This window comes from Micromonospora sp. WMMD964 (assembly GCF_029581455.1).
Lineage (GTDB): Bacteria > Actinomycetota > Actinomycetes > Mycobacteriales > Micromonosporaceae > Micromonospora.
In genome coordinates this window covers 4,111,733-4,224,629 of the sequence record NZ_CP120860.1, presented here as the reverse complement: position 1 = coordinate 4,224,629, position 112,897 = coordinate 4,111,733, and the positions used below count along the sequence as shown (strand labels likewise).

The window sequence follows — 112,897 nt, the reverse complement described above, 5'->3', positions numbered from 1 at the left end:
CGGTTCGCCGAGCGGGCACCGGGGTTGTTGCACGAGGCCCGCGTCGGCCGGGGCCCGCTGGGGCAACTGCTGGAGCGCACCGGAGCGCGCCGCTACGTCAGCGAGCACTCCGACCAACTGCGCGACCTCGGAACCCGGCTGCGCCAACCCGCGGTGGGTGTGCTGCGCGGCGTCGTCGAGACGGTCGCCGGGCTGGTCACCGTCATCGTGCTGGCGTACCTCATGGTGTTGGAGGCCCCGCGGATCACCCGGGGCGTCCTCGCGGTGGCCGGGGACGGTCAGGGCGAGCGACTGCGCCGCGTCGGCCGGGAGGTGTCGCGGACCGTCACCGGTTACCTCACCGGCAACCTGCTGATCAGCGCGATCTGCGGGCTGCTGACCTACCTGGTGCTCGCCCTCACCGGGGTGCCGTTCGCGGCCGTGATCGCCCTGCTGGTGGCGGTGGCCGACCTGATACCGCTGGTCGGCGCGACGCTCGGCGCGGTGATCGCGGCCGGGGCCGGGTTCCTGCACTCCCCCACCGCGGGGATCGTGGTGCTGGTCTTCTTCGTCGTCTACCAGCAGGTGGAGAACCACCTGCTGCAACCGCTCATCCTGTCCCGGGCGGTCCGGCTCAACCCGCTGACCGTGCTGGCCAGTGTGCTGCTCGCGGCGGAGCTGGCCGGCCTGCTCGGCGCGCTGCTGGCCATCCCCGCCGCCGGCATCGTCCAGACCCTGCTACGGGAGTACGGGCCGCGCCGGCTCCGCCCCGCATCCGCACGCCGGCCGGCCGGTCCCGCCCCGCAGGGCTGACCGGGGCGGCGGCCGCTCAGCGGGCCCGGGTCGCGACCTCCGGTGAGGTGCTCTCCAACGGCACCGCGTTGGCCGGCACCAACCCCAGTTGCACGGCCGACCGGGTCAGCGCGGCGTCCAGGGCCCAGTCGGCGCTCACCCGCGTCCGGTTTCCGGGCATCGCCATCAGGTGGTACGCCCGGGTGACCACCTTCGCCGGCAGCCCGCCCAGGTTGACGTGCAGCGGGTTCGCCGCCGCGTCCTTGCCCCCCAGGTCGACCACCCAGCCCAGATCGTGGTGCTTGTACGGCTTGCGTCGGCCGAAGCCGTACGACGCGGCGATGTTGTGCGCCGCGCGCTTGCCCTGCCGCTGCGCGTGCTGCGCCGTCATCCCGCAGACCTTCCCCGGGTTGAGCACGTCGGGCACGGCGGCGGCGTCGCCGATGGCGTACACCTCCGGGTAGCCGGGGACGTTGAGGAACTCGTCGGTCACCAGCCGACCCCGGTCGGTGCGCAACCCCAGCTCGTTGACGAACGGGTCCGGTCGCACCCCCACACACCACACCAGGGTGCAGGTCGGCACGTACTCGCCGTCGGTGAGCTTCACCCCGTCGCAGGTGGCCTCGGCGACCGACGTGCCCATCCGGACGTCCACACCCCGCCGTTCGAGCACCCGGTGCGACGTGTCCGACATCCGCTTGTCCAGCTCCGGCAACACCCGGGACGCGACGTCGAGCAGCATCCACCGTGGGCGGACGGTGAGCCGGGGCCGCTGGGCGTGCAGCGCGTCGGTGAACAACTGCCCGTGCGCGGCGACCTCGGTGCCGGTGTAACCCGCCCCGACCACCACGAACGTGGACCGTGCCTGCTGCTCGGCCGGATCCTCGGCCTGCTCGGCCAACTCGATCTGGCGGACGATGTGGTCGTGCAGGTAGACGGCCTCGGGCAGACCACGGAAGCCGTGCGCGTACTCGGTCACCCCCGGGATGGGCAGCAACTTGTTGACACTGCCCACGGCGAGCACCAACCGGTCGTACGCCAGCCGGTTCTTCTCCCCCTCCGCCTGGGTGAAGCCGACCCAGCGGTTCTGCAGGTCGACGTGGTCCGCCTCGCCGATCACCACCCGGACGTTCTTGAGCGTCCCGGTCAGCGGCACCGCGATCCGCTTGGGCTCGACCACCCCGGCGGCCACCTCGGGCAGCAACGGGAGGTAGAGGAAGTAGTCGGTGGAGTTCAGCACCACGATCTCGGCCCGGTCCCGGGCGATCCGGCTCAACGTCTTCGCCGCGTGGTAACCGGCGAACCCGGCCCCCACGATCACCACACGAGGTTTCGTCATTGCGGGCCGTTTCCCGTCGCAGCCCCGGACAAACGTCCCCGACGCCCCGACCGACCGTGTCAGCCGGCCGCGTCGACCGCCAAGATCCGCGCGAGCCCCCGAGATCCGCACACACCGCCCGAGATCCGCCCAGGCCGGCGGGCCGCCGTCAGGCGGGCGGGCGCGGGCAGGCCCGGCCGCGGGCGGGCGCGGGCGTGCGGGCGGGTCAGGCGGGCGGGGCGGTGATCGCCCAGCGTTCGTGGTCGCGCCAGGCGCCCTCGATGAACAGGTAGTCCGGGGAGAAGCCCTCCAACCGGAACCCGAGCTTGCGGGCGACCCGGCGGGACGGCTCGTTGCCCGGCTGGATGTTCGCCTCCAGCCGGTGCAGCCCGACGGTGGTGAACGCGTGGTCGATCGCCAGGGCGATGCCCGCCGACGCGTGACCGGTCCCGCTGTACGGCAGGAACGCCGCATACCCGAGGTAACCCCCGCGTAGCGCGCCCAGCACGATCCCGCTGATGTTCACGTAACCGGCTATCGCACCACTGGCCCGGTCACAGATGAGGTAGCCGGCGCTGTCGCGGCGACGGATCCGGCGAAGGTAGAGGTCGTACTCCTCGGGGGTGCCCGGTGCGGCCAACCACGGGTGGTGCAGGTCCCGGCTGCGCCGCACGGCGGCGACGAACTCGTCGACGTCGGTGGGCCGGGGCCGGCGGATCGCGGCGGGACCGCCGGTACGCAGGTATCTCACGGCCGATCACTCTGGCCGACCGGCGCAGCCGTTGTCCAACCGGTCCCCGAAGTCCGGTGGTGCGGGAACCTCGACGGACGGGGCCACGACGGCCGGTGCGTCAGACCGGGCCGGAGAACGGCTGCTGCATCGGCATGGGGACCTGGAGGAAGGTCGTGCCGCGCATGTCCAGCCAGGCCCGGTCGGGCCCACGGACCAGTCGCATCATCACCGCCTCGCAGGACGGGCAGCGCGCCACCAGGCCCGGGGCGTGCGAGTAGACGTGCAGGCTGGCCATCGAGCCGGTCATCCCGCAGTTCTCACAGCGGCCCGTGGCGCTGCTCAGGTCCACGGTCAACAGCTCGTGCATGGGGCCGTCGAGCATGTTGCCGTCCACGTACGACATCTCGGTCATCGGTTCTCCTCGACAGGGCGTGCGTCAGCCGGTGGGGCCGAAGCGTTCGGTCTTGACCCGCCGCGACGGGTGCCCGAGCCCCACCAGCAGGTCGGCGACGGTCTCCACGAACGCGGTCGGGCCGCACACGTAGGTCAGCGGTTGCAGGTCCGGTGGCCACCCGTGCGTGTTGACGTCGGCCAGCCCGATGCGGTGCGGCTCGCCGCGCCAACCCTCGGGGGCCTCGCGGGTGTAGACGTACGCGACGTCCAGGCCGAAGTCGTCGCGGACCCGGCGGCGCAGCTCGTCGGCGTAGATCACGTCGCTGGGGGTGCGCACCGAGTAGATCAGCCGGAAGGCCGCCTTGTTGCCGGCGGCGCGGCGGGCCCGGATCATCGCCATCAGCGGCACGATCCCGGAGCCACCGGCGACGAGCTGCACCGGCGCGGTCTCCTCCGGCCGCCAGATGAACCACCCACCGAGCGGTCCGCGGACCTCCACCGGGTCGCCGTCACCGAAGACGTCGATGAGGTACGGGGACACTTCGCCGTCGTGCACGCGCTGGACGGTCACCTCGATGCGCGGGCCGCCGGGGCCGTCCACGACCGGCCCGGCGATGGAGTACGACCGGGCCGCCTGGTAGCCGTCCGGGGCGGTCAGGCGCAGGTCGACGTGCTGCCCGGGCAGGTGACCCGGCCAGTCCGGCACCTCCAGGACCAGGGTCTGCGCGGTGTGTGTCTCCACCCGGCGCTCCACCAGCCGACCGACCTGCCAGCGGTTGGCGGTGCGGGGCGGGCTGCTCGTCGCCACGGCGCGCTCAGTCACCCTGGTACCGCTGTTCGCGCCACGGGTCGCCGTAGTCGTGGTAGCCGGCGGTCTCCCAGAACCCCGGCTCGTCCATCGTCTTGAGCCGGATGCCGCGCACCCACTTGGCGGACTTCCAGAAGTACAGGTGCGGCACCAGCAGCCGGGCCGGGCCGCCGTGCTCGGCGGCGAGCGGGGCGCCCTCGAAGGTGTGCGCCACCCAGGCCCGCCCGCCGCGCAGGTCGTCCAGCGGCAGGTTGGTGGTGTAGCCGCCGTAGGAGTGCGCCAACGCGTAGTGCGCTCCGGTGTCGACGTCGGCGAGCAGGGTGTCCAGTGAGACGCCCTGCCAGGTGGTGCCGAGCTTCGACCAGCGGGTGACGCAGTGGATGTCCACGTGCGGCGTCTCCTGCGGCAGAGCCATCAGCTCCTGCCACGACCAGCGGTGTTCGCTGCCGTTCTCGGCGGAGATGACGAACTCCCAGGTGTCCAGGGACACCCGGGGCGTCGGGCCCGCCGAGAGCACCGGAAAGTCCTCGGTGAGGTACTGACCGGGTGGCAGGGCCGGCTCCTGCGTTCGGGGCCGACCCTGAAAACCCGGTGACACGATTCCCATTGCACAGTCGTACCACCCGCACCGGTGGGGGCGGGAGCTTTCCCGCGTACCCCCTCGTCGCCCGGCGCGGCGCGGTCAGTGCCGTTCGGCGACGACCTTGCGGTCCTCGGGCAGGTCGCCGCCCCGGGTGGCGCGCAGGCTGGTCACGGTGACCACCACCAGCACCCCGATGATCACGCCGAGCGAGGCCAGGGTGGGGATCTCCGGTACGCCGTCCCAGATGCCGTGCGCCCAGTGCAGACCCAGCTTCAGGCCGATGAACGCCAGGATGACGGCCAGGCCGTAGCTGAGGTGCACCAGCCGGCTCAGCGCCGCGTGCAGGACGAAGTAGAGCGCCCGCAGACCGAGCAGGGCGAACGCGTTGGTGGCGAAGACCAGGTACGGGTCCTCGGTGATGCCGTAGACCGCGGGCACCGAGTCGACGGCGAAGACGACGTCGGTGGCCAGCACCGCGACCACCACCAGGGCGAACGGGGTGAGAGCCCGCTTCGCGCCCTGCCGGACGGTCATCCTGGTGCCGTGGTAGTCGTCGACCACCGGCATGATCTTGCGCAGCAGCTTCACCGAGCGCATCTTGTTGATGTCGACTTCCTGCTCGTGCCCGGACATGGCGTCCCGCAGCAGCTTCACCGCCGTGGCGATGAGGATGATCGCGAACAGCAGGAAGGCGAAGTCGAGGGTCTGCAACGCGGCCGCACCGAGGGCGATGAAGACGGCCCGTAGCACCAGTGCGCCGGCGATGCCGTAGAGCAGCACCCGTTGGGCGAGCACCGCCGGCACCGCGAACGCGGCCAGCAGCAGCATGAAGACGAAGAGGTTGTCGACGGAGAGCGACTTCTCCACCAGGTAACCGGTGAGGTACTCCACGCCCTGCTGGGACCCGTAGCGGGACCAGATCCAGGCGCCGAACGCCAGCGGCAGGGCGATGTAGAACGCCGACCAGCCGATGGCCTCCCGCATGGACACCTCGTGCGGGCGACGGGTGACCAGGAAGTCCAGCACCAGCAGCAGGACCACGCCGATGATCGTGACCGCCCACAGCGTGGGCGTGCCGACCGACGACAGGTCACTGGCGGCGGACAGGTACGACACTTCGCTCATTGGGGTCTCCTCGAACACCGTCATGTTCGAGGTCTCCTTCACCCATCACCGTGATGGGCAACCACCCGAGGCGCGCCGGGCACGCCGTACTGACCGGAATGGTTCGTGGGAAGTACTCCCCTCGCACGACAAGGTTAGGCCAGGCCGAAACGCGGCGCCAAGCGGGACATCGATGGTTGCCCTGGTAAACCGCTGTGCGGGCCCGGTGAGGCCGCTGTCAGGCGCGGCGCAGCGTCGCGCCCGGTGCCATCGCCTGCTCGACCAGGCCCCGGTAGTCCCGCGGGAGCTGGGTCACCACGTCGTCGAACTCACCACCGGTGATCGCCTCCCGCAGGGTGGTGAAGACCGCCCGGGTGGCGTCGTCGGCGGCGGGCTCCTCCACACCGGCGCGCAACGCGACCCGCGCGACGAACTCGGCCGCACCGAACCGGTCGGCCTGCTCGGTGCTCGGGCTCGGCTTGAGCACCAACTGCAACGGCTGCGGCAACTGAACGGCCAGGTCCAGGACCTCACCACCGGTCAGCCGCTCGGCGAACGTCTCCAACACCGCCCGGGTCAGCTCGACCGCCCGCTCGGACGACGTCGCGGTGCGCTGGGAAACCTGGTCGATGAAGGTGTCGTAGTTCATCGCGTACTCCCTCTGGGCTCGCGTCGGCGCCTGCGGGTACCCGCCGCGGCCCCTCGGAAACGGCGCGGCGATTCCTCCGCCGGACGGGCGTGACCGGCCGGCGGGCGGGTAACCGCCGCCGGTCGTCACCACATCGATGCCCGAGGGAGCCCCTGCCATGGCGAGCTACGCCGAGGTCCTGCAGTACCTGTCGAGCCTGGACTACCCGGCCGAGAAGGACGACGTGGTCCGCGAGGCCGAACGCGAGGGTGCCCCGCCGGACGTGTTGAAGGCGCTGCGCGCGCTGCCACCGGTGGACTACGCCAACGGCACCGAGGTCGCCCGCTCGGCCGGCATCGAGGCGGCACCCGAGGTGGGCGCCTCTCAGCGGGCCGAGCAGGCCCGGGACAAGAAGCACAACCGGGTCTCGCAGCACCTGCGCGGCATCTGACCCGGCGGTGACGCCCATCGCCCGGAGACGGGATCGTCACCGATGACCCACACCAGCCCGTCCCGGCCCGTCGAGGTACGTTTCCCCGCCGCGCGACAGCTCGCCGTGGTGGCGGTGGTCGGCGTCGTCGCCGGCGGCCTCTTCGCACTGCTGCTGCCGCTGCCCCTCGCCGCGCTGGCCGGCTGGGACGTGGGCGCGCTGAGCTGGCTGGTGCTGGTGTGGCTCAAACTCTGGCCGATGGACGCCGAGCGGACCGCCCAGTTGGCCGTGCACGAGGACCCGAACCGGGCGGTACGGGACGCGCTCCTGCTCGTCGCCTGCCTGGCCAGTCTCCTGGCCGTCGGCCTGGTCGTGGCCAGCGCCCAGAGCGCACCTCCCGGCCTGAGCCGCGAGATGCACAGCGGGCTGGGGGTGCTGAGCGTGGTGCTCTCCTGGTTCGTGGTGCACACCGTGTTCGCCGCCCGGTACGCCCGGATCTACTACACCGGCCCGGACGGCGGGGTGAACTTCAACCAGCCCGAGCCGCCCTGCTACTCCGACTTCGCGTACGTCGCGTTCACCATCGGGGCGACGTTCCAGGTGTCCGACACCAACCTGACCAGCAACGAGATGCGTCGTACGGTGCTGCGGCACTCGATGGTGTCGTACCTGTTCGGGGCGTTCATCATCGCCGTGACGGTGAACCTGTTGGCCGGCCTGGCGCGCTGAGCCGCTCTCGCTTCGCGGCGGGCCCGTTCGCCGCTTCACGGCGGGTTCGGCCTGCGGGTTCGGGCTGCGCGGCGGCCCCGGGGACGACACGGGGCGACTGTCGGAATCGCCGGGACAGGCGGGCGCCCCTGGTCACGAACCGCGACCTAGGGCGCCACGCAAACCTGCCCAGGCGGTGAACCGCACCCGAACCGGGTGCCGCCACCAGGCGGTGGATGCCCGCTCGAACCGAGCGGTCAGCACTGCCGGGTCCAACCATACGACAGAACATCCTCCGTTCGGTCAGTATTCGGCGAAGTGTGGGCCACGGCACGTCATGATCGGCCGGTCACCTCCGCGTACCGGTGCTCAAGGTCGACCCGCGCCAGCGCCCCCACCAGCCAGGCCAGCTGCTCCGACTCACCGCTGGCCAGGCCGGCCAGGTCGTCCGCCGACCTGCCCAGCCCGAGCCGACGGGCGGCCGCCAACGCGCGCCGGTCGGCCACCGGGGCAACCTCCCGCCACAACGCCTGCGCCTCGCGGAGGAACAGGTCGACGACCTGGTCGTCCACCCCGGGAAGCTCGGCGAGAAGCTTCCGCTCCCGGGCCGGATCGTGGTGCGCCACCGTCCGCAACCGGCGCAGATCGCCCCGGTACCGCTCGACCACGGTGCGACCCAGGTCGCCCAGCACGGCGGCGAGGGCGTCCACGTCGCCTCGCTGGCCGCCGGCGCGCAGTACCCGCACCCGGTCCTCGTGCAACGAACGGGCCAACCCCGCGGCGCTGTCCCACCCCGCGTCGCGCAACGCCCGCGCACCGTCCACCGCCCGACGGAAGTCACCCCGACGGGCCAGCAGCACCGCGAGGTAGAGGACCTGGAACAGGCTCGCCGGGTTGTTGGTCACCCGGAAGCCGTACTGCTCGGCGAAGCCCCGCCCGGTGCCCGCCAGCCGGCGCGCCAGGCGCTTCCGGTCCGCCATCGGGGTGATCAGAGTGGTCGACATGCCGGCGACTACCCGCGCGACCGACTGTCACACGCGAGCCGCACGCCGGTCGGCGCTGCGGTCGCGGGCCGGTCAGCCGTGCAGGCCGCCGGTGCGGTCGCGGGCCTTGAGGCGGGTGGTGGGCAGGGCGGGCGCCGGCAGCGGCGGCGCCGGGTCGTCGGCGACCACGCCGAAGCGTGCGTCCCCCGCCATCCAGTCCTCCCGGGCGGCGAGGATCTCCTCGTGCGAGCGGCCGACGAAGTTCCACCACATCACCAGTGGCTCCTCGAACGGCGTACCCCCCAGCAACAGCAACCGGGCCCCCGACCCCCCGCGCACGGTCAGCTCGCGGCGACCCGTGCCCAGGTAGAGCAACGCCCCCGGCTCGAACCCCACCCCGGCGGCCTCCGCGGAGCCGGACATCGCCAGCACCGCGTACTCGAAATCGGGCCGCAACGACAGCGTCGTCGGCGCCTCACCGCCCAGCTCCAGCTGCACACCCACCAGCGGGGTGTGCACCACCGCCGGTGACCGCCGCCCACCGAACTCGCCGACCAGCAGGGTGAGGTCCAGTTCGCCGTCGCGCCAGCGCGGCAGGTCGGCGTGGTGCGCGAAGTCGGCCGCCCCGGCGCGCGCCGGATCCGGCAACGCCACCCAGAGCTGCACGCCGTGCATCACCGGCGGGTGGACGGCCGGCGACCGCTCGGAGTGGGCGATGCCGTTCCCGGAGGTCATCACGTTCAACTGGCCGGGCCGGATCGGCTGCACGTTGCCGAGGCTGTCCCGGTGCAGGATCTCCCCCTCCAGCAGCCAGGTCACCGTCTGCAGACCGGTGTGCGGGTGCGGTGGCACCTCCATGCCGGGTCGCTGCGCCACGTCGTCAGGACCGAAGTGGTCGACGAAACACCACGCGCCGACCATGCGGCGGGGGCGCTGCGGCAACAGTCGCCGCACTGTGGTGTACCGCCCCAACGGCACGTCGTGGCCGGGCAGCAGCACACTGCCGGGATCAACGTCGGCCACACCGGGTGGTCGGGTCTGCGCCAGCATCGATTCGGTACGCTCCACCGCCCGACTGTACGCTCACGCCCACCCACGACCGCAGCGCTTCCCGCAGGGGTGGGCTGGTTAGCCGACTGTCGGGGTCATCGGGCACGGGCGGACACCGTCACGCTGTCGGCACCCGCGACCAGGTCCAGATACAGCCGTTGGGCGGCGCGGTCCCACCCCGGCGTACCCAGCACCGTACCCGCGCCCACCCCGTCCCAGTGGTCGTGGTCCAGCGCGACCGAGCCGGCGCCCGCTCCCACGCGTACCCGCACCGGCGTCTCCCCGGCGAGCCGGATGTCGAGCTGACTGGTCCCACCGGTGAGGCGCACGGTGAGAATGCCGGAGCCCTCCGGGCTGCCGGGCCCCTTGCCGGTGCCGGGCGCGCTGCCGGTGCCGGGCCCGTTGTCGGTGCCGGCCTCGGTGATCGCTGGCAGCAGGATCTCGGTGCGGGACGACCCGCCGGCCAGTTCCACACCCAGCAACCGGGCCCGGGTCAGGTCCAGCACCTGACGACTCACTCCGCCGACGAGGTGCAGACGCCAGGTGACCCGCTCGTTGAGCAGGACGCGCACTGCCCCCGGCCCACGCTCCCCGGAGTCCGCGAGGTCGAGTCGGACGGTCTCCCCCGACACGACCGGCCGCCCCACCACACCAGAACCGGCAGGGCTGGTGATCCGGTACAGGTCGTCCCCGAGATCAGCCACCCGCAGGTCGAACGAGGACAACCCGTCCGCGAGGACGAACGTGCCCGTCCGCCGACCCGCGACGGGTGCCGTGAGCGTCCGACCATCGGCGGCTCCCGTGCCGGGACGACCATCGGCCGCGTCCGGGTCGGCAACGCCTCCCGCCCGCCCGACGTCGCCGGGCCGGGTGCCGTCAGGGCGGGTGCCGTCGGGGCGGGTGCCGTCGGGGCGGGTGACGTCCGGTGCGCCGGTGTAGGTCATACCGCGCCGCCCGGGATCCGCGACGATCACGGCCACCGCCGCCGCCCCCAGCAACAGCACGACCGCCGCGGCCGCCACCAGCAGGCGAGACCCGGTGGACCAGCGCAGCGGTACGGCCTCACCGGCAGGTTCCGGCGGTGCGGGTTCCAGTGGTGCAGGTGCCGGCGGTGCAGGTTCCTGCGGTGCCTCCGGTTCATGATTGGTGCCGTGCCCCACCGCGGTCATTCGCCTGTCCCTCCGCCGGTCCCCGACGGGAGGTACGTACCCGCCGCCGGATCGGATCACTCAGCATGGCGGGGGCGCCCGCGACCACCTCCGCGCCGACAGCGCCACTCCACGACGTCGCCAATCGCGAGATCTTGGACAGTTTCCGTTCCGTGCGGACGGAAACTGTCCAAGATCTCGGTGTGGATGTGCCGCCACCACCCTTGCTTCGCGGTGGCGGTGGTGGATATGCCGCTGGCCGGCACCCCGGGTGTGGGTGCCGGCCAGCGGTTCGTGTCCTGCGATGGTGCGGTGGGTCAGCTGTTCCAGTACTGGGCGACCAGGTCGGTGGCCTGCTGCTCCCACTGGGCGTACGCGTCCGGGTAGGCCGAGACCTGCACGGTCTGCGCGGCGTCGGTCAGCGGCATGTCCTGCCACCCGTCAACCTGACGCAGGCCCTTCAGGAACGCCGTGGTCGAGTAGGCGGGGTCGGTGATCTGCTCCGGGGTACCCCAACCGCTGGACGGGCGCTGCTGGAACAGGCCCAGCGAGTCGTGGTCGTTGGCGTCGCCGAGGTGGCCCAGGTTCTCCAACTTCGACTCCTGCAAGCTCGTCGCGATCGAGATCACCGCAGCCCGCTCGGGCAGACCGGCCTTCTTCGTCGCGGCGATGATCGCCTTCACGTTCGCGGTCTGCTCGCCGTTGAGGGTGATGCGCGACTGCTCACCCTGCGGCTTCGGCGCACCCGACTGCACGGCAGTCGCAACCGGCTTGGCATCCACCGGGTCGGCGTGGGCGGCGACCGGACCGGCGAACACACCACCGGCGAACGCCAGACCAGCAACGGACAGCACACTCTTACGCATGATCGTGTTCATGGGGGAAGCTCCTTCGGGGGTAAGGACACCCGCCGAGATCGCGCGGGTGTGAGCACCTCGTCCGGCGCTGCAGTAATACGGGGGAAGTCTGCGATTCGGTGACCTACAAGCGAGGGCTTGTCGCACCGGGGTCGGCGGCCTACGAGCGGAGGGCTCGTGGCGCCGGGACCGGGTGTAACGACCCCGGGGCCGGGGTCATTCCGGGGTCGGCCGAGTCCGCGAGCACCCGGTGAAGCGGGGTGCCGGTCGGACCGGGGTCCAGGTGTAACGACCCGGGGTTGGGGGTCATTCCCGGGGGCGGACCATCGAGCCGACCGGCCGTGGTCCTGCGATCGTCAGGATGTGTAACGACCCCGACCCGGCCAGGATTCCGGCCGGCACGTGCCCCCGACCACACACCGATACCACCCAAACAGAACAAAACCCACAAGCCAACCCGACCTCGGGTGCCAAACCACCCAGGGCGGCGGGCAGGACACCCCACCCCATGCATGATTCACACGACTTCGCCGATGTCGCGGTATCCAAGAGGGGTTGATACCGCGACTTCACCGAAACGGAGTCGATCATCGCCGTTTGGGAGGTCCGGGCGGCATTGCGCCATCGGGTCGGGGCTTTGGCGGCCAGCCGTGCCGGGCGGCCAAGCTGCCAAGCAGGCGCCGGCCAAGCGGAGGTCCGCCAGACGAACGGACAAACTGGCAAACCGACCGAACGGGCCGAACGAGCCGAGCCGGGACGGGGGCCACGGGTAGCGCGCTCGTTCAGCAGGCGAGGCGGGAGCGAACTTTCGCGGCACAGGCGTCCAGGATCGTCTGGGCGTCCAGGCCCAGGCTCTCGATGGCCACCAACGCCGTGAAGGCGACGTCGGCCAGTTCGGCGGCGACGTCCTCGCGGGTGTGGGTGACGCCCTTGCGCGGATTCTGCCCGAGCAGGCCGATCCAGGCGGCCGAAGCCTCCCCCGCCTCCTCGGTCAGCTTGAGGATGCGGCAGGTCAGTTCGGTCTGCCCGGTGCCGTTCGCGGTGTCCAACCAGCTCCGCGACGCGCGGGCCGCCTCCCAGATCGACTCGTCCACGGCGACAAGTCAACCCGACCGCCCCGCCTCGCCCTGAGGCCGGGTACGGCATGCGACCGGCACCCCACCGACGAGCTGCCGTCCGCCCCGGTGGGCGTCGCACAAAACCCCGACCGCTCAGCCCGCCCCGACCACGGACCACGGACCACGAAGGCCGACGAACACCCAGCCCACCGAGCGCGAGGGCCGCTGCGCGCGGAGGCAACCGGGGGCCCGGGATGCCCTGATCAGCCGGACAGTCGTGCTTGACCGGCCGATCAGCGCAGCCATTGACACTGGTCGAGGGCCGTCCTAGGTTCAGGTCGCTACCGGCCGGTAGGCAACCGTCCCGCCTGGTCGCCCCTCGGGCGACGTCCGTCCGATGGGGAGCATCGATGCTGTCCGCACCCGTTCGTACCCTCCGCCGGCTGCTCGCCACCACCGCGACGCTGACTCTCACGGTCGGGCTGGTCGGCACCGCGCCGGCCGCCGCCACCGGTCGCGATCCGAGGGGCGGGGAGCCGCTGCCCGGGTACACGATCGAGAATCCGCCGTTGACGCCGCTGGTCGTGGGCGGCAAATCGACGACGGTACGCCAGGGCGTGCACCGCCACGCCGGGTACATCATCGAGGTCCCCGCCCGGTGGAACGGTGACCTGGTGCTGTGGGCGCACGGCTACCGCGGCCAGGGCACTGTGTTGTCGCCGGAGCAGCCGGCCTTCGGGCTGCGCCAGCGACTCCTGGATCAGGGGTACGCCTGGGCGTCGTCCTCGTACGACCGCAACGGCTTCGACATCCGTTCCGGGGTGCTGGGCACCAGGGAACTCGCCGACCACTTCGGGCGGACGGTCCGCCGGCCGCAGCACACCTACGTCGCCGGGGTGTCGATGGGCGGGTACGTCATCGGGCGCTCGCTGGAGCAGTACCCCGGCTTCTACGACGGGGCCCTGCCGATGTGCGGGGTGCTCGGTGACCAGACGTTGCTCGACTTCTACCTGGACTACAACCTGGTCGCGCAGGCCCTCGCCGGAGTGCCGGCGTATCCGACGCCGGCCGATTACCTGACGAACGCCGTACCCCGGATCCAGGTGGCGCTCGGTCTGGCCGGGTTGACGCCCACCGGGCCGGACACCACCACGGACCGGGGAAAGCAGTTGCGGGCGATCACGGTGAACCGTTCGGGCGGGCCCCGTCCCGGCGCGGACGCGGCGTTCGCGGTCTGGAAGGACTTCCTCTTCTCCATCAGCGTGCCCACCGGGAGCGGCAACTCCCCCGCCCAGCGGCCGGGTCAGCTCTCCACCAATCTGCTCACCCGGTACGCCCCGAACAGCCCGGTCGACGTGAACGCCACGGTGCAACGGGTCGCGCCGGAGAACGTGGTGCAGCGGCTCCTGCCGACGTTGACCGAGGTGCCGCGGATCGCGGGTCGGCCCACCGCGCCGGTGCTCAGCCTGCACGGCCTCGGGGACCTGTTCGTGCCGTTCAGCATGGAGCAGGCGTACGCCGACGACGTGGCGCGGCACGGCCGCAGCAAGCTGGTGGTCCAGCGGGCCATCCGGGCCACGCAGCACTGCGAGTTCACCCCGGCCGAGGCCGGCGCCGCCTGGGACGACCTGGTGTCCTGGGTACGCACCGGCAAGCGCCCGGCCGGCGACACCGTGACCGACCCGGCGGTGGTGGCCCGACCCGACTACGGCTGCCGGTTCAGCGACCGGGAGGCGTACGCCGCCGGGGTCGGCACCCGCCGCCTCTACCCGGCCTGCTGACACACGACGACGCCGGCCGGCCCCGCTTGGGGGCCGGCCGGCGCGTGTGTGCGGGTGTCACCAGAGCTGCTGGACGATGTCCGCCGCCTGCTCCTCCCACTGCGCGTACGCGTACGGGAACGCGGAGACCTGGACGGTCTGCGCGGCGGTGGTCAGCGGCAGGTCCTGCCAACCGCCGACGTTCTTCAGAGCGCTGAAGAACGCGGTGGCCGAGTACTCCGGGTCGGTGATCTGCTCGGGCGTGCCCCAACCGGACGACGGGCGCTGCTGGAACAGGCCCTGCGAGTCGTGGTCGTTGTACGCGCCCAGGTGGCCGAGGTTGTAGAGCTTCGACTCCTGCAGAGACGTGGCCACACCGATCACCGCGCCCCGGTCACCGACACCGGTCTTCTTGGCGGCGTCGACGATGTGCCGGGCGTTGGCGAGCTGCGCGTCGTCGAGCGGGATGCGCGACTGGGCGCCCTCGATGCCGTGCGGGATCAGCTGCGCGCGGCTGGGCTTGCCGGCCGGCGGCTTGCCGGTGGCGGAGCCGGTGGTCAGGCCCGACTCGACGGGCTGGTCGTCCTGCTGGGCCGCGGTGGCGGCCTTGCCGGTGGCGAGGTCGATGGCGGCGACGGCGCCCTGGTGGGGCCCGGTGGTGACCGGAGCGGCGACTGCGGTCGGGGCGAGGGCCAGACCGCCGAGGGCGGCCACGCCCGCGACGCTCAGCGCGGTCTTGCGATACGAGTCCTTAGCGATGGCGGGGAGCCATCGAGTGAAGTCGACCTTCACGATGGTTGCCCTTTCGATCGTGCGGAGCGCTCCGGGGTGAACACTCCTCGGGAGATGACCGCGGAAAGGGGTTTGAGCTCCGGCGGTACGGGGGACACAACCAGGTTCACGTGTCGGTCATTCCGGATATGCGCGGTCCACCGGTCGATGCGGTCCCGGTCACGGCACCGAATCGGACAGGGCCACTGCCTCGCGGCGGGCGGCCGGGTGCGGGCCCAGTGCGTCACAAGGTGTGACGGCGGTGACGAAGGGTGATTTCAGCGGCCGGAGGATGGGTCCGACACCCAGCCTTTGCTCTGCTTACCAATACGCGCCAGGCACGATCCGTGACGCCGGTGACGGAACCGCCGTCATGGGCAGAAAACGCCCGACCGCAGCTCACGGCACGTGGTGCAGATAGGGATGCAGAGCAAAGGGGTGGCCTGCCCCCTGTGGGGCCGGGTGGAGGGCCGGACGGCGGGCCACTTGCCGCTACCGTGAGTGGGCATCCAGGTCGGGCACGGTGTGTGAGGTTACGTGCGGCTCGTCGTGCCGAACGAGGACGTGCCGGAGCTGTACCGCGAGGTGCGGGGTGAGAGCGGGTGGCCCGCAAGCTGCCCGATTCAGACGTCGCTGTCAGGTCCGGGCTCGGCGCCCCGCGTCCCGACGCCCTCGCCGGGGGCGAGCAACTCCTGGAAGACGGTGATGTGCAGGCCGGCGGGCGCGTCGAGGCGGGAGTTGAGCGAGTCCCACGGTGTACGCGTCGGCGGCGCGACCTCGCTCGCCCCGGCGGCGACCAACCGGGCGGTGGTCGCCTCGGTGTCGTCCACCTCGAAGGCCACCCGCATCCGGGGCGCCACCTGCCGCCCCACCTCGACCTCGTCGATCATGCGTTTCTGGGCCGGGTTGGCGATCTCCAAGGTGGCGCGGCCGGCCTCCAGGATCATCACCCGGGCGTCTCCGTCGCTGACGAACTCCGCTTCCTCGGGCAGGCCGAGCGCGTCCCGGAAGAACGCGACGGCGGCCTCGTAGTCGTCGGCCTCCACCACGAGGCGTAGCTGGCGGACGACAGGTGCGCTGTGCTCGGCGGCCATGCGCGCGATCCTAACGCCGTACGGTCGCAGCGTCGGGAAGGGAGCATCATGGGCGGGACGACGCACGATGAGACGTACCCCCTGGGTCGCCTCGCCGCTGACGGACGTGGCGGACGCCCCACGTCAGGGTGACGGGGGTGCGCCGGCGGCCTGGCTCGTCTTCGACCCACGGTGCTGGGCGCGGCCGACGGGCGCTGAGCCGCACACCCGCGCGCGGTTCAGTGGCCGCGCGCCAACCACTCCTCAAGGTGCGGGGCCTCCGCGCCGATGGTGGTGTCGTCACCGTGGCCGGTGTGCACGACCGTCTCCGGCGGGAGGGTGAGCAGGCGGGTGCGGATCGACCGGACGATGGTGTCGAAGTCGCTGTACGAGCGGCCGGTCGCACCCGGGCCGCCGGCGAAGAGCGTGTCCCCGGTGAAGACCACGCCCAGGTCCGGGGCGTGGAAGCTGCACGCCCCGGGGCTGTGCCCGGGGGTGTGCAGCACCCGCAGGGTGGTGCCGGCCACCTCGATGCTCTGCCCGTCGTGCAGTTCGCCGTGCGGCGGCAGGTGCGGGTGGACCATGTCCCACAGCACCCGGTCGGCGGCGTGCAGCAGCACCGGCGCACCGGTGGCCTCGGCCAGCTCGGGCGCCACCCGGACGTGGTCGTCGTGGGCGTGGGTGGCCAGGATCGCGCGGACCCGCCGGTCGCCCACCAGGGCGAGGATGGCGGCGGCGTCGTGCGGCGCGTCCAGGACGACGCATTCGCTGTCGTCACCGATCACCCAGACGTTGTTGTCCACGTCGAACGTCTGGCCGTCCAGGGAGAACGTGCCGGCGGTGACCGCGCGGTCGACCCGGGCGGTCATCAGAACACCACCACCGAGCGCAGCACGTCGCCGTGGTGCATCCGCTCGAACGCGGTCTCGACCGCATCGAGCGCGATCTCCTCGGTGACGAACGCGTCGAGGTCGAGCCGCCCCTGCAGATACAGCTCGGTGAGCATCGGGAAGTCCCGGCTGGGCAGACAGTCGCCGTACCAGCTCGACTTGAGGGCGCCGCCGCGCCCGAAGACGTCCAGCAGGGGCAACTCGATCTGCATCTGCGGGGTCGGTACGCCGACCAGCACCACGGTGCCGGCCAGGTCGCGGGCGTAGAACGCCTGCTTCCAGGTCTCCGGTCGGCCCACCGCGTCGATCACCACGTCGGCGCCGAAACCCCCGGTGGCGGCACGGATCGCCTCGACCGGGTCGGTCTCCGAGACGTTCACGGTGTGCGTGGCGCCGAACCGGCGGGCCCAGTCGAGCTTGCGGCTGTCGGTGTCCACCGCGACGATCGTGGTGGCCCCGGCGAGGACGGCACCGGCGACCGCGGCGTCTCCGACACCGCCGCAGCCGATCACGGCGACCGAGTCGCCCCGGGTGACGTTGCCGGTGTTCATCGCCGCGCCCAGCCCGGCCATCACCCCGCAGCCGAGCAGACCCACGGCGGCCGGTCGGGCCGCCGGGTCCACTGTGGTGCACTGCCCGGCGTGCACCAGGGTCTTCTCGGCGAAAGCGCCGATGCCCAGCGCCGGGGCGAGTTCGGTGCCGTCGGTGAGGGTCATCCGCTGCTTCGCGTTGTGGGTGTTGAAGCAGTACCAGGGGCGTCCTCGGCGGCAGGCGCGGCAGTCCCCGCAGACCGCCCGCCAGTTGAGGACCACGAAGTCGCCCGGGGCGACGTCGGTGACGCCCTCGCCGACCTGCTCCACGATGCCCGCCGCCTCGTGGCCGAGCAGGAACGGGTAGTCGTCGTTGATGCCACCCTCGCGGTAATGCAGGTCGGTGTGGCAGACACCGCAGGACTGGATCCGGACGACGGCCTCACCGGGGCCGGGATCGGGCACCACGATGGTGGTGACCTCGACCGGAGCGCCCTTGCTGCGGGAGATGACTCCCCGGACTTCCTGGCTCACTTCGCCTCCTGCTGGTGGTCTGCGGCAGGGCCGGGCGCCGAGCGGGGGCGGGGTGCCACGGGCTCGGCGGTGGGCCCTCGGCGAACCTACCGCGATCACCACGGCCGGCCCAGCCCGCCTTGCGGTTATCGCGGGCGGGCCGGGGTACGCGGGCCGCATTCGACCACGGCCAACGGGAGTGACAATGAAACTCGCACACCTGCCGCTACGGGTCAGCATCGGTGCGTACTTCCTCAACTCGGGTCTGCAGAAACGGAACCTGGAGGGCGCCGCCGCGGAGAGCATGCACGGGATGGCGGTCACGGCGATGCCCCAACTCGGTCAGTTCGAGCCGGCGCGTTTCGCGAAGCTGTTGGCGTACTCGGAGGTCGCCCTCGGGACCGCGCTGATCGCGCCGTTCTTCCCGGCGCCGCTGGTCGGGCTCGGTCTGACCGCGTTCGGCGCGGGTCTGGTGCAGCTGTACCTGAAGACGCCGGGTTTGCGGGAGCCGGGGAGCATCCGCCCGACCCAGCAGGGCGCGGGGCTGGCCAAGGACGTCTGGCTGGTCGGCGCGGGCCTGACCCTGGTGTTGGAGGGGCTGACCCACGGTCGGCGGCGGCGCTCCTGAGCCGGCGCTGAGGAGCGCAGTTGACCGACTCCCGTTCGGTACGGCCGTTCTACCGGCCGATGCGACCGCGTCGACGCGACGAGCCGCACCGCGCGGCCACGCCGCTGGAACTGTTCTTCGACCTGTGTTTCGTGGTGGCGGTGGCGCAGGCGGCCAGCGGTCTGCACCACGACGTCGCCGAGGGCCACCTCGGCCACGCGGTGCGCAGCTACGTCATGGTGTTCTTCGCGATCTGGTGGTCGTGGGTGAACTTCACCTGGTTCGCCTCGGCCTACGACACCGACGACGACGTCTACCGCATCACCACCCTGGTGCAGATCTCCGGTGCGCTGATCCTGGCGGCCGGGGTGCCGCGTGCCTTCGCCGACGGAGACTTCGCGGTCATCACCTACGGGTACGTGGTGATGCGGCTGGCCGCCGTCGTGCACTGGACCCGCGCGGCGGTCGGCGACCCCGGACACCGCCCGGCGGCACGCCGCTACGCGATCGGCGTGACGGTGGTGCAGATCGGGTGGCTGCTGCGGCTGTTGCTCCCCGCCGAGTGGGCCATCGCGTCGTTCGTGCTGCTCCTGCTGGCCGACCTGCTGGTACCGGCGGTGGCCGAACGCCCCGGCATGACGCCCTGGCATCCGCGGCACATCACCGAGCGGTACGGGCTGTTCACCCTCATCGTGCTCGGCGAGACGGTGCTGGCCATCTCGATGGCGATCCAGACCGGGCTCGACGCCGGTGAGCACGACCTCTGGTCACTCGCGGCGGCCGGCGCGGTCATCGTGTTCGCGCTCTGGTGGCTGTACTTCGACCGGCGGATCGAGGCGCCCGACCGGCTGCCGTACTCCCTGGTCTGGGGTTACGGCCACTACCTGGTCTTCGCGGCGATCGCCGCCATCGGGGCCGGGCTGGGCGCGGCGGTGGACGTCGACCGGGGCAAGGCGCACATCTCGGAGAGCACCGCCGGGTACGCGGTGGGCATCCCCGTCGCGGTCTTCCTGCTCACGATCTGGGTGCTGCACGTGCGGCGGCAGCAGCACGGCGTGGTGGTCGTGGCCTTCCCGGTCGTCGCGCTGCTGGCGCTGTTCGCGCCGCTCGGCCCGGCCCCGGTGTACGCGCTCGCGGCCCTGCTGGTCGCCCTGGTGACGGTGACCGTGCTGCTGCGTCGCCGCGACGTCGGCCCCAGCGCGACGGTGGGCGACCCGGCCTGACCGCGGTGCCGGTCAGGCCACCTCGCGGGCCGCGTCGGCGGCGGCGTCGGCGGCGGGGCGTGGCGCGGGCACAGCCGGCGTCGGGCGGACGACGCCCCGGTTCAGGCCGGTGACCAGGAGCCGGTTGTACGAGCCCGGCAGCACCCGGGCCAGCAGGTCGGGCAGTTTCGCCGACCAGCCGATCAGCACCCGACCGCGACGACGCTCGACGCCACGCAGGATCACCTCGGCGGCGCGCTCCGGCGCGATGGTGAGCAGCTTCTCGAACTGTGCCCGGCCGGCCGCGTACTCCTCGTGCGAGACGCCGCTGCCGATGCGGGCGTTCTCGGTGATGCGGGTACGGATGCCGCCGGGGTGCACCGACGTCACCCCGATGCCGTCGTCGACCAGCTCGTGGCGCAGCGCCTCGGTGAGACCGCGCACGGCGAACTTGCTCGCCGAGTACGCGGCCTGCCCGGCGGGTGCGATCAGCCCGAACAGGCTGGAGATGTTGACCAGGTGCGCGCCGCGTTCGGCCCGGAGGGTGGGCAGCAGCGCGTGGGTCAGCTGCGCCACGGCCCGGAAGTTGACGTCGATCACCCAGCTGAACTCGTCGAACGTCACCTGGTCGAACCGGCCCCCGAGGCCGACCCCGGCGTTGTTGACCAGCAGCCGCACGCGCGGATGCCGCTGGCCGATCTCCGCGGCCACCTGGGCGGTGCCGGTCGCGTCGGCGAGATCCACCACGTACGTGTGCACCTGGCGGTCCGGGTGCGCGACGCGGATCGCGGCGACGACCGCGTCCAGTCGCTCCGCGTCGCGGTCCAGCAACACCAGGTCGCTGCCCCGACGGGCCAGCGCTTGCGCCAACGCCGCACCGATGCCGCTGGCCGCTCCGGTGACCACGGCCGTTCCGCCGGTGAACTCGAACCTCCGCACGGGGTGCTCCTCTCCTGGCGGTCACCGACGCTCGGACGACACGGGACGTCGGGTGCCGGTGGGCGCGACCGCCGCACCGGCCCGGGAGAACCGCACACCCTCGTCGGTGAGCCTGCCGTGCCGCATCAGCAGCACGTCACGGGGGTAGTTCTGGTGCAGTCGCCACGGCGCGTCGGCGCCCTGCTTGGGCAGCGCGTCGACGGCGCGCAGCACGTAGCCGGAGCGCAGGTCGATCAGCGGCACCCGTCGCGCGTCGGGCGGCGGGAGCGGTGTGACGACCTGCTGGCCGGTGCGGTCCAGGTGCCGCAGCAGACGGCAGACGTACCCGGCGACCAGGTCGGCCTTGAGCGTCCACGACGCGTTGGTGTAGCCGAGGGTCAGCGCGAAGTTCGGCACGCCGGACAGCATCATGCCCTTGTAGGCGACGGTGCTCGCGAGGTCGACGTCGACGCCGTCCACCCGCAGCGTCAGGCCACCGACGGCGAGCAGGTTGAGCCCGGTGGCGGTGACCACGATGTCCGCGGGCAGCTCGTCGCCGGAGGTCAGCCGGACACCGCCGGGGGTGAAGGTGTCGACGGTGTCGGTGACCACCGACGCCCGGCCCTGCCGCACGGCGGTGAACAGGTCACCGTCGGGTGCCACGCAGAGCCGCTGGTCCCACGGGTCGTAGCGGGGTGAGAAGTGCCTGTCGACGTCGTACCCGACCGGGAGTCGGCCGGCGGCGGCCCGACGCAACGCCCGTCTCACCAGGCCGGGGGCGCGCCGGCTGAGCTGGTAGGTGACCGTGGACAGCAGCACGTTCTTCCCGCGCACCACCGGATACGCGGCAGCCGCCGGCAGCCAGCGCCGCAACGCGTCGGCCAGCCGGTCCCGCGAGGACAACGCCATGACGTACGTGGGTGAGCGCTGCAGCATCGTCACGTGGGCGGCCCGCTGCGCCATCGCCGGCACCAGGGTCACCGCGGTGGCGCCGCTGCCGATCACCACCACCCGCTGACCGGTGTGGTCGAGGTCGTCGGGCCAGTGCTGCGGGTGCACCAGCCGCCCGGCGTACGCGTCGACGCCGGGCAGCGGTGGTGTGTAGGCCTCGTCGTAGCGGTAGTAGCCGGTGCAGGCGAAGAGGAACGAGCAGGTCAGCACCACCGTCTCGGCGGTGTCGACGCGCTGGGCGTGCACCGTCCAGCGGGCGGTGGCGCTGTGCCACTCGGCGCGCAGCACCCGGTGCCGGAAGCGGATGTGTCGCTGCACGTCGTACTCCCGGGCGGTCTCGTCGACGTACTCCCGGATGGTCGTGCCGTCGGCGATGGCCTTCGGTGCGGTCCAGGGTTTGAACGCGTAGCCGAGGGTGAACATGTCCGAGTCCGAGCGGATGCCCGGGTAGCGGAACAGGTCCCAGGTGCCGCCCACGGCGTCGCGCGCCTCCAGCACCGCGTACGTCTTGTCCGGGCAGTCCCGGGTCAGGTGGCAGGCGGCCCCGATGCCGGACAGCCCGGCGCCGACGATCAGCACGTCGACGTGGTCGGAGGCCATTCGGCGTTCCTCCATCCGGGGCGGTGGACGGACCCTAACACCGCACCCGAATGGGTCGGAAGCCGCTAGTCGGACGCCCGGGTGAAGCTCATGATCCAGTTGGTCTCCCAGGTCTGCTCACCGTCGACGGAGAACGCCTGCTCCCAGCGGGCGGTGGTCGCGCTGATGTCCGACCAGACGAACCGGCACCGCACCGGTCGCCCCTCGTGCTGGTCGTCGGCGTAGAAGTGGCCGACCCCGTCGACGAAGCGTCCCACCATCGGCGGCTGTTCGAGCACTCCGCTGCCGCTGGTCATCCAGTAGATCGACCACTCCTGCCGGGCCGGGTCGAAGATCCGGATCGTCGCACCGGCGGAGCCCTTGGTCGGGAAGGTGATCTCGTCGAAGCTGCCGCCTCCGGCGAAGAAGCCGTGCGCGACAGACACCCCGGGGAACTCCTCCCACTCGTCGGAGCCGACCAGCCGCTCGCGCAGCCGCCGGTTGACGACGTTCCAGGTGCCGGTGAAGAAGTCGAAGTCGCCCATCAGTGGCCCACCGGCCCTTCCGCTCGCGTGTCGCGCAGATAGTCGGTCAGGTCGGGGCTCTCCGGTGCCAGCATGTGCCGCACCCAGGCGGCCCGCTCGTGTTCCAGCACCGCCAACTCCCAGACGCAGCCCACCGCGGGGCGACGCAGCTCGACGAAGTGCGTGGGGTCCTGGTCCGGGCAGTCCAGCGCCGGTTGCCCGGCCGCGGCGACGCGGACCTCCACCGCGTTGTCCCACACCCAGGTGTACGCGAGCAGGTAGGCGCCGGTGTCCGCGCCCCGGTGCAGCACCACCCACCCGGAGGCCGGGGTGCCGTCGTCCACGACGTCGGCCAGCAGGGCGGGCAGCAGGTCGTACGCGGCCTTCTCCACCTCCGGCTCGATCCGCTGTTCCGGCTGGTCGATGTGGTAGCGCTTGAGCTGTCGACCGTCCACCGTGATCGGTTCCGGCGTGCTCAGATCCTTGTCGCGAAATGCCATGCCGGGACGGTACGAGCGATCCCCTGACAGCTAGTGTCAGTGAAGTGCGGGCCAGTCGCCTTCTCTCCGTCCTGATGCTGCTCCAGACCCACGGTCGGCTCACCGCCGCCCAGCTCGCCGAGCGGTTGGCCGTCTCGCCCCGCACCATCTACCGGGATGTCGAGTCGCTGCACACCGCCGGCATCCCGCTCTACGGAGAGGCCGGGCACACCGGCGGTTACCAGCTGGTCGACGGCTGGCGGACCCGCCTGACCGGGCTGACCACCGAGGAGGCCGACCGGCTGTTCCTGGCCGGCCTGCCCGGCCCCGCCGACGAGCTGGGCTACGGCGATGTGGTGGCCGCGCTGCAACTCAAGCTGCACGCCGCGCTCCCCGCACCGCTGCGCGACCGGGCGGCCCGACTTCAGCAACGCTTCCACCTCGACGCGCCCGGCTGGTACGCCGACGGCGACGCCTCACCGGAGTTGGCGCGTACGGCCGAGGCGGTCTGGCGGCAACACCGCGTCGAGGTGCGCTACCGGAGCTGGAACGGTGAGGTGACCCGGGTGCTGGAGCCGTACGGCCTGGTGCTCAAGGGTGGCCGGTGGTATGTGGTGGCCGACCAGCCCGGCCGGGGCGCGCCGGCGACCTACCGGGTCAGCCAGATCCTCGCCCTGACTCCGCTCGCGCAGGAGTTCGACCGGCCCGCCGACTTCGACCTGCCGTCGTGGTGGCGGGAGCACGTGGTCGGGTTCCGCGCCCGACTGCACCGCGACCAGGCCACCGTACGACTCTCCCCCGCCGGTCGGGAGCGACTGCGGGAGGTCGCCGGCGACCCGGTGGTGACGGCCGTGGAGGCCAGCGCCGGGCCGCCGGACGAGCGGGGCTGGGTGACCGCCGTGCTGCCGATCGAGTCGCTCACCCATGCCCACGGTGACCTGCTGCGCCTCGGCGCCGACGTCGAGGTGCTCGCCCCGGCGGCGCTGCGCGAGCGCCTGGCCGCGACGGCGGCCGGGCTCGCCGCGCTCTACGCCGCCGACTGACCGGCTTCCGACATCTCCACAGTGGAGATGCCCGAGGGCATCGATTGTCGGCATCGTGTGCCACCCTGGGTGCGTTCGCCCAGCGGTCACCGGAGGTGAGGGTCACGTTACGGCTACGCGCACTGGTCGCCGTCCCCGGCACCGGGCCGGTGACCCTCGACGTCCCCGCCGGCACGCTCGCCGCCCTGGTCGCCCCGCCCCGGTTCGGCACCGCCGTCGCCCGGGTCCTGGTCGGCCTCGCCGCTCCGGTGACCGGCCGCATCCTGGTCGGCGAACGGGACGTCACCGCGCTGCCGCCGCCCCGCCGGCAGATCGGCTACGTGCCGGCCGGCGGCGCGCTGCTGCCGCAACTCACCGTGCGCCGCAACATCGAGTACGGCCAGCGCAAACGCGAACGGGTGCACGAGGTGGCCGACGACTGGACGACCACGGTCGTCGACCGGCTCGAGTTGGCGCTGTCGCTCACCCTGCTGCCGCACCAGATCTCCGCCGCCCAACGGTTCCGGGTGGCGCTCGCCCGGGCGGCGGCCTGCCTGCCCGAGGTGCTCGTCGTCGACCTCCCGGCGGGGTCGGCCGGTGACAGCCGCCTCGCCGACCTGATGCCCCGGCTCTCCCCACCCGAGGCGCCCGGGGTGGCCGTGCTGGTCTGCACCGCCGACCCGGCCACCCTGGCCGAGATCCCGATCCGGCACGACCTCGTCACCGAGCCGAGCGAGGCGACCCGATGAGACCGACCGGCCGGACGAGCCGTCGCGCAGTGCTGCGCGCCGCCGCCGCGGGTGTCGCCGCGGTGACCGCCGGCTGCTCCGGCGGAACCCGGTCGGTGCAGGTGGCGGTGGTCTGGAGCACCAGCGAGCTGGACCGGTTCCGCCGGGTCGTCGCCGACTACCCCGGGTCGGTGCAGGTGGTCAGCGCCGGCAACGACATCGACGCGTTCCTGCGCGCCCGGCACCTCGCGGGCACCAGCCCGGACGTGGCGATCCTGCCCCGCCCGGGTCTGGTCACCGAGTACGCCGAGCGCGGTTGGCTGAGCACGGTGCGCCCGTCCGGCGAGTACGCCGTACCCGACGGGCTGGGTGACCTCCTGACCGCCGACGGTCGGCGCTACGGGGTGTGGGTGAAGGCGGCGCACAAGTCGTTGGTCTGGCACCTGCCGTCGATGCTCCCCGAGCAGCCGACCGACTGGGACGGGCTGGTCGAGCGCACCCGGCGGCTCGGCGCGGCGGCCCGGCGCGGCGACGGTCCCGCGCCCCTGGCCATCGGCGCCGCGGACGGCTGGGTGCTCACCGACTGGTTCGAGAACGTCCTGGCCGACGTGGCACCGGAGAGTTACGACGCTCTCGCCGGGCCGGACGCGGACTGGCAGGGCAGGCCGGTGCGGGACGCCCTGGACCGGCTGGCCGGGCTCTGGAGCATCGACGGCGCGTTCCTCGGCGGCGGCCGTCGCGCCCTGCTCACCCAGTACGAGGAGTCGGTGATCCAGGTGGTGTATTCCCGGCGTGCGGTGATGCTCTGCGGGGCCGACTTCACCGCAGACGTCGTCGGCCCGTTCCAGCGCGGCCCGGAGGCACCCGTCACGTTCCCGTTCCCGGGCACCCGACCGGGAGGCGGCCCACTGATCGTCGGTGGGGACGCGGCGGTGGCGTTCGCGGGCTCCGCGGGCGGGGTGGAGCTGGTCCAGTGGCTCACCAAGGCCGATTCGTTCCGGTCCTGGCTGCGCGCCGGCGGCTACCTCTCGCCCAACACCAACGTCCCGATCACCAGCTACGCCGACGAGGTCGGTCGGCGGCTCGCCCGGGAGATGCAGGCGCCCGGCACGTTGCGCTTCGACCTCTCCGACCAGTTGCCGGGCGCGTTCACCGGCTCGGACGGCGTCGGCATCTGGCGCATCATGCAGGGCTTCTTCGCCGACGTCACCGACGGTGTGGGCGTAGGCGAGGCGATCCGCCGCGCCACCGGTCAGCTCGCCCTGGCGGCCCGCAACGCGGGCGGCGGCCGATGAGCCGGACGCCGGTCCTCGGCGAGCTGGCCGTGCTCGACGACGTCGGGCCACCCCGGCGGGGCCGGGCCTATCCGGCGGCGGGGGCGACCTCGGCGCTGTTGCTGCCGGCCGCCGTGCTGCTCGGTGGGCTCGTGCTGTGGCCGGTGCTGCGCACCATGCACGCCAGCGTCACCACCGACGGCCGCTGGGTCGGCGCGGAGCACTTCCGGACCGCGCTCGCCGCCCCGGGCACCGGCGCGGTGGTCGGCCGGACGGTGTTGTGGGCACTGCTGGTGCCGGCGGTGGTGACCGCGCTGGGCTACCTGCTCGCCGCCGCGTCGCGCCGCTCCGAGGAGGGCGGTCTGGTCCGGTTGATCCTCCTGGTGCCGGTGGCGTTGCCGCTGGTCGTCACCGGGGTCACCTTCCGGCTGATGTACGACCCCGACCCGAGCCGGGGGTTGGCCACCCTGGTCGCCGCCCGGCTGACCGGCCGTTCGGCCGAGGACGCGCCGCAGTTGCTCGGGCCGGGGCTGGTCACCGTGGCGCTGATGTCGGCGTTCGTCTGGGCCTGGGTGGGCCTGGCCGTGCTGGTGTTCCGGTCCGCGTTGGACGCGGTGCCGCCGAGCCTCGCCGACGCGGTCCGCGCCTACGGGGGACGGCGTCGGCACGTCCTGTGGGACGCGCAGTGGCGGCCCCTGCTGCTGCGTACCACGGCTGTGGTCTTCGCCCTGGTGGCGGTCGGCACCAGCCGCACGTTCGACCTGATCCTGGTCATGACGCCCGGCTCGGTGCGCGACGAGGCGTCGGTGCTCGCGCTGCGGATCTGGCAGACCTCGGGTGGCACCACCACCGGCGACGGGGCCGCGCTCGGCGTGGTGTGGTTGGTGGCGGTCGTCGGCGGGATCATGGTGGCCGCACTGTTCGTCCGGCAGTCCTGGCCGCCGCCGCCCGCCGAGGCGGCCCCGCCGCCCGGTCCGGTGGCCCCGCCCCGGCGGGTCATCCGGCTGCTCGCGGTCGGCGCGGCGGTGGCCTGGCTGGTGCCGCTCGTGGTGCTGGTCGCCACCTCGGCACACGGCAGGGTGGACGCCGCCGCACGCGGCTGGTGGTCGACGGCACCCGACGGCGAGTCCTACCGGGACCTGGTCACCGGCACCGAGTTGTGGCGCACGTTGGGCTTCACCCTGCTCCTGGCCACCGCGGTCACCGCCACGGTGCTGGTGGTCGCGTTGTTGGCCGCGTACCCGCTGGCCTGGTTGACCGGGCCGGCGGCGCAGGCCACCGGGCTGGTGCTGCTGGCCGCCAGCGTCGTTCCGGTCCAGGTCATCGCCGGTCCGGTCAACGAGGTGCTGGGCCTGGTGCTCTCCTCCGGCACCACCCAGGGTCTGGCCCTGGTGCACACCGCGTTGGGTGTGCCGTTCGCCGTCCTGGTGCTGCGTAACGCGTTCGCCGACCTGCCGGTCGAGCAGGTGCGCGACGCCCGGCTGGGCGGCCGTCGGTGGTGGCACACCCTGCGTCGGTTGGCCCGGCACAACCTGTCGGCGGTGGTGGCGGTGTCCGTGCTGGAGTTCGTCCAGGTCTGGAACGACCTGGTGGTGGGTCGACTGTTCAGCGGGCCCGGGGCGTCGCCGCTCGGGCCGTTCCTGGCCGAGCAGACCCGCAGCTTCGTGAGCAACAGCGGCGCCCTCGCAGCCAGTTCGGTGCTCGCCTCGGTGCTGCCGGTGGTGTTGGTGGTGCTGTCGCGGCGGCACCTGGTCGCCGGGCTCGTCTCCGGGGGTGTCCGCTGACCAGGCCGGGCGGTGGCCGCCGCAGCCCGCGCTGGCCGGCGTTGATCGCGATCGGCGGGGTGGTCAGCGGCGTCCTCGCCAACCTGGTCAGCAACCTCGCCAGCAACCTGCTCTCCGAGTTGGCGGCCAGCGTGCTCGGGCCGACCAGCATCGCCCTCGCCGTCGGCGGCATCCTCGGCTTCGTCGGGTACGAGGTTCGTCGCCGCCGGGCCGACCGGGAGGTCGACCCCGAACCGACGGACGTGCTCACCACACCGGCCGCCGGCACGCCGAACCTGCCCTACACGGCGGAGTTCACCGGTCGCGTCGAGCACGTCGAGGCGGTCGTCGGGCTGCTCTCCCGGGAACACGCGGTGGCCGTGCTGGGCCGCCGCGCGGTGGGCACCTCCGCGTGCGCCGTGCAGGCCGCCAACCTGTGCCGGGAGGACTTCCCGGACGGGCAGTACTACCTCGACCTGCGCCGACACGGCCGACCCCGCTCGGCCCAGCAGGTGCTCACCGCGCTCGCCCGGATCCTGGGCACCGCCCCACCGACCTCCGGGCGGCCGGACGCGCTCGTCGCCGCGGCCGACGCGCTGCGCGGCCAGCTCGACGGCCGCCGGATCCTGCTGGTGCTGGACAACGTCGACCGACCCGACCAGGTCCGGCCCCTGCTGCCGCCCACCGCGCGCACCTGCCGGCTGCTGTTCGCCGGCGGCCCGGCGCTGATGGGGCTCAAGGGCGTGGTCGCGCACTGGATCGCCGAGCCGGGCACCTCCGAGGCGGTCGAGTTGTTCGCCGCCGCAGGCGGGGCCGCGCCGGCCGCCCGGGTTCGCCGTGCCGACCCGCGCACCGACCCGGCGGTCCGCGAGATCGTCGACCTGTGCGGCCGACAACCGCGCACCGTGCGCGCGCTCGGTTATCGCACCGCGCAGCACGGCTGGCGGCACTCCGACGTGCTGGACGCGCTGCGCCGCGCGGTACAGACCCCACCACACCAGCGGCTCGCCGTGTCACCGGCCGCGCGTCTGATCACCGAGCGGGACACCGCGTACCGGGCGTTGAGCCGCGAGGCCCGACGGCTGTACCGGGTGATGTCGCTGATCCCCGCCCCGGTCGACCGGCCGACGATCGCCGCGCTGGCCGGGCGGCACACCGAGCGGGTGACCACGCTGCTCGACCAGTTGGCCGCCGCGGCGTTCGTGGTCGGCGCGCCCGGCGACCGGTACGAGATCCGCCCGCTGCTCGCCGACAGCGCCCGACTGCACCTGCGCGACGCCGACCCGGTCCGCGCCCGGGTCGCCGCGCAGGCCCGGCTGACCCGGCACCTGGCGCGCCGGGCCGAACAGCACGCGGCCAACCTGGCGGTGCTCGGCTCCCCACCGGACCGGGAGTGGTCACTTCCGCTGGACGACGACCCGTACGGCTGGTTCGACCTGCACCAGGAGCTGCTGCTGGCGGTCGTGCGCGTGCCCGCCGGGGCGGCCGAGACACTGCCCCGACGGGTCCGCCGGTGGTGGTTCCGGCTGGCCGTGGCGCTCTGCGGGTGGCTGGCGTACGCCGAGCGGCTCGACGAGTGGGAGCAGGTCTGCCGCACCGTGCTGGCCACGCCGACCGCCGACGACCGACCGGAGATCGCCGGGTGGGCGCACAACGAGCTGGGTGTGCTGCGTCGGCGGCGGCACGATCCGCACGGGGCGGCGGCCGCGCTCACCCTCGCGGTGAACGAACGCGGGCGCGGTGGCACCGCCCAGGCCCGGATGAACCTCGGCCTGGCCCTGCTCGACCTGGGGCAGCTCGACGACGCGGTGGAGCACCTGGAGATGTCCCGGCGACACCGTTCCGGGGCCGACCGGGCCGGTCACGCGCTCACCGACCTGGGTCTCGGCGCGGCGCAGCTCGCCCGGGGTGAGCTGGACAGCGCGCACCACCATTTGGTGCGGGCGGCCAACACGTTCCGGTCGGTGGGTGACGCCCGCGGGTACGCGGCGGCGTTGACCAACCTGGTCCTGGTGCACGCGGGCCTCGGCGAGCACCTGGACGCCGCGCAGGCGTGGCGGGCGGCGCTGCGCGAGTACGACTCGGTCAACGACCCGACCAGCCGGGCGACGGCGCTGCTCAACGCCGGGGCGACACTGCTGACCAGCACGCCGGGGCAGGCGCGCACGGCGTACGACCTGTTGGCCGAGAGTCGACGGCTGCGCGAGGAGACACGACCCACGGCGGGGTTGGCGCGCACCCTGCTCTACCTGGGTGACGCCTGCGCCGCGCTGGGCGAGCACGCCGACGCGCAGCGGCACTGGGCGGACGCGGCGACGGTCGCCGAGGAGGTCGGCGACGAGCAGGGGCTGGCCGCCGCCGACGCGCGGCTGGAGAACGACGCCGCGGACCGCGTGACGTAGGTCGCTCGGGTTGGTCGGTGGCGGGGCTCTGGGAGACTCTGTGATCGTGGACGCGCTCGCGGTACGGGGACTCAGTCGCAGCTTCGGCAACCTGGTGGTGCTCGACGACGTGAGTTTCACGCTCCCGGCGGGCCGGATCGCCGTGGTGCTGGGCCCGAACGGCAGCGGTAAGACCACCCTGCTGCGCTGTGTGGTCGGCGCGGACCGGCCGGACGCGGGCGAGGTGCTGGTGCAGGGTCGCCGGGCCGACGAGACCGACCCGCAGGTGCGGGCGCTGGTGGCCGCCGCCCTGGACGACATCGACTTCTTCCCCGACCTGTCCGTGGTCGAGCACCTGCAACTGGTCGCGTACGCGCACGGGGGCGACTCCGAGCCGGTCGAGGAGGTCCTCGCCGAGCTGGGTCTGGAGCCGGCCCGCGACCAGTTGCCGGTGACGTTGTCCAGCGGGCAACGCCGCCGGTTGGCGCTCGCCTCCTGTTTCGTCCGACCCCGTCGGGTGCTGATCCTGGACGAGCCCGAGCAGCGGCTGGACGTCCGTGGGCGGCAGTGGCTCACCGAGCGCCTGCTCCGGGAGCGCGAGGCGGGCACCGCCGTGCTGCTGGCCTCGCACGACCCGGAGTTGATCGACGCGGTGGTCGACGAGCGCATCGAGATCGGCCGGTGACCGCCCCGACGGCCACCATCGCCGACACGCCGACCGGGGTACCCACCGCGCGGCAACTGCGGACACACCTGCGGAAGGCGCGCAGCCGACACCACGACCACTCCCTCGGCGACGTGCTGGGCAGCGCGTACGTGATCGTCCTGTTCGTGGGCATGTACGGGTGGTTCGCGATCAGCGCGAGTCGTGACCTGCTGGACTCCCCCACGGTGGGGCAGGCCGAGCCGGGCGTGCGCTGGTGGCTGGCGGTCGCGGCGCTGCTGGCCGGCGCCGGCCTCGCCTGGCGTGGCCTGCGCGCGCTCGGACCGCTGCTGGTCACCCCGGCCACGCAGAGCTGGGCGACGAGCGCGCCGGTCGACCGGCGGGCCTGGCTCGCGCCGCGCTTCGTCCTGCTGCTGGTCAGCGCTGCGGCCGGCACCGCCGCGCTCGGGGTGGCCGTCGCCGCGCTCGGCGGTGTCACCGACCCGGGTGCCCTGGGCTGGGCGGCCGCGGCCGGCGCGGGCTGGGGCGCGGCCGCGCTGGCGCTCAGCGTCGTCGCCCAGAGCAGCCGGGCGGGTCGACGGTGGCCGACGCTGGCCGGTGCGGTCCCGTTGACGGCGGCCGCCGTGATCACCGGCGCGGTGGTGCTCGTCGGTGGCCTGGGCGACGCGTTGCCCCGACCGACGACGACCCCGACCGTCGCGCTGTTCGCCGTCGCGCTGCCCCTCGCAGCCCTGGGCACGGTCCTCGCGGTACGCGCGCTGCCCCGCGTCGACCGGGCCACCCTGACCACCGGCGCCCAGTTCGCCAACGCCGCCTCCACGGCGACGATCCTGCTGGACCCGAGTCTCCTCGCCGGGCTGGTGGAGAGCCGGCGGTGGCGCCGGGTCGGCAAGGTCCGCAGCAGCCGGTTCCTGGCCGGTCCGGGCTGGTGGTTGCTGCTCCAGGCCGACGTACGGCGGCTGCGTCGCCACCCGAGCGCCGTGCTGATCTGGGCGGCGCTGATCGGGGTGCAGTACGCTGCCGCGCTCGCCCTGCCCGGGTTGGCCGGTGCCGCGCAGGTGGTGTTCGCGTACCTCGCCGTCGACCGGCTGACCGGTGGTCTGCGGTCGATCAGCCGCTCACCCGGGCTGCGTCGGGCGCTCGGGGGCAGCGACAACCTGCTGCGCGGTGTCCACGTGGTGGTGCCGGCGGTCGGCGCGGGTCTGTGGTGGTTGCTGACGGTGCCGACTGTCGAGCCGGGGCCTGCGTGGTTGGCACCGACTCTGGCGCTAGGGGTGGTGGCCGCCGCGTTCCGGGCCGGAACCCGTCCGCCCATCGGCTACGGCGGCGCTACTGTCAACACCCCGTTCGGAATGGTCCCGGTCGACCTGCTGCGCCAGGGCTCACGGGGGCTGGCCCTGCTCGCCGGGCTGGTGCTGGTCCAGCTGTTCCTGGGCTGACCGGCCGGCACCCTCGACCGGCCGGCACCCTCGACCGGCCGGCCCGGCCGCTCAACCGTCCAGGCGACGGACCATGTTCATGATGGTCTCCACCTGCGCGCCACCCTTGATCGGGAAATTGGTCGCGCCGAGGTAGCCCCACCAGTCCCAGCAGCCGTTCGGGTTGCTGAGGCTGGTGCCCGCCTGCGGGTAGAGCACGATCAGGTTGTTGGTGTCGGCGTACTGGTTGAGGTTCGCCCGGTCGACGAAGGCCGTACCCACCGCGCCGGTTCCCTGCGCGCAGCCGTGCAGGGAGACCAGCAGTCGGCACGACTGGCCGGCCGCGCAGGCCGACGGGACGTACGCGTAACCGTTGGCGTCCATGCTCAACCCGTTGGCCCAGCCGTTGACCGCGAAGGTGTTCTGGCTGAACCGGACGAGCGTGCCGCCGAGTGCGCCGGTGTTCGGTGCGTTCACCCCGCCCAGCAGCTTGCGCAGCAACGCGTTCTGCGGATCGGTGCCGCAGTCGTTGAGGAAGGGCGACGCGGTCGCCGTGCAGCCGAGCGTGCCGTACGGGGTGACCCAGGAGTGACCGGCGGCGGAGCCGCTGTCGTACTGCACGCTGGCCCCGAAGTGCTGGTAGTAGCGGACCAGGTCGTCGGTGACGGATTTCTTGACGGTGGTGTCGTTACCGCCGTGGAACACGTACACCGGATCGCCGGACAGGTTGCCGACCGGGTCGACCCAGCCGTACGACGCCCACGTGCGGGTGTAGGTCTGCAGGGCGGTCAGGTTCGTCGGGTACGCGTTGTCGCCGCACCCGTAGAGCGCCTGCGCGACGGTGTTCTGCGAGCAGTAGTACGGCCCGGCGGCGAACACCGCCGCGCCGCGGATGCGGGACGAGTAGGCGACGTGCAGTTGCGTCGCCATGTAGCCACCGGAGGACACACCGGCGACGTAGACGCCGGAGACGTTGTAGGTGCCCAACGACCCGGCGACCGGGGTCTTGGTGGGCGGGGTGGCGGCCTGGGCGGGGGTGGCGGTGGTCAGGGCGAGCAGAAGGACGGCGGCGAGGGTGGTGGCGATCTTCCGCGGTGTGGACATGGGCGCTCCTCGACAGCGCCGACGGGGGTGACGGCGCGCGCCGAAGCTACCGTGACATAGACCACATCAGACATGAGTACGGCCGACACCGTCGCCGTCGCCGGTGTGGTCCCTCAGACGGTGTCGCCGGGGGCGAGATGGCGGTAGCCGGGGATGGTCTCGCCGAACCAGCCGGCCACGCTGGCCAGGCCGCGCTCGTTGAGCTGCGCGTCGTGGATCGGGTACGCGGCGGCAGCGCCCACGGCGGCGGCGAACCGGATCGCCTCGTCGAGGCGCAGCCACGACCCCTGGGCCGGGACGAGCACTGTGCGCACCGGCTCGTCCGGCACGTGCAACGAGTCACCGGGATGGTAGAGCCCGTCACCGACCAGGTAGCCCAGGTTGGGGCAGTCCGGCTGTCCCTCGTGGATCGCCGCGTGCCGGCCGCCGTGGGCACTGACCTCGATGCCGGCCGCCGTGAAGCGTTGCCCCGCGCGGACCCGGGTCACCGGCAGCGGCGCGAGATCCGGCACTCGGGCGCCCTCCGGGGCGTACACGGGGACGCCCAGGCCGGCGAGGCGCAGCACGTCCACGTGGTCGGTGTGCTCGTGGGTGACCAGGACGGCGTCCGCGCCGACCAGGGCACCGGGCTCGCTCCACGTGCCCGGGTCGATGACCAACACCCCGCCGTCGTGCTCGACCCGGACGCAGGCGTGGGTGAACCGTGTGATCCGCACCCGGCGACGGTACGCCGCCGTTGTGACGGTTGGGCCGAGCCCGCCGGGGTAGTGCGGCACCATGCCCCAGCGATACGAGAACTACCCGAGGGTCGCCCTGGTCACCGGCGCGGACTCCGGCATCGGCAAGGCCTGCGCCGTCGCGCTGGCCGAGGCGGGCTTCGACATCGGCATCACCTGGTACGGCGACCCCGACGGTGCCGAGCGGACCGCGACCGAGGTACGCGCCGCCGGTCGTCGCTGCGAGGTCGCCGAGGTGGACCTGCGTCGGCTGCCGGAGGCGGCGGCGGTGGTGGACGACCTGGCCGATCGGCTGGGTGGCATCGGGGTGCTGGTCAACAACGCCGGCATCGGCGCGTCCACGCCGTTCGTCGACACCGGGTGGGAGCAGTGGCGCGAGGTTCTCGCCGTCGACCTCGACGCGCCGTTCCTGTGCGCGCAGCGGGTCGTCCGACGGATGCGGGCCGGCGGCGCCGGCGGGCGGATCATCAACATCACCAGCGTGCACGAACACGCCCCCCGGGTGGGCTCCGCCGCGTACTGCGCCGCCAAGGGCGGGCTCGGTCTGCTGACCCGGGTGATGGCACAGGAGCTGGCCGCCGACGGGATCACCGTCAACGCGGTCGCCCCGGGCGAGATCGCCACGCCGATGACGGGCCAGGAGGACGTCGACCCGTTCACCCGGGACCGTCCTGGCGTACCGGTGGGGAGGCCGGGCGACGCCCGAGAGGTCGCCGCCGTGGTGGCGTTTCTCGCCTCTCCCGCGGCCGGCTACGTCACCGGGGTTTCCTGGCCGGTGGACGGCGGGATGCTGCTGATGGGCCCGCAGGCCAACAGCCTGACGTCGAACGACTGGCGTTCGGTCTGATCGCCGTCACAGCGGTTCGACCGCCGCCGTGCGAAGGATGTGGACGAACTGGGCGGCGAACGCGACGAGCGCGGTCACCACCCCGGCCGGGATCGCCAGCACGTGCCCGAGTCCGGCCTGGAGCTCTCCAACGCGTAGTGCTCGGTGGTCAACGCGCTGAGCAACGCCTGCTCACGTTCAGTGTCGTCCACCGCGCCTACCCTCCGTGGTCGCGCCACCCCATTACCGTCACCCTATGAGGGGTGGAGAGGGTCCGGGCGGTGAACCCGTCGCGCTCGAACGGGACAGCGGCCGGCGAAGCGGGCACGTATCGTCCGCGTTTCGGATCGGTGGGCGGCGGCCGGGCCGGTCGACGGCGGAGGGGGATCGGATGCCCGGGTGGGCTGGTCGAGGTGGCCGGCAGCGGCGCGCCTTCGGCGTCGGTGGCGCCCTGCTCGGGATCGCCGTCGTCATGCTGCTGGGCGCCTGGCGCAGCAGCGGCTTCCTCAGCGACCTGCTGCTCAACCTCGGGGCCAGCGTGGTCCTCGCCGCCATCTCGTACGTCATCTTCGACCCGCTGTTCGAGGAGGCTCGCCGGGCCCGGGTGCAGGAGCACCTGAGCTTCGACCAGCAGGCCTTCGTGACGCGGTTGCACCGCTCCGGCCGCCGGGTGCGCATCCTGGACACCTGGACGATCCTGCTGGAGCAACGGCACCGCGAGGAGACCCTGGCCGGGATCCGGGCGGCGCTCGCCAACGGCGCGCAGGTGCAGTTGCTCCTGCTCGACCCGGACTGCACCGCCGCCCAGCAGCGCTCCGAGGAGCTGGAACGGCAGCGGGTGGACGTACCGCGGCAGATCCGCACCAACCTGCGTCACCTGGCCGCCTTCACCGACGCCCTCGACGGTCGTCTGCGGCGCCGCCTACAGGTCCGGCTCTACGACGCCTCGCCGTCGATCCAGCTCTACCAGTGGGACGGCCGGGCGTTGATCTCGTTCTTCCCGATCGGGAAATTGTCGTTCAACGTCCCGCAGCTGGAAGTCGACATGGACAGCCCGTGGGGCGGGTTCGTGCACGCCCGGTTCGAGGAGTTGTGGGAGCACGAACAGGCCACCCTGAACCTGGAGCGGTACTGGTCGGTCACGCTCACCCTTCGCCACGACGACTCGGACGTGGTGGAGGTGCGCGTGCCGTACGTGACGGTGGACGGGCAGCACTTCGTCGACTGCCGTGGGTTCCGGGTGACCGGGCCGCTGACCGTGCGAGCCGTGCTGCCACCCCGCGCGCCCGGGGCCGCCCCGGCCGTGTTCGCGCTGGCGGAGCCGACCGACGGGGACCAGACGCCGGCTGAGGTCGTGAAACGGCACTTCGACCAGAAGTACGGGCACGACGACGGCGCACGGGCGGCCTATCGGCTGGTGCCTCCGCCGGGCGTCTCCCGTACCCCGGAACCCCGCTCCGCGACGGCCGGGGACAACCACGGACGGTGACCCCGGCGGTCCGGTCACGGCCGCGCGCGGAACAATGGGGGTTCCGCCCGAACGCCTGGAGGACGTCCGCGTGTCACCGGACCCCGCACCGCCACCACAGTCGGCGCAGTTGCGCGCGGACTGCGGGCGCTGCTTCGGGCTGTGCTGCGTGGTGCCCGCCTTCGCCGCGTCGGCCGACTTCGCCATCGACAAGCCCGCCGGGCAGCCCTGCCCCAACCTGCGCGGGGACCACCGGTGCGGCATCCACACCGAGCTGCGCCAGCGTGGCTTCCCCGGCTGTACGGTGTTCGACTGCTTCGGCGCCGGGCAACAGGTCGCGCAGGTCACCTTCGGCGGGCGGGACTGGCGGGACGCGCCGGAGACGTTGCCCGCCATGGCGGAGGCGTTCGCCGTGCTGCGACCGCTGCACGAACTGCTCTGGTATCTCGACGCGGCGGTGGCGCTGCACCCGCCGGTCGACCTGCGGGACGCGCTGGAGCACGCCCGCGCCGAGACCGCCGCGCTCACCGCTGGTGAGGTGGCGCAGCTCCGCGCGGTGGACGTCGCCGCGCACCGAGCCCGGGTCAACCCTCTGCTGTCGCGGACCAGCGACGTGGCCCGCTCCCCCGGCGGGGCCGACCATCGGGGCGCGCCCCTGCTCGGCGTCGACCTTCGCCGGGTCGACCTGCGCCGGGCCAACCTGCGTGGGACGCTGCTGATCGGCGCCGACCTCCGCGGGGCCGACCTGGGTCTCGCCGACGTCACCGGTGCGGACCTGCGCGGGGCCGACCTGCGCGGCGCGGACCTGCGCGGCGCCCTCTTCCTGCACCAGGCTCAACTGGACGCCGCCCGGGGTGACGCGCGCACCGGCCTGCCGACGACAGTGACCCGACCGCCGCACTGGACGGCACTGCCGCTCAGCCCGCTCCGCCAGCCGTCGCGGAGCGCCGCTCCCGCCCGGCGCGGCCGACGCCGCTGACACTCCGCAAGGTTTCGGTCGGGACGACGCCGGGTAGCCAGCGCCGACGCGGATCGCCATCGACGGGGGGCACGGCGTGGGTTTCCGAAAGCGCGACGGTGAGCTGCCGGGCGACCCGCAGCACAGCGAGGACGAGGCCGGCCAGGTGCCGCTGGTGCAGGTCGAGGCGGACACCGAGGTCCCGGCTCCGGCCGACACCGACGTGCGCCCGGACATCGTGACCGAGGACAACAGCTCGGGCATGACCGGTGGTTCGTCCGGCAGCAGCGGCGGTGGGTCCAGCATGCCCGGGCACCCGGACGCGACCCGCTGACGGTCAGCGGCCGGCGAACGCGGCCCGCGCCTCGGTCATTCCCCTGTTGGCGAGCCGGTCCGCCCGCTCGTTCTCCGGGTGACCGTTGTGTCCCTTGACCCACAGCCAGGTGACCTGGTGCCGCTCGCAGGCCGCCTCCAGCCGCTGCCACAGGTCGGCGTTCTTCACCGGCTGCTTCGCGGCGGTCTGCCAACCGTTGCGCTTCCAGGAGGCCAGCCAACTGGTGATGCCGTTGCGCACGTACGTGCTGTCGGTGTGCAGCTCCACGGTGACCGGCCGGTTCAGGCTCTCCAACGCCTGGATGGCCGCCATCAGCTCCATCCGGTTGTTGGTGGTCGGCGTGGCCTCACCGCCGCACAACTCCCGCTCGTGGTCGCCGTAGCGCAGCAGTGCGCCCCAACCGCCCGGCCCGGGATTGCCACTGCACGCCCCGTCGGTCCAGATCTGCACGCCCCTGCCGGCCGCCGCGTCCACCATGCCCGGCAACCTACCGCGCGGTGACGTGCTCCTCCCGGCCCGGGGGCCGGGTTACGCCGCCGCCGTGAGGGCGGATGCGGCAGTGGGCGGTATACCTCAGAGTCATAATTATGACTCTGAGGTATACCGCCCACCAGCACATCGACACCGCAGTCAGCCAACGCTGATGGCGAGCGTCTTCCGCTGCCGGCCGGCGGGGTGCACCGAGCTGCGGTGGGTGCGCAGCCCGCTAAGCGCCGGGCTCCGCGCCGACCACGGCGGGCGGGACGGGCGGGGCGGGTCGGGCGGGGCGCAGCCGGTCGCGGACGCGGTGCGCCGCGTCGCCGGCGGTGGCGGCGATCATCGGCAACAGCCGGGTGGAGTTCATGATGGTGACCTCCTCGGCCGGTGTGGTCGCACCGTCGAGGAAGCGCAGCACCCGCTCGGCGGGGTTGCGGTCGAAGAGCCGGTCGAAGAAGTCCGGGCCGCCGACGCCGCCCCGGTCCAGTGCCCGCAGCGCCACCGCGTCCATCCAGCGGTGCCGTCGGGGGTACGCCGGCTGCGGCACCGGCGGTCGTCCCGCCGCCAGGGCACGGGCCACCTGGTCGGCCTGTCGGTACATGGCGGAGAAGGTGAAGCCGGTGGAGGGGCGGGTCGCGCCGCCGGCCGTACCGAGTCGGACCACCCGGGGCGACGGCCGGGCCGGGAACGGCGCGTCGGTCATCGGGATCACGCCGTTCTCCACCTCGCGTACCCGCAGCCCGGTCGGGTCCAGCCCGAGCAGGTCCCGGTAGCCGGTCAGGGCCGCGTCGTACCCGGCGTCGGTGAGCAGGTCGGGTGAGAACTCGGTGTACTCGACCAGGGCGTAGCGGTCGCTCACCGGCAGCACGTAACCGAAGGAGACACCCCGGGGCGGTTGCGGGGTGCGGAAGTCCATCAGTACCGCGCGGGCCGGGTCGAAGACGGGACGGTCCGCCTCCAACCACCAGCCGCGGAAGTGCTGCAACCAGGTGGTCCGGCCGGCCCGCGCCGGTGGGCGGGGCCGTGAGTCGAGCACCCATCCGGCCCGTACGGTCCGCCCGTCACCGGTGCGCACCCGCACCCGTGTGCCGTCGTCGGTCACCGTGTCGGCGGGCGCGACGATCCGGGTGGCGTCCAGCCGGCGTTCGGCTGCGGCAGCCCGGTCGTAGACCGGGCCGGAGCGGAGCATGGCGTACCGCAGGGGGGTCAGGTCCAGGACGCGGCGTCGCGCCGCGGTCGTCACCTCGACCTGCGGCCAGCTCGCGCTGAGCAACGGGTCGAGGTCGGTGCCCGGGTGGCCCCAGAAAGCCCAGGTGCGGTCCTGACCGCGTCGGCGCACCGGGTCGACGACGGCGATGCGCAGGTCGTGCACGCCGTGCCGGTCCAGCGCGGCGAGCAGCAAGGACGCCGCTCCGCCACCGCCGAGCAGTGCGAGGTCGACGTCCAGCGGCGCGGAATCGGTCACCCGCCCCACGCTGCCACACGTCGGTGCGGCCGCCCACGCCGCTCCGGCCGGCGCGCGGCGCGAGGCTTGACGAGCAACCGTTCGGTTGCCTATCGTCGTGGGCAACCGAATGGTTGCCTGTTGGGGGAGGGTTGATGGACGAGGCGTTTCGGGCCCTGGCCGATCCCAGCCGTCGCCGGTTGCTGGACCGGCTCAACGAGCGCAACGGCCAGACCCTGCGAGAGCTCTGCGACGGGTCGGCGACGACCCGCCAGGCGATCAGCAAGCACCTGTCGATCCTGGAGGCGGCCGACCTCGTCACGAGCGTGCGGCGGGGCCGGGAGAAGGTGCACTACCTCAACGCCGCCCCGATCAACGCCATCGCCGACCGGTGGCTCAGCCGCTACGACCGCGAGCGCGCCGCCGCCCTCGCCGACCTGACCAGCGCATTGGAGCGACAACCCATGGAGAGCCCGACCTTCGCCTACACGACGTACGTCACCACCACCCCGCAGCGGCTGTGGGCCGCGCTCACCGAACCGGCGTTCACCCGTCGCTACTGGGGTGGGATCGCGCTGGTGTCCGACTGGCAGGTCGGCTCGCCGGTGCTGTGGCAGGACGCGCCCGGCGACGAGCCTCGCGACCTCGGTCAACGGGTGCTCGCCGCGGAGCCGTACCGCCTGCTCTCCTACAGCTGGCACGGCTTCCAACCCGAGCACGCCGAGCACTTCGGCTGGTCCGCCGAGGAGTTGGCCGCCCGACTCGGCGAGCGCCGGTCGACGGTGACGTTCGAGATCGAGCCGCACGGCCCGGCGGCCGTCCGGTTGACCGTGATCCATGACGACTTCTCCCCGGACAGCGAGATGCACCGGGCGATCAGCGGCCAGCTCGACGGCAGCGGAGGCTGGCCGGAGCTGCTGGCCGGCCTCAAGACCCTCCTCGAGACCGGCGAACCGATGCCCGAGCCGACCCCGGCCGGCTGACCGGACGCCCAGCCGGCGTATTTCTGTAAATACCTCGCCATCGGCCCAGCCGCGACAGCCCGACATCGACCGGAGGACCGGCGCTGCTCGGGCCGTCCGGGCCTTTGCGCAGCTCTCCCCGCCTTCGGGTGGACACGTGACGGCAACGAGGAATTCTCATTTTCACCTGATCGTGGGCCCAACCCACCTAGTGTTGGGCACACCGGTGCTAGTCACGGAGTTGGCCACCCGAACGACGTCCCACGCAGTCAGCGGACGAAAAGTGAGGGAAGACGCGTATGAAGGTCTCAACAGCACTCTGCTCGGCGGCGCTCGGCGTGGGCCTCGGCACACTCCTGCTGCCAGGCGCCGCACTGGCCGACACCACGGTGTCACCGGCCACCACCCCGGTCGGAGGGACCGTCGTGCTCACCGCGACGACCTGCAACCCGAAGTCGGGTGACGCCCTGTTCCGGGTCACCGGCCCGAACCGTGACCAGAACGTCAGGTCCACGACGGCCGCCGCCGGCGGCGGACTGAGCGCCGAACTCTTCACCGCCGGGTTCACCCTGGGCACGTACACGGTGACGGCGACCTGCGGCGACGGCAGTTCGGCAGGCAGCGCGACGTTCACCGTCACCCCGATCGGCGGCGCGCCCGCCGGCTCCGGCGGCGACAGCCGCGACAACGGCGCTCTGGCCGCCGGAGGCACGCTTCTCGGCACCGCCCTGGCCGGCGCGGTGATCCTGATCCGCCGGCGTCGCCCGGTGTCCACTGTCGCCTGACCGGCGGCTGTTCCATCCCTGAGGACGGGTGCCCGCGCCGGTGACACCGGCGCGGGCATCCCGACGACCCCTACGGAGGTGCCCACGTGTGGTCGCGGCGGACCCTGCCGGCGGTGGTCGCCCTGCTCGCCGTGAGCGGGCTGGGGCTGATCACGGTCGGCCTCAGCGCCGACCCGGCCGCGCCGCCCCGACCGCCGGCCGACGCGCCCAGGCGCACCGAACCGGCACCCGACCTGGTGCCGCTCCACCGCGCCGCGCCGGTCCGGGTGCAGATCACCACCATCGGTGTACGCGCGGAGGTCGTCCCGGTCGGCGCCGACGCCGCCGGAGTGCTGCAGGTGCCGCCGCTGGATCGGCCCACCCTCGCCGGCTGGTACCGGCACGGGGTGAGCCCCGGTGAGACCGGCAACGCGGTCCTGGTCGGCCACGTCGACTCACCGGCCGGGCCGGCGGTCTTCTTCGACCTCGGTCGGCTCCGTGCCGGCGAGCAGATCCAGGTCACCCGCGCCGACGCGCAGGTCGCCACGTTCACCGTCGACGACGTGCGGGCGTACCCCAAGGACCGCTTCCCGACCGCGCTGGTCTACGGCCCGGCGGACGTCGCCGGACTGCGCCTGATCACCTGCGGCGGCCGGTTCGACGCCACCACCGGCAACTACGTCGACAACGTGGTCGTCTTCGCCACCCGCACCGCCTGAGCCGCGCCCCGCTGTCGTACGACGGACCGTACTCGGCAGAATGCGGTGGCACCATCCCTGATCGAGGCGGTGCGTCGGCGACGGGGAGGCACACGGTGGGCCAGCGAGCGGTACGGGACCGGGCCGGTCGAGGCGTACGCGCCCTGGCCCGTCGACTGCTCGGCCGGGTCGAGGGCGACGTCCCGAGCCCTCGCCGGTCCAACCCGGACGCCGTGGTGGACTGCGCCGTCTACGTCAACGGTCGACGCCAGCCCGGCCGACCGCACTACGCCGACGCGTACGCCCGGGCCCGGCACGGCCGCGACTCCTTCGTGTGGTTGGGGTTGCACGATCCGGGTCCGGCGGTGCTCGCCGCGGTGGGCCGCACCTTCGGCCTGGACGAGCTGACCGTCGAACAGGCCCTCGCCGACGGGCACCGCCCCACCGTGCAACGCCACGGGCCGGTCACGCTGCTGGTGCTGCGCACCGCCGGGTACGTGGAACACGACGAGCTGACCGACACCTCCGAGGTGATCGACACCGGGGACGTGATGGTGCTGCTCGGGGACCGGTTCGCCATCACCGTGCGGCACGGCGCCGCCGGGGCGCTGCGCAGCGTCCGGGCCGACATCGAGGGTCGCCCCGCCCTGCTGGCCGCCGGCCCGTGGGCGGTGGCGTACGCGGTCTGCGCCCGGATGGTCGACTCCTATCTGGAGGTGGCCGGGCACGTCGAACGGGACCTGGAACGGGTCGAGGAGGCGGTGTTCGCCCGCGACCGTACGGCCGACATCCAGCACATCTACCAGCTCAAACGGGAGGTGGTCGAGTTCAAGCGGGCGGTCCTGCCGTTGCAGGCGCCCCTGCGTACGCTGCTCGACCCCGACGGCGCGCCCCGCTCCCTGCACCGCTGGTTCGTCGACGTGGACGGCCGGTTGGGCCGGGCGGTGGACCGGGTGGCCGCGTACGACGACCTGCTCACCTCGATCGTCCAGTCACGACTGGCGCAGCTCGCCGTCGAGCAGAACAACGACATGCGCAAGATCGCGGCGTGGGCGGCCATCGCGGCCACCCAGACCGGCATCGCCGGCATCTACGGAATGAACTTCGACCACATGCCCGAGCTGGCCTGGCGCTACGGGTACGCCGGCGCCCTCGCCCTGATGGCGGCCGCCGCCCTGGCCCTGTACCGCCTGTTCCGCCGCTCCGGCTGGCTGTGAGGCCGCTCGTTCAGCGGTGCGCGGAGAGGAAGGCGCGGATCTTCTCACGGGGGTCGTCGGTCAGCTCCGGACCGTGGGTGAAGGCCGCCAGGTCGTACTCCAACTCGCCGAACACGTGGGCGGTCTGCTTGGTCATCCGGAAGTTGCTGCACAGCACCTTCGGCGAATAGCGGACCCCGAGAATGTTGAACAGCGCGTCCCCGGTGATCAACAGTCGGGTCGGTTCGTGCAGCAGCGACACGTGACCCGGCGAGTGGCCGGGGGTGTGCACCACCCGCAGGCCACCGCCGACGTCGAGCACGTCGCCGTCGGCCAGCGGCTGCGCCACCCGCACCGCCGGGAACCGCCCACTGTTGAGCCGGGCGAAGAGCCGACCACCGGTCACCGTCGGGTCGCTGACCGGCGCACGCCCCTCCTCGGCGAACGGAACGTCGGCGGTGTGCGCCGCCACCGGTGCACCCGTACGCCGCGCCATCTCCGCCGCGCCACCCGCGTGGTCGGGGTGCGCGTGGGTGAGCACGATCCGGGTGACGTCGGCCGGCACCTTGCCGATCGCCGCCAGCCCGCGCACGATCCGGGCCGACGCCTTGGCCAGCCCGCAGTCGACGAGCGTGACACCGCCGTCGTCGTCGACGAACGCGTACGAGTTGACGGCTGAGCGGCCCACGGTGGGGATGCGCCAGACGTTCGGGGCGAGCGGCACGGCGGGCGATCGTGTCATGTCGCGAGTCTAGGAACGGTCGTCAACCGGCCCGGGTCACCGTCGGGCGGTGCGGCCGGTACGGCAGGATGGCGAGGTGGGTAAGGCACGCCGACGGGCGGAAACGACGACGGGACGGGCCTGCCCGTGCGGCTCCGGGCAGGCGTACGCGGACTGCTGCGCCCCGGCCCACGGCGGCGAGCGGCCGGCGGCGACGGCCGAGGCGTTGATGCGGTCCCGGTTCAGCGCATTCGCCCTCGGCGACACCGGCTACCTGCTGCGCAGCTGGCACTCCTCGACCCGGCCCTCGTCGCTGGAGCTGGACCCGGGGCAGCGGTGGACCCGACTGGAGATCGTCGGCACCGAGCGGGGTGGTCTGCTCGACACCGCCGGCACCGTCACCTTCCACGCGCACTACCGCGATGCCGGGCGACCCGGCACCCTGACCGAGCACAGCCGGTTCGTCCGCGAGGACGGCCGATGGGTCTACCTCGACGGTGACCAGCCCTGACCGCCGATCTGGCGTAGGATGAGGTCGGCGTTGTCCTACGCCGCACCTCCCTCCCGGCGCTCACGCCGCCGGCAACGCGGAGGCAAAGGGGGCCTGGAGCCCTCGGGACGTGGTGCCACATGCCCCACTCCGGCGGGGTCGGCGGGAGCGTGAGTCCCGGTGACCGTGCCGTTGACCGGGAGCGTGTGATGACCACCCAGAGATCGTTCAAGGCCCGGGTCCGGGCCCGGATGGAGAAGACCGGCGAGAGTTACACCACCGCCCGCCGGCACCTGATCGATCGGGCCGCCGAGCCGGCGTCCACCGCCGCGTCCCCTCCGGCACCTACCGAGCCGAACGCCACGGCTGCCGCCGCGCAGACCGAGCGGATCGCCGACGACCTGATCCGCGTCCGGACCGGCCGCGGCTGGGACGAGTGGTTCGCCCAGCTCGACGCCGCGTCCGCCGCCGAGTGGACGCACACCCGGATCGCCCGTCACCTGGTCACCGAACACGAGGTGCCGGGCTGGTGGGCGCAGACCATCACCGTCGGGTACGAGCAGGCACGCGGCCTGCGCGCACCGGGTCAACGACGCGGCGGTGGCTTCGAGGCCAGCGCGAGCCGGACGGTGGCCGTGCCGGCGGTGCGACTGTTCGAGGCGTTCGCCGACCAGACGGCACGCGCCCGATGGCTGCCCGACGTCGAGGTACGTGTCCGTACCGCCACCGCGCCGCGCAGTTTCCGGGCCGACTGGGCCGGTGGCCCCACCAGGATCGTCGTCGGCATCGACGCCGTCGGCGAGTCAAAGGCCCGGGTCAACGTCCTGCACGAGAAGCTGACCGGAGCCGAGCAGGCCGCGGAGCTGAAGGCGTACTGGCGGAACCGGCTCGCCGCGCTGAAGGTGTTGCTCGAGACGGACGGAGACGATCGATGACGACGAACTGGTCGACCGGGCGGCGGTCGCCGGCGGGGAGTCACTCGGACCCGGGATGACCAACGGACCGATGTACATGCGCGGCTTCCGGGACCTCGACGGCCACCAGTGGTCGTTCCTGCACATGGCCGGCTGATCGTGCCGACCGGCGACGGGCGAGCAGCACCACCGCCACCACGAGGTACGGCCCGGCCGTCACCGCGAAGGCCACCGCGTTGCCCACCGCCGTGGCGAGCAGGCCGTAACCGGCGTACGTCCCGATGATCAGCACGTCGGTGGCCATTCCCGCCAGGGATGTGACGGTGGCCCGGCTGCCGCCGCTGATCCGCGCCTGGAGCCGCGCGTCGGCCAGCACGGTGGCCAACTGGGCTGCCCCGAACGCGACAGCGAGCAACGCGAACCCCGTCGGGTGTCGGAGCAGAGCACCCCCGGCCAGCCCGACACCCACCAGGCCCAGCAGCGCGGCGTAGCCCCGGCCGCCCCACCGCTCCCCCACCGGGGCGAGTAGCCCGCCGACGGTCACCCCGGCCCAGAGCAGCAGGAGCAGCAACGGCACGGCCTGCGCGCCGACACCGGTGTCCAGTGCCAGCAGCGGGGTGTACTCGTCCAGGGCACCCCAGTCCGCCGCGACCACGGCGACCAGCAGGACGGCGGCCCGTACCGGTGGGCGGGTGCGGACCTCGGCCACCCCCGCCCGCAACGTGTCCCACCACCCCAGGTCGTCATCGCCGTCCGGGTCGGCGGCGGCGTCCGGGTCGGCCGCGTCGCCCCTGACGGACGCCGGGCGGTGCTCCGGGAACCGGGCGGCGACCGCGACGGCGAGCAGGCAGGCGACCACGCTCGCCGCGCCCACCAGCGGGTAGCCGCCGACGACGAGCACCGGGCCGGCGAGCACCCCGGACACCACCACACCCAGCACGCCCGCCGTCCGGGAGCGTCCGAGCACCCGGGCGTACCTGTCGACAGCGCCGAGCCGGTCCAGTTCGGTCCAGACCAGCGCCTCCAACGCGCCGGAGACCAACGCTCCGGCGGCACCCCAGAGCAGGAAGCCGACCGCGAACACCGGGTACGACGGCGCCAGCACCCAGAGCGCGAACCCGGCGGCGCTCAGCAGCGGGGCGAGGCACACCAGCAGTCGGCGGGAGACCACGTCGGCCCACGCGCCGGACGGCACCTCGAACAGGATGCCGGCGGCCGACCAGATGACGAAGAGCGACGAGATCTGCCCGACCGACAGCCCGGTGTCGGCGAAGAACACCACGTACAGCGGGTAGAGCAGGACGAGGTCGCTGAGGAACGCGTACCCGTAGAGGGTGGTGGTCAGGCGGCGGACCGCCGGGTCGGGCGCGCGCGGGGCGAGTTGACGCATGGGGGCCTTCCCGTGGGAGTGGAGACGGACACCGGACATGCGGTGCCCGTGGTGGCCCACGGGGTCGGGCTGAGCGGCTGGATCAATGTCGCCAGGTCATGCCCGGATGCTAGCCGCGTTCTGATCGTGCTCGCCAGCGCTTTCGGCGCGCCGGACAGCGGGCGGCGGGGTGGGGTCCCGAAGGACCCCACCCCGCCGGTGACGTGCCGGTCAGCGCCGCTTCGGGTCGACCGGCGGGAGGACCGTGGTCGCCTCGCTGTCGTCGCTGGTACGCGGGCCGGGCACCGTGCCCCCGGCACGCACCACCTGGGTCGTGTCGGCGTCGCCGCCGCTCACCGCCTGGGTGGTGTCGGCGTCGGACGGTCGGGGCACGACCTGGGTGGCCTCCGGGTCGGACGGTCGGGTCACCACCTGCGTGGCCTCCGGGTCGGCCGATCGGGCGGCCACCACCTGGGTGGTATCCGCGTCGGTGGCGACGAAGGAGGGTCGCGCCGACTCGGCGTCCGGCGTGGCGGGGGTAGCCGCCGCGCGGGCCAGTTCGGCCTCGGCGTCGCGGCGACCGGCCCGGTAGGCGCGGGCGTGCTCGGCGATGAGCTGCGACTCCTGCTCCGCGCGGGTCAGCCACCCCTCCCACCGGCTCTGCATCGGACGGACGAGGCCACCACCGACCCCGACGACGAGGATGCCGCCGATCGTGGCCAGCACGGCGATCAGGACGGGAGTGGTGACCGCGGTGGCGACACCGATCTGGTTCAGCGCGGCGATGACGCCGAGGCCGAGGATGAACACCGAGGCGGTGGTGGCCAGCACCCGGCCGTACGACAGACCGCCGAGCGCGCCGCTGATGATGTCCTTCACCGCGCTGGCGATGGCGGCGGACACCACGACGATGACGATCGCGACGAAGGCGCGGGGTAGCCACGAGATCACCGCGCCGAGCAGGTCGGAGATCGGGTTGGGCCCCCAGATGCCGAAGGCGAGCTGAAGGGTGAACAGCAGCAGCGCGTAGTAGACGAGCTTCGCGACGATGTCGCTGGCGTCGTACCGGGAGCGACTCAACGCCCGGCGGACGCCGCCGCGTTCGACGGCGCGGTCGAAGCCCACCCGCTCCAGGACCTTCTCCACGATCTTCAGCGCGGCCTTGGCGATCAGCCATCCGGCCACCAGGATCGCCAGGAAGGCGACGGCCTTGGGCAGGAAGAGCATCACCGAGCGGAGGGCGTCACCCACCGCGTCGCTGACGTTGTCACTCATCTGGTCATTCCTCACGGGACAGCCGGAACGGTCGGCTCCCGCCCTACCCCCGCCGGCCGGCGAGGAAACGTCGGCCTGGTTGCGCGGGGTCTAGCGCGCGGACGAGTCTTGGCAATATTCTCCGAAGCGCGTGCGGCCACTGGAGCTACTTTTCATCCCCCCGCCGTCGGCCGCAGGAGGAGATGTCATGCACGTCGACCATTCCGAACTGGATCGCCGGACGCTGCTGCGGGCCGGTCTCGGCGCCGCCACCGTCGCCGTCGTCGGGAGCGAACTCGCGTTCCCCGCCTCGGCGCAGGCAGCCCCCGGCACCGACCTGGACTGGATCATCAGCTGCGACGAGTGGGCCGCCCGCCCGCCGAAGGACCCGCTGTCGGTCAGCGCCATCGCCACCAACAAGATCATCGTGCATCACATGGCGTTCCCGAACGTCACGGACTACTCCCGCGAGCAGGCCGTCAAGCTGGCCCACGACTGCCAGGACCTGCACATGGACGGCAACGGCTGGTCGGACACCGGCCAGCACTTCACGGTGAGCCGCGGCGGCTACGTGCTGGAGGGCCGCCGGGGCAGCCTGGAACGCCTCGAAGCCGGCGACCGCCAGATGATCTCGGCGCACTGCCCGGGCGAGAACGGCCGGGCCATCGGCATCGAGAACGAGGGCACCTACGTCACCGAGACGCCGCCGAAGGCACTGACCGACTCCCTGGTCAAGCTCTGCGTCGCGATCTGCCGACAGTACGGGCTACACGCGTACGACATCTTCGGCCACTGGGACTTCCGCACCACCGAGTGCCCGGGTGCCGCCTTCTACCGGCAGTTCCCGGAGCTGCGCCGGCGGGTGCACGCCGCCCTCGGCACCAAGCTGGGCGACGTGCCGGCGCGCCGCTGGCCGGACCTGTGGCGCTTCGTCAACTCCCCCTCGGTCCGGGTCGTGCAGCACCTGCTCGCCCACCGGGGCTACGCGGTGACGGTCAGCGGCACGTTCGACGCCGCGACCGTCGCGGCCGTGCAGGACTGGCAGGCCCGCAACGGCATCCCGGTGGACGTGGACGCCACCCTCACCCCGCCGACCTGGGAGACCCTGGCGCCGGAGTTGGACCAGCACGCCACCGGCGCGCCGGTCGCGGCCGTGCAGGAGATGCTCGCCACCAAGGGGTACGCGGTCACCGTCACCGGGGCGTACGACCACGCCACCCGGGCCGCTGTGCAGGACCTGCAGGCGCTGCACGGGCTGCCCCGCAACGGCAAGGTCAGCACGAGCACGTGGTGCACGATCGTCGGTGGGTCGGTTCGCCAGTCCTACCGGCACCGGTGAGCCCGAGGCGGTGGTGCGGGGCCGACCCGCACCACCGCCGGACCGGTCACCAGCGCGAACGCGCCGCCGGTCGGTTTGGGCCGACACGCGGACGGAAAGACTGCCGGGCATGACATGGGCCCGTCGAGCCGTACCCGCCGCCGCCGCTGCCGTCGCCGCACTCGCCGCGCGGGACCTGATCCAGCGCGACCACGCGTTGCTGCGCAACTTCCCGGTGCTCGGACGCGCCCGCTACCTTCTGGAGGCGATCGGGCCGGAGCTTCGGCAGTACATCGTGGCCGGTAACAACGAGGAGCGGCCGTTCACCCGCGACCAGCGCCGCTGGGTGTACGCGTCGGCGAAGCAGCAGAACAACTACTTCGGCTTCGGCACCGACAACGACATCGAGTACACCCCCGGGTATCCGATCATCAAGCACCGCACGTTCGGCCGGGCCGTGCCGCCGTCCACACCGACCGCCGGGCACGACGTACGGCTGCCCTGCGCGAAGGTGCTCGGCGCCGCCCGGGGACGGGCCCACGCGTTCCGCCCGGAGTCGGTGGTGAACATCTCCGGGATGAGCTTCGGCTCGCTCTCCGGCAACGCCATCGCCGCGCTGAACAAGGGGGCGGCGCTCGCCGGCTGCCTCCAGAACACCGGCGAGGGCGGCCTGTCGCCGTACCACCGAAACGGCGGTGACCTGGTCTTCCAACTCGGGACGGCGTACTTCGGTTGCCGCGACGAGCACGGCCGGTTCAGTCTGGACCGCCTGAAGGACCTGGTTGCCGGCGCAGCGGTGAGGGCGTTGGAGATCAAGCTCAGCCAGGGCGCCAAGCCGAGCCTCGGCGGTCTGCTGCCCGGGGCGAAGGTCTCCGCCGAGGTCGCCGCCACCCGCGGCATCCCGGTCGGACAGGACTGCGTGAGCCCGTCGCGGCACGCCGAGTTCTCCGACTGCGACAGTCTCCTCGACTGGGTCGAGTTGTTGGCCGCCGAGACGGGCCTGCCGGTCGGCATCAAGTCGGCGGTCGGCGACCTCGGCTTCTGGCAGGAGTTGGCCACGCTGATGCGCGACACCGGCCGCGGCGTGGACTTCGTGACGATCGACGGTGGCGAGGGCGGCACCGGCGCGGCGCCGCTGATCTTCACCGACTCCGTGTCACTCCCGTTCCAGCAGGGCTTCACCCGGGTGTACAAGATCTTCGCCGAGCACGACCTGCACGAACAGGTGGTCTTCGTCGGCGGCGGCAAGCTCGGCCTGCCGGACAACGCCGTCGTCGCCTTCGCGCTCGGCTGCGACATGGTCAACGTCGGCCGGGAGGCGATGCTCTCCATCGGCTGCATCCAGGCCCAGAAGTGCCACACCGACACCTGCCCCACCGGCGTCGCCACCCAGAACGCGTGGCTCGCCCGGGGCCTGGACCCGTCGTTGAAGTCGGTCCGGGCGGCCAACTACCTGCGGACGTTGCGCCGCGACCTCACCAAGGTCGCCGAGGCCTGCGGCGTCGAACATCCCGGCCTGATCGACACCGACGCCGTGGAGATCCTGGACGGCCGCACCGGCTCCACCCCCCTGCACGAGGTGTACGGCTACCAGCGGCACTGGGGTCTGCCCTCGGCAGCCGACCAGGCGGAGATCGTGCGACTGATGACGCCGGCGGCACCGCAGGGCGGCAGCGCCCCACCCTCGGCCACCGCCGTCGGCTGATTCCGGCACCGACTCCGGCCGGGCTGACTCAGCCCGGGCATATCCCTGATGACGCCTATACCTGTGAGTCATATCTATGACTCACAGGTATAGGCCCTTTCGGCGACATGCCCGCCGAGCACCTGGCGCCGGCAGGACGAAGGTGAGCGCGTCGCCGTCATCCGGTGCGATAAACGCGTGGAGGCCCGGCCGGTGGAGCCGTATCGTGGCGCGGTGCTGATCAGACGCGAGACACCCGCCGACGTCGACGCGATCCGGGCGGTGCACGCCGCCGCGTTCGCCAAGACCGACGGCGACGGCGACCGTGTTCCGGTGGAGGCGACACTGGTCGACTCGCTGCGCGCCGACGAGGGCTGGCTGCCCGCGTACTCCCTGGTGGCCGTCGATTCGGACGGCCAGGTGGTGGGTCACGTGGTGGCCACCCGCGGCCTGGTGGGCGGTGAGCCGGTAGCGTTGGGCCTGGGGCCGCTCGGCGTGCTGCCCGGCCGGCAGCGACGCGGCGTCGGGAGCGCGTTGATGCACGCGGTGCTCGGCGCGGCCGACGCGCGGGACGAGCCGCTCGTGGTGCTGCTCGGGCATCCCGACTACTACCCGCGCTTCGGGTTCGGGCCCGCCGTCGACCTGGGCGTCACCCCGCCGCAGCCATGGGGGCCGCAGTACTTCATGGCCCGTCGGATGGCCGCGTGGCGCGACTCGATCCGGGGCGAGTTCCGCTATGCCCGCCCGTTCGACGACCTGTGAGCCCACCGCACATCCGCCGCTGGCGCGCCGCCGACCTGGACGGATGCGTCGCGGCGCTCGCCGAGGTCCACCAGGTCGACAGGTACCCGATGAACTGGCCCGCCGACCCGCACCATTGGCTATGCGAGCCGCGCCCGGCGGACGCCTGGGTCGCCGTCGACGACGAGGAGGCGATCGTCGGGCATGTCGCGGTGCACCGGTTGCCCAGCTCGGCAGACGAGCCGCCGGCCCGGCAGACAGCCGAGGTGGCACGTCTCTTCGTGGCACCGACCGCCCGAGGGTCGGCGCTGGGCAGTGCCCTGCTGGACCGTGTTCGGCAATGGGCGCGTGCACACGGGACGGATCTGGTGCTCGAGGTGACGTCCGACGGTGTCGCAGCCGCCGCCCTCTACGAGCGGACCGGATGGCGGTGCACCGGGACCAGCACCGCGCCGTGGACCGCACCGGACGGCAGCCCGGTGTCGCTGCGTCACTACACGCTGTCCTGTGACGCGGCACCGGCCATCGCGGTCAGGCGTCGGGCGAGCAGGGCGGCGGCGTCGCGCAGCTCCGCAGGCTCCAGCACCTCCACCTGGTAACTGAGGCGGGCGAGGTGCGCGGCGAGCCAGTCCAGGCGCTCCCCGCCGACGATCAGCAGACACCACCCGTCGCTGTCGTCCTCCACCCGTCCCACCTGCGGCGGCACCAGCTCCCGCACCTGGTCGGCCGTGGCGCGCACACGGACCCGGGCGAGATACCGGTACGCCGCCCCGGTCACGGCCCGCTGCACGAAGGCGACCGGATCCGGGTGCTCGCGCGCCCGGAAGCGCCAGGTCGTCGCGGTCGCGGCACCCATCCGGTCCAGGCGGAACGTCCGCCAGTCGTGACGGTCGACATCCCAGGCCATCAGATACCAGCGGCGACCCGTCGTGACCATCCGGACCGGCTCGACGGTCCGCTCGTGCTGCCCGCCGTCGCGCGCCACGTAGGTGAATCGCACCCGCACGGCGTCGCGACAGGCCCGGGCCAGTGTCACCAGCACCTCGGCGTCGATCTCGGCCACCGGACCCACGAGCGTCTCGGTCGCGCCGTGCACCGCCCGCACCTCGGCGCGCAGCCGCGCCGGCATGACCTGATCGAGTTTCGTGAGGGCCCGCAGAGCCGCCTCGCCCGCGCCGGCGATCGTGCCGCCCGAGGCGAGGCGCAGGGACACCGCCGTCGCGATCGCCTCCTCGTCGTCGAGGAGCAACGGCGGCAGGCGGGTGCCCGCACCGAGCTGGTAACCACCACCGACCCCGGGGACCGCGTGCACCGGGTAACCGAGCGTCCGCAGTCGTTGCACGTCACGGCGGACGCAACGGTCGGTGACACCCAGCTCGGCGGCGAGGTCCGCAGCCGTCCAGGACGGCCGCCGTTGGAGCAGTGCCAGCAACCGCAGCACCCGCTCGGTCGTCGCCTCGACAGTCACGTGCCGATCGTTGCACGGGATGCGGAACGATTCTGTCCGCTATCTACGGGAGGCTGGGCCCATGACCGAGGAGATCACGAGACAGGGAGCCGACATGGTCCGCGATGTGCAGATCACCGTCGACTGTGCCGACCCCGCCGCGTTGGCGGCCTTCTGGGCCGAGGCCCTGGGCTACCGGGTGCAGGGTCCGCCCGGGGACTTCGAGTCCTGGGAGGACGCGCTCGACGCGCTGGGCGTGCCGCCGGAGCACCGCAACGACGCGTCGGCGGTGGTCGACCCCGAGGGCTCGCGGCCACGGCTGTTCTTCCAGCGGGTCCCCGAGCCCAAGCGGGTCAAGAATCGCGTACACCTCGATGTGCGGGCCGCACCCGGGCTGGCGGGTGACGAGCGGATGGCGGCGCTGGAGAAGGAGGCCGAGCGGCTCGCCGCGCACGGTGCCACCCGGCTCAGCCGCCACGAGCCCGCTCCCCCACTGGGTGCCGGTCATCTCATCATGGCCGACCCGGAGGGCAACGAGTTCTGCCTCGACTGACCGGGCGTACGCCCAGGTCACCACGGCGATCGTCGAGCGCCGTGCGAACATGTGTACGTGTCGCCCGGCGCCAGCATCCTGCACGCCGACCTGGACGCCTTCTACGCGTCGGTCGAGCAGCGCGACGACCCACGCCTGCGCGGGCGGCCGGTGATCGTCGGCGGAGGTGTGGTCCTCGCGGCCAGCTACGAGGCGAAGGCGCGGGGTGTCCGCAGCGCGATGGGCGGCCGGCAGGCGCGCCGGCTGTGTCCGGACGCGATCGTGGTGCCGCCGCGGATGTCGGCGTACACGGCGGCGAGCCGCGCGGTCTTCGAGATCTTCCGGCAGACCACTCCGCTGGTCGAGGGGCTCTCCATCGACGAGGCGTTCCTCGACGTGGGTGGCCTGCGGCGGCTGGTCGGCCCACCGGCCGACATCGCCGCGCGGCTGCGTCGGGAGGTTCGGGAACGGGTCGGCCTTCCGATCACGGTGGGTGTGGCCCGCACGAAGTTCCTGGCGAAGGTGGCCAGCGGGGTGGCCAAGCCGGACGGGCTCCTGGTGGTCGCACCCGACGCCGAGACGGCGTTCCTGCATCCGCTGCCGGTCGAGCGGTTGTGGGGCGTCGGCCCGGTCACCTCCGCGAAGCTGCGGGAACACCGGATCCGTACCGTCGGCGAGGTGGCACGGCTCGGCGAGGCGACACTGGTGTCGCTGCTCGGGTCCGGCGCCGGCCGGCACCTGCACGCCCTGGCTCACAACCGTGACCCACGCGCGGTGCACGTCGGCCGCCGACGGGCTTCGATGGGCGCCCAGCACGCGCTGAGCCGTACCCCGCACGCCCCGACGGAACTGGACGCCATCCTCGCCGGGCTGGTCGACCGGGTCACCCGCCGGATGCGGGCCGCCGGGCGGTCCGGTCGCACCGTGGTGCTGCGGTTGCGTTTCGGCGACTACAGCCGGGCGACCCGCTCGCACACCATCGGCAAGGCGACAGCGGACACGACCCCGCTGCTCGCCGCCGCACGCGCGTTGCTGCACGCGGCCCAGCCCGAGATCGACAGTCGTGGTGTCACGCTGATCGGCGTCTCGGTGGGCAATCTGGACGACAGCCCGGTGCAGCCGGAGCTGCCGTTCCACCGCGACCCGGGTGCGGAGTTGGACGCGGCGGTCGACGCGGTCCGCGACCGGTTCGGCTCGGCGGCGCTCACCCGTGCGGTGTTACTCGGTCGGGAGCCCGGCGTCGAGATGCCACTCCTGCCGGATTGACCGATCTGCGTGCGGCGTCCGTGCGACGAGTTGCGACCGGAGACACATCACAGCAGGTCGGCGGTTTAGCCGACGGCTGACGGGTGACCCTTGAGGGGTACAGCCTGACAAGGGGGGACCCACGATGTCCGACGACACCAGCAACCGACCGAGCCGCAGCGCCGAGCGACCGCACGACGTGACCGACCCGCTGCTCTGGCAACTGGCGATCGACGTGCTGGACGCCCACGAGCCGGACGACGAGGGTCACTGCCACAACCTCCAGTGCGCGGGGCAGGCGTGGCCGTGCGCCGCCCGGCAGGGCGCAGAGCATTCGCTGCGACTGTCGCGCGGGGCGGCGGAACCCGTCGAGATGACGATCGACGGCCTCGACGCCGGCACGGAGGCGACGCCGGCCTCCCGCTGGGGTCGCAACGCCGGACCCGCGGCCTCGCGTCGCGCGCCGCGGGCGTCCGCCTCGGCGGCGTGACTCGCGGCAGGTCCGGCCACTCGGGCTGACCAGCACCGCACACACGAACGCTCGGCCGGGTCACCGGCCGAGCGTTCGTGTGCCGACTGTCAGAGGCTGAGCTTCTGACCAGGGAAGATCAGGCCCGGGTCGGCCCCGATCAGCTCCCTGTTGTGCTCGTACAGCGCCTGCCAGCCGCCGGACACCCGGTGGGCGTCGGCGATCTCCGACAGGGTGTCGCCCGGCTCGACCAGGTGCGTCCGGCCGCCCGTCGGCGCGGCGGTGCGCTCGTGGTCACGGGTCGCCGGCTGCTCGCCGCGCGACGGCCGGTCCGGCGACGTGGTCGCCTTTCCGGTGGACTTCGTCGACTTCGCCGTCGACCTGGTCGACTTCGTGGCCGAGCCGCCCGAGGAGCCGCCCTTCTTGCCGCAGGTCGGCCAGGCGCCGATGCCCTGCCCGTCGAGCACCTTCTCGGCGATGGCGATCTGCTCGCCGCGGGTGGCCAGGTCGGCACGGGCGGCGTACTTCTTGCCGCCGTAACCGGCCCAGGTGCTCTGCGAGAACTGCAGGCCACCGAAGTAGCCGTTACCGGTATTGATCTTCCAGTTGCCGCCGGACTCGCACTGGGCGATCGCGTCCCAGTCGACTCCGGCCTGCGCCGGGGCGGCCGGGCCGAAGAGGGCGACAGCACCGGTGACCGCGCCGACGGCCAGGGTGCCGACGGCGAGACGGCGGGTGGTGACCCGTCGATGACGGGGCGTGTGAACGGACGTCATGTGAGCTTCCTCCACGCCGGCGAGGTGAGCTGTCGGGTTCGGGCCGAGGAGCCCGGCCGCAGGTGGCGGCTTCACCCCGAGGTGACGTGCACCGAGGAACGTGGGTCCCCCGCTCCTGCCCGGGTGACTGGGTTCCGACGGCCGGGGGCAGGATTAGGCGTTGCCGACCGTGGTGTCCGCAGTGGCGGACCCGACCGACGTTAGGCACGGTCGGTGACGATCGCCCAACCCCTGTGAAGTTCTTCACCGGGGTACGCGGGGCGCCGTCCGCAGCGGTTGCGGCCGGCCGGACACTGTGCTGAGAGCACAGTGGACCGGTTCCGATCAGGCTTCGCGACGTGGCCAGATCGCGGTGTCGCGTTGAGCGACTCGACGTGTCCGTCGGTGATCGCATCTCGACGTCGTACGCCGAACCGGCCGGCGGGCCCCTGATCGGGTGGCCCGCTGGCCAGACGGTCGACCGTCTACAGGGTGCGCGCCAGCCGGTCGGCGAGCGTGCGGGTGAAGCGGGCCGGGTCGGTCAGCTCACCGCCCTCGGCGAGCACCGCCAGACCGTAGAGCAGCTCCGCGGTCTCGGTCAGCGCTGCCGGGTCGCTCCCCTGCTCGTGGGCCTTGCGCAGCCCGGAGACCAGCGGGTGACCGGGGTTGATCTCCAGGATCCGCTTGGTCGGGGGCACCTCGTGCCCCATCGCGCGGTACATCTTCTCCAGCGTCGGCGTGAGGTCGTGGGCGTCGCCGACGACGCAGGCCGGTGAGGTGGTCAGTCGGGACGACAGCCGCACCTCCCGGACGCTGTCGGTCAGCGTCGTGCCCAGCCAGTCGAGCAGGTTGGCGAACTCCTGCCGCTGCTGCTCACGCTCGGCCTCGGCCTGCTGCTTCTCCTCGTCGGTGTCCAGGTCGATCTCGCCCTTGGCGATGGAGCGCAGGGGCTTGCCGTCATACGCGCCGACCCGCTCGACCCACACCTCGTCGACCTGGTCGGTCAGGAGCAGCACCTCGTGACCCTTGGCCCGGAACGCCTCCAGGTGCGGCGAGTTCTCGATGGCGGCCCGGGACTCGCCGGTGGCGTACCAGATGTCGCTCTGGCCGTCCTTCATCCGCGAGACGTAACCGGCCAGGTCGGTGGGCTCGGTCGCGTCGTGGGTGGAGGCGACGGAGAGGAGTTCCAGCAGGGTGTCGCGGTTGTCGGTGTCGTCGATCAGCCCTTCCTTGACGACCGCGCCGAACTCGGTCCAGAAGGTGCGGTAGCGCTCGGCGTGGTTGGCCTTCAGGTCCTTCACCGTGGCGAGGATCTTCTTGACCAGGCGGCGGCGGACGATCTGGATCTGCCGGTCCTGCTGGAGGATCTCCCGGGAGATGTTCAGCGACAGGTCGTGCGCGTCGACCACGCCCTTGACGAAGCGCAGGTAGGTCGGGACGAGCGCCTCGCAGTCGTCCATGATGAAGACGCGCTTGACGTAGAGCTGGACGCCTCGGCGGCCCTGCGGGGAGAACAGGTCCAGTGGGGCGTGGCTGGGCAGGAACAGCAGCGCCTCGTACTCGAAGGTGCCCTCGCCCTTCATGTGCACGACCTCGAGCGGGTCGGCCCAGTCGTGGCTGACGTGCTTGTAGAACTCGTTGTACTCGGCGGCGTCGACCTCGTCGCGGGGCCGCGCCCAGAGCGCCTTCATCGAGTTGAGGGTCTGCACCTCGCTGGTGGCGGGCTCACCGTCGGCGCCGGGGCGCTCGACCGTCATCCGGATGGGCCAGGCGATGAAGTCGGAGTATCGCTTGACGATGTCGCGGACGGTCCACTCGGCGGTGTAGTCGTGCAGGTTGTCCTCGGTGTCGGCCGGCTTGAGGTGCAGGGTCACGGCGGTGCCCTGCGGCGCCTCGTCGACCGCCTCGATGGTGTACGTGCCCTCGCCGGTGGACTCCCAGCGGGTGCCGCCGGTCTCGCCGGCCTTGCGGGTGACCAGGGTGACCCGGTCGGCGACCATGAACGCGGCGTAGAAGCCGACGCCGAACTGACCGATCAGGTCCTGCGAGGCGCGGGCGTCGGCGGACTCGCGTAGTTGGCGCAGCAGCTCGGCGGTGCCCGACTTGGCGATGGTGCCGATCAGCGCGACGACCTCGTCGCGGGTCATCCCGATGCCGTTGTCCCGCACGGTGAGGGTACGGGCGTCCCTGTCGACCTCGAGCGTCACGTGCAGGTCGTCGGTGTCGGCGACGAGGTCCTTGTCGACGAGCGTGGCGAGTCGCAGCTTGTCCAGGGCGTCGGAGGCGTTGGAGATGAGTTCCCGCAGGAAGACGTCCTTGTTCGAATAGATCGAGTGGACCACCAACTGGAGGAGCTGACGCGCCTCGGCCTGGAACTCCAACGTTTCGGCCTGGTTGCTCACACCGTCTCCCATCTCGGCTCGTGCGGGGTTTCGCGGACAGGATACGAGCCGTCACCGGGCGGGGTGCTGCCGCGTCCGGGTCGCATTCCCGATCGAGCGGGTCGCCCGTGTGACATAGCTGACTTTGGTTGACAGAAGTCAGGTGGGATAGCGTGACGCCCATGAAGATCTCCGGAAGCACCGCCCTCGTCACCGGCGCCAACCGTGGCCTCGGCCGCCACCTGGCCGCCGAGCTCCTCGCCCGCGGCGCCACCGTCTACGCGGGCGCCCGCAACCCCGACAGCGTCGACCTACCGGGCGTGACGCCGGTTCGCCTGGACATCACCGACCCCGCCTCGGTGGCGGCCGCCGCCGAGCTGGCCGGCGGCGTGAACCTGCTGGTCAACAACGCGGGCATCGACACCCGGACCGACCTCCTCGACGGCGACCTGGACCGCGTCCGGCTGGAGCTGGAGACCCACTACATCGGCACCCTGTCGACGGTCCGCGCGTTCGCGCCGGTGATCGCCGGCAACGGCGGCGGGACGATCCTCAACGTGCTCTCCGTGCTGTCCTGGGTGAACTTCCCGATGCACGCCGCCTACGGTGCCGCGAAGTCCGCCGAGTGGGCGATGACCAACGCGCTGCGCCTCCAGCTCGCCGAGCGGGGCGTCCGGGTCGCGGGCCTGCACGTCGGTTACCTGGACACCGACATGGCCGCCGACATCACCGGCCCGAAGTCCGACCCGGCGACGGTCGCCCGGCTCACCGTGGACGGCATCGAGGCCGACGCGTACGAGATCCTCGCCGACGACGTCAGCAGGCGGGTGCAGGCCGGGTTCCCCGGCGGCGTGGCGGCGCTCTACCCGCAGCTCCCCTGACCCACGACGCGACGGGCCGCCGCCGGGCCTCCGGCGGCGGCCCGCCTCATCAGCTCGCCTGCAACGCCACGTCGTCGACCACGAAGCTGGTCTGCAGCGACGAGTCCTCGGTGCCGGTGAACCGCAGCGTCACCGTCTGACCGGCGAACCCGGCCACGTTGAAGGCGCGCTGGGTGTAACCGGCGGCCGCGTTCAGATTCGAGTACGTCGCCAGCGTGGTGGAGCCCATCTGCACGGTCAGCCGGTCGTACGCCGTGGAGCCGGTGGTCTCGGCGGTGTCGATGTGCAGCCAGAACGACAGCGTGTAGCCGGCGCAGCCGGCCGGCAGCGTCACCGACTGCGTGAGGCTCTCGGTGCGGGTGGTGCCGTTGCCGCCCAGCCACGCCTTGTACGACCCGGTCCGGGCCGGTTGACTGCTGGAATTGGTGATCACCCCGGAGGACGCGGTCCACGGTGTGCTGCCGGTCTCGAAGCCACCGTTCCCGATCACCTGACCGCCGGTGCAGGTGGGGGTGCCGCCACCGACGGCGAGTTGCCACAGCGCGTACGCGACACCGTCGGCCGCCCGGTTCAGCACCGTGGCGCTGACGTTGGCCGTGGTGTCGCAGGACCGGTGGTAGCACGGGTCGTACGCCGAGTTGGCGGTGCCGCCCCACTTGGCCGCCTGGGCGCTGGTCTTGCGGGCGCTGGCGCCCGCGGCGTAGCCGGAGGTGGGGATGCCGGCCTGCTGGAAGTAGTAGTCGTCGGAGCGGCCCTGACCCTCGACGTTCTCCTCGGGTTGCAGACCCAACGAGTCCCAGTACGCCTTCAGCGGCGCCGCCGTGGTCGAGGTGACCCGGTTGATGAAGTAGCCGCCGTTCACCGAGCCGACCATGTCGAAGTTGTAGTAGCCCTTGATGTAGCCGCGCTGGGTGGTGTTGAGCGAGTTGACGTAGAACCGGGAGCCGTTGAGCCCCTGCTCCTCGTCGGTCCACCAGGCGAACCGGACCTTCTTCGTCATCGTCGGGTTCTGCGCGGCCAGGACCAGCGCGTTCTCCAGCAGGGTGGCCGAGCCGGTGGCGTTGTCGTTGATGCCGGGGCCGGCCGAGACGCCGTCCAGGTGGGCGCCGAACATGACCACCTGGTCGGCCGGGCCGCCGGGCCACTCCGCGATCAGGTTGTTCGACGGGTACCGGCAACTGGAGCAGTACTGCTCGCTGACCGTGTAGCCGGCCGCCTGGAGCCTGGTCTTGACGTAGGTGAGCGAGGCCGTGTAGCCGGCCGATCCGGCTCGCCGGTTACCGCCGTTGTTGGTGGCGATGGTGTTGAACTGGGTGAGGTGGGCTTGGACGTTGCTGACCGAAATGTCCGGTGCGGCCAGCGCGGCGACGGGGGCGGCGATCGGCCTGACCATCGTCGTCGCGGTAGTGGGCGACGCGGCCACCGGCTGGGTGGCCAGCGTCACCGTCATCCCGGCGAACACGGCGAGCGCGGCTCCCGCGCTCAGCGTTCTGCCTCTCATGGGGGCTCCTCGGGGGTTGGAGGGATACCCGAGACAATTACAGATGTCGATACGTGGAGCATCGGTCGTTCGTCCCGAACCACGGTCGGTTCGACGGTGGGTACCGGCGTCGGCACAGGTGAGTAGAGGTGCCAGGATGGGTAGGTAACGCCAGCAGGGGTCGTCGGGCCCGGAACGGGGGCTTGCGATGAAGCCGGGTCGAGCGTGACACGACCCAGCACCGACCTGTTCAGCGGCGGCGGCGACACCGGTCGGCTGATGGCCGAGCTGGACTGGGCCCGCACGCCGCTCGGCGCGGTCGACGGGTGGCCGCAGAGCCTGCGGGCCGCGGTCCGGCTGGTCCTCTCCTCCCGCTACCCCATGCTGCTGCTCTGGGGCGAGGAGTTCTCCCAGCTCTACAACGACGCCTACTCCACGCTGATCGGCGACAAGCACCCCGACGCGCTCGGCAACGACGTGCGGGTGACCCTGGCCGAGGGCTGGGACGTGCTCGCCCCGCTGATCCAGCAGGCCATGACGACCGGGGTGGCCAGCTGGGTCCCCGCCCTGCGGCTGCTGCTGGAGCGGGCCGGGTACCGCGAGGAGGCGTACTTCAGCGTCTCGCACGCCCCGGCCCGCGACGACGACGGCCGCACCGTCGGCGTGTTCACGGTCTGCAGCGAGGTCACCGAGCAGGTGGTCGGCGAACGTCGGCTGCGGCTGCTGCGCGACCTGTCCGTTCTCGGTGACGGTCGCACAGTCGACGTGGACGCCACCGGAGCCCGGCTGGTCGACGCGATCGGCGCGCACCCGCTGGACGTCCCGTTCGCCACCATCTACCTGCGCGACGGCGCGTCGCTGCGGCTCGTCGCCGGCACCGGTGCCGACCAGAAGGCGCTACCGGACACCGTCGACCTGGTCGACCCGGGCCCGGTCGCCCACGCCTGGGGATTGCCGGAGGCCGCCGAGGGGCGTCCGACCCAGGTGCCCGACGTCGCCGACCGGATGCCCCTGCCCGCCGGCGCGTGGGACGACCCGGTCCACACCGCGTTGGCGCTACCGCTGCCCTCCGGCGACGAGGACCACCCGCTCGGCGTCCTGCTCTCCGGGGTCAGCCCCAGCCGACGGCTCGACGAGGCGTACCTGTCGTTCCACCAACTCCTGGCGCAACAGGCGTCCCTGGCGTTGCGCACCGCCCAGGAGCACGAGGAGGAACGGCGTCGGATCGAGGCGTTGGCCGAACTGGACCGGGTGAAGACCGACTTCTTCGCCAACGTCAGCCACGAGTTCCGTACCCCGTTGACCCTGATGCTCGGCCCACTGGCCGACGCCCTCACCGACGCCACCGCGCCCCTGCCCCCCGTCCAGCGGGAGCGGGTCGAGACCGCGTGGCGCAACGCCACCCGACTGCTGACCCTCGTCAACAGCCTGCTCACCTTCTCCAGCCTGGAGGCCGGTCGCGCGCGCAGCGACGCCCGGACGGTCGACCTGGCCGCGCTCACCGCGGAGCTGGCCGGCGTGTTCCGGGCCGCCGTCGAGCGGGCCGGGTTGACCCTGGAGGTCAGCTGCCCTCCGCTGCCCCGGCCGGTCACGATCGACCCGATCAACTGGGAGCGCGTCGTCACCAATCTGCTGTCCAACGCCCTGAAGTACACGTTCATCGGCCGGATCCGGGTCAGCCTGGACGCCGACGACGAGGAGATCCGCCTCACCGTCGCCGACACCGGCATCGGCATCGCCGAGCAGGACCTGCCGAAACTGTTCGAACGCTTCCACCGGGTGCGGGGCGCTCGGGCGCGCAGCCACGAGGGCACCGGCATCGGCCTGGCCCTGGTGCACGAGTTGGCCCGGCTGGAGGGCGGCGAGGTCCGGGTCACCAGCCGGGTGGGTGTCGGCAGCACCTTCACCGTGGCGTTGCCCTGGTCGGCGACACACCGCAGCACGGTGACCGACCCGCCGGTGGACCGGCGGGGTGACGCGGCCCGCGCCGCCGTCGAGGAGGCGGCCGGCTGGCTCGCCGAGGCCACCGACAGCCCGACCGAGCCCGGGAACGCCTCCGGGCGGGCCGTGGACGAGCTGGCCGGCGCGCGAATCCTGGTCGCCGACGACAACACCGACATGCGCGCGTACCTCAGCCGACTGCTGACCGGGCAGGGCTGGCGGGTACGGGCCGTCACCGACGGACGGCAGGCCCTCGACGAGGTCCACCGCGACCGGCCCGACCTGCTCCTCACCGACGTGATGATGCCGGTGCTGGACGGTTTCGACCTGCTGCGCCGACTACGCGCGGACCCGGCGACCCGGTCGCTGCCGGTGTTGGTGCTGTCCGCCCGTGCCGGCGGGGAGGCCAGCGTGGAGGGCCTGAGTCTGGGCGCCGACGACTACCTGGTGAAGCCGTTCGCCGCGACCGAGCTGATCGCCCGGATCCGGGCCGCCCTCCGGCGGGCCCGCGACCGCGACGACAGGTCCGGCACGGGGACGGGCGACGCCGCTCCGGCACCGGCCGGCGCGGTCACGACGGTCGAAGAGCCGACGGCCGAGGTCGGGGGACCGACGGCCGAGGTCGGGGGGCCGGAGGATGGCGTCGCCGCCGGGAAGCCGGACGTCGACACGTCCGGGCGGGACGCCACGGCCGACCGGGACGGCGTAGGCGACCTCCTGGACGCCGGCTGGACGTATCCGTCCGCACCCACGTCGGCGGCGGCGATGCGCGCGGACGTCCGACGGACGCTGGGCGACCTCGCCGTCGACCCGGACGTGTTGGAGGATCTGCTGCTGGCCGCGTCCGAGGCGGTGAACAACGCCGTCGAGCACGCACAACGGCCCAGCCGTCCGGAGGTGCGGGTACGGGTCCAGGTGGGTGGGGGTCTGGTCCGGATCTCGGTGCGCGACTTCGGCACCTGGCGAGACCGGCGACCGGCGATGGACCGGGGCCGCGGCGCACTGCTGATGAACGCCTACGGCGACGTGCGGCTGGTGTCCACCGTCGAGGGGACGACGGTGACCATCGAACGCCGGCTGGACGACCCGGCCTGATCGACGGGGCGACCGGCCGTCGGCGTCAGAGCCGCCCGCCGGCGGCATCGCGGGCGATGATGCCGTCGAGCCGCTCCCCCGGGCTCAACGCGGTGGGCTCGAACCAGAAGATCACCACCTGCTTGTCGACACTCCACCGGGACAGCCGCGCGTCGACCTGCCGCCCGTCCACGGTGCCGATGATGCGGTGGGCGGGGCCGACGAAGTAACCGAAGGTCGGCACCGGGTTCATCGACGAACGCTCGTCGTAGCCGATCTGGTGGAAACCGGGGCTACGGTCGGCCCCCTCCACGTCGTTGACCAGGATGTCGGTGGTCAGCATGCCGTTCGAGAGGCGGCGACCGGCGGCCAGCCCGATGGTGATCTTCGGCTCGCCCGGCACGGAAACCCGCACGACGTAGAACACCCGCTGGTCGACACCGTGCCGCAGCTTGCTGTCGATCACCTGACCCAGCGGCTTCGGCGACGGCACGTCGCCTGCCGTCGGCGGCGGGGTGGGCTCCAACGACCGCGCCGACGGCGAGACACCGGCCGGTGACGGGGCGACGGCGACCGGCGGGCGACGATCGGCCGTCGGCGGCCCCTCGGTCCGCGCGTCCACCGCCACCACGACGACGACGGCGGCCAGCCCGGCCGCGAGCGTCGCCGCCCCGGCTCCGGCAACCCGCCGACGGGTACGCAACCGTCGACCGTCACGCATCACGGCGGCCAGGTCGAGGACGGCGTCGGGGCGCTCGGTCGCCCGCATGGCGTGGCGGAGCTGATCCAGCTCGTTCATCGGCGCGCCTCCTCGTCGGCGTGCCGCGGGGCGGCGGCGCGTAGTTTCTCCAGGGCCCGCGAGCTGGTGCTCTTGACGGTGCCCACGGATACGGCGAGTTCCCGGGCCACCTGCGCCTCCGGTAGGTCGAAGTAGTAGCGCAGCACGACGATGGCCCGCTCCCGGGGGCTGAGCGCACCGAGGATGCTGATCAGCCAGCGTCGGGTGGTGACCAAGTCGGCCACGTCCGCGCGGCGCTGCTCCGGCACCTCGTCGGTCGCATACTCCCGCATCGGCCGCCGCCACCCGTCCACCAGGTGGTTGACCAGGGTGCGGCGGGCGTACCCGTAGGCGTCGTCGTCGTGGACCCGCGACCACGACGCGTAGGTGCGGGCCAGGGCGGTCTGCGCGGCGTCCTCGGCCTGGTGGTGGTCACCGGTCATCAGGAACGCGGCGTGCACGAGTCGCGCGGACGCCGCCCGCGCGAACTCGACGAACTCCGCGTCACCCCGCGCCACCCGTGAACCTCCCCGTGCCACACCGCTATGGACGGGTCAGGTCGGTGAAAGGTTGAGCGGTGGGTCACATCAACTTTTCGCCACGGTCACCCGTCTTCTCCTCCGCGCCGCCGCCGAGCGCTGCGCGAGGGGAGAGACATGTCGACGAAGGTTACCCACCGATGGCGTTCCGCCTCGGCGACGCTGCTGCTGGCGGTGGCGCTGCTCACCGGATGCGGACTGCCGACCGCCGGGCGGCCTGCGAACGGTCCCGTCGCCGCCGGACCGTCGCCGGACGGGAACCTCGCGCCGGTCACCACCGACGGGCCGACCGAGGTCGCCGCCGTGGTGCCCAGTTCCCTGCCGGTCGTGCCGGTCAGCTATCCCGCCTCCGGTGGGAACCGCTGGGTGACGGCGTCCGCCGAGACGGCACCGGCGCGGACCGGCCGGGGCACGCTGATGAGGTACCGGGTCGCCGTCGAGCGCGACATCCGAGGGCTGCCGGTGAAGGACATCGCCACGGAGGTCACCGCGACCCTGAACGACCCGCGAGGTTGGACGGCCGCCGGGGCATGGCGACTGCGCCGGGTGGGAGCCGACGACCCGACCGACTTCACCATCTACCTGGCGACCCCCGGCACCCGTGACACCCTCTGCCAGGACGTGCCGGAGGGATACACCTCGTGCCGCAACGGCGGCCGGGTGGTGCTCAACGTGGCGCGTTGGGTCAAGGGGGTGCCCGGGTACGGGGCCGACCTGACCACGTACCGGGAGTACATGGTCAACCACGAGGTGGGGCACAAGCTCGGGTTCGGGCACGAACGGTGCCCCCGGCGGGGCCGACCCGCGCCGGTGATGCAGCAGCAGACGCTGGGCCTGCACGGCTGCACCGCCAACGCCTGGCCGTACCCGCAGGGCAAGGTCCGCTACAGCGGACCGGTCGGGGCGTACGACGACGAGATCCCGCGTCGCGAGGGCGCCTACTCCGAGGGCTGACGTCGATCCCGCCTCAGCTGCGGCGGCCTCGATCCTGCTCCATCCGCTCGTCCAGCCGACCCAGCTCGTACACGGCGTTCAGGCTGGTCGGCAGGCGGCTGACGTTGTCCGGGGCGGGACCGGGGTCGGGAGTGGGAGCGGGGGTCGGGGCGGGCACCGGCGCGGCTGCGGGGCTCGGGGCGCGGCGGCGCAGGACCAGCAGCCCCAGCACCACCAGGACACCCAGGAGCAGCAGGTACGACACGGGCGGCCACCTGCCGCTGTCGGAGTCGGCCGGCGGCGCGCCGATCGGAGCGGGGGCGTCGGCGTCGCGTACGGGCAGCGGGGCCTCGCGGCTGCCCGTACTCCGGTCACCGCCGGGCCGGGCGGGTGCGGCGGGTGCCGCCGGAGGTGGGGCACCGGCCGACGACACCCCGGCCGGGGTGGTCGCGGCGGGCACCGCGGAGCTGGGTCGGGGGGTGGTCGGCGGTGGGCCCGACGTGGACGGCGGGGTCGGCGGGGTCGGGGTGACGCTCGGCGGGCGGTCGCCGTCGAGCAGGTCGTCGACGATCCGGCCGACGCCACCGAGGAGGTCACCGACCGGGCCCGAGGTGGCAGACGGCGACGGTGCGGGCGCGAGCGCGAGGGTCAGCACGAGGGCGACGACGGCAGGCACGACGGCCACCTCCGGTGTGTCGATGTGCCAGGCACCGTATCGCATCGTGGGATCGGCTGGGTGACCCTGCCACACCCGAGGCGGGGACGTGTTGCGCGTCCCCGCCTCGGTGTCTTCTGTGGTCAGACCGGCAGGCCGCCGACCTGGGTGGAGATCCACGAACGGATCGAGGGCAGGTCGACGTAGATGGACGGGCCGGTGGCGCAGGTGGAGTTGTTGTTGCCGGCCCGGCTGGTCGCGCCGATCAGGTTCCACACCCCGTTGACGCGCCGCACCTGCGGGCCGCCGGAGTCGCCGTAGCAGGCGCCGGAGTCGCCGTTGGTGTTGTTGGTGCAGATCTCGTACGGGCCGTTGATGCCGGAGCACCTGCTGTCGGCCACGATGGACGTGTCCAGCTCGTTGGCGACCGTCGGGGCGGAGCCGCAGCCCCGGGGCGCGCAGGTCTGGCCCCAACCGATGATCCGGGTGGCCGTGCCGACCGCGCCGGAGGTGCTCGGGATCGGGGCCGGGGCGTAGGTGACCGAGCTGGCCAGTTGCAGCAGTTTGACGTCGACACTGGGGTGGTTGACCGCGCGGGTCACCCGCACCACGCTGCCGCCGCTGGTGCGGTTGATGCTTCCCACCCGCACCGAGGACGGTGTCGAGCAGTGCTTGGCGGTGACCGCCCAGTTGGCCTTGATCAGGGTGCCGGTGCAACCGGAGACGTACACCATGAAGGGGTAGTTCTCCGAGGCCGGACGGCCGCCGACCACCAGGGGCTCGACGTCGGAGCTGCCGGTCCAGGTGTACGTGGTGCCGGCCGGCGCGGCCAGGCTGCCGGCGAACAGCGAGTTCACCCGGCTCGCCTCGGCGGAGCTGGGGTTCGCGTTGCGGCAGGAGACCGGTGCGCTGCTGCCGGACATCAGGTCGGAGCAGAGGCCGGTGCGCCGGTCCGGCAGGCCCAGGATGTGACCGATCTCGTGGGCGGCGATGCGGTTGCGGTCGTACCCCTGGTTGACGGCCGTGCGGCCCATCCAGATCCGCCCGGAGCCGAGGCCGGTCGGCTGCGCCCGGGGCCAGCCGTCGTCGACGTAGATGGTGATGCTGGCCGGGGTGCCGGCCAGCAACCGGACGTTGCCGACCCGACTGTTCCAGATCTGCGCGGCCTGGTCGAAGTTGGTGCGGAACTCGCCGGTCCGGCTCGCGTCGTAGTAGACGGTCCGGACGGCGGCGGCCGGCGCGCCGGTGCTGAGCTGCACCCCGGCTGCCGCCAGGATCGCCGCGAGCATGGCCAGCGCCACGAGTCGCAGTCGTCGTCGGAACATCATGCACTCCCCTGCGGTCATCCGGCGACCAACGGTCACCGGTCATTGATCTGTGTCGATGCTAGGCCGTGCGTGAGCGGCGAGTGTCATAGCGGAAGCGTCATACCGGCCCGGACGACGGCTGTTACCCGGCGGTTACGCCGCGGCGAAGCGCCCGTGCCGAGGACGGACGACGGTGGCGGCAGAGGGTCACCGGCAACTCCGCCGCGACGTGACCCCGAGGACCGAACGGAGGGATCACGATGAGGATCACCAGCGCACTGACAGTGGCGGCGGTCGTCCTCGCCGGACTGGTCGCCGGCGCCGGCAGCAGCACGGCGAGCACCAGCACGGCGGGCATCAGCACGGCGGGCATCAGCACGGCGGGTTCGAGCGCGGCGGGTTCGAGCGCGGCGGCCTACTGCGGGATCACCTGGGGCAGCGCGGAGAAGTCGGCCGGGACGCTGAGCGACGCCCCGTTGACCGAGGTACGGACCGGCCGGCACGACTGCTACGACCGGGTCGTGTTCGAGTTCGCCGGGCCGGTCGACGGGTACGCCGTCGGCTACGGCGAGACCTGGACCGAGGGCGAGGGGTTGGCGCTGTCGCCGTACACCGCCGGTGGCGCGCTGCTACGGGTCTCGCTGCGGGCCCCGGCGTACGACGACGCGCACCAGGGCACCGTGCCCTACGCGGTCGGCGAACACGTCGCGAACCCGCTGCGCTACTCGACGCTGCGGGACGTCGTCTTCGGCGGCAGCTTCGAGGGTTACAGCACCTTCGCGGTGGGAGTTCGGGCGCGGCTGCCGTTCCGCGTGCTCGTGCTGGCCGGGCCGGGTACGCACGGCCGGATCGTGCTCGACGTCGCGCACCAGTGGTGACCGGAGGCGAGGGCGATCAGCCCAGGCTCTAGACGAACAGCGTCAACAGGAGGGGGACGGCGGCCAGCGGTGCCAGGCACAGGGCACCGATCCGCACCCAGGACGGCAGGTCGGCTCTGAGCGCCAACACGAAGGCCACGATGGCGTAGCCGCCCGCCAGCACCGCGGCCGGCATGACGGCCGACGGCTCCGGCCCGCAGTCCGACTGATCCTCCACGAAGGGCGGCCGGCAGGGCTCGGACGGGGCCAGGGACACGACGAACGACAGGCCCGACAGGCTCAGGATCGGCAGCAGCGGAACCGCCAGCAGCGCGAGCGTGACAGCCACCCCGACACGGGTGCCGCGCCGCGCTGTCGGCCCACCCTCGGGCCTGGCGGCACCATCGCTCACCCGGTCGCTCACCGTCGCCCCCCGACGCCACGGCCGTCCGGTGTCCAGCAGAACCACCGGCGTCCACTTTCGACATTCACAGCGTAGGACGGCAGCACCGAACCACATGTCAATTGGACGACACCCCCACCCACCCCACCTCGTCGATCATGGAGTTGTGGTGGCGACATACCGGCCACCGGATCCCACAACGGTCACCACAACTCCATGATCGACGGGGTCACGCGGAGGGCTGGGCCTCGTCGGTCAGGTGCCAGACCTCGCGCATCGGAGCCCACCAGTCCCCTGAGCCGGGCTCGGCGATCGACTCCTGACACGGGTCGGTCAGCTTCCACCACTCCTGCGTCTGCGGGTCGGCGGCGATGAACCGCAGGTCGGCCTCGTAGTCGTCACCGACGTACTCGTAGTAGCCGAAGAGCATGTCGCCGTGCAGGAAGATGGTGTAGTTGCGGAAGTTGGCGTCGCGCAGCGTCTGCTCGACGCTCGGCCAGACCTCGGCGTGCAGCCGCAGGTAGGTTTCCCGCTGGTCCGGGCGGAGTCGGATCACGCAGCCATGACGTTGCACGTCGTGCCCTTTCGTGTGAACTGATCGAGGGGTGCCGAAATCACCTGACCGTAGCGGTTGGACGGTGCTTCGCGGAGCGGCTGCCTGGTCTCTGGGATCAGCCGTTTCGGCAGGCTGCGTAGCGTGGCGACGGGTCTACAGTCAGGTGATGGAAGGCCGCGTGCTGGTGGTCGAGGACGACGCCTCCATCCGGGAGGCCACCGTCCTCGGGCTGCGCCGCGCGGGCTTCCGGGTCGACAGCGCCGTCGACGGGCGGCAGGCCCTGGCGGTTTGGCGGGCCCACCCCGTCGACCTGATCGTGCTCGACGTCATGCTGCCGGCCCTCGACGGTCTGGAGGTCTGCCGGGAGATCCGGCGTACGAGTCAGGTGCCGATCCTGATGGTGACGGCGCGGACGGACACCATCGACGTGGTGGTCGGGTTGGAGTGCGGCGCGGACGACTACCTGCGTAAGCCCTTCGACCTGCCCGAGTTGGTGGCCCGGGTCCGTTCGGTGCTGCGTCGGGTGAGCGCGCCCGTCCCGTCGACGCTCATCGAGGTCGGCGGGCTGGAGATCGACCCGGGCGGCTTCGTGGTCCGCCGACACGGCCGGGAGGTGCCGCTGACCACCACCGAGTTCCGCCTGTTGCTGGAGCTGGCCCGTCGACCAGGCCAGGTCTTCACCCGGGAGTTGCTGCTGCACCTGGTCTGGAACCACGACTTCCTGGGCGACTCCCGACTCGTCGACGTGGCGGTGCAACGGCTCCGCGCCAAGGTCGAGGAGGACCCGGCGCAGCCACGGCTGGTCCAGACCGTGCGGGGTGCCGGCTACAAGTTGTCGGCGGGTTGACGGGAGGGACGGCGATGGCCGGACGCGCGGTGCCCCCGGGCCGCCTGCGGCGCCGGCTGACCATCGCGTTCGTCCTGGTCGCCGGGGTCTCGGCGGGGCTGCTCGCCGGTGGGACCGGGCTGCTGCTGCGGCAGTCCTGGTGGGACGCGTCGTTGCGGGAGGCCGCTGCCGACGCCCGCTACCAACTCGTCCTCGCCGGGCAGTTCCTCCCACTGACCGAGCAGCGCAGCGCCGACCTGCTCGCCAGCTTCGAGGCCGGCGGCCGGCACGTGGTGCTCGTCGACGGCCCGGTGCGCCCCTCGCACCCCGCGTACGTCCCGGAGCTGGGCACCGGGCTACGGGCCACCGTCGCGGGTGGACAGCTCGGCTTCCAGCGCTCCGACCCGGCGGAACGTCCCCGGCTGCTGGTGGTCGGCGGGCGCATTCCGGGCTCGACCGCCGAGCTGTACGTCCTCACGGTGGAGGACGACGTCGCCACCGACCTGGGTCAACTGCGCAACGCCCTGGTGGCGGGCTGGGTGCTCGTGGTGCTGCTGGCCGCCGGGGTCGGTCACGCGCTGGCCCGTCGCACGTTGGAGCCGGTGGGTCGGGCCAGCCGGGCCGCCCGAGCGCTCACCGAGGGCCTGCTCGCCACCCGCCTGCCGGTACGCGGGCGCGACGAGTTCAGCGTCTGGGCGGCGACGTTCAACGAGATGGCCGAGGCGCTGGAGTCGAAGATCGGGGCACTGTCGGCGGCCGAGGCGCGCGAGCGGCGGTTCACCGCCGACGTCGCGCACGAGTTGCGTACCCCGGTGACCGCGTTGGTGGCCGCGGCGTCGCTGCTGCGGGAGCACCTCGACCAGCTGCCCGATGACGCCCGTCCGGCGGCGCGGCTGCTGGTCGGGGACGTGGTTAGGCTACGGCGGCTGGTCGAGGACCTGATGGAGATCTCCCGGCTGGACGCCGGACGGGAGCGACCGGCCGTCGAGGCGGTCGACGCGTCCGCGCTGCTGCACGGGATCGTCGCCGCGCGTGGCTGGTCGGATCGGGTGTTGGTCGACGGAGACGCCGTCACCCTGCGCACCGACCGGCGTCGGTTGGAACGGGTGCTGGCCAACCTGGTCGCCAACGCGGTCGAGCACGGCGGTGGGGAGATCCGGGCCACCGTCGTCGGGGCGGGCCCGCTCGTCGTCTTCGAGGTCACCGACCAGGGGCCGGGCATCCCGGCGGAGCATCTGTCCCGGGTGTTCGACCGTTTCCACCAGGTCGACAGGTCCCGCTCCGCACCGAGCAGCGGGCTCGGGCTGGCCATCGCGCGGGAACACGCCGTGCTGCTCGGTGGGGTGCTGAGCGTCCGCAGCGGGTCCGGCGCCGGTGCCTGTTTCCGGTTGGAGTTGCCGGCGACCGGGCCGACGATCGACGACGGCCACCAGCGGGCTCCGGGGGGCGGCTTTCCGGCGGACGGTGCGGTGTGAACCGGCGCGGCGTCGCCGGGGTGGTGCTCGTCGCCGTCCTGCTCGGGGGCGGGTGTGGCAGCCCGCGCTCGGGCGCCCTCGGCCCGGCGCCCAGCGCGGCCACGGCCCCGGTGAGCGTCGCGCCGTCCAGCGCCGCAGCGTCCCAGCGTCCCGAGCCGACCCCACCGGCGGGCCCGCCGGGATCGTCCACGCCCACCCCGTCGTCGCCGACGAGTACCCCCGCCCGGGGCAGCGTGACGGTCGAATTGTGGTTCGTCCGCGCCGGGCACCTCGTGCCGACCAGGCGGTCCCGGCCGGCCACCGTGGCGACGTCCCGGCTGGCGCTGACCGAGCTGGCCCGGGGTCCGAGCGCGGCGGAGGCGGCCGTCGGCCTGCGCACCCTCGTCGCGGCCGACGTCGAGGTCACCCGGATCACCGACGGCACGGCGACGCTGCGCGGCCCGTCCGGCGACCCCGCGACGCGGCGGCTGCGCGAGGCTCAGGTGGTGTGGACGCTCACCCAGTTCCCCACCGTACGCCGGGTCCGCCTCGACGGAGCGGCCCCGGTCGACCGGGCGGACTACGCGGACCTGCTGCCGCCGATCGTGGTCACCGGGCCGGTCGTCGGCGAACGCGTCACCACCCCCCTCGTCGTCACCGGCACGGCCGACGTGTTCGAGGCGACGGTGAGCGTCCGGGTGCTGGACTCCGCCGGCCGGGAGGTGGCCACCGGGTTCGGCACCGCCGGCTGCGGCAGCGGCTGCCGGGGCGGCTACCGGGTGCTCGTCGGCTGGCGCACGACCCGGGAGCAGAAGGGCACGATCGAGGTGTACGAGGTGTCCGCGCAGGACGGCTCCCGGATCAACACGACGACCGTCCCGGTGGTCCTGGCGCCGGGCGGCTGACCGCCCCAGCCGAGACGGGTGTTAACCCGATGCGTCATCCGTATATCGACGACGACGTGCGGTCCTGACGTCTACCCGACAGCATGTCGTTCGCGGGCCCACCGCGCCGCCCGCACCGAGCACGCGGCGAAAGCGCAGGTCAGGCGAGGTCGCCCCGGTGGGAACGTCTTCGACACGCCGTTAGCGAGGTGGCGCGTCGGGCCGTGTCGGACGGCCGTTCACGTGACCTCCGAGATTGACCGAGGCAGTCATGTTTGCGAACGTGAGCGCGTCGTTGCGCACAGTCACATTCGCTGATCAGGGCTGCGGCGGCCGGGCCACACCGACGTCGCACCGGTCGCCGCGACCGCCTCACCATCCCGCACAGAGTGGAGATCCATCATGTCCGGTGGCAGCCTTCCCCGTACCGGTATGGGCGTTGTCACGATCGGCGGCGCCGCCGGTATCGGCAGCTACGCCCTCCCCCTTCCGCTGACCATCGCGATCACCGGTGCGACAGCCGTCCTCGTCGGCTTCCTGATGATCCGGATGACGTTCCGGCGTCAGCAGTCGGTCGGCCAGTGACCGCGAGCGTCACCAGAGGTCGTGTCCTGTTCGCCGCGGCGGTCGTCCTGGCCGCCGCGGCGGCGTGGACCGCCCATCACGTCCTCGCCGTGATCGGCGCCCTCGACGGAGGCGGTCACCGGTTCACCTTCGCGTACGCCATCATGTTCCTGCTGCTGATCTGGCAGCTCGGCACCGCCTATCTGGAGAAGCCGGCCGTGGTCACGGACCGGATGCAGGGGCACCTCGACGCTCTGCACGTGGTGGGCATCGTGCCCGCGTACAACGAGGATCCCGCCGCGCTGCGGGCCTGCCTCGAATCCATGATCTTCCAAACCCGCAGGCCGGACACCATCTACGTGGTGGACGACGGGTCGAAGCTGACCGAGGGCTACCAGCCGGTCAAGCGGTGGTTCCTCGACGTGGCTCCGGTACACGGGATCATCGCCGCCTGGCACATCCAACCCAACGCCGGGAAACGGCACGCCCAGGCCGCCGCGGTGCGGTCGACACCGGCAGCGGACGTCTACTGGACGGTGGACTCGGACACCATCTCGGACCCGAACGCCCTGCGGGAGTTGTTGAAGCCCTTCGCCGACCCGGCGGTGCAGTCCGTCGCCGGGGTGGTGATGGCCGCGAACGTCCGCAGCAGCTTCCTCACCCGGTTCACCGACCTGTGGCTGGTGACCGGGCAGCTCACCGACCGGTCGTCGTTGTCGGTGTTCGGGTGCGTCTGGGTGAACTCGGGCCCGATCGCCGCCTACCGGGCCGCCGTGGTCCGCGACAACCTCGGTGCGTACCTGACGGAGACGTTCTTCGGCCGGCGGGTGCCCTTCTCCGACGACTCCCTCCTCACCCTCTTCGCGATGGTCCGGGGACGTACGGTGCAGCAGCCGTCGGCGTTCGCGTTCTCCCTGATGCCGGAGAACGCCGGGCACTTCTGCCGGATGTTCCTGCGCTGGATGCGCGGCAGTTTCATCAGAACCTGGTGGCGGGTCCGGTACCTGTCGTTACGGTCGATCGCGTGGTGGCTGCATCTGCTGCGTTGGGCGGCCACGGTGGTCGCGACGGTGCTGTTCGTGGCGGTGGCGATCCTGTCGCCGATCATCGACCCCGACCCGCGGGCCATTCCGTGGCTGGTGGCGGTGCCGTTGATCGTCGGGTATGGGCAGGCGCTGCGCTACCTGACGGTGCGACGATCGGACCAGTCGACCGCCTACCAGTGGGGCACCTGGCTCCTCACGCCCGTCGCGGTGGTGTTCGCCCTGGTCGTGCTGCGGGCGATCCGCTGGTACGGCATCGTCACCTGCTGGCGCACCGGCTGGGGCACCCGCACGAAGGTGGAGGTGGCGCTGAGTTCCTGACCGCATGACCGGCGCCCGGCGAAACGTGATCGTTTCGCCGGGCTGGTGCGACGCAACTCACGAAAGCCTGCATGTTCGGGCGACCGCGAACTAGTGTCGGTACGACATCGTTTCGCGGGGGGGTCGTCGGGGATGCTGGGTGGTCAGCAGGTGGGCACGAGTGCCGGGGTGCCGGCGGCTCGTGGTCCGCGCTGCACGGAGACCGACCTGTTCGCCGTCGTCATCGCGCTGCTGCGTGAGGTCGGTTACGACCGGCTGACCATCGACGCCGTCGCCGCTCGCGCGCACGTCAGCAAGGCCACCATCTACCGGCGCTGGGAGGGGAAGGCCGAGCTGGTCGTCGCCGCCCTGCGGGACCGGCAGGTGGGTGTGCACAACCCGCCCGACACCGGTTCGCTGCGCGGCGACCTGATCGAGCTGCTCCGGGCCACCGTCGCGATCTGCGCCGCCGACTGCGACCTCATGCAGGCGTTGACCTTCGCCATGCGCACCAACCCCGAGCTGGAACGGTTGGTGCGCCACCAGGTGCTCCCGGCCGGGCGGGTGGCCAGCACCGCCATCCTGGTCCGCGCGGCCGCCCGGGGGGAGATCCCGCCGGAGGCCGGCGAACGGGAGTTGTTCCACGATCTGGCGCCCGCGCTCACCATGTCCCGCATCGTCGCGCACGGCCTACCCGCCGACGACGCGTTCCTCAGCCAGGTCGTCGACCAGGTGCTGATCCCGGTTCTCCGCTACCAGCACGACCGCCCGTCCCAGGCCTGATCTCACCGACATCTCGCAACACGGAAGGCTCCACCATGCCCGGAACCACCTCGACCGCCCCCGGCGCCCCCGGCGCCGGGACGTCGACAGGCGCGCCGCACCCGCGGCGCTGGATCGCGTTGGCGGTCATCGCGGTCTCGCAGTTGATGGTCGTCCTGGACGCCACCATCGTGAACATCGCGCTGCCGCAGGCCCAGGTCGACCTGGGCATCAGCGACGCGAACCGGCAGTGGGTGGTCACCGCCTACACGCTGGCGTTCGGTGGTCTGCTGCTGCTCGGCGGCCGGATCGCCGACTACTGGGGGCGCAAGCGCACCTTCCTGGTCGGCATGACCGGTTTCGCACTCGCCTCCGCGCTGGGCGGCCTGGCCAGCACCGGCGGGATGCTCTTCGCCGCCCGCGCGCTGCAGGGCGCGTTCGGCGCGCTACTCGCCCCGGCCGCGCTGGCGCTGCTCACCGTCCTCTTCACCGAGGCCACCGAGCGGGCCAAGGCGTTCGCGGTGTACGGCGCGATCGCCGGCGGTGGCTCGGCGGTCGGTCTGCTGCTCGGCGGGGTGCTCACCGAGTACGCCGACTGGCGCTGGTGCCTCCTGGTGAACATCCCGGTCGCCGCCATCGCCATCGCCTTCGCGCTCCCGCTGGTGCCGGAGAGCCGGGCGCACGGCAACACCCGCTACGACGTACCCGGTGCGATCGTGGTCACCGCGGGCCTGGTCGCCCTGGTCTACGGCTTCACCAAGGCCGCCGAGGACGGCTGGGACGCCACCGCGACGCTCGGCTTCATCGCCGCGGGCGTGGTGCTGCTCGCCGCCTTCGTGGTGATCGAGATGCGCTCCAGCCACCCGCTGCTGCCGCTGCGGATCATCCTGGACCGCAACCGGGGTGGGGCGTTCCTCACGTCGACGCTGATCGGCGCCGGCCTGTTCGGGGCGTTCCTCTTCCTGACCTTCTACTTCCAGGTGGTGTTGCAGTACAAGCCCCTGGAGGCCGGTCTGGCGTCGCTGCCGGTCACCGCCGGTGTGTTGATCGCCGCGGGTGGCGCGAGCCAGCTGATGCCCCGACTGGGTGCCAAGCCGCTGATGGTCGCCGGTTCGGCGCTCGCCGCCGTGGGCATGCTGGTGCTGACCCAGATCGACGTGAACACGTCGTTCCTCACCCACCTGCTGCCCGCCCAGGTCGTCCTGGGCCTGGGGCTGGGCTTCACCTTCGTCCCACTGTCCAGCCTGGCCCTGGTCGGCGTGCCGGAGCACGACGCCGGCGCGGCCAGCGCGACGCTCAACGCCACCCAGCAGATCGGTGGCTCGCTCGGCACCGCGTTGCTGAACACCCTCTACACCAGCGCGGTCGCCACGTACCTCGTCGGTCGGGCCCCGAACCCGGTCAACCAGGTCGAGGCGCTGGTGCAGGGCTACAGCGTGGCGTTCGCCTGGGGTGCGGTGCTGATCGTGCTCGCCGGTCTGGCCACCGTGTTCCTGGTGAAGGTGCGCAAGGAGGACATCCCGACCGGCACCACCGTGCACATGGGCTGAGCTGACCGACGTGACCGCCGGCCGGTCCGCCCCGACCTGGGGACGGACCGGTCGGCGGTCGCTTCCGGTAACGTCCCGACCATCGTCGAAAGTCCGTTTGAGGAGATCCATGTCCACCCCAGCTGACCAGATCATCACGGCTCTGCGCGCGGGCCACGAGGAGCTCGCCGCGCTCGTGCGGGACCTCAAGGAGGACGACCTGCTCCGCCCGTCGGGGGCCAGCGAATGGCAGGTTTCCCAGGTGTTGAGTCACCTGGGCAGCGGCGCCGAGATCAACCTGGCGGCGCTGGACGCCGCCCGCACCGGCGCGCCCGCCCCGGACGGCGACTTCAACCGTGGCGTCTGGGCCCGCTGGGACGCGATGTCCCCGGCCGAGCACGCCGCCGGGTTCCTCGCCGCCAACGAACGCCTGGTCGAGGCGTACGAGGCGTTGGACGCGGAGACGCGCGCCTCGCTCCGGATCGACCTGGGCTTCCTGCCGGAGCCGGTCGACGTGGCCACCGCGGGCCGTTTCCGGCTCAGCGAGTTCGCGCTGCACCAGTGGGACGCCGAGGTGGCGTTCAACAGGTTCGCCGCGGTGACGCCGGGGGCGGTGGCGCTGCTGCTCGACCAGATCGGCGGGATGCTGGCCTGGACCAGCCGACCGCAGGAGCTGGCCGGTCGGGAGGCCACCCTGCTGCTGCGCCTGCACGCGCCGGAGCGGACGTTCGGGCTGCGGCTCGGCGAGAAGGTCGAGATCGTCGACGCGCCGGAGCAGCCCGACGGCGAGCTGGTCGCGCCCGCCGAGGCGTGGTTGCGGCTGGCGGTCGGCCGGCTCGGTGCCGCGTACACCCCGGACGGGGTGCGGGTGACCGGCCCGGTGACCCTGGACGACCTGCGCCGGGTCTTCGCCGGTTTCTGAGTGGGTGCCGCGCGGGCCGGTGACCCGGCCCGCGCGACCTCTCAGCCCTTCACGCAGACCACCTGCTTGAGGTGGGCGACCACCTCGACCAGGTCCTCCTGCTGGGCCATCACTTCGGTGATGTCCTTGTACGCGCCGGGGATCTCGTCGACCACCCCGGCATCCTTGCGGCACTCCACCCCGACGGTCTGCGCGGCCAGGTCGTCGGTGCTGAACGTCCGCTTGGCCTGCGCCCGCGACATCCGCCGCCCGGCACCGTGCGAGGCCGAGCAGTACGCGTCCGGGTTGCCCCGGCCCCGGACGATGTACGACCCGGTGCCCATCGACCCGGGGATGATGCCCAGGTCACCCCGGCCGGCCCGGATCGCGCCCTTGCGGGTGACCAGCACGTCCACCCCGTCGTAGCTCTCCTCCGAGACGTAGTTGTGGTGACATGAGATCGACTCGTCGTAGGAGACGTGCGGGAACTGCTCCCGCACCACGCCGCAGAGCAGGGCAAGCATGACGGCCCGGTTGCGCCGCGCGTACTCCTGCGCCCACCACAGGTCCCTGCGGTACGCGTCCATCTCCGGCGTGCCGGTGAGGAACACCGCCAGGTCCCGGTCCGGCAGGTCGGCGTTGTGCGGCAGGCCCCGGGCCACGGCCATGTGCCGCTCGGCCAGTTCCTTGCCGATGTTGCGGGACCCGGAGTGCAGCATCAGCCAGACCCGACCCTCGTCGGCCCCACCCTGCTCCAGGCAGACCTCGATGAAGTGGTTGCCCCCGCCGAGGGTGCCGAGCTGCCGCCGCGCCCGCGTCTCCAGCTGCGCCACGCGCCGGTCCAGGCCGGCGAACCGGCCCCAGAAGTCGTCCCAACCGGCCTGCTCCAAGCCACGGACCCGACGCGTGTCGACCTGGTCCTGCCGCTGGGCGAAGCCGACCGGGATGGTGGCCTCGATCGCCGAGCGCAGCCGGCCGAGGTCGTCGGGCAGGTCGGCGGCGGTCAGCGAGGTGCGTACCGCCGACATCCCGCAGCCGATGTCGACACCGACCGCGGCCGGCGAGACGGCCTGCCGCATCGCGATGACCGAGCCGACCGTGGCGCCCTTGCCGAAGTGCACGTCGGGCATGACGGCGACCCCCTGCACCCAGGGCAGCGCGCCGATGTTGCGCAGCTGCTTGGCGGCCTGCGCCTCGATGGCGTACGGGTCGGTCCAGACCCGGACCGGCGCCCGGGTGCCGGCGAGGGGGGTGAATCCCATCGTGGGTTCCTTCTGTCGAATGGTGACCGAAAATGGTCAGAGGCGGTGCGTGGTTACGAAGAGGCCGCCCGATCCCGGTGGGATGGGGCGGCCCGGCGGACGCGTCAGCGTCGGCGTTAGTCGCGCCACCCCGGCATACCCCGCAACGGGCGGTAGGCACGGGTTTCGGCGGTGTCACACGCAGGGGTGCCGGCAGGGAGCAGCCGCCGGAGGGCATCGGTGCGGACGCGTCGCGACATGGCGGACTCCCTTCGGGGTTGATCGGTGTGATCGTGCACCGCTGACAGTAGGAGGGCGGCGGCGGGTCCGCAATGGATATCGCCGCCGCCCGAGTGTGGCCGGCGCGCTTGGCTCAGGTGTCGTAACAGCCGTCCCAGGGCGGGTCGAACCCGAGGTCGTCGGGGAGGAACTCGGCGTGGTCCGCGCCGTCGTACTCGTGGGACCAGTCGACCAGCCCGAAGACGTGCCCGTCGACCTCGACCTGAAACAGCGCGATGGCGATGTCGGCGAAGTGCCGGCCGGGCAGCGCGTCCAGCCACTCGGCGAGGCGGGCTTCGGCCCGGTCGATGGAGGCGTCCTCGGTCTCGCTGGTGCCGGCGAACCAGATGTCCGAGTCGATGTGTGCGCCGTCGGCGTCGAACCGGTGCAGCACCGCGTACCAGCGCTTGTGGCGGTACCAGTCGTCTTCGGCTCCGGCACCGTCTGCGAGAGTGGCGGTGACGGAGCCGAAGAACTGACCCTTGTCGTAGTGGCCGATGGTGCTGGTGCGGTAGTCAGGCTCGTGCGCGATCGGCACCAGGTCGGGAATCGCCATGGCCGCGAGGCTATCGCGGAGTTATGACATGGCCACCAGGCGGAACGACTGCGCGGCGGTGCCGTTGCAGGTGTACTGGATGAGCTGGACACTGTCCGCCATGGACGCTCCCGGCACGTCCAGGCACTTGCCGCTGCTGCGGTTGACCAGGCGGTAGTAGCCGTTGCCCTCGGCCTCGGCGCGCCACTGCTGGTTGTTGCCGCCGCTGTAGGACCAGAGCTGGATCGGCGCGGAGTCGGCCGTCGACCGGTCGGTCACGTCGAGCACCTGGGCGCTGTTGTTGCGATTGTTGACCCGCAGGAAACCGCCACTGGTCGGCACGAACTGGTACTGCTGGGCGGCGCTGCTGTTGCAGGTGTACTGCTGGATGGCGGTGCCGTTCGCGCTGGCGGCGGCCCGGGCGTCCACGCACTTGCCGCTGCCCCGGTTGACCACGGTGTGCCAGGCGGTCGGCGAGATGCCGTCGGACGGCGGGGGCGTGGTCGGGGACGTGCCGGTGACACCGGCGAGCCAGTGCAGCCCGTCGATCAGCAACTGGTTCTGCTGCGGGCTGTCGAAGGTGGACGACAGGCCGGTGTTGGTGCTGTAGTTCATCGCGTTGTGGCCGAAGTTGGCGTACAGCATCTTGTACTGCCGGTTGCTCCAGACGAGCGGGTAGTAGCCGCCGTACCAGGACTGGTTGGGGTCGGTGCCGACCGGGAAGCTGGACGGGTCGACCGAGGCGAGGATGTCGATGTCGGGGTTCTGCCGCAGGTCGTTGCTCCAGGAGTACCACTCGCTGATCGACGATTGGAACGTCGCGGGCAGGTTGCGGGTGGCGGCATGGGTGCGGTTGTCGGCGCGCATCGTGACCCGGGTCGGTCCCCAGGTGTTCGTCTGGAACGAGCCGGTGCCGAGGAAGGTGTTGTAGTACCAGCTCCAGCTCGACGGGTTCGTGGTGAACGCGCTGACGTGGAAGCCCAGCCATCCCCCGCCGTTCTGCACGTACTGCTGGAACGCGGCCCGCTGGGCGGTGGGCGGCGCGTCGTCCAGGAACATGACGACCTTGTACTGGGCCAGGTTGGAGGTGTTCAGCAGGCTCCAGTTGTTGGTGGCCTCCCAGGAGAAGCCGTGCTGGGCGGCGGCCTGCGGGAACCAGGCCCGGGCGTCCTTGACGAAGTCGATGTGCGCGGCGTCCCAGGTGCCGTTGTAGAAGGCCAGGACCTTGAACGTCGGCGCGGCCTGCGCGGAGCGTGTGGCGCTGACCGCGACGCCGGCGGTGAGCGCGACGACGAGCGCGACGAACAACGACAGGATTCGTCTGGTACGGGTGGGGAGTTCTGCGATCACCTGATCGTCCCTTCGGTGGGGACGCGCGCCGCCGCGTCGAGGGATATCTGTTCACATTGTTTACAGATAGACGAAAGGTTATTCCTCTGACCTGATCACGTCAATCGCCGATCGGCCGAACGGGTGGGATTCCGGCGGCAGCGGGTACCCCGGCCCGGTGACCAGCCCGGACGCCGTCGACGTCGACCAGCCACTCGCCCTGGACGTACCCCCCGCGCCGCACGACGCCAGCGGCGAGCGGGTGTCGACCCGTGACCTGGCCGGTCTCGCGCCGCCGGCCAGACCGGCGCGCCGCTGGACCCCGGGCCGGGTGGTGGCCACCCCCGCCGCGCTGGAACACCCGCACGGGCAACGGATCGCCGACCGGGTACGGGCCCTGGGCATCGAGGTGGAACACCTGAGATCCAACCGGCTCACCGGGGTACGTGGGCAGACCGACCGGGAGACGTACTTGCGGGCCAAGGCGACGATGGCGATCGTGGTGAGCCCACCCTCGCGACGCGTGCTGCAACCGATCGCCCCCAGCGCCGACTGGCGGGTCGACCTGGCCGAGGGCTGCCCCGCCCACTGCCAGTACTGCTACCTCGCCGGCTCACTGTCCGGCCCACCGGTGACCCGGGTGTACGCGGACCTCGACGACATCCTGGCCGGGCTGAGCGCGTACGCCGGGCGGGGGACGGTGACCAGCCGCAACGCGCGACGCGCCGACGAGGGCACCACCTTCGAGGCGTCCTGCTACACCGACCCGCTCGCGTTGGAGCACCTGACCGGCAGTTGGCGGCGGGCGGTGCGGCACTTCGCCGACTGGGACGCGCCGGTGCAGTTGCGTTGGACCACCAAGTACGCGGACGTGGGCACCTTCGTCGGGCTACCGCACGCCGGCCGGACCCGGGTGCGGTTCAGCGTCAACTGCGCCCCGGTCGGCGTTCGGTTCGAGGGCGGCACCGCCCGGGTACCGGACCGCCTGGCCGCACTGCGCCGACTCGCGCTGGACGGCTACCCGGTGGGGCTGACCATCGCGCCGATCATCGCGCTGCCCGACTGGCGGGAACGCTACGGGGAGTTGCTCGACCAGGTCCGCGCGGCGGTCGACGGGGTGCCCGACCTCGACCTGACCGCCGAGCTGATCACCCACCGGTTCACCCCCGGCAGCAAGGAGGTGCTACTCGGTTGGTACCCGCGGACCCGACTGGAGATGGACGAGGAGTCCCGCAGCCGCAAGCACGGCAGGTTCGGCGCGGTGAAGTACGTCTACCCGCGCGACACGATGGCCGAGTTGCGCGGCTGGTTCACCGCCGAACTGACCGCCCGGGTCCCCGCCTGCCGGATCCTCTACTGGACCTGACCCGCCGATCAGACCCCGACGGTGCCGTCGATGCCCTCGCGGAGGAAGTCCGCGTGGCCGTTGTGCCGGGCGTACTCGTGGATCAGATGCAGCATCACCAGCCGCAGCGACACCGTCTCGCCGGAGCGGACGTTGTGACCGGTCACGTCCAACGACGGCGCGGCGCGCTCGATCCGGCGGGCCTCTTCGACCTCACGCTCCCAGGCGGCGAACGCCTCCGCCCGGGTCGCCGAGCCGGCGTCGTACGCCTGCTGGAAGTCGCCGGTCTCCGACCAGACCAACGGAACGTCCTGGCCGTCGATGACCCGTCGGAACCAGGCGCGTTCCACCTCCGCCATGTGCCGCACCAGGGCGAGCAGGGAGAGCGTGGAGGGCGGCATGGACTGTCGTCGCAGCTCCTCGTCGGACAGGCCCTCGCACTTGAGCGCCAGCGTCGCGCGGTGGAAGTCGAGGAATGCGCGGAGCGTCTCCCGCTCGTCGCCGGTGACCGGGGGGCCGATCCGTTCGATGGTCATTGCGACGATCATGCCGGACGCCCCCGACGACGGTGCTGCCGGGCCGGGCTTCAGCCGACCGACGAGCGGGCCACCGGCGCGGCGAAGAACGTGTCCGGGTACGGCTCGTCGCGCAGGCGGTAGTGCCACCACTCACGGTCGTAGTTGACGAACCCGGCGTCGGTCATCAGCCGCTGCAACAACCGGCGGTTGTCCCGGGGGGTGCCGGTGACGCGGGCGTCGGCGGTGTGCGCCCGGGAGTCGAAGCAGTCGAAGCCCGTACCCATGTCGATGCTGTTGTCGGCGAACCGCTGCCCGGGCGGCGCGGTGCAGGCGACCAGCGGCTGCCCGACCCGGTACGGGGGCTGGTCGGCGGGCGGTTCGTCGACCAGGGTCAGGTCCATGGTGCTGCCCCGGCTGTGCGCGGTGGGCGCCCCGATGTACCCGTCGGCGAAGAGTCGGTTCTTGGGCACGTCCGGGTAGAACTCGGCCTTGGTCTGCTGCTCGCCGGGGCGCTTCGACCAGGCGACGAAGTCGTCCACCGCCGGCTGCGGGCGATAGCAGTCGTACACCTTGAGGCTGTGCCCGCCGGCCAGCGCGGCGTCCTGCACCCGCCGCAGCGCCTCGGCGGCCTGCCGGGTGAGCAGGCACAACGGTTCGCGGTAGCCGGTGATCGGACGGCCGACGAAGTTGTGCGGTGTGGCGTAGCGGATGTCGGCGTGGATGCGCGGGTCGACGTCGGTCAGCACGACGAACCCGGGCAGCCGCTCGACCGGGCTCGGCGTGGGACTGACCGGCGTCGGCGGGGACGCGGTCGGCGCGGCGGGCCGGGGCTCCGCCCGCGAACATCCGCCGAGCAGCGCGACGCACGCGAGCACGACGGCACAGACGCGGGTACGCACCAGTCCTGTCTATCAGCCCTGGCCGGAGCCCGCGCCGGTTCACCGGTCGGGCCGAGGGCCGGACAGTTCGATCCGACCGGGTCAGCGGACCAGAAGCGTTTCCCGCATTCGTTCAGCCAGCCAGTCTCTGGACTCGTCCTCGGTCCAGCCGCACCGCAGCACCAGCGCGTCGTAGTGCGCCGGGTCGTTGAAGATCCACAGAGCGTCGATCGCCCGCTCGACGTCGGAGCCTTGGCGCAGCGGGCCGAGCGAGAGAACTCGTTCGACAACCATCGTGGCGCCCGCACGACGGTTGCGCAGCAGCGTCTCCCACACGTCGGCGACCTCGGACGCTTCGTCCGCGGCCCGCCGCACGGTCTCGAAGATCCGCGCGGCGCGCCTGCCGATCAGTGTGCACACATCGGCGTAGGCGTGCAGGACGCCGGCCTGCGTGTCGGCCTCGAAGACAGGCCGGAACCAGGGCCGTTGCGCGACAGGCACCGGCTCGTCGTCGCCGGCGAGCGCCTCGTCGAGGACCTGTCGTAGCAGCGCCGGCTTAGACCCGAAGGCGGCGAACACGGTGGGGCGCGCGACGCCCGCGGCGGCCGCCACGTCAGCCAGCGAGGTGCCGGCGTAACCGCGTGCGACGAACAACTCGGCCGCCGCGCCGACCACTGCCCGCCGGGTACGCCGCGCGCTCTCCTCACGCACCGCTGACCGGTAACGCCGGGTCGGCTTTCCGTCCTTGACACCGTCCATGACTTCGCCATACTAGCAACATATTCGCTGGACGCCGGATAGTGAATAGACAGCATCCACCAGACAGGGAGGCGACGCGATGACCGCCCGTCCGTACGTGCGCCGCGCCGACGAGGGAGAGGCCCACTGGTTCGTCGGCAGCCTGATGACCATCAAGGCAACCGGCGAGCAGACCCGTGGCAGTCTCACCGTCGTCGAGTTCATCAATCCGCCCGGCTTCGCCGCACCCCTGCATCGACACCAGCACGAGGACGAGCTGTTCTACCTGCTGTCCGGCACCGCCGAGTTCCGCTGCGACGGCGAAGCCTTCACCGCCGGGCCAGGCGATTTCGTCCTCCTGCCCGTCGGACTGCCCCACACCTTCCTCGTCCGGCCCGATGAGCCGCTGCGCGCCCTACAGATCACCACCCCGGCCGGGTTCGAGCAGTTCGCCGCCGAGGCCGGCACCCCCGCCCGGAACCGGCGTCTGCCCGACCAGGCACCGATCGACCCCGCCGCCCTCGGCCACGCCGCCGCTCGGCACGGCATCGAACTGCTCGGGCCACCCCCGGGCGCTGAGTGAATCGACAGCGAAGGAGGCCAGCACATGATGGACGGAACGATCCGACGGCGGGGTCGGTGGTGGGTGTTCGCAGCCGCCGCGGTCGCGCTCGGCGGCCTACCGGCCTGCGATTCGACACCGGCGGACCGGCCGGCCGCGGCGGGCGGCGACCCGTCCCCCGCGGTCACCGCGGCGGGCACCGAGGCGAAACCGATCGATGCCTGCGCACTGCTGTCCGCCGACGAGGTCGCACAGGTGATCGGAACCACGGGAGCCGGTGGCCCACGGGCCGGCGACTCCGGCGACGGTGGCAGCTCCTGCGTCTGGGAGAACCCGGAGACCTACCACTCGATCACCATCGACATCGGCAGCGCCGGCACCGCCGTCGGCGGCGACCTACCGGCGGAATCCCCGTACGGACAGACCGAACCCGGCGCCGACGGCATCCGCTTCGCCTCGGGCGGCATCGCCGAGTTCGCTCTCCGGGACCGCGCCTGCGAGATCCAGGTCGTCACCAGGGTCACCGACAACAGCGACCGATCCACCGCGGTTCGGCTGATCGGCCTGGTCCGGGACCGCGCCTGACATCCGGCCCGGACAGTCCGATGTGCAACGTCCACGCCGAACCGGCCACGCAGACGACGGCTGCGACCGACCAGAAAGGGGTACCCGTGCGACGACTACCCGGCCACGGACCGGCCCGCATCACCGGGATCACCGGAACGCGGCAGGCCTCGGCCATCTCCGTGGCGGTCATGATCCTGGCGCTGACCGGGTGCGGCACGGCGGAGCCGCCTCCGCCGCCGTCCGCCGTCGAGCAGCCCTCCGTCGACGCGCCGGCCGGCCCCGGCGACCACGCCGACGTCACCACGACCCCGGCACGGGCGGCCGACCCGTGCGCGTTGGTGCCGAAGGCCGCCGCCGAACGCCTGGCCGGGACACCCCTGCAGGATGCGGTCGCCGCGCCGGAGTCGTGCACCTACACCGGCCCGATCAGCGGACCCACCGCCCAGGTCGAGGTCTACGTCGGCGCCGGGGCCAAGAAGATCCTCGACATCGACCGCGAACTCGGCCACGACCTGACGGTCATCACCGGCGTCGGCGACGAGGCGTACCTCGAGGACGGCGCGGTGTTCGTCAACGCCGGCGGCACCTGGGTCGCCGTCCGGCTGGTCAGCCTGGCCGATCCGGCGGCTTCCCAGCAGGCGTTGCGGGACCTGGCTCGGGACGCGGTGACCCGGTTATGACTCCCACGACGCGGCGAACCCGTCGGGTCGTCGCCGCCACCACCGTCCTGCCCGTCCTGCTCGGCCTGACAGCGTGCTTCGGCGCGCAGCCGACCACGTCGGGCGGTGACGGCGATGATCTGCGCTACGGGGCAGCACCTGCCGTACACCCGGACGTGACCCTCCACCGGGACGTCGTCATCGTGTCCGGCGGCAGCGGCGCGGTGCGGTCGGTCACCGACGGGGGTCTGACCTGGCGGCTCGACCCCGACGCCGGCAACGCCGGTCTGCTGGCCCCGGGCAAGGTCATGTTCGTCACCGGACGCGGGGTCGGGCGGGTGATCGACGCCCGCCGTGACGGCCGGGACCTCGCCGTCACCATCGGCCCCGTGAACGTCACCGACGTCATCCAGGACGGCGAATTCACCTCCGAACAGCCCGTCTCCCTGGTCGACGCGACCGCCTACGAGTTCGACGACACCTTCTGGGTCCACCCGAGCACCGCGGCGTCGCGATCCGAACCGGCGGCGCCCACGACCGCGGACCGCGCCCCGAGCACCACCGGCAACGCGCTGACGCTGGCCGGCACCCGGCCACTCACCGCCACCGCGCCGTTGACCGCAGGCGCGGCCCGGCCGAACGAACTGGAGGCTGAGGGCCTCTGCTGCGCCGACGGCGTCGGTGCCCGCTTCTCCTACCGCGACGGTGGGCTCGACCTCTCCGGCACCATCGTCTTCGCGATGAAGCAACCCTCGGCGACGTTCCACCTGGCGATCGACGGGTCCACGGTCACCGCGGCCGAGTTGCGGATCCACGGCGCCGCCGGAATCCGGATCCAGGTCGACGCCACCACCACGACCGGCCAGAACGTCCATCCCGTCGCCTTCGTCCCGGTCGCCTTCAGCGTTCCTCTCGAATCCATCCTGGGCATCCCCCTCTCCGCGACCGTCCGGCAGTCGATCGGCATCCGCACCGGCTTCAGCGCCGGACAGACGACGATCAGGGCGACCGGCGAGTACTCACTCGGCGGCACCATGGGCTTCGGCTACGCCGACGGCAGGTTCGGCCCACGCTGGCCCGGCGGCCTACAGGTGAAGCGCAGCCTCGTCGACTCCGTCGACGGCCTGTCGGTGGGCGCGAACGCCCTGCTCATCGACTACGACGTGAAGTTCTTCGTCGGCCTCGGCGCGGTCGTGTTCAGCGCCGGACTGTACGCCGGGCTCACCACCACGGTGGGCATCACCCGAGGATCGAGCGTGGGCTTCGGTGGTCTGCAGGGCCTCGCCAATCGCGAGGGCTGCAACCGCGCCGACCTCACCATCAACGCGAGGTACGGCATCGGCTACACCATTCCGGCCCTGGTCGCCAAAGTGATCAACTTTTTCCTGCGGGTCTTCAACGCCAAACCAATCGCCGCCGAGGGCGGCATCCCCGATCCTCCACCCGTTGTCAACCTGGTCAACCAGCACTGGGTCACGGACCGGCCGGTGTGTCAGCACTGAGACCGCGATCAACGACAGGGACGGAAGTGGCCCGAAAGTTGTCCGGAATGTTTCCGTAACTCCGTCGCCCGCTGGAACCGACCTGGCATGTCCTCAACCCCTACCGGTGAGGCAAGATGACGCGTGGAACGGGCACGCCGTTCCGGGACACACGGCGGACGGCGGCTTGCGGTCGTTCCTCCGGCTCGGTGAAGGAGACGCGGGTGGGCGCGGACGACGGACGCAGGGTGACCATCACCGCGATCGCACGGGAGGCCGGGGTCTCGGTGCCGACCGTGTCACGGGTGCTCAACGGTCGCTCCGATGTGGCCCCCGGCACCCGGGAGCGGGTCGAGGAGCTGCTGCGTCACCACGGCTACCGGCGGCGCACCAGCCGCAGCGTTCGCCGCGCCGGCCTCGTGGACCTGGTCTTCAACGACCTGGACAGCCCCTGGGCCGTGGAGATCATCCGCGGCGTGGAGGATGTCGGGCACGGCGCGGGCCTCGGCACCGTGGTGTCCGCGATCCACCGGCAGCCCACCGCCGCCCGGCAGTGGCTGCAGAATCTGCGCGCCCGGGCCACCGACGGTGTCATCTTCGTGACCTCGCACCTGAGCCCGCCGCTGCACGCGCAGCTCCGCCGCCTCAACGTGCCGGTGGTGGTCGTCGACCCGGCCGGCGTTCCCGCCATGGACGTGCCGACCATCGGCGCGACCAACTGGGCCGGTGGGCTCGCCGCCACCGAACACCTGCTGTCGATCGGGCACCGGCGCATCGGCTTCGTGGCCGGCCCCACGCATCTGCTGTGCAGCCGCGCACGCCTGGACGGTTACCGGGCCGGGTTGGAGGCCGCCGGGGTGCCGGTGGACGACGCGCTCATCTACCCGGGCGACTTCTACCACGCCTCCGGTTTCTCCGGCGGCACGGCGCTGCTCGACCTCCCCGACCCGCCGACCGCCATCTTCGCCGCCAGCGACCAGATGGCCTTCGGCGTCTACGAGGCCATTCGACGCCGAGGCTTGCGAGTGCCCGACGACGTCAGCGTCGTCGGCTTCGACGACCTGCCGGAGGCCCGGTGGGCGTCACCGCCGCTGACCACGGTGCGCCAGCCTTTGGTCGAGATGGGACGGTTGGCGGCCCGGACCGTGCTGCGCCTGTCCCAGGGCGAGGGCATCGACTCCCCTCGTGTCGAACTCGCCACCGAACTGGTCGTGCGGGACAGCACCGCCGCCCCGCCGACCGGCTCGCCCGACCCGTCGTGACGGCCGGACCTGTGCCGGAGACCGGTCGGAGCGCTTCCGATCCGGTTCCGGTAATTGCGGCCGCCGGACAGCAACCCGGCCGAGGCCGGTTCGGGGTGATGGTGCTGCGCGGGCATGCCAGCAGGCCGCCGGGAGGTGACCCGTCCATGCCGGGCCGCCGGTGGGCGCGGTGAGCGACGACTGGTCGCCCACCGCGCCGCCGGATCAGTGGTGGTGGTGCGAGCGGACGGCCTTGCGGATCGTCACCGGCAGCGCGGGCGCGCCGTCGACGGGCGCGGGGTCCTCGGCGGTCGGGGCCACTCCCCCGGCGGCGATCCGGTCCAGGGTGGCCAGCCCGGCACCGTCGACCGCACCGAAGATCGTGTAGTTGGGGCGCAGCGCCGAGTTCGCGTACACCAGGAAGAACTGGCTGCCGTTGGTGTCCGGCCCGGCGTTGGCCATCGCGAGGACGCCACGGGCGTACACCCGGCGTTCCCCGGTCGGGTCGGTCGGCGCCGGCGGCAGGCCGGTCGGCAGTTCGTCGCGGTAGCGGTATCCCGGGCCGCCCTCGCCGGTGCCGGAGGGGTCACCGCACTGCAACACGCTCAGCGTCGGGTACGCGGTGAGCCGGTGGCACGACGTGCGGTCGTAGAACCGCTTGCCGACCAGGTGCAGGAAGCTCTGCACGGTGCACGGCGCGGCGGCCCGGTCCAGTGTCAATCCGATCGGGCCGTGGTTGGTCGCCAGGGTCACCCGGACCGTGCCTCGGGCCGGGGTGCGTCGCGGGTCGGGCGGCAGCGGCACCGGTCGGGCCGCCGGCTCGTCCGGCGTCTCGGTGTACGCACACGGGCCGTGCGTGGTGCGCGGCGGTCGAGTGGCGGCGTCGGCGGGCCCCGCAGCGGAGGCGGTGGCCGACGTGCCCGACGCATTCGCCCCGTCTGCCGACGGGCCCGGCGCGGCGAGCGCGGCGGCGGACGCGCCGACGACCAGCGCCCCGGCGAGCACTGTCACCCCCGCGAGGCGGGTCAGGACGCGGCGGGGTGTCGCCACGCGGAGGCGCGGTGGGAGTTCACTCGACACAGGGATCCTCCTGGACTCGTGGTGCCACAAAGACCGGAGTCTATGGAGGGCAGCGCCGGATGTCGATTCGTCAGGGCAGGCGACGGCGACGCCGCCACAGCAGTCCACCCATCAAGGCCAGCACGGCCGCGCCGCTGGCCGCGGTCACCGACCAGAGCCATCCCGCGTCGCTGTGCCCCGGCCCGCTGGCCGCCGCCGGTCGGGGCGCGCCGGGAACCGCCAACGCGGACGGCGCCGCCGACGGCGTGGCGGTCAGCTCGCCCGGCTCGACCAACCGGCCGACCGAGGCGTCCCGGGGCACGGTGAAACCCCAGTCGAGCAGGGCCGCCCCCTGCTCCCAGCCGCGCTTCGGCGCCGATTCGGCACCCAGCAGGGTCACCACCAGCCGTCGTCCTCCCCGTTCCGCCGCCCCCACGTAGGTGTGCCGGGCCAGGTCGGTGAAGCCGGTCTTGCCGCCGAGCGCACCCGGGTACCGGTAGATGAGCTGGTTCTCGTTCTGGATGGCGAAACCCTTGGTGCGTTGCGCCCGCTGGGCCGGAATCGACGTCTGCTCGGTCAACGCGTACCGGCGGAAGGTCGGCTGGGCGAAGCAGGCGCGGGCGATCAACGCCAGGTCGTACGCGCTGGTGAACTGGCCCGCCCCGTCCAGCCCGGACGGGGTGACAGCGTGCGTCTGGAGCGCGCCGAGGTGGTGCGCGTGCTCGTTCATGGCGCGTACGCCGGCGGCGCTGTCCGTGCCGCTGCCGAGTCGGGCCAGCGCGTTGGCGGCCTCGTTGCCGGAGTTGAGCAGCAGCCCGAGCCAGATGGTCTCGATGGTGTACCGGCCTCCGGCGACCAGGCCCACGGCCGAGGAGCCGGGTTCGATGTTCATGTCGTCGTCGGTGACGGTGACCGTCTGCTTCGGGTCCAGCCGGGGCAGCATCGTGGCCGCCAGCAGGAGTTTCTGCACGCTGGCCGGGGTGCCGTACTCGTGCGGGCCGCACCCGCCGAGCACCTGGCCGCTGTCCAGGTCGGCGACCAGCCACGACGTGGCGCTGACAGCCGGTGGCGCGGCGACATCGGCCGGCACGACCAGGCCGGCGGTGTCCAGCGCGACGCCGCCGACGACCCGCTGCGCGGGCACGGCGGGCGGGGGCGAGGGCCGGGGTGGACGGGACATCGCCGGCACCGGAACCCGGGGGCATCGCACCGTCGGCGCGGCGGACGCTCCCGCCGCGGCGACCGGAGCGGGAGCGAGCAGGACGGCGGACGTCGTGGCCGCCAGCAGCGCAGCTCTCATGTGCCCGACCCTAGTCAGGACGATCGCCCGGCGGGACGGGATGCGGGTCAACCCGAGCGCTCAGGTAGTCGTGCAGCGCGGCGCTGCCCCGCAGCCGGCGCAGGCTGCGGGCGTGTAGCTCCTGCTCGCGGCGGGCCAGTTCGGCGTGCACCCGCTGCGGGCTGCCGGTGGTCCGCAGCTCGCCCAGCACCGCCTCGATGATCGCGAACGGGTACGCGCCTCGGCGCAGCAGCGCGATGACCTGCGCGGCGCGTAGCTCCGCCTCGTCGTACACCCGGTAGTCGGTGCCCGGGGTGCGACCCGGCCGCAGCAGCCCGCGGTCCTCCCACAGCCGGAGTTGCGAGGTCCGGACGCCGACCAGGTCGGCGACCTCGCCGATGCGGGCGTCGCGGCGTGGGGCGGGCCGGGCCTGCGACGGGCTGGCCAGCACGGTCTCGAAGGCACCGAGCACCCGGCGGATCTCCGCGCGTTCCCGGTCCAGTTCGGCGTGGCCGCCGTCGAGCGCCGCCAGGGCCGTCGGCAGGTCACCGGAGTGCACCGCCGCCATGATCTCCCGGGTACGGATCCAGCCGTGCCCCTCAGCCAGGCGGCGCGCCACGGTCAGCGCCCGCGCGTGCTCGGTCGTGAAGATCCGGTAACCGCTGGCGGTGCGGCGCACCGGCGGCAACACCCCCTGCTCGACGTAGTTGCGCACCTGCTGCACCGAGATCCCGACGGTGGCCGCGAGGTCGACGGCGCGCAGCCGTTCGATCGGTCCGGAGGTCACGACGGCAACCGTACCGGTTACCACGTGATTTGAGACTTTCCCGAGCAGTTCACCGCAGTCTGCTCGGCTATCTCGGCGAAAGTCTCTACATGGGGATGAATGAGACAATGGAACCCGTCAGCCCGGCGGGGCACGAGTCCCGCCACGAATCCGTGAAGGGTCCGCATGTCGCAGCCAGCATGGTCCGCCGCCGACAGCCACGACATGATCGAGGTACGCGGAGCGCGGGAGAACAACCTCGCCAGCGTCTCGGTCGACATCCCCAAACGCCGGTTGACGGTCTTCACCGGCGTCTCCGGCTCCGGCAAGTCGTCGCTCGTCTTCGGCACCATCGCCGCCGAGTCCCAGCGCATGATCAACGAGACCTACAGCGCCTTCCTCCAGTCGTTCATGCCGAACCTCAACCGGCCGGACGTCGACTCGCTGCGCAACCTCAGCGCGGCCATCGTCGTCGACCAGGAACGGATGGGGGTCAACTCCCGCTCCACCGTCGGCACCGCCACCGACGCGTACGCGATGCTGCGGATCCTGTTCAGCCGGCTCGGCCAACCGGCGGTGGGCGGCGCCGGGGCGTTCAGCTTCAACCTGCCCGAGGGCATGTGCCTCACCTGCGAAGGGCTGGGCCGGGTCTCCGACCTCGACATCAACGAGTTGGTCGACGTCGAACGCTCCCTCAACGACGGCGCGATCACCGCGCCCAACTTCGCCGTCGGCTCCTGGTACTGGCAGACCATCGTCGGCTCCGGCCTGTTCGACCCCGACGTCAAGCTGCAGGACTTCACCCCGCAGCAGTGGGACGACTTCCTCCACAAGCCGGCCACGAAGATCAAGGTGGGCAGCAACAACTGGACGTACGAGGGTCTGGCGGTCAAGGTCAAGCGGCTCCTGCTGGCCAAGGACCGCGAGTCGATGCAACCGCACATCCGCGCCTTCGTCGACCGGGCGGTCACCTTCACCAGTTGCGGCGACTGCGGCGGCACCCGACTCAACGCGGCGGCCCTGTCGTCGCGGATCGCCGGGCAGAACATCGCCGAGTGCTCGGCCATGCAGATCAACGACCTGGCCGCGTTCGTCCGAGGCGTCGACGACCCGGGAGCAGCGCCACTCGTCGCCAACCTCCGCGACCTGTTGGAGTCCCTGGTCGAGATCGGGCTGGGCTACCTCAGCCTGGACCGCGAGTCGGCGACCCTCTCCGGCGGCGAGGCGCAACGGGTGAAGATGGTCCGGCACCTCGGCTCCAGCCTCTCCGACGTCACGTACGTCTTCGACGAGCCCACCGTCGGCCTGCACCCGCACGACATCGCCCGGATGAACGACCTGCTGCTGCGACTGCGTGACAAGGGCAACACCGTGCTGGTGGTCGAGCACAAACCGGAGACCATCACGATCGCCGACCACGTGGTCGACCTCGGCCCCGGGGCCGGCAGCGACGGCGGTCGGATCTGCTTCACCGGTGACGTCGCCGAGCTACGCCGCTCCGACACCCTGACCGGTCGGCACCTGGACCACCGGGTGACAGTGCGCGCCGACGTACGCCGACCCACCGGCCAGCTCGCCATCCGCCAGGCCGACCTGCACAACCTGCGCGACGTGGACGTGGACATCCCGCTCGGCGTGCTCACCGTGGTCACCGGCGTGGCCGGCTCCGGCAAGAGCTCGCTGATCCACGGGTCGCTGCGCGGCCGACCCGGCGTCGTGATCGTGGACCAGTCCCCGATCCGTGGCTCCCGGCGCAGCAACCCGGCCACCTACAGCGGGCTGCTCGACCCGATCCGCACCGCGTTCGCCAAGGCCAACGGCGTCAAGGCCGCCCTGTTCAGCGCCAACTCCGAGGGCGCCTGCCCGGCCTGCAAAGGCATCGGCCTGATCTACACGGACCTGGCGATGATGGCCGGCGTGGCGAGCGTCTGCGAACGGTGCGAGGGCCGACGCTTCACCGACGAGGTGCTCACGTACACGCTGCGCGGCAAGAACATCAGCGAGGTGCTGGCCATGTCGGTCACCGAGGCGCACGGGTTCTTCCCGCACCCCATCCTCAACCGGCTGGTCGACGTCGGGCTGGGCTACCTCAGCCTCGGTCAGCCGTTGACCACCCTGTCCGGCGGCGAGCGGCAACGGCTCAAGCTCGCCATCCACCTGGCGGAGAAGACCACCACGTACGTCCTGGACGAACCCACCACCGGCCTGCACCTGGCCGACGTGGATCAGTTGCTGGCCCTGCTCGACCGGATGGTCGACGCGGGCAACACGGTGATCGTCATCGAGCACCACCAGGCGGTCATGGCGCACGCGGACTGGCTGATCGACATGGGCCCCGGGGCGGGACACGACGGCGGCCGGGTCGTCTTCACCGGCACCCCCGCCGACCTGGTGGCCCACGGCGACACCCTCACCGCCACCCACCTACGCGAGTACGTCACCGAACCGGCGGTGATCCCCAAGGGGTGAAGCCCGCGGCTCTCCGGGCTGCGCGCGCAGCCTGGGTTTGGTTCGCTGCTCAGGCGACGCGGCGCAGCCAACGCCGCTGCCAGGGGGTCTCGACCGCTTTCGGGTGGTAGCCGGACCGCACCCACGGCACCGCCCGCTCGACCGGCAGACCGTCCAGGATCGCCAACGCGGCGAGGGCCGTTCCGGTACGACCCACCCCACCCCGGCAGGCCACCTCGACGCGTTCACCGTCGTGCGCCCGCCGCAGCGCCTCCCGCAGGGCATCGAGGGCGTCGGCGCGATCCAGCGGAACCCAGAAGTCGGGCCACCGGATCCGCCGATGCGGCCAGGCCGGCACCGGACCAGGGGCCAACAGCACGGCGAAGTCGGCCGGCGAGGTCTCGGCAGCGACACGGCGCCCGCGCACCGTGACCCCACTGGGGAGGACGAGCACGCCCGACTGCTCGGACCACGGCTGCGCGTCTGTCATCCGGACATTGTGCCGCCGCCCTCTGCGCACAGACAGCGCCGCCCCCGGCCTTGTGGGCCGGGGGCGGCGCTGGTGTCGGTGTGCAGGTCGCCTCTCGGCGAGTGGCACGACGCGGCTCCAGCCGAACGGTATTCCGCGAGGGCGATATAGGTGAGGCCCGGGGACACTGAGTCACACCGACACCCTCCACAACCAACCCCACCCCGACCTTGTTCCCGGCATCGCACCCCCGCCACGACCCGCCGCCGAACCCGTCAGGCGATCCGCTAGGCGGACGGCCCGGGGACGAAAGGCCAGGGCCGTGGGCCAGGCCAGGGCCGTGGGCCAGGCCAGGGCCGTGGGCCAGGCCAGGGCCGTGGGCCAGGCCAGGGGCGTCAGCCGGAGCGGGGGCGGGCCGGGGCACACGGTCCGGGGAGCACGCCCGTAGACCGAACCAAGTCCATGGGACCGGACCAAAACCAGATCCGCAGGCGAGGTCCATGCGCCCGGCGGGGTCCGCAGGCCGGGCCAGGTCCGTGGGCCGGGGGCCGGGGCCGAGGGCGGCCCGGGGGCCGAGGGCGGCCCGGGGGCCGAGAGCCGAAGGCGGCCCGGGCGCCGAAGGCGGCCCAAGTCGGTCCACGAATCGCGAGATCTTGGACAGTTTCCGTTCCGCGCGAACGGAAACTGTCCAAGATCTCGCGGGCGAACGCCAGCCGCAGTGGCGGCGGGCGTCGCCGCGCGGCGGATACACCGCTGGCCGGCACCCCGGGTGTGGGTGCCGGCCAGCGGTTCGTGTCCTGCGATGGTGCGGTGGGTCAGCTGTTCCAGTACTGGGCGACCAGGTCGGTGGCCTGCTGCTCCCACTGGGCGTACGCGTCCGGGTAGGCGGAGACCTGCACGGTCTGCGCGGCCTCGGTCAGCGGCATGTCCTGCCACCCGTCAACCTGCTTCAGGCCCTTCAAGAACGCGGTCGTCGAGTAGGCGGGGTCGGTGATCTGCTCCGGGGTACCCCAACCGCTGGACGGTCGCTGCTGGAACAGGCCCAGCGAGTCGTGGTCGTTGGCGTCGCCGAGGTGACCCAGGTTCTCCAACTTCGACTCCTGCAGGCTCGTCGCGATCGAGATCACCGCAGCCCGCTCGGGCAGGCCGGCCTTCTTCGTCGCGGCGATGATCGCCTTCACGTTCGCGGTCTGCTCGCCGTTGAGGGTGATGCGCGACTGCTCACCCTGCGGCTTCGGCGCACCCGACTGCACGGCAGTCGCAACCGGCTTGGCATCCACCGGGTCGGCGTGGGCGGCGACCGGACCGGCGAACACACCACCGGCGAACGCCAGACCAGCAACGGACAGCACACTCTTACGCATGATCGTGTTCATGGGGGAAGCTCCTTCGGGGGTAAGGACACCCGCCGAGATCGCGCGGGTGTGAGCACCTCGTCCGGCGCTGCAGTAATACGGGGGAAGTCTGCGATTCGGTGACCTACAAGCGAGGGCTTGTCGCACCGGGGTCGGCGGCCTACGAGCGGAGGGCTCGCGGCGCCGGGACCGGGTGTAACGACCCGCGGGGCGGGGTCATTCCCGGAGGCGACCCATCCGGCGACACCCGGTGAAGCGGGGTGCCGGTCAGGCCGGGGTCCGTGTGTAACGACCCAGCGGGCCGGGTCATTCCCGGCGTCGGACCATCGGCTGACACCCGGTGAAGCGGGGTGCCGGTCGAGCCGGGGTCCGGGTGTAACGATCTGCGGACCGGGGTCATTCCGGGGCCGGCCGGTCGAGCCAGCGGCCGTGGTCCTGCGATCGTCCGAGTATGTAACGACCCCCGCCCGGCCGTCATTCCGGCCCACGAGTGCAGCCGACCACAGTCCGATACCAGACAACTCGCCCATTCGGACCGGACATCGAGGGTTCGATACCCAAACCGGGCGGTAATCCACGCCACCGACGTACGCATGGCGCACAGTCCGCGTACGCAGGCTTGATCCACTCGACTTCGGCGAAGTTGGGGTGTCCTGGGTGACGGATACCGCCGTTTCGCCGAAGTCGAGTGGATCAAGGCGGAGCGGCTACGTCGCAGAGGTAAGGACGTCAGGTGCCCAGATATCGCAGGACGGCGAGGATTCGTCGGCTGTAGCCGGCCGTGTGAGCGAGGTCGAGTTTGTCGAAGATGGCGTTGACGTGCTTCTCGACCGCACTCTGCGACACGTGCAGCCGCTGGGCGATGGCGAGGTTCGTGTGGCCCTGCGCCATCTCGTGCAGCACGTCCCGTTCGCGTGGCGTGAGCCGACCGAGCGGGTCGGGCCGCTCCGAGCCGGCCACCACCTGACGGATCACCTCCGGGTCGAGGGCGGTGCCTCCGGCGGCGACCCGGTCGAGGGCGTCGAGGAAGTCGTCCACCTGCGCGACGCGGTCCTTGAGCAGGTAGCCGACCCCTTCGGGGCGGTCGGCGAGCAGCCGGCCCGCGTACCGCCGCTCCACGTACTGGGAGAGCACCAGGACGCCGGTGTCGGGCCACCGTCGGCGGATCTCCAGGGCGGCCCGCAGTCCGTCATCGGTGTGGGTGGGCGGCATCCGGACGTCGGTGACGACCACGTCGGGACGGACTCGTCCGACCGCCTCGACGAGTTCGTCGGCGGTCCCGACACCGGCGAGCACCTCGTGGTCCTCCTCGGCGAGGAGCCGCGTCAGGCCCTCCCGGAGCAGCGTCGAGTCTTCGGCGAGGACTAGCCGCACGGCAGCTCCGCCTGCACGATCGTCGGACCGCCGGCCGGGCTGGTCACCTGAAATCGGCCGTCCAGGGCGGCGACCCGCCGGGCCAGCCCGGACAGGCCGCGCCCGGCTGGTTCCGCCCCGCCGACACCGTCGTCGTGCACGCGCATCCGGACCCACCCATCCTGTGCCTCGATGTCGACGGTGACCAGGTTAGCGGCGGCGTGTTTCGCGGCGTTGGTGAGCGCCTCGCAGGCCACGAAGTAGAGCACCGTCTCGATCTGCCGTTCGGGGCGCACCGGCAGCTCGCACCGGATGCGCACCGGCACCTCCGACCCTCGGGCGACGATCGCCAGCACCTCCCCCAGATCGTTGCTGTCCAGTGCCGACGGGTAGACCCGCCATGCCACCTCGCGTAACTCCTGGACGGCCCGCTGTACGTCCTCGTGTGCCTGCACGATCAGCGCGTGCGTACGGTCGGCGTCGCGGGCACGGCGGGCCCGGCCGAGCAGCATGCCGAGGGCGACCAGGCGTTGCTGGAGGCCGTCGTGCAGGTCGCGTTCGATGCGCTGTCGTTCGGCGTCGACAGCGGCGATGACCCCGGCCCGGCTGGTGGTGAGCTCCTGGACCCGCCGCGTCAGCTCCGCTCGACCATCCGGGCCGAGCAGTCGCCGAGCCAACCGGACGTCCAGCGCCGCGATGCTGGCGAGGGCTTGGACGTTGAGCAGCAGCAGGACCGCCCCCACTCCGATCTGGGCCAGGGCGTCGAGGAGGTCCAGCTCTCCGCGTACGGCGGCGCGCAGTACGATCCCGGCCAGCACCACGCCGATGGCCAGCACGGCGTACGCCAGCACGCCGAGCGTGCCGGGTAGCAGTCGGGCGGCCAGGTAGCCGAGCTGCCGTCGGGTCGCCACATCGTTCGCCGCGGGCAGCTCTTCCGCAGCGAGCAGCCCGCTCAGGCGGCGACGTTCCAGGTGCACCAGCCGCGTCGCGTACCTCCTGGTCAGGGCAGCGCCCCGACGGCGGCCCGCAGGCGTGACCGCGCCCAGGCTGAACGCGGCGACGAGGGCGAGGAAGGCGAACCCGACACCGGCCGTCGCGATTCCGGCGGCGACGCCGACCGGCAGCCGGAGCCGGTGCCACCACCTGCCGGGTCGCCGCTCCCCCACCATCTCGTCCACCTTTCGCGCCGAGCCCTGACGCACCGGTCGGCGGCACCGGGTGCCGCGTCAGGTGAGGCAGAGCGGAGGGAACCGGATCGGGCCGGTCAGCGCTCGTCCGAGGCCCACGAGCCGCTTCGGTAGAGGGTGCCGCGACCGGCCGGGTCGGGCACACCGTTCAGGTCGCTCTGCTCGGGAGCGGCCGGTTCGGGGTTGCGGGCGGCGCGGCGGGCGCGCAGCACACGCGACCCGACGAACCAGGCGGCCGCCGCCGCGCAGACGACGATCACCACCTTCTGGAGCATTCCGGCGTAGCCCTCGACCAGATGCCAATTGTCGCCGAGGAAATAGCCGGCGAGCACGAACGTGGTGTTCCAGATCAGGCTGCCCAGCGTGGTGTAGATCAGGAACGTGGCGACAGGCATCCGCTCCACCCCGGCCGGAATGGAGATCAGGCTCCGGAAGATCGGGATCATCCGGCCGAAGAAGACGGCCTTCACGCCGTGCCGGATGAACCACGCCTCGGTCCGGTCCACGTCGGCGAGCTTCACCAACGGCAGCCGGGCCGCGATGGCGCGCATCCGGTCGCGCCCCAGCGACGCGCCGATCAGGTAGAGCGCGAGCGCGCCCACGACCGAGCCCAGCGTGGTCCAGAAGATCGCACCGACCAGACTCATCCGTCCCTGCGCGGCGACGAACCCGGCCAGCGGCAGGATCACCTCACTCGGGATCGGCGGAAAGAGGTTCTCCAGCGCCACCGCCAGGCCGGCACCGGGGCCGCCGAGCCGTTCCACCAGGTCGGTGACGTAACCGACGATCCCGCCCTGCGGCGGTTCCGCTGCGGCGGTGGGGGTTCCGGTGGCGAGCACGACGTGGGACGTTCGAATCATGCCCCCACGGTACGAAGCGATCCTGAGAGTCGACCATGAGGACGACCGCCCGACCGCACGAGTCGACCACATCGGTAAGGGTGTGGAAAACCGCACCCCGTTGCGGCTCGCGGCGGCGCAGCCGGCGTGCGTACCCCTGGATGTCGGAGAGAACGCGCTGGCGCACGCCGCCGCAGTCCGCGCGGCGCGCGCCCGGGTGGTGGTCTTCCCGGAGCTGTCGCTGACGGGGTACGAGTTGGACGCGCCGGTCGTGTCGGTCGACGACCCGCGGTTGACGCCGCTGGTCGAGGCGTGCGCGGAGACGGGCGCGTTGGCTCTGGCCGGTGCGCCGGTCGCGGGCGACCACATCGCGACGCTGGGGGTGACCGGGAGCGGGGTGACCGTGGCGTACCGGAAGATGTGGTTGGGCGGCGCGGAGTCCCGCCGTTTCCGACCGGGCGACGCCCCGGCGGTGCTCGATGTGGACGGTTGGCGGGTGGGGTTGGCGATCTGCAAGGACACCGGGGTCGCCGCGCACGCGGCGCGGACCGCGGCGCTCGGGATCGACGTGTACGCGGCGGGCGTCGTTGAGGCCGCGCGCGACGCCGCCGTGGTGGACGAGCGGGCGCAGCGGATCACCGCCGCGCACCGGGTCTGGGTGGCGGTGGCGAGCTTCGCCGGGTCGACCGGTGGCGGGTACACCGAGGCGGCGGGGCGGTCGGGGGTCTGGACACCGCAGGGCGAGGTGTACGCCCGCGCGGGAGTCGAGCCGGGCGAGTCGGTCAGCGTCCGCCTCGACTGATCGCATTACGGTCAGACCATGAACACCGTCCCCTCCCGACTGTCAGTGGTCACGCTGGGAGCACGCGACATCGGCACGCTACGGTCGTTCTACCGGTCGCTGGGGTGGCCTGAGGTGCCGGCCAGTGACGACGGGTGGTCGGCCTTCCTGCTCGGTGGCGTCCTGCTCGCGCTCTACCCGCTGCCGGAGCTGGCCGCCGAGGCGGCGCCCGGCGTGCCCGCCCCGGCCGGTGGCTGGTCGGGCGTCACCCTGGCCTGCAACCTCGACAGCCGCGAGGAGGTCGACACGGCTTTCGCCGCGGCCGTCGCGGCGGGCGCGACGGTGGTGGCGGAGCCGACCGACCGGCCCTGGGGTGGGCGCTCCGGTTACCTCGCCGACCCGGAGGGCAACCGCTGGGAGATCGCCTGGGCGGGCACGGCCCGCTTCGACGAGCGCGGTGCACTCCTCTCCTTCGGCTGAATAAGGTGTTTGCAAGCCGACGATGACCTTGGAATGCTTCGCGGATGACTTCCTTGCCGGGGACCTTCGCACCCGATGTCATCGCCTTGCCGGAGCAGGCGCAGTTCGAGGCGTTCATCGACGAGCACCGCCGGGCGCTCGACGGCTACCTGGACGGGCTGACCGAGGAGCAGGTACGCCGGTCGTTGGTGCCGTCCCGGACCACCCTGCTGGGTCTGGTGAAGCACGCCACCTTCGTGGAGAAGGTCTGGTTCGACGAGGCCGTCACGTGCCGCTCACGCGCCGAGATCGGCATCCCACCCACGCCGGGCGACTCGTTCCTCCTCGACGACAACGACACCATCGCCGGCGTCCGGCAGGCACACCAGGAGGCGTGCGAGGCGTCCCGCCGGGCCACGGCCACCCTGGGCCTGGACGACCTCCTGCGGGGCCACCGCAGTGGCCCGCAGCCGCTGCGCTGGGTGTACCTGCACGTGCTGCGCGAGCTGGCCCAGCACTGCGGGCACGCCGAGATCCTGCGGGAGCAGATCCTGAGCGAGCAGCGCGGGTGACCCAGCCCGGTCAGCCGGCGTCCAGCACCTCCCGCAGCCGGGCCGCGAACTCCTCGGGCTTGCCCGCGTAGCCGAACTCGCCGCCGAGGAAGCCGCCGTGGTGACTGGGGAACACCACCGCCTCCTGACCGAGCACCGCCGCCAAGCCATGGGCCGTTCGCGCGGTGTACGTCCCCGCCGACTCCTCCCCCACCGCGATCACGATCCGGGTCGGCGCGGCGGCGAGCAGTCCCGCGTCCGGCCGGTAGTCGGTGACCGCCCACGAGTTCTTCGACAGCAACGGGTCGTCGCGGGTGCCGTCGTCGTCGGTCGACAGGCCGAACATCGCCGGGTCGGGCGTGGGCTGGGCGAAGTACGCGTCGGTGAACTCGCCCTGCCAGGACGTCATCGCGATGAACGCGGCCATGCCGGCGCCGGTCCCCTTCGCCTGGTACGCGTCGTAGAACCCGGCGCGGGCCCGCTCTGCGGCGTGGGCGTCGGGGAGCACTGCGTTGATCGGGGGTTCGTGCGCCACCAGCGTGCCGACGTCACCGGGGTACGTCGCGACGAGTTCGAGTGCCGTCACCGCGCCGCCGCTACTGGCGAACACGTCGACCGGGCCGGCACCGAGGGCCTCGACCAGCAGGTGCAGGTCGGCCGCCTGCTGCTGCGGCGTGTGGTCGATCCGGCCGTCCGTGCGGACGCTGCGGCCGAGGCCACGCGGGTCGTAGGTGACGACGGTACGGTCCGTGAAGTGCGGCGCGAGCGCGCTGAAGCCCTCCGCCGTCATCGGCTGACCGATCATCAGCAGCACGGGGCGTCCGCCGGTCGGGGGCAGCGGACCGCGGACGTCGTAGGCCAGGTCGGCACCGGGTACGGCGAGGGTGTGCGTCTGCATCGTCGTCATCCTGCGAGACTACGACCGGCGGGAGCAGGCGGACGGCCACGCCGTGCCGGCGACGGCGAGCAGGTGGCCGTCGGTCGTCGACGAACGGGTCACGCTCGGGCCCACCCGCCGGTGTCGGCGAAGCGGCGGAGCGTCCAACGGGCCGGCGGCCAGCCGCCCGGATCGTGGTCGGTGGTCCACTCGGTGATCGAGGCCGGGGGCACGTCCAGGTCGAACGCCCGGAAGACCGGCTGCGCGGCGAGCGCGTGGAACGCACCCTCGACGGTCTCGCTGTGACCGACCAGGACCACTGTGGAACCCCGGTGCCGATCGGCGATCTCCATGATCGCCCGGCTGACGCGCATCACCAGCTCGGCCCAGCTCTCGTTGCCCTCCTCGAACGGCCGGAACACACCCCCGCCGGGCACCGCGTGTTCGGTGCGGAAGCGGGCGGCCGGCAGGCCGTCGGCGTACGGGGGTGTGTGCCAGGTGCACAGGCCACAGTCGGCCACCGGCCGGACGCCGAACGCGGTGGCGATGGGTTGCGCTGTCTCGACGGCCCGCCGCAGCACGGACGAGTAGACCGCCACGGGTCGGTCGGCGGCGACCTCGCCGGTGAGCCGCTTGGCGAGGTCGTCGGCCTGCTCGTGGCCGAGGGGGGTGAGGCCCCGGCATCCACGTGGTCCGCCCACGATTCCTTCGAGCTGGTGGAGCGACTCGCCGTGTCGCACGAAGATCAGACGTGTCCGCATCGGGACATCATGCCAGCGGCATAGACGCAGGTATCAGTCGTCCGTACGGCCGGTGACAATGCTGCTGGTCCGTGCGAGCAGATCGTCGAGCTGGTCGCCCGTCCGCGCTGACAACCGGTCGCGCTCCACCAACTCGGCGATGTGTTCCCGCAGCTCGGCGACACGCTTGGCCCGGTCCCGGGTGTGGCGGTTCAGGTCGGCGAGTTCGTCGCGCAGGTCTTCGGCGGTCTTGCGGTCGACGTCACCACGGGCCAGCGCGCCGGCGAGGACGGCGGCGAACTCGCCGGTCACCTCGCGGAGGCTGACCGGCACCTGCTGCCCGGCGGTCGGGGGCGCGGTGCTGGCGGCCGGTGACGGCGAGGGCGGCGGTTTCGGTGTCGGCGACTGCGTCGTGGGTCGGGGTGCCGGGGCGGAGGCCGACGGCGCGCCGGCGACGTCGGCCCGGTCGGGTGTGCCCGAGGTGCCCAGCCGGCCCTGGGTGATCAGGGCACCGACACCGACGAGCACGGCGAGGCCGGCCGCGACCAGCACGGCGACGGGCCGGCGCGACCGGCTGCGGGACGGCACGGCGGCGACCGGGGCGGGGCGGGCGGCCGAGCGGTCGATCAGGGTGGGCGGGTGGGCGGCCGGCAGGACGCGCAGCAGCTCGGTGGGCGGCTCGACCGGCTGGCCCGCACCGAAGCGGCGGGCCAGGTGGGCGGCGCTGGGCCGGTCGGCCGGGTTCGCGGCCAGGCAGGCGAGCGTCAGGTCGGCGAGGTCGGCGGGGAGACCGGGCACCCGCAGCGGCGGCACGACAGTGCCGCGCCGGTGCACCTCCAGGGCGTCCTCCCAGCTCTGCACGGGCAGGGGGGCCTGACCGGTGAGGGTGCGGTAGAGCAGCGCGCCGAGGGCGTACACGTCGCTGGCCGGGTCGGGCGGGCCGGCTCTGAGCCGTTCCGGGGCGAAGTAGGCGGGGGTGCCCATCAGTGGTTCGCCGGACTGGCCGTCGAGCCCGCCGAGCGCGGCGATGCCGAAGTCGAGCACCTTGGCGCCGGTGTCGGTGAGCATGACGTTGCCGGGCTTGACGTCGCGGTGCACGACGCCGATGCGGTGTGCGGCGGCGAGCGCGGCGGCGATCTGACCGGCCACCCGGACCGCCTCCGGCCAGGGAAGCGGGCCGTTGCGGAGCCGGTCGGCGAGATTGTGGCCCTCGACCAGCTCCATCACCAGGTACGGGACGACGGCACCGTCGGCCAGGGTGGCCTCGGCGTAGTCGTACACCTGGGTGACGTGGGGGTGGGTGAGCCGCGCGGCCGCGCGGGCCTCGCGTTGGATGGTGGCCCGCAGGTGCGGGTCGGTGGCGAACTGCCCGGCGAGGACCTTGATCGCGACCGGTCGGCCGAGCACGTCGTCGTCGGCCCGCCACACCTCGGACATGCCGCCGAGGCCGATCCGCTCGTGCAGTACGTAGCGGTCGTGCAGACGGAGGGTGGGCGTGAAAGGCGACATGGCTTCACCAGTCTGCCTGGCCGAGCCCTTCTCGACCACCCTCCGTGTCGGGACACACACTGTTCGTCCCGTGCGTGCCGGAATGAGTTTCCTGCGGGTCAGGAGCAGCGCGGGTTGGCGGGCAGCGGTCGCGGCTGGATGCGGTCGGCGAGCCGGCGCAGGGCCACCGCGGCGGCCTGCCGGGTCGGGTCGAGTGGAGCCCGGCGGACCCGTTCGGTCTGGACCGGGGCGTCCGGCCGGGCCGAGTTGACGTGTCGGTTCATCGCGTCGAGGGCGGTGAGGTATCCGGTGGGCAGTTCCATGGTCAACTCCTCGGGACGGGTCCGGTGGAGTCCCGGACGACGAGTGCGGTGGGCAGCAACACATGACCGGCCGACGCGTCCGCGGGCGGGTCGAGCAGCAGCCGGGCGGCGATGCGGCCCTTCTCCTCGGCGGGCTGCCGGACGGTGGTGAGCCCGGCTGCGGCGGCCTCGGGGACGTCGTCGAAGCCGGTCACCGAGACGGGTGGGCGGTCACCGGCCGGCCGAGCGGCCAGGGCGTCCAGCACGCCGAGGGCGAGGACGTCGGAGCCGGCCAGCACGGCGGTCGGGGGTTCGGGTCGGTCGAACAGCCCGGCGACGGCCGCGACGGCCGCCTGCCGACTGTTGCCCGGCGCGCTGAGCACTGTCAGCTCGGCCCAGCCGACGCCGACCTCGGCGAACGCGTCCGCGAACCCGGTGAGCCGACCCCGGGTGGTGGGGTGCGGAACCTGCTCCACCCCGGCCACTGTGAGAGGGCCGGCCGGGGCGTCCGGCAGCACGGAGTCGGCGAGCAGCGCCACGCGGCGGTGACCGAGGCCCGCCACGTGCGCGGCGACGCTGTGCGCGGCCGCCCGCTCGTCGATGCCGACGTAGCGCTCGTCGGGCCCGGCGTCGTCGCGGGGGGCCGTGCTGACGAACGGCAGCCCGCGGTCCCGGATCACGTCCAGCGCCCACTCCTCGTCGGCGACGCAGTAGACGCAGAATCCGTCGACGGCGGCGTTCTCCACCGCCCGCCGGGCGTCGGTGACCGCCGCGGGCAGCGGCACCAGCAGCATGCTGGTGCCGTGCCGCTCGGCGGCCTCGCCGACACCGGCGAGGAAGCGGACGGCGAACGGGTCGGTGAACGCGTACGACAGGTGCGAGGTGAACAGCACACCGATCGACCCGACGAAACCGCGGCGCAGGGACCGCGCGGTGGGGTTGGGGCCGGGGTAGCCGAGTTGGCGTGCGGCGTCCAGGATCCGCTTGCGCAGGGTGGCGGAGAGCTGGTCGGGGCGACTGTACGCATTGGAAACGGTGCTGCGGGAGACCCCGACGGCGTCGGCCACGGCCTGCAGTGTCGGCTTCACTGGAACCCCTCTGTATCGATCCAGTCTGTATCGATCCAGAGACTAGCCCGACTGGCTGGCGTCGGTCAATACGATGCTTCGGACGCCGCCCTGCGGGGCGGTCACCGACCCGAGCGGTCAGGCCGGGTAGAGATCGTCCAGGATCCGGCGGAGGATGTCCGGGGTGCGCTCCGGCGGCTCGGCCTCGACGCAGAGCCGCTCCATGGCCACCGCGTAGTAATCCAGGTCGTCACGCTTGTCGAGGTAGAGAGCGCTGGTGAGCTGTTCGATGTAGACGATGTCGGGCAACTCCTGGTCACCGAAGCGCAGGATGGTGAAGGCGCCCCCGGCTGCGGCGTGCCCACCGGCGGCGAACGGGATGACCTGGAGCCGGATGTTCGGCGACTTGGTCGCCTCGATCAGCGCGGTGAGCTGGCCGCGCATCACCGCGGGCCCACCGATCGGGCGGCGCAGGGCCGCCTCGTCCACCACGGCCCAGAGCTGCGGCGGATTATCCCGGTGGAGCAACTGCTGCCGCTGCATCCGCAGGGCGACACGTCGGTCGATCTCGGCCGCGCCGGCCGCGCCGTGCCCGAGCAGCACGACCGCCCTGGCGTAGTCCCCGGTCTGCAACAGGCCGGGCACGAACTGCACCTCGTAGCTGCGGATCAACGCGGCAGCGGCCTCCAGCCCCAGGTACGACTGGAACCAGGTGGGCAGCACGTCGCCGTAGCGGTGCCACCAGCCGGGGCTGTTGGCGTCCCGGGCGAGCTTCAGCAGCGCCTCGCGCTCGTGTTCCTCGGTGACGCCGTAGAGGGTCAACAGGTCGGAGACGTCGCGCTCCTTGAAGCCGACCCGACCCAGCTCCATCCGACTGATCTTCGATTCGGAGGAGCGGATCTCCCAGCCGGCGCCCTCACGGGTCACCCCGCTGGTCTCCCGCAGGCGACGCAACTGGGCGCCGAGCAGCATGCGCAGCACGGTCGGCCCGGTCGTCGGGCCACCCTCGGCGGGAACCATCGTCACGTGCGGACCTCCGGACACCGACCCACGCGGTCGGGTACCTGGCCCGGCCGACGTGTAAGCATGCCATGGACCGACAGTGAGGTGAACTCCTCCGCGCCGGTGAATAAGTCCCGTCGCCGGGACGACCCCACCCGGGACGGTCAGTTGATCAGGTGGTCGAAGTCCCCGTCCCGCGCGCCGAGCACGAAGGCGGCGATCTCGTCCACTGTGTAGATCAGTGCCGGCCCCTCCGGGTGCCGTGAGTTGCGAACCGCGATGCCCGCTCCCCCGGGCAGTTCGGCGAGTTCGACGCAGTTGCCGCTGGGGTTGCTGCGGCGGCTCTTCTGCCAGCTCAGCGGGGGCAACTGATGGATCGGTACGCCATTGGGTGGCTGCTGCATGGAGGCGTCTTTCTGCTCACGAGCCCGCCGGTGGCCGTGGGAGGAGCGGTGACGGCGAGGGGTGCGGTATCGACATCGGACGGTTCTGCACGTGCATCTGCTATTGCATCTGCACCGGACGGCGAGCATGATAACGCACATGATCGGTGTGCATCCGTTCACGTTGAGTCACCCCACAGGGGCAACCATCAGGTAAAACTGGCCCGACGCGGCGCTCCGCGTCGGCCGAGCGTTGGAGGCGGTCGCGGCGATGGGAGGGTTCGTGCCGGATCCGATGAGTGTCGCCTCCGGCATCTGCGCGGCCGGCGCGCTTCTCTCCTCCTGGCAACTTCGCCGGCGGGCGGTGCGGGCCGAGGCCGAGATCGAGCACCTGCAGGCCGAGCTCGCCGCCGAACGCCACGCCGCCAGCCACGACCCCCTCACCGGCCTGCCGAACCGACGCGCCTTCTACCGCCTCGCGGCCGCCCTGCTCACCGACGCGGCCGGCCAGCCGCTGATCGCCGTGGTGCTCGACCTCGACGACTTCAAACAGATCAACGACCGGTACGGGCACGCCGCAGGCGACCAGGTGCTGATCAGTGTGGCCGAACGACTCGCCGGCTTCGCCGGTGACAATCTCGTCGCCCGCCTCGGCGGGGACGAGTTCGCCGGCCTGCTCGCCAGCCCGACCGTCGACCGGCGCTGGATCGAGCACTCCACCCGTCGCCTCGCCGAGACCGTCGCCGCGCCGATCCGGCTCAGCGGATGCAGCGTCCGGGTCACCGCCTCCGTCGGGCTCGCCCCGGTGACCGGTCCGGCCCAGCTCACCGAGGCGCTCAGCCGCGCCGACGCCGCCATGTACCAGGCGAAGAGCCTCGGTGGCGCCCGGTCACCCCGGCAACTGGTCGACAGCGCCGAGCGCTGACGGGTCGCCCTCGACGGGTGCGCCGAACCACCTGGGCAACGTGCCGCGCAGGTCCGCCTGATCGTCGCCCACCCACGCCACGTGGCCGTCCGGCCGCAGCAGTACGGCGGGCACCGCCAGTTCGTCGCTCACGTCGACGATGTGGTCGACCCGGTCCGCCCAACCGGCGACGGAGAGCCGGCCGGTCTGGTCGAGTAGCAGACCACGGCCACCCCGCATCAGCTCGTAGAGGCGACCGTTGTGCTTCAGCCGTACGTCGCGCAGGTGCCGGCCGAGCAGCTCGTGGCCCGCGCCGAGGTCGTACCGGACGCCGATGGCGGTGATCTTCTCGATCAGGAACCGGTTGACCTCCTCGAAGTCCAGCAGCTCCGACATCAGGTGACGCACCGCCCGGGGGCCCGGCTCCGGCGACAGCAGCACCATCTGCGCACGCGTGTTGGTGAGCACGTCGGCGGCCACCGGATGCCGCTCGGTGTGGTAGCTGTCCAGCAGCCCTTCCGGCGCCCAGCCGTTCACCTCGGCGGCCAGTTTCCAGCCGAGGTTGAACGCGTCCTGGATGCCGAGGTTGAGCCCCTGCCCACCGGTCGGCGGGTGGACGTGCGCGGCGTCACCGGCCAACAGCACCCGGCCGGTCCGGTACCGCTCGGCCAACCGGGTGGCGTCGCCGAAGCGGGACAGCCAGCGCGGCGAGTGCACGCCGAAGTCGGTGCCCGCGTACACCCGGAGTTGGGTCTTGAACTCCTCGATGGTCGGCGGGACCGAGCGGTCCTCGGCCATCCCCTCGGCCGGGACGAGGACGCGGTACACCCCGTCGCCGAGTGGCCCCAGACCGAATCGCAGGTGGGTCCGGCGGACCTCGGCCACCACGTCGGCCACCGTCTGCGGCGCGACCCCCACCTCCATCTCGCCGAGCAGCGACTCGACCTGGCTGGGCTCGCCGGGAAAGCCGACGCCGAGCAGTTTGCGGACGGTGCTGCGACCACCGTCGCAGCCGACGAGGTACCGGGAGCGCACCCGCGTGCCGTCGGCGAGTTCCGCCGTCACCCCGTGCTCGTCCTGGCTGAGGCCGACCAGTTCGCAGCCCCGCCGGATCTCGACGCCGACCTCGCCGGCGTGCTCGGCCAGCAGGCGGTCGGTGGTGGTCTGCGGAATGCCGAGGACGTACGCGTGTGCGGTGTCCAGCCCGCCCGGCGACGGCTTGGGGATGGCGGCGAAGAAGCCACCCACCGGGTGCTGCTGTCCGAGCGCGAGGAACCGCTCCAGCAGACCGCGCTGGTCCATCACCTCGATGCTGCGCGCGTGCAGGCCGAGCGAGCGGACGAACCGGGTCGGCTCGCTGTCCTTCTCCACCACGAGCACCCACACGCCGTGCAGCCGCAGCTCGGCGGCGAGCATCAGGCCGGTCGGTCCACCGCCGGCAATGATCACATCGATCATGGAATCCCCCGATTTTCCCAGCTTTGGGCGTCGACAGGAGATTCTGCGGCACACCCCGGGTCTTGCCGCAAGACCCGGGGTGCGCTATATGTTGGAGGTGGCAAGGAGCGCGTGACCTCCTTGCCGTTCGTGTTCTCCGGGCCGTTCGTGTTCTCCGGATGCGGACGGACGCGGTCCCCGCTCAGCTCCGCCGGTCGAGGTCGCGCAGCGCCGCATCGGCGAGAGTGACCAGACCGACGTCGGACACCAGCCCCCGCACGATCCGTGCCGCCCGCCCCCGGTCGGCCGTCTCGGCGTGCGGATCCAGCGCCTGGCGGGTCCAGTCGGAGAGGTCGTCCAGCGCGCGGACCGCGAGGAACCAGGCGAGACGGGCGCTGTCGAGGTCGACCGGCCCGTACCCGGCGAGGGCGGCCTCCTGCTGGGAGGCGCTGACCGGGGCGAACGCCAGCACGCCACCGACCACGAACATCAGGTCACACTCGGGCGGCGCGAGCACCGCGTCGTCCCAGTCGATCAACCAGACCTGCCCGTCCGCGCCGAGCAGCAGGTTTCCCAGGTGCGGGTCACCGTGGCAGACCACGTCCGGGCCGGGGCCGATCCCCTGGTGGGAGGCGAGGCGTTCGACGTGCCGGGTCAGCGCGTCCACGCGGTCGGCCGCCGCGGACCACTGGCGGGCCAGCGCGGCGGCCAACGGCCCGGCCGGGTCGTCCGGGTCGCGCAGCCGCTCGGCCACCGCGCGGGTCGAGGCCACGATCGAGGGGTACGCCGCGCCGCCCGTCGGCAACAGCCGTCGCAACCGCTCGGTCACCGGCACCGCGTGCACGGCGGCCAGCACCTCGCCGTACGCGCGCCAGTGCGCGTCGGTCATCGGGCCGTCGAGGGCCCGCTGGTCGGAGACCCACGGCATCACCGAGAGGCGACACCCGTCGTGGTCGACGGACAGGCCACCGTCGCGGGTCCGCAGCGGGGCGGCGATCCCCGGCACCCCCTGGTCGGCCAGGTACGCCGTGACGACCAGACCGGCGGCGGTGCCGCCACCGCTCAGCTTGACCGCGTACCGGCCGCCGTCGACGGTGCGGGCCAGCCACAGGCGGGCGCGCTGGTCCGCACCGTGGGTCACCAGCTCCATCGCGGAGATCTCCAGGCCGAAGCCGGCCCGGACCTGCTCGGCGACCCGCCGCGGGACATCCTCGACCATGGGGTGACCATGCCACCGGCCGGGAGACCGGCCCAGCGCATTAATCGTGCGGAGGTGTCCCGGGGCGGTGTCCGGGTATGGGGAAACCGGAATCCTCACGCGACGGCCGAAGGGAATCGACGTGGCGAGCATCCGCGCCCTCGTACTCAACTGCACCCTCAAGCCGTCACCCGCACCGTCCAGCTCCGAGCAGCTCGCCCGGGAGGTGCTCGCCGAGTTGGCCGCGCAGGGCGTGGAGGGCGAGCTGGTCCGGGTCGTCGACCACGACGTGCGCTTCGGGGTGTCCACCGACGAGGGCGACGGCGACGGCTGGCCGTCGATCCGCGCCAAGCTGCTGGCGTCCCAGGTGCTCGTCATCGCCACGCCGATCTGGCTCGGTCAGCCGTCCAGCGTCTGCAAGATGGTCCTCGAACGGCTCGACGCCGAACTCTCCGAGACCGACGACGAGGGCCGACTGCTCACCTACGGCAAGGTGGCCGGTGTGGCGGTCGTCGGCAACGAGGACGGCGCGCACCACACGATCGGCCAGGTGCAGCAGGCGCTCAACGAGGTCGGGTTCACCCTCGCGGCGGCCGCCGCCACCTACTGGGTCGGCGAGGCACTGCACACCGTGGACTACCGCGACGCCGGCCCGAAGCCGGACACCACCGGCCGCACCACCAGGGCACTGGCGCTCAACAGCGCACACCTGGCCCGGCTGCTCGCCGAGCAGCCGTACCCGCCGCCGGACGCGCGCAGCGCCGCGGTCGGCCCGAGCCGCGAGCCGGCCTGACCGACGACCCGCTCGACAGCGATCCGGTCAGCGCCAGCCGTAACCGGCGCGCAGCGCCTGCCCGACCCGGTCGAACCGGGGCCGGTCCAACACGGCGCCCTCGCGGCGGATGCTGTCCTCGCGCATGGTGAGCACCCGGTCCAACCGAACCCAGCTCGGCCGGTTGTCCCGGTCCCACTCGCCCGGCCCGAGCGCGAACCAGTGCCGCTGCCC

General features: G+C 72.4%; 114 protein-coding genes, 1 pseudogene and 1 riboswitch (2 of these 116 cut by a window edge). Of the genes and pseudogenes, 54 read left to right on the top strand and 61 right to left on the bottom strand.

Annotated features, from left to right (window positions below; genetic code table 11):
• Positions 1–792, top strand: the 3' portion of a protein-coding gene (locus tag O7616_RS19355) for an AI-2E family transporter (RefSeq protein ID WP_282303300.1). It extends 288 nt beyond the left edge of the window; 792 of the gene's 1,080 nt are visible here — the last part of the coding sequence; its start codon lies beyond the left edge, outside the window; the stop codon is at positions 790–792.
• 16 nt (positions 793–808) lie between these two features.
• On the opposite strand, the gene O7616_RS19350 is transcribed toward O7616_RS19355, so the two are convergent.
• From O7616_RS19350 to O7616_RS19320, 7 genes are all read right to left on the bottom strand, one after another.
• Positions 809–2,110 (bottom strand): NAD(P)/FAD-dependent oxidoreductase, encoded by a 1,302-nt coding sequence (locus tag O7616_RS19350; protein WP_282303299.1) that lies wholly within the window; start codon positions 2,108–2,110, stop codon positions 809–811.
• A gap of 205 nt (positions 2,111–2,315) precedes the next feature.
• Complete coding sequence (locus tag O7616_RS19345; protein ID WP_282303298.1) at positions 2,316–2,840, bottom strand: GNAT family protein; 525 nt, start codon at positions 2,838–2,840, stop codon at positions 2,316–2,318.
• A gap of 100 nt (positions 2,841–2,940) precedes the next feature.
• The gene (locus tag O7616_RS19340) at positions 2,941–3,234 is read right to left on the bottom strand and encodes a DUF6510 family protein (protein WP_282259883.1); all 294 of its coding nucleotides are present in this window, start codon (positions 3,232–3,234) and stop codon (positions 2,941–2,943) included.
• Positions 3,235–3,258: 24 nt separating this feature from the next.
• Positions 3,259–4,023: a ferredoxin reductase gene (locus O7616_RS19335; RefSeq protein WP_282307670.1), complete on the bottom strand. Its 765-nt coding sequence runs from the start codon at positions 4,021–4,023 to the stop codon at positions 3,259–3,261.
• 7 nt (positions 4,024–4,030) lie between these two features.
• The gene (locus O7616_RS19330; RefSeq protein ID WP_282259884.1) at positions 4,031–4,630 is read right to left on the bottom strand and encodes a sulfite oxidase-like oxidoreductase; all 600 of its coding nucleotides are present in this window, start codon (positions 4,628–4,630) and stop codon (positions 4,031–4,033) included.
• A 75-nt stretch (positions 4,631–4,705) separates the two neighbouring features.
• On the bottom strand, positions 4,706–5,731 hold the full coding sequence (locus O7616_RS19325) for a TerC/Alx family metal homeostasis membrane protein (RefSeq protein ID WP_282303297.1): 1,026 nt from the start codon (positions 5,729–5,731) through the stop codon (positions 4,706–4,708).
• A gap of 217 nt (positions 5,732–5,948) precedes the next feature.
• Positions 5,949–6,359, bottom strand: a complete 411-nt coding sequence (locus tag O7616_RS19320) for a DUF2267 domain-containing protein (RefSeq protein WP_282303296.1) — start codon at positions 6,357–6,359, stop codon at positions 5,949–5,951.
• Positions 6,360–6,516: 157 nt separating this feature from the next.
• Between O7616_RS19320 and O7616_RS19315 the strand changes: the two genes are divergently transcribed.
• On the top strand, positions 6,517–6,789 hold the full coding sequence (locus O7616_RS19315) for a DUF2795 domain-containing protein (protein ID WP_282303295.1): 273 nt from the start codon (positions 6,517–6,519) through the stop codon (positions 6,787–6,789).
• A 42-nt stretch (positions 6,790–6,831) separates the two neighbouring features.
• On the top strand, positions 6,832–7,497 hold the full coding sequence (locus O7616_RS19310; protein WP_282303294.1) for a DUF1345 domain-containing protein: 666 nt from the start codon (positions 6,832–6,834) through the stop codon (positions 7,495–7,497).
• A 314-nt stretch (positions 7,498–7,811) separates the two neighbouring features.
• Here O7616_RS19310 and O7616_RS19305 read toward each other — a convergent pair whose 3' ends face one another.
• From O7616_RS19305 to O7616_RS19285, 5 genes are all read right to left on the bottom strand, one after another.
• Complete coding sequence (locus tag O7616_RS19305; protein ID WP_282303293.1) at positions 7,812–8,480, bottom strand: hypothetical protein; 669 nt, start codon at positions 8,478–8,480, stop codon at positions 7,812–7,814.
• A 72-nt stretch (positions 8,481–8,552) separates the two neighbouring features.
• A complete protein-coding gene (locus O7616_RS19300; protein ID WP_282303292.1) occupies positions 8,553–9,527 on the bottom strand; it encodes a pirin family protein in 975 nt (324 codons plus the stop codon).
• 77 nt (positions 9,528–9,604) lie between these two features.
• Positions 9,605–10,678 carry a hypothetical protein gene (locus tag O7616_RS19295; protein ID WP_282303291.1) on the bottom strand — a complete coding sequence of 358 codons (1,074 nt, stop codon included), beginning with the start codon at positions 10,676–10,678 and terminating at the stop codon, positions 9,605–9,607.
• 296 nt (positions 10,679–10,974) lie between these two features.
• A complete protein-coding gene (locus O7616_RS19290; RefSeq protein ID WP_282303290.1) occupies positions 10,975–11,535 on the bottom strand; it encodes a hypothetical protein in 561 nt (186 codons plus the stop codon).
• A gap of 761 nt (positions 11,536–12,296) precedes the next feature.
• Positions 12,297–12,608, bottom strand: coding sequence for a MazG-like family protein (locus O7616_RS19285; RefSeq protein WP_282303289.1), 312 nt, complete (start codon positions 12,606–12,608; stop codon positions 12,297–12,299).
• Between the two features lie 374 nt (positions 12,609–12,982).
• On the opposite strand from O7616_RS19285, the gene O7616_RS19280 reads away from it, so the two are divergent.
• Positions 12,983–14,353 (top strand): hypothetical protein, encoded by a 1,371-nt coding sequence (locus tag O7616_RS19280; RefSeq protein WP_282303288.1) that lies wholly within the window; start codon positions 12,983–12,985, stop codon positions 14,351–14,353.
• A 57-nt stretch (positions 14,354–14,410) separates the two neighbouring features.
• On the opposite strand, the gene O7616_RS19275 is transcribed toward O7616_RS19280, so the two are convergent.
• The 4 genes from O7616_RS19275 to O7616_RS19260 all read right to left on the bottom strand — a co-directional run bounded on the left by O7616_RS19275 (position 14,411) and on the right by O7616_RS19260 (position 18,130).
• Positions 14,411–15,124 (bottom strand): hypothetical protein, encoded by a 714-nt coding sequence (locus O7616_RS19275; protein WP_282303287.1) that lies wholly within the window; start codon positions 15,122–15,124, stop codon positions 14,411–14,413.
• A gap of 602 nt (positions 15,125–15,726) precedes the next feature.
• The gene (locus O7616_RS19270) at positions 15,727–16,197 is read right to left on the bottom strand and encodes a VOC family protein (RefSeq protein WP_282303286.1); all 471 of its coding nucleotides are present in this window, start codon (positions 16,195–16,197) and stop codon (positions 15,727–15,729) included.
• Positions 16,198–16,415: 218 nt separating this feature from the next.
• Positions 16,416–17,045 (bottom strand): MBL fold metallo-hydrolase, encoded by a 630-nt coding sequence (locus O7616_RS19265; RefSeq protein WP_282303285.1) that lies wholly within the window; start codon positions 17,043–17,045, stop codon positions 16,416–16,418.
• The gene (locus tag O7616_RS19260; RefSeq protein WP_282303284.1) at positions 17,045–18,130 is read right to left on the bottom strand and encodes an S-(hydroxymethyl)mycothiol dehydrogenase; all 1,086 of its coding nucleotides are present in this window, start codon (positions 18,128–18,130) and stop codon (positions 17,045–17,047) included. The genes O7616_RS19265 and O7616_RS19260 overlap by 1 nt, the downstream gene beginning before the upstream one ends.
• A 184-nt stretch (positions 18,131–18,314) precedes the next feature.
• Between O7616_RS19260 and O7616_RS19255 the strand changes: the two genes are divergently transcribed.
• Positions 18,315–18,737 (top strand): DoxX family membrane protein, encoded by a 423-nt coding sequence (locus O7616_RS19255; RefSeq protein ID WP_282259905.1) that lies wholly within the window; start codon positions 18,315–18,317, stop codon positions 18,735–18,737.
• A 20-nt stretch (positions 18,738–18,757) separates the two neighbouring features.
• Entirely contained in the window at positions 18,758–19,939 is a 1,182-nt protein-coding gene (locus O7616_RS19250; protein WP_282303283.1) for a low temperature requirement protein A, read from the top strand.
• A 12-nt stretch (positions 19,940–19,951) separates the two neighbouring features.
• On the opposite strand, the gene O7616_RS19245 is transcribed toward O7616_RS19250, so the two are convergent.
• The 4 genes from O7616_RS19245 to O7616_RS19230 form a co-directional block, all read right to left on the bottom strand.
• Complete coding sequence (locus O7616_RS19245; protein ID WP_282303282.1) at positions 19,952–20,857, bottom strand: SDR family NAD(P)-dependent oxidoreductase; 906 nt, start codon at positions 20,855–20,857, stop codon at positions 19,952–19,954.
• Positions 20,858–20,878: 21 nt separating this feature from the next.
• Positions 20,879–22,387 carry an NAD(P)/FAD-dependent oxidoreductase gene (locus O7616_RS19240; protein WP_282303281.1) on the bottom strand — a complete coding sequence of 503 codons (1,509 nt, stop codon included), beginning with the start codon at positions 22,385–22,387 and terminating at the stop codon, positions 20,879–20,881.
• A 65-nt stretch (positions 22,388–22,452) separates the two neighbouring features.
• Complete coding sequence (locus tag O7616_RS19235) at positions 22,453–22,911, bottom strand: hypothetical protein (protein ID WP_282303280.1); 459 nt, start codon at positions 22,909–22,911, stop codon at positions 22,453–22,455.
• Complete coding sequence (locus tag O7616_RS19230; RefSeq protein ID WP_282303279.1) at positions 22,911–23,390, bottom strand: hypothetical protein; 480 nt, start codon at positions 23,388–23,390, stop codon at positions 22,911–22,913. The genes O7616_RS19235 and O7616_RS19230 overlap by 1 nt, the downstream gene beginning before the upstream one ends.
• Positions 23,391–23,434: 44 nt before the next feature.
• On the opposite strand from O7616_RS19230, the gene O7616_RS19225 reads away from it, so the two are divergent.
• The 7 genes from O7616_RS19225 to O7616_RS19195 all read left to right on the top strand — a co-directional run bounded on the left by O7616_RS19225 (position 23,435) and on the right by O7616_RS19195 (position 32,640).
• Positions 23,435–24,412, top strand: coding sequence for a YafY family protein (locus O7616_RS19225; protein WP_282303278.1), 978 nt, complete (start codon positions 23,435–23,437; stop codon positions 24,410–24,412).
• Between the two features lie 95 nt (positions 24,413–24,507).
• On the top strand, positions 24,508–25,140 hold the full coding sequence (locus O7616_RS19220) for an ATP-binding cassette domain-containing protein (RefSeq protein ID WP_282303277.1): 633 nt from the start codon (positions 24,508–24,510) through the stop codon (positions 25,138–25,140).
• Positions 25,137–26,414, top strand: coding sequence for an extracellular solute-binding protein (locus O7616_RS19215; protein ID WP_282303276.1), 1,278 nt, complete (start codon positions 25,137–25,139; stop codon positions 26,412–26,414). The genes O7616_RS19220 and O7616_RS19215 overlap by 4 nt, the downstream gene beginning before the upstream one ends.
• On the top strand, positions 26,411–28,177 hold the full coding sequence (locus O7616_RS19210) for an ABC transporter permease subunit (protein ID WP_282259917.1): 1,767 nt from the start codon (positions 26,411–26,413) through the stop codon (positions 28,175–28,177). Before O7616_RS19215 ends, O7616_RS19210 begins: the two co-directional genes overlap by 4 nt.
• A 41-nt stretch (positions 28,178–28,218) precedes the next feature.
• The gene (locus O7616_RS19205) at positions 28,219–30,558 is read left to right on the top strand and encodes a hypothetical protein (protein ID WP_282303275.1); all 2,340 of its coding nucleotides are present in this window, start codon (positions 28,219–28,221) and stop codon (positions 30,556–30,558) included.
• Between the two features lie 40 nt (positions 30,559–30,598).
• Complete coding sequence (locus O7616_RS19200; RefSeq protein ID WP_282303274.1) at positions 30,599–31,222, top strand: ABC transporter ATP-binding protein; 624 nt, start codon at positions 30,599–30,601, stop codon at positions 31,220–31,222.
• Entirely contained in the window at positions 31,219–32,640 is a 1,422-nt protein-coding gene (locus O7616_RS19195) for a DUF6297 family protein (RefSeq protein WP_282303273.1), read from the top strand. Before O7616_RS19200 ends, O7616_RS19195 begins: the two co-directional genes overlap by 4 nt.
• A gap of 51 nt (positions 32,641–32,691) precedes the next feature.
• Here the strand turns inward: O7616_RS19195 and O7616_RS19190 are convergent, their stop codons facing one another.
• Positions 32,692–33,723 carry a PHB depolymerase family esterase gene (locus O7616_RS19190; RefSeq protein ID WP_282303272.1) on the bottom strand — a complete coding sequence of 344 codons (1,032 nt, stop codon included), beginning with the start codon at positions 33,721–33,723 and terminating at the stop codon, positions 32,692–32,694.
• A gap of 113 nt (positions 33,724–33,836) precedes the next feature.
• On the bottom strand, positions 33,837–34,439 hold the full coding sequence (locus O7616_RS19185; protein ID WP_282303271.1) for an MBL fold metallo-hydrolase: 603 nt from the start codon (positions 34,437–34,439) through the stop codon (positions 33,837–33,839).
• Between the two features lie 61 nt (positions 34,440–34,500).
• Here O7616_RS19185 and O7616_RS19180 point away from each other — a divergent pair, with 61 nt between their 5' ends.
• The 4 genes from O7616_RS19180 (at position 34,501) to O7616_RS19165 (ending at position 38,046) form a co-directional block, all read left to right on the top strand.
• Positions 34,501–35,307 carry an SDR family oxidoreductase gene (locus tag O7616_RS19180; RefSeq protein WP_282303270.1) on the top strand — a complete coding sequence of 269 codons (807 nt, stop codon included), beginning with the start codon at positions 34,501–34,503 and terminating at the stop codon, positions 35,305–35,307.
• Between the two features lie 370 nt (positions 35,308–35,677).
• Entirely contained in the window at positions 35,678–36,775 is a 1,098-nt protein-coding gene (locus O7616_RS19175; protein ID WP_282303269.1) for a DUF5919 domain-containing protein, read from the top strand.
• A gap of 70 nt (positions 36,776–36,845) precedes the next feature.
• On the top strand, positions 36,846–37,733 hold the full coding sequence (locus O7616_RS19170) for a pentapeptide repeat-containing protein (protein WP_282303268.1): 888 nt from the start codon (positions 36,846–36,848) through the stop codon (positions 37,731–37,733).
• A 76-nt stretch (positions 37,734–37,809) separates the two neighbouring features.
• The gene (locus O7616_RS19165; RefSeq protein ID WP_088989852.1) at positions 37,810–38,046 is read left to right on the top strand and encodes a preprotein translocase YidC; all 237 of its coding nucleotides are present in this window, start codon (positions 37,810–37,812) and stop codon (positions 38,044–38,046) included.
• 3 nt (positions 38,047–38,049) lie between these two features.
• Here the strand turns inward: O7616_RS19165 and rnhA are convergent, their stop codons facing one another.
• Together rnhA and O7616_RS19155 are read right to left on the bottom strand one after the other, a co-directional pair.
• A complete protein-coding gene (gene rnhA / locus O7616_RS19160; protein WP_282303267.1) occupies positions 38,050–38,523 on the bottom strand; it encodes a ribonuclease HI in 474 nt (157 codons plus the stop codon).
• Between the two features lie 229 nt (positions 38,524–38,752).
• Positions 38,753–39,988, bottom strand: coding sequence for a lycopene cyclase family protein (locus O7616_RS19155; protein WP_282303266.1), 1,236 nt, complete (start codon positions 39,986–39,988; stop codon positions 38,753–38,755).
• Between the two features lie 134 nt (positions 39,989–40,122).
• Here O7616_RS19155 and O7616_RS19150 point away from each other — a divergent pair, with 134 nt between their 5' ends.
• From O7616_RS19150 to O7616_RS19135, 4 genes are all read left to right on the top strand, one after another.
• On the top strand, positions 40,123–40,950 hold the full coding sequence (locus tag O7616_RS19150) for a metalloregulator ArsR/SmtB family transcription factor (protein WP_282303265.1): 828 nt from the start codon (positions 40,123–40,125) through the stop codon (positions 40,948–40,950).
• Between the two features lie 278 nt (positions 40,951–41,228).
• Positions 41,229–41,714 carry a hypothetical protein gene (locus O7616_RS19145; RefSeq protein ID WP_282259932.1) on the top strand — a complete coding sequence of 162 codons (486 nt, stop codon included), beginning with the start codon at positions 41,229–41,231 and terminating at the stop codon, positions 41,712–41,714.
• Between the two features lie 86 nt (positions 41,715–41,800).
• Entirely contained in the window at positions 41,801–42,412 is a 612-nt protein-coding gene (locus O7616_RS19140) for a class F sortase (protein ID WP_282303264.1), read from the top strand.
• A 95-nt stretch (positions 42,413–42,507) separates the two neighbouring features.
• On the top strand, positions 42,508–43,608 hold the full coding sequence (locus O7616_RS19135) for a magnesium and cobalt transport protein CorA (RefSeq protein ID WP_282303263.1): 1,101 nt from the start codon (positions 42,508–42,510) through the stop codon (positions 43,606–43,608).
• 10 nt (positions 43,609–43,618) lie between these two features.
• On the opposite strand, the gene O7616_RS19130 is transcribed toward O7616_RS19135, so the two are convergent.
• The gene (locus O7616_RS19130) at positions 43,619–44,329 is read right to left on the bottom strand and encodes an MBL fold metallo-hydrolase (protein WP_282303262.1); all 711 of its coding nucleotides are present in this window, start codon (positions 44,327–44,329) and stop codon (positions 43,619–43,621) included.
• Between the two features lie 76 nt (positions 44,330–44,405).
• Here O7616_RS19130 and O7616_RS19125 point away from each other — a divergent pair, with 76 nt between their 5' ends.
• Together O7616_RS19125 and O7616_RS19120 are read left to right on the top strand one after the other, a co-directional pair.
• Entirely contained in the window at positions 44,406–44,819 is a 414-nt protein-coding gene (locus tag O7616_RS19125) for a YchJ family protein (RefSeq protein WP_282303261.1), read from the top strand.
• 188 nt (positions 44,820–45,007) lie between these two features.
• Positions 45,008–45,733, top strand: a complete 726-nt coding sequence (locus tag O7616_RS19120) for a hypothetical protein (RefSeq protein WP_282303260.1) — start codon at positions 45,008–45,010, stop codon at positions 45,731–45,733.
• A 160-nt stretch (positions 45,734–45,893) separates the two neighbouring features.
• On the opposite strand, the pseudogene O7616_RS19115 reads toward O7616_RS19120, so the two are convergent.
• A pseudogene (locus tag O7616_RS19115) lies at positions 45,894–47,045 on the bottom strand (MFS transporter); the annotation flags it as partial.
• 267 nt (positions 47,046–47,312) lie between these two features.
• Positions 47,313–48,356: a hypothetical protein gene (locus O7616_RS19110; protein WP_282303259.1), complete on the bottom strand. Its 1,044-nt coding sequence runs from the start codon at positions 48,354–48,356 to the stop codon at positions 47,313–47,315.
• Between the two features lie 187 nt (positions 48,357–48,543).
• On the opposite strand from O7616_RS19110, the gene O7616_RS19105 reads away from it, so the two are divergent.
• The 4 genes from O7616_RS19105 to O7616_RS19090 all read left to right on the top strand — a co-directional run bounded on the left by O7616_RS19105 (position 48,544) and on the right by O7616_RS19090 (position 52,677).
• The gene (locus O7616_RS19105; protein ID WP_282303258.1) at positions 48,544–49,674 is read left to right on the top strand and encodes an N-acetylmuramoyl-L-alanine amidase; all 1,131 of its coding nucleotides are present in this window, start codon (positions 48,544–48,546) and stop codon (positions 49,672–49,674) included.
• A gap of 109 nt (positions 49,675–49,783) precedes the next feature.
• Positions 49,784–51,358 carry an FMN-binding glutamate synthase family protein gene (locus O7616_RS19100; protein WP_282303257.1) on the top strand — a complete coding sequence of 525 codons (1,575 nt, stop codon included), beginning with the start codon at positions 49,784–49,786 and terminating at the stop codon, positions 51,356–51,358.
• A 213-nt stretch (positions 51,359–51,571) separates the two neighbouring features.
• Complete coding sequence (locus O7616_RS19095; protein WP_282303256.1) at positions 51,572–52,099, top strand: N-acetyltransferase; 528 nt, start codon at positions 51,572–51,574, stop codon at positions 52,097–52,099.
• Positions 52,096–52,677 carry a GNAT family N-acetyltransferase gene (locus O7616_RS19090; RefSeq protein WP_282303255.1) on the top strand — a complete coding sequence of 194 codons (582 nt, stop codon included), beginning with the start codon at positions 52,096–52,098 and terminating at the stop codon, positions 52,675–52,677. The genes O7616_RS19095 and O7616_RS19090 overlap by 4 nt, the downstream gene beginning before the upstream one ends.
• Here O7616_RS19090 and O7616_RS19085 read toward each other — a convergent pair.
• Entirely contained in the window at positions 52,572–53,546 is a 975-nt protein-coding gene (locus O7616_RS19085) for a YafY family protein (protein WP_282303254.1), read from the bottom strand. The genes O7616_RS19090 and O7616_RS19085 overlap by 106 nt on opposite strands.
• 94 nt (positions 53,547–53,640) lie before the next feature.
• On the opposite strand from O7616_RS19085, the gene O7616_RS19080 reads away from it, so the two are divergent.
• From O7616_RS19080 to O7616_RS19070, 3 genes are all read left to right on the top strand, one after another.
• Positions 53,641–54,078: a VOC family protein gene (locus O7616_RS19080; RefSeq protein WP_282307669.1), complete on the top strand. Its 438-nt coding sequence runs from the start codon at positions 53,641–53,643 to the stop codon at positions 54,076–54,078.
• A 57-nt stretch (positions 54,079–54,135) separates the two neighbouring features.
• Positions 54,136–55,323, top strand: a complete 1,188-nt coding sequence (gene dinB / locus O7616_RS19075) for a DNA polymerase IV (RefSeq protein ID WP_282303253.1) — start codon at positions 54,136–54,138, stop codon at positions 55,321–55,323.
• A gap of 124 nt (positions 55,324–55,447) precedes the next feature.
• A complete protein-coding gene (locus O7616_RS19070; protein ID WP_282259950.1) occupies positions 55,448–55,792 on the top strand; it encodes a hypothetical protein in 345 nt (114 codons plus the stop codon).
• A gap of 89 nt (positions 55,793–55,881) precedes the next feature.
• Here the strand turns inward: O7616_RS19070 and O7616_RS19065 are convergent, their stop codons facing one another.
• On the bottom strand, positions 55,882–56,547 hold the full coding sequence (locus O7616_RS19065) for a transglycosylase family protein (RefSeq protein WP_282303252.1): 666 nt from the start codon (positions 56,545–56,547) through the stop codon (positions 55,882–55,884).
• Positions 56,547–56,717: riboswitch (cyclic di-AMP (ydaO/yuaA leader) on the bottom strand. (Overlaps the previous gene by 1 nt.)
• A gap of 294 nt (positions 56,718–57,011) precedes the next feature.
• Positions 57,012–58,940: a molecular chaperone HtpG gene (htpG, locus tag O7616_RS19060; protein ID WP_282303251.1), complete on the bottom strand. Its 1,929-nt coding sequence runs from the start codon at positions 58,938–58,940 to the stop codon at positions 57,012–57,014.
• 149 nt (positions 58,941–59,089) lie between these two features.
• Between htpG and O7616_RS19055 the strand changes: the two genes are divergently transcribed.
• The gene (locus O7616_RS19055) at positions 59,090–59,788 is read left to right on the top strand and encodes an SDR family oxidoreductase (protein WP_282303250.1); all 699 of its coding nucleotides are present in this window, start codon (positions 59,090–59,092) and stop codon (positions 59,786–59,788) included.
• Positions 59,789–59,837: 49 nt separating this feature from the next.
• Here O7616_RS19055 and O7616_RS19050 read toward each other — a convergent pair whose 3' ends face one another.
• The gene (locus O7616_RS19050) at positions 59,838–61,289 is read right to left on the bottom strand and encodes a M28 family peptidase (protein WP_282303249.1); all 1,452 of its coding nucleotides are present in this window, start codon (positions 61,287–61,289) and stop codon (positions 59,838–59,840) included.
• 204 nt (positions 61,290–61,493) lie between these two features.
• Here O7616_RS19050 and O7616_RS19045 point away from each other — a divergent pair, with 204 nt between their 5' ends.
• On the top strand, positions 61,494–64,304 hold the full coding sequence (locus O7616_RS19045; protein WP_282303248.1) for an ATP-binding protein: 2,811 nt from the start codon (positions 61,494–61,496) through the stop codon (positions 64,302–64,304).
• Positions 64,305–64,329: 25 nt separating this feature from the next.
• Here the strand turns inward: O7616_RS19045 and O7616_RS19040 are convergent, their stop codons facing one another.
• Entirely contained in the window at positions 64,330–65,082 is a 753-nt protein-coding gene (locus tag O7616_RS19040; protein ID WP_282303247.1) for a hypothetical protein, read from the bottom strand.
• Complete coding sequence (locus O7616_RS19035) at positions 65,079–65,579, bottom strand: SigE family RNA polymerase sigma factor (protein WP_282303246.1); 501 nt, start codon at positions 65,577–65,579, stop codon at positions 65,079–65,081. Before O7616_RS19035 ends, O7616_RS19040 begins: the two co-directional genes overlap by 4 nt.
• A 138-nt stretch (positions 65,580–65,717) precedes the next feature.
• Here O7616_RS19035 and O7616_RS19030 point away from each other — a divergent pair, with 138 nt between their 5' ends.
• Positions 65,718–66,554: a DUF3152 domain-containing protein gene (locus tag O7616_RS19030; RefSeq protein WP_282303245.1), complete on the top strand. Its 837-nt coding sequence runs from the start codon at positions 65,718–65,720 to the stop codon at positions 66,552–66,554.
• Positions 66,555–66,567: 13 nt separating this feature from the next.
• Here O7616_RS19030 and O7616_RS19025 read toward each other — a convergent pair whose 3' ends face one another.
• Both O7616_RS19025 and O7616_RS19020 read right to left on the bottom strand, forming a co-directional pair.
• Positions 66,568–67,254 (bottom strand): hypothetical protein, encoded by a 687-nt coding sequence (locus tag O7616_RS19025; RefSeq protein ID WP_282303244.1) that lies wholly within the window; start codon positions 67,252–67,254, stop codon positions 66,568–66,570.
• A 77-nt stretch (positions 67,255–67,331) separates the two neighbouring features.
• Entirely contained in the window at positions 67,332–68,513 is a 1,182-nt protein-coding gene (locus tag O7616_RS19020) for a snapalysin family zinc-dependent metalloprotease (RefSeq protein WP_282303243.1), read from the bottom strand.
• 242 nt (positions 68,514–68,755) lie between these two features.
• Here O7616_RS19020 and O7616_RS19015 point away from each other — a divergent pair, with 242 nt between their 5' ends.
• On the top strand, positions 68,756–69,373 hold the full coding sequence (locus O7616_RS19015; RefSeq protein ID WP_282303242.1) for a hypothetical protein: 618 nt from the start codon (positions 68,756–68,758) through the stop codon (positions 69,371–69,373).
• A 28-nt stretch (positions 69,374–69,401) separates the two neighbouring features.
• On the opposite strand, the gene O7616_RS19010 is transcribed toward O7616_RS19015, so the two are convergent.
• On the bottom strand, positions 69,402–69,701 hold the full coding sequence (locus tag O7616_RS19010) for a hypothetical protein (protein ID WP_282303241.1): 300 nt from the start codon (positions 69,699–69,701) through the stop codon (positions 69,402–69,404).
• A gap of 283 nt (positions 69,702–69,984) precedes the next feature.
• Complete coding sequence (locus O7616_RS19005; protein WP_282303240.1) at positions 69,985–70,311, bottom strand: L-rhamnose mutarotase; 327 nt, start codon at positions 70,309–70,311, stop codon at positions 69,985–69,987.
• A gap of 166 nt (positions 70,312–70,477) precedes the next feature.
• On the opposite strand from O7616_RS19005, the gene O7616_RS19000 reads away from it, so the two are divergent.
• The 8 genes from O7616_RS19000 to O7616_RS18965 all read left to right on the top strand — a co-directional run bounded on the left by O7616_RS19000 (position 70,478) and on the right by O7616_RS18965 (position 78,595).
• Positions 70,478–71,158, top strand: a complete 681-nt coding sequence (locus O7616_RS19000; protein WP_282303239.1) for a response regulator transcription factor — start codon at positions 70,478–70,480, stop codon at positions 71,156–71,158.
• 14 nt (positions 71,159–71,172) lie between these two features.
• The gene (locus tag O7616_RS18995) at positions 71,173–72,612 is read left to right on the top strand and encodes a HAMP domain-containing sensor histidine kinase (protein WP_282303238.1); all 1,440 of its coding nucleotides are present in this window, start codon (positions 71,173–71,175) and stop codon (positions 72,610–72,612) included.
• A complete protein-coding gene (locus O7616_RS18990) occupies positions 72,609–73,496 on the top strand; it encodes a Gmad2 immunoglobulin-like domain-containing protein (protein ID WP_282303237.1) in 888 nt (295 codons plus the stop codon). Before O7616_RS18995 ends, O7616_RS18990 begins: the two co-directional genes overlap by 4 nt.
• A 381-nt stretch (positions 73,497–73,877) precedes the next feature.
• The gene (locus tag O7616_RS18985) at positions 73,878–74,060 is read left to right on the top strand and encodes a hypothetical protein (protein ID WP_282259983.1); all 183 of its coding nucleotides are present in this window, start codon (positions 73,878–73,880) and stop codon (positions 74,058–74,060) included.
• Positions 74,057–75,403: a glycosyltransferase gene (locus O7616_RS18980; protein WP_282303236.1), complete on the top strand. Its 1,347-nt coding sequence runs from the start codon at positions 74,057–74,059 to the stop codon at positions 75,401–75,403. Before O7616_RS18985 ends, O7616_RS18980 begins: the two co-directional genes overlap by 4 nt.
• 132 nt (positions 75,404–75,535) lie before the next feature.
• Positions 75,536–76,165, top strand: a complete 630-nt coding sequence (locus O7616_RS18975; protein WP_282303235.1) for a TetR/AcrR family transcriptional regulator — start codon at positions 75,536–75,538, stop codon at positions 76,163–76,165.
• Between the two features lie 35 nt (positions 76,166–76,200).
• Entirely contained in the window at positions 76,201–77,694 is a 1,494-nt protein-coding gene (locus tag O7616_RS18970; protein WP_282303234.1) for an MFS transporter, read from the top strand.
• Between the two features lie 109 nt (positions 77,695–77,803).
• A complete protein-coding gene (locus O7616_RS18965) occupies positions 77,804–78,595 on the top strand; it encodes a maleylpyruvate isomerase family mycothiol-dependent enzyme (protein ID WP_282303233.1) in 792 nt (263 codons plus the stop codon).
• A 41-nt stretch (positions 78,596–78,636) separates the two neighbouring features.
• Here O7616_RS18965 and O7616_RS18960 read toward each other — a convergent pair whose 3' ends face one another.
• The 3 genes from O7616_RS18960 to O7616_RS18950 form a co-directional block, all read right to left on the bottom strand.
• Positions 78,637–79,836, bottom strand: coding sequence for an RtcB family protein (locus O7616_RS18960; protein WP_282303232.1), 1,200 nt, complete (start codon positions 79,834–79,836; stop codon positions 78,637–78,639).
• 352 nt (positions 79,837–80,188) lie between these two features.
• Positions 80,189–80,650 carry a hypothetical protein gene (locus O7616_RS18955; RefSeq protein WP_282303231.1) on the bottom strand — a complete coding sequence of 154 codons (462 nt, stop codon included), beginning with the start codon at positions 80,648–80,650 and terminating at the stop codon, positions 80,189–80,191.
• A 21-nt stretch (positions 80,651–80,671) separates the two neighbouring features.
• On the bottom strand, positions 80,672–81,979 hold the full coding sequence (locus O7616_RS18950) for a ThuA domain-containing protein (RefSeq protein ID WP_282303230.1): 1,308 nt from the start codon (positions 81,977–81,979) through the stop codon (positions 80,672–80,674).
• A gap of 157 nt (positions 81,980–82,136) precedes the next feature.
• On the opposite strand from O7616_RS18950, the gene O7616_RS18945 reads away from it, so the two are divergent.
• A complete protein-coding gene (locus O7616_RS18945; protein WP_282303229.1) occupies positions 82,137–83,324 on the top strand; it encodes a spore photoproduct lyase family protein in 1,188 nt (395 codons plus the stop codon).
• Between the two features lie 8 nt (positions 83,325–83,332).
• On the opposite strand, the gene O7616_RS18940 is transcribed toward O7616_RS18945, so the two are convergent.
• The 3 genes from O7616_RS18940 to O7616_RS18930 form a co-directional block, all read right to left on the bottom strand.
• Complete coding sequence (locus tag O7616_RS18940; RefSeq protein WP_282303228.1) at positions 83,333–83,839, bottom strand: DinB family protein; 507 nt, start codon at positions 83,837–83,839, stop codon at positions 83,333–83,335.
• 50 nt (positions 83,840–83,889) lie between these two features.
• Entirely contained in the window at positions 83,890–84,678 is a 789-nt protein-coding gene (locus O7616_RS18935) for a M15 family metallopeptidase (protein ID WP_282307668.1), read from the bottom strand.
• A 123-nt stretch (positions 84,679–84,801) separates the two neighbouring features.
• Positions 84,802–85,374: a TetR family transcriptional regulator gene (locus O7616_RS18930; RefSeq protein WP_282303227.1), complete on the bottom strand. Its 573-nt coding sequence runs from the start codon at positions 85,372–85,374 to the stop codon at positions 84,802–84,804.
• A 163-nt stretch (positions 85,375–85,537) separates the two neighbouring features.
• On the opposite strand from O7616_RS18930, the gene O7616_RS18925 reads away from it, so the two are divergent.
• The 5 genes from O7616_RS18925 to O7616_RS18905 all read left to right on the top strand — a co-directional run bounded on the left by O7616_RS18925 (position 85,538) and on the right by O7616_RS18905 (position 89,968).
• Positions 85,538–86,020: a quercetin 2,3-dioxygenase gene (locus O7616_RS18925; RefSeq protein WP_282303226.1), complete on the top strand. Its 483-nt coding sequence runs from the start codon at positions 85,538–85,540 to the stop codon at positions 86,018–86,020.
• A 24-nt stretch (positions 86,021–86,044) separates the two neighbouring features.
• Entirely contained in the window at positions 86,045–86,584 is a 540-nt protein-coding gene (locus tag O7616_RS18920) for a hypothetical protein (protein ID WP_282303225.1), read from the top strand.
• 86 nt (positions 86,585–86,670) lie between these two features.
• Complete coding sequence (locus tag O7616_RS18915; RefSeq protein WP_282303224.1) at positions 86,671–87,246, top strand: hypothetical protein; 576 nt, start codon at positions 86,671–86,673, stop codon at positions 87,244–87,246.
• Positions 87,243–88,727: a hypothetical protein gene (locus tag O7616_RS18910; RefSeq protein ID WP_282303223.1), complete on the top strand. Its 1,485-nt coding sequence runs from the start codon at positions 87,243–87,245 to the stop codon at positions 88,725–88,727. The genes O7616_RS18915 and O7616_RS18910 overlap by 4 nt, the downstream gene beginning before the upstream one ends.
• 203 nt (positions 88,728–88,930) lie before the next feature.
• Entirely contained in the window at positions 88,931–89,968 is a 1,038-nt protein-coding gene (locus O7616_RS18905) for a LacI family DNA-binding transcriptional regulator (RefSeq protein WP_282303222.1), read from the top strand.
• A 204-nt stretch (positions 89,969–90,172) separates the two neighbouring features.
• Here the strand turns inward: O7616_RS18905 and O7616_RS18900 are convergent, their stop codons facing one another.
• The 3 genes from O7616_RS18900 to O7616_RS18890 all read right to left on the bottom strand — a co-directional run bounded on the left by O7616_RS18900 (position 90,173) and on the right by O7616_RS18890 (position 93,072).
• The gene (locus tag O7616_RS18900) at positions 90,173–91,027 is read right to left on the bottom strand and encodes a peptidylprolyl isomerase (protein WP_282303221.1); all 855 of its coding nucleotides are present in this window, start codon (positions 91,025–91,027) and stop codon (positions 90,173–90,175) included.
• 70 nt (positions 91,028–91,097) lie between these two features.
• Positions 91,098–92,306, bottom strand: coding sequence for a serine hydrolase (locus O7616_RS18895; RefSeq protein ID WP_282303220.1), 1,209 nt, complete (start codon positions 92,304–92,306; stop codon positions 91,098–91,100).
• 10 nt (positions 92,307–92,316) lie between these two features.
• Complete coding sequence (locus O7616_RS18890; protein WP_282303219.1) at positions 92,317–93,072, bottom strand: MerR family transcriptional regulator; 756 nt, start codon at positions 93,070–93,072, stop codon at positions 92,317–92,319.
• Between the two features lie 165 nt (positions 93,073–93,237).
• Here O7616_RS18890 and O7616_RS18885 point away from each other — a divergent pair, with 165 nt between their 5' ends.
• Positions 93,238–95,520, top strand: coding sequence for an excinuclease ABC subunit UvrA (locus O7616_RS18885; RefSeq protein ID WP_282303218.1), 2,283 nt, complete (start codon positions 93,238–93,240; stop codon positions 95,518–95,520).
• Between the two features lie 49 nt (positions 95,521–95,569).
• Here O7616_RS18885 and O7616_RS18880 read toward each other — a convergent pair whose 3' ends face one another.
• The 5 genes from O7616_RS18880 to O7616_RS18860 all read right to left on the bottom strand — a co-directional run bounded on the left by O7616_RS18880 (position 95,570) and on the right by O7616_RS18860 (position 100,723).
• Positions 95,570–95,989: a protein-tyrosine phosphatase family protein gene (locus O7616_RS18880; RefSeq protein ID WP_282303217.1), complete on the bottom strand. Its 420-nt coding sequence runs from the start codon at positions 95,987–95,989 to the stop codon at positions 95,570–95,572.
• Positions 95,990–96,783: 794 nt separating this feature from the next.
• Entirely contained in the window at positions 96,784–97,344 is a 561-nt protein-coding gene (locus O7616_RS18875; RefSeq protein ID WP_282303216.1) for a hypothetical protein, read from the bottom strand.
• 708 nt (positions 97,345–98,052) lie between these two features.
• Positions 98,053–98,697 (bottom strand): response regulator transcription factor, encoded by a 645-nt coding sequence (locus tag O7616_RS18870; protein WP_282303215.1) that lies wholly within the window; start codon positions 98,695–98,697, stop codon positions 98,053–98,055.
• Positions 98,688–99,845: a histidine kinase gene (locus O7616_RS18865; protein WP_282303214.1), complete on the bottom strand. Its 1,158-nt coding sequence runs from the start codon at positions 99,843–99,845 to the stop codon at positions 98,688–98,690. Before O7616_RS18865 ends, O7616_RS18870 begins: the two co-directional genes overlap by 10 nt.
• A gap of 95 nt (positions 99,846–99,940) precedes the next feature.
• A complete protein-coding gene (locus O7616_RS18860; RefSeq protein WP_282260017.1) occupies positions 99,941–100,723 on the bottom strand; it encodes a DedA family protein in 783 nt (260 codons plus the stop codon).
• A gap of 82 nt (positions 100,724–100,805) precedes the next feature.
• Between O7616_RS18860 and O7616_RS18855 the strand changes: the two genes are divergently transcribed.
• Genes O7616_RS18855 through O7616_RS18845 form a run of 3 tightly spaced genes read left to right on the top strand, consistent with a single transcriptional unit; the run spans position 100,806 to position 102,514 of the window.
• Positions 100,806–101,504 (top strand): carbon-nitrogen hydrolase family protein, encoded by a 699-nt coding sequence (locus O7616_RS18855; protein ID WP_282303213.1) that lies wholly within the window; start codon positions 100,806–100,808, stop codon positions 101,502–101,504.
• A gap of 18 nt (positions 101,505–101,522) precedes the next feature.
• Positions 101,523–101,963, top strand: coding sequence for a VOC family protein (locus O7616_RS18850; RefSeq protein ID WP_282303212.1), 441 nt, complete (start codon positions 101,523–101,525; stop codon positions 101,961–101,963).
• A 44-nt stretch (positions 101,964–102,007) separates the two neighbouring features.
• Positions 102,008–102,514, top strand: coding sequence for a DinB family protein (locus O7616_RS18845; RefSeq protein ID WP_282303211.1), 507 nt, complete (start codon positions 102,008–102,010; stop codon positions 102,512–102,514).
• A 10-nt stretch (positions 102,515–102,524) separates the two neighbouring features.
• Here O7616_RS18845 and O7616_RS18840 read toward each other — a convergent pair whose 3' ends face one another.
• The 7 genes from O7616_RS18840 to O7616_RS18810 form a co-directional block, all read right to left on the bottom strand.
• Positions 102,525–103,400, bottom strand: a complete 876-nt coding sequence (locus O7616_RS18840; protein WP_282303210.1) for an alpha/beta hydrolase — start codon at positions 103,398–103,400, stop codon at positions 102,525–102,527.
• Between the two features lie 89 nt (positions 103,401–103,489).
• A complete protein-coding gene (locus O7616_RS18835) occupies positions 103,490–104,131 on the bottom strand; it encodes a histidine phosphatase family protein (RefSeq protein ID WP_282260026.1) in 642 nt (213 codons plus the stop codon).
• Between the two features lie 33 nt (positions 104,132–104,164).
• On the bottom strand, positions 104,165–105,619 hold the full coding sequence (locus O7616_RS18830) for a serine/threonine-protein kinase (protein WP_282303209.1): 1,455 nt from the start codon (positions 105,617–105,619) through the stop codon (positions 104,165–104,167).
• A gap of 98 nt (positions 105,620–105,717) precedes the next feature.
• A complete protein-coding gene (locus O7616_RS18825) occupies positions 105,718–105,921 on the bottom strand; it encodes a hypothetical protein (protein ID WP_282303208.1) in 204 nt (67 codons plus the stop codon).
• A 2-nt stretch (positions 105,922–105,923) separates the two neighbouring features.
• Positions 105,924–106,988: a LacI family DNA-binding transcriptional regulator gene (locus tag O7616_RS18820; protein ID WP_282303207.1), complete on the bottom strand. Its 1,065-nt coding sequence runs from the start codon at positions 106,986–106,988 to the stop codon at positions 105,924–105,926.
• 117 nt (positions 106,989–107,105) lie between these two features.
• Positions 107,106–107,993: a helix-turn-helix transcriptional regulator gene (locus tag O7616_RS18815; protein ID WP_282303206.1), complete on the bottom strand. Its 888-nt coding sequence runs from the start codon at positions 107,991–107,993 to the stop codon at positions 107,106–107,108.
• A gap of 140 nt (positions 107,994–108,133) precedes the next feature.
• Positions 108,134–108,373: a DUF397 domain-containing protein gene (locus O7616_RS18810; RefSeq protein WP_074309213.1), complete on the bottom strand. Its 240-nt coding sequence runs from the start codon at positions 108,371–108,373 to the stop codon at positions 108,134–108,136.
• Positions 108,374–108,635: 262 nt separating this feature from the next.
• Here O7616_RS18810 and O7616_RS18805 point away from each other — a divergent pair, with 262 nt between their 5' ends.
• Positions 108,636–109,277: a GGDEF domain-containing protein gene (locus tag O7616_RS18805; protein ID WP_282260035.1), complete on the top strand. Its 642-nt coding sequence runs from the start codon at positions 108,636–108,638 to the stop codon at positions 109,275–109,277.
• On the opposite strand, the gene rox is transcribed toward O7616_RS18805, so the two are convergent.
• Positions 109,242–110,714 carry a rifampin monooxygenase gene (rox, locus tag O7616_RS18800; protein ID WP_282303205.1) on the bottom strand — a complete coding sequence of 491 codons (1,473 nt, stop codon included), beginning with the start codon at positions 110,712–110,714 and terminating at the stop codon, positions 109,242–109,244. The genes O7616_RS18805 and rox overlap by 36 nt on opposite strands.
• Positions 110,715–110,895: 181 nt before the next feature.
• The gene (locus tag O7616_RS18795; RefSeq protein ID WP_282303204.1) at positions 110,896–111,912 is read right to left on the bottom strand and encodes an aminoglycoside phosphotransferase family protein; all 1,017 of its coding nucleotides are present in this window, start codon (positions 111,910–111,912) and stop codon (positions 110,896–110,898) included.
• A gap of 121 nt (positions 111,913–112,033) precedes the next feature.
• On the opposite strand from O7616_RS18795, the gene O7616_RS18790 reads away from it, so the two are divergent.
• Positions 112,034–112,684: an NAD(P)H-dependent oxidoreductase gene (locus O7616_RS18790; RefSeq protein WP_282303203.1), complete on the top strand. Its 651-nt coding sequence runs from the start codon at positions 112,034–112,036 to the stop codon at positions 112,682–112,684.
• 27 nt (positions 112,685–112,711) lie between these two features.
• Here the strand turns inward: O7616_RS18790 and O7616_RS18785 are convergent, their stop codons facing one another.
• Positions 112,712–112,897 carry the 3' portion of a type II toxin-antitoxin system PemK/MazF family toxin gene (locus O7616_RS18785; RefSeq protein WP_088989909.1) on the bottom strand. 306 nt of this gene lie beyond the right edge of the window, so 186 of the gene's 492 nt are visible here — the last part of the coding sequence; its start codon lies beyond the right edge, outside the window; it ends in the stop codon at positions 112,712–112,714.

Bases quoted from the DNA above. Each gene is read 5' to 3' on its own strand.
- O7616_RS18825 (WP_282303208.1), bottom strand. From the start codon at position 105,921: ATGGAACTGCCCACCGGATACCTCACCGCCCTCGACGCGATGAACCGA.
- O7616_RS18860 (WP_282260017.1), bottom strand. From the start codon at position 100,723: ATGATTCGAACGTCCCACGTCGTGCTCGCCACCGGAACCCCCACCGCC.
- O7616_RS19305 (WP_282303293.1), bottom strand. From the start codon at position 8,480: ATGTCGACCACTCTGATCACCCCGATGGCGGACCGGAAGCGCCTGGCG.
- O7616_RS19055 (WP_282303250.1), top strand. From the start codon at position 59,090: ATGAAGATCTCCGGAAGCACCGCCCTCGTCACCGGCGCCAACCGTGGC.
- O7616_RS18960 (WP_282303232.1), bottom strand. From the start codon at position 79,836: ATGGGATTCACCCCCCTCGCCGGCACCCGGGCGCCGGTCCGGGTCTGG.
- O7616_RS19145 (WP_282259932.1), top strand. From the start codon at position 41,229: ATGAAGGTCTCAACAGCACTCTGCTCGGCGGCGCTCGGCGTGGGCCTC.
- O7616_RS19315 (WP_282303295.1), top strand. From the start codon at position 6,517: ATGGCGAGCTACGCCGAGGTCCTGCAGTACCTGTCGAGCCTGGACTAC.
- O7616_RS19350 (WP_282303299.1), bottom strand. From the start codon at position 2,110: ATGACGAAACCTCGTGTGGTGATCGTGGGGGCCGGGTTCGCCGGTTAC.
- O7616_RS18995 (WP_282303238.1), top strand. From the start codon at position 71,173: ATGGCCGGACGCGCGGTGCCCCCGGGCCGCCTGCGGCGCCGGCTGACC.
- O7616_RS19215 (WP_282303276.1), top strand. From the start codon at position 25,137: ATGAGACCGACCGGCCGGACGAGCCGTCGCGCAGTGCTGCGCGCCGCC.
- O7616_RS19295 (WP_282303291.1), bottom strand. From the start codon at position 10,678: ATGACCGCGGTGGGGCACGGCACCAATCATGAACCGGAGGCACCGCAG.
- O7616_RS19255 (WP_282259905.1), top strand. From the start codon at position 18,315: ATGAAACTCGCACACCTGCCGCTACGGGTCAGCATCGGTGCGTACTTC.
- O7616_RS18835 (WP_282260026.1), bottom strand. From the start codon at position 104,131: ATGCGGACACGTCTGATCTTCGTGCGACACGGCGAGTCGCTCCACCAG.
- O7616_RS18955 (WP_282303231.1), bottom strand. From the start codon at position 80,650: ATGGCGATTCCCGACCTGGTGCCGATCGCGCACGAGCCTGACTACCGC.
- O7616_RS18830 (WP_282303209.1), bottom strand. From the start codon at position 105,619: ATGTCGCCTTTCACGCCCACCCTCCGTCTGCACGACCGCTACGTACTG.
- O7616_RS19265 (WP_282303285.1), bottom strand. From the start codon at position 17,045: ATGACCGCCCGGGTCGACCGCGCGGTCACCGCCGGCACGTTCTCCCTG.
- O7616_RS19235 (WP_282303280.1), bottom strand. From the start codon at position 22,911: ATGGGCGACTTCGACTTCTTCACCGGCACCTGGAACGTCGTCAACCGG.
- O7616_RS18795 (WP_282303204.1), bottom strand. From the start codon at position 111,912: ATGGTCGAGGATGTCCCGCGGCGGGTCGCCGAGCAGGTCCGGGCCGGC.
- O7616_RS18975 (WP_282303235.1), top strand. From the start codon at position 75,536: ATGCTGGGTGGTCAGCAGGTGGGCACGAGTGCCGGGGTGCCGGCGGCT.
- O7616_RS19230 (WP_282303279.1), bottom strand. From the start codon at position 23,390: ATGGCATTTCGCGACAAGGATCTGAGCACGCCGGAACCGATCACGGTG.
- O7616_RS18910 (WP_282303223.1), top strand. From the start codon at position 87,243: ATGACTCCCACGACGCGGCGAACCCGTCGGGTCGTCGCCGCCACCACC.
- O7616_RS18850 (WP_282303212.1), top strand. From the start codon at position 101,523: ATGAACACCGTCCCCTCCCGACTGTCAGTGGTCACGCTGGGAGCACGC.
- O7616_RS19330 (WP_282259884.1), bottom strand. From the start codon at position 4,630: ATGGGAATCGTGTCACCGGGTTTTCAGGGTCGGCCCCGAACGCAGGAG.
- O7616_RS19210 (WP_282259917.1), top strand. From the start codon at position 26,411: ATGAGCCGGACGCCGGTCCTCGGCGAGCTGGCCGTGCTCGACGACGTC.
- O7616_RS19030 (WP_282303245.1), top strand. From the start codon at position 65,718: ATGTCGACGAAGGTTACCCACCGATGGCGTTCCGCCTCGGCGACGCTG.
- O7616_RS19130 (WP_282303262.1), bottom strand. From the start codon at position 44,329: ATGACACGATCGCCCGCCGTGCCGCTCGCCCCGAACGTCTGGCGCATC.
- O7616_RS18880 (WP_282303217.1), bottom strand. From the start codon at position 95,989: ATGACAGACGCGCAGCCGTGGTCCGAGCAGTCGGGCGTGCTCGTCCTC.
- O7616_RS19150 (WP_282303265.1), top strand. From the start codon at position 40,123: ATGGACGAGGCGTTTCGGGCCCTGGCCGATCCCAGCCGTCGCCGGTTG.
- O7616_RS18840 (WP_282303210.1), bottom strand. From the start codon at position 103,400: ATGACGACGATGCAGACGCACACCCTCGCCGTACCCGGTGCCGACCTG.
- O7616_RS19020 (WP_282303243.1), bottom strand. From the start codon at position 68,513: ATGTTCCGACGACGACTGCGACTCGTGGCGCTGGCCATGCTCGCGGCG.
- O7616_RS19025 (WP_282303244.1), bottom strand. From the start codon at position 67,254: ATGCGATACGGTGCCTGGCACATCGACACACCGGAGGTGGCCGTCGTG.
- O7616_RS18985 (WP_282259983.1), top strand. From the start codon at position 73,878: ATGTCCGGTGGCAGCCTTCCCCGTACCGGTATGGGCGTTGTCACGATC.
- O7616_RS19270 (WP_282303286.1), bottom strand. From the start codon at position 16,197: ATGGCCGCCGAGCACAGCGCACCTGTCGTCCGCCAGCTACGCCTCGTG.
- O7616_RS18925 (WP_282303226.1), top strand. From the start codon at position 85,538: ATGACCGCCCGTCCGTACGTGCGCCGCGCCGACGAGGGAGAGGCCCAC.
- O7616_RS19050 (WP_282303249.1), bottom strand. From the start codon at position 61,289: ATGAGAGGCAGAACGCTGAGCGCGGGAGCCGCGCTCGCCGTGTTCGCC.
- O7616_RS19340 (WP_282259883.1), bottom strand. From the start codon at position 3,234: ATGACCGAGATGTCGTACGTGGACGGCAACATGCTCGACGGCCCCATG.
- O7616_RS19240 (WP_282303281.1), bottom strand. From the start codon at position 22,387: ATGGCCTCCGACCACGTCGACGTGCTGATCGTCGGCGCCGGGCTGTCC.
- O7616_RS19320 (WP_282303296.1), bottom strand. From the start codon at position 6,359: ATGAACTACGACACCTTCATCGACCAGGTTTCCCAGCGCACCGCGACG.
- O7616_RS19000 (WP_282303239.1), top strand. From the start codon at position 70,478: ATGGAAGGCCGCGTGCTGGTGGTCGAGGACGACGCCTCCATCCGGGAG.
- O7616_RS19120 (WP_282303260.1), top strand. From the start codon at position 45,008: ATGACCACCCAGAGATCGTTCAAGGCCCGGGTCCGGGCCCGGATGGAG.
- O7616_RS19310 (WP_282303294.1), top strand. From the start codon at position 6,832: ATGACCCACACCAGCCCGTCCCGGCCCGTCGAGGTACGTTTCCCCGCC.
- O7616_RS19180 (WP_282303270.1), top strand. From the start codon at position 34,501: ATGCCCCAGCGATACGAGAACTACCCGAGGGTCGCCCTGGTCACCGGC.
- O7616_RS19280 (WP_282303288.1), top strand. From the start codon at position 12,983: ATGCTGTCCGCACCCGTTCGTACCCTCCGCCGGCTGCTCGCCACCACC.
- O7616_RS18965 (WP_282303233.1), top strand. From the start codon at position 77,804: ATGTCCACCCCAGCTGACCAGATCATCACGGCTCTGCGCGCGGGCCAC.
- O7616_RS19105 (WP_282303258.1), top strand. From the start codon at position 48,544: ATGCACGTCGACCATTCCGAACTGGATCGCCGGACGCTGCTGCGGGCC.
- O7616_RS18940 (WP_282303228.1), bottom strand. From the start codon at position 83,839: ATGACCATCGAACGGATCGGCCCCCCGGTCACCGGCGACGAGCGGGAG.
- O7616_RS19015 (WP_282303242.1), top strand. From the start codon at position 68,756: ATGAGGATCACCAGCGCACTGACAGTGGCGGCGGTCGTCCTCGCCGGA.
- O7616_RS18865 (WP_282303214.1), bottom strand. From the start codon at position 99,845: ATGGTGGGGGAGCGGCGACCCGGCAGGTGGTGGCACCGGCTCCGGCTG.
- O7616_RS19040 (WP_282303247.1), bottom strand. From the start codon at position 65,082: ATGAACGAGCTGGATCAGCTCCGCCACGCCATGCGGGCGACCGAGCGC.
- O7616_RS18875 (WP_282303216.1), bottom strand. From the start codon at position 97,344: ATGAACACGATCATGCGTAAGAGTGTGCTGTCCGTTGCTGGTCTGGCG.
- O7616_RS19100 (WP_282303257.1), top strand. From the start codon at position 49,784: ATGACATGGGCCCGTCGAGCCGTACCCGCCGCCGCCGCTGCCGTCGCC.
- O7616_RS18920 (WP_282303225.1), top strand. From the start codon at position 86,045: ATGATGGACGGAACGATCCGACGGCGGGGTCGGTGGTGGGTGTTCGCA.
- O7616_RS19110 (WP_282303259.1), bottom strand. From the start codon at position 48,356: ATGAGTGACAACGTCAGCGACGCGGTGGGTGACGCCCTCCGCTCGGTG.
- O7616_RS19325 (WP_282303297.1), bottom strand. From the start codon at position 5,731: ATGAGCGAAGTGTCGTACCTGTCCGCCGCCAGTGACCTGTCGTCGGTC.
- O7616_RS18845 (WP_282303211.1), top strand. From the start codon at position 102,008: ATGACTTCCTTGCCGGGGACCTTCGCACCCGATGTCATCGCCTTGCCG.
- O7616_RS19190 (WP_282303272.1), bottom strand. From the start codon at position 33,723: ATGTCCACACCGCGGAAGATCGCCACCACCCTCGCCGCCGTCCTTCTG.
- O7616_RS19080 (WP_282307669.1), top strand. From the start codon at position 53,641: ATGGTCCGCGATGTGCAGATCACCGTCGACTGTGCCGACCCCGCCGCG.
- O7616_RS18885 (WP_282303218.1), top strand. From the start codon at position 93,238: ATGTCGCAGCCAGCATGGTCCGCCGCCGACAGCCACGACATGATCGAG.
- O7616_RS19175 (WP_282303269.1), top strand. From the start codon at position 35,678: ATGCCCGGGTGGGCTGGTCGAGGTGGCCGGCAGCGGCGCGCCTTCGGC.
- O7616_RS18810 (WP_074309213.1), bottom strand. From the start codon at position 108,373: ATGCAGCAGCCACCCAATGGCGTACCGATCCATCAGTTGCCCCCGCTG.
- htpG (WP_282303251.1), bottom strand. From the start codon at position 58,940: ATGGGAGACGGTGTGAGCAACCAGGCCGAAACGTTGGAGTTCCAGGCC.
- O7616_RS19290 (WP_282303290.1), bottom strand. From the start codon at position 11,535: ATGAACACGATCATGCGTAAGAGTGTGCTGTCCGTTGCTGGTCTGGCG.
- O7616_RS18970 (WP_282303234.1), top strand. From the start codon at position 76,201: ATGCCCGGAACCACCTCGACCGCCCCCGGCGCCCCCGGCGCCGGGACG.
- O7616_RS19065 (WP_282303252.1), bottom strand. From the start codon at position 56,547: ATGACGTCCGTTCACACGCCCCGTCATCGACGGGTCACCACCCGCCGT.
- rox (WP_282303205.1), bottom strand. From the start codon at position 110,714: ATGATCGATGTGATCATTGCCGGCGGTGGACCGACCGGCCTGATGCTC.
- O7616_RS18895 (WP_282303220.1), bottom strand. From the start codon at position 92,306: ATGAGAGCTGCGCTGCTGGCGGCCACGACGTCCGCCGTCCTGCTCGCT.
- O7616_RS19070 (WP_282259950.1), top strand. From the start codon at position 55,448: ATGTCCGACGACACCAGCAACCGACCGAGCCGCAGCGCCGAGCGACCG.
- rnhA (WP_282303267.1), bottom strand. From the start codon at position 38,523: ATGGTGGACGCGGCGGCCGGCAGGGGCGTGCAGATCTGGACCGACGGG.